Origin of the sequence: Marinobacter nitratireducens (assembly GCF_000708045.1) — a bacterium.
Classification (GTDB): domain Bacteria; phylum Pseudomonadota; class Gammaproteobacteria; order Pseudomonadales; family Oleiphilaceae; genus Marinobacter; species Marinobacter nitratireducens.
Map to the genome: position 1 here is coordinate 344,098 of NZ_ANIE01000005.1, position 115,343 is coordinate 459,440.

103 protein-coding genes (2 of these 103 only partly in view) are annotated in these 115,343 nt (G+C 53.6%); 73 read left to right on the top strand and 30 right to left on the bottom strand.

Annotation, left to right across the window (positions count from 1 at the left end; translation table 11 throughout):
* The 7 genes in view from D777_RS08670 to D777_RS08700 are tightly spaced (at most 39 nt apart) and all read left to right on the top strand, a layout consistent with a single transcriptional unit that may run on beyond the window.
* Positions 1-117, top strand: the end of a protein-coding gene (locus tag D777_RS08670; RefSeq protein WP_036131272.1) for a rod shape-determining protein. Its footprint begins 924 nt before the window's first position; the window shows 117 of its 1,041 coding nt (coding positions 925-1,041); its start codon lies off the left edge, out of view; its stop codon occupies positions 115-117.
* A gap of 29 nt (positions 118-146) precedes the next feature.
* On the top strand, positions 147-1,019 hold the full coding sequence (mreC, locus tag D777_RS08675; RefSeq protein WP_081849508.1) for a rod shape-determining protein MreC: 873 nt from the start codon (positions 147-149) through the stop codon (positions 1,017-1,019).
* Positions 1,019-1,495: a rod shape-determining protein MreD gene (mreD, locus tag D777_RS08680; protein WP_036130697.1), complete on the top strand. Its 477-nt coding sequence runs from the start codon at positions 1,019-1,021 to the stop codon at positions 1,493-1,495. Before mreC ends, mreD begins: the two co-directional genes overlap by 1 nt.
* 2 nt (positions 1,496-1,497) lie before the next feature.
* A complete protein-coding gene (locus tag D777_RS08685; protein ID WP_036130700.1) occupies positions 1,498-2,103 on the top strand; it encodes a Maf family protein in 606 nt (201 codons plus the stop codon).
* Positions 2,100-3,578, top strand: a complete 1,479-nt coding sequence (gene rng, locus D777_RS08690) for a ribonuclease G (RefSeq protein ID WP_036130703.1) — start codon at positions 2,100-2,102, stop codon at positions 3,576-3,578. Before D777_RS08685 ends, rng begins: the two co-directional genes overlap by 4 nt.
* Positions 3,579-3,617: 39 nt before the next feature.
* Positions 3,618-7,379, top strand: a complete 3,762-nt coding sequence (locus tag D777_RS08695; protein ID WP_036130705.1) for a YhdP family phospholipid transporter — start codon at positions 3,618-3,620, stop codon at positions 7,377-7,379.
* A 12-nt stretch (positions 7,380-7,391) separates the two neighbouring features.
* Positions 7,392-8,231, top strand: coding sequence for a carbon-nitrogen hydrolase family protein (locus D777_RS08700; RefSeq protein WP_036130707.1), 840 nt, complete (start codon positions 7,392-7,394; stop codon positions 8,229-8,231).
* A gap of 16 nt (positions 8,232-8,247) precedes the next feature.
* Here D777_RS08700 and yjgA read toward each other — a convergent pair whose 3' ends face one another.
* The 12 genes from yjgA to D777_RS08760 all read right to left on the bottom strand — a co-directional run bounded on the left by yjgA (position 8,248) and on the right by D777_RS08760 (position 17,588).
* Complete coding sequence (gene yjgA / locus D777_RS08705) at positions 8,248-8,781, bottom strand: ribosome biogenesis factor YjgA (protein ID WP_036130710.1); 534 nt, start codon at positions 8,779-8,781, stop codon at positions 8,248-8,250.
* Between the two features lie 45 nt (positions 8,782-8,826).
* Positions 8,827-10,188 carry a magnesium transporter gene (gene mgtE / locus D777_RS08710; RefSeq protein WP_036130714.1) on the bottom strand — a complete coding sequence of 454 codons (1,362 nt, stop codon included), beginning with the start codon at positions 10,186-10,188 and terminating at the stop codon, positions 8,827-8,829.
* A gap of 107 nt (positions 10,189-10,295) precedes the next feature.
* Positions 10,296-10,565: an HPr family phosphocarrier protein gene (locus tag D777_RS08715; RefSeq protein WP_036130717.1), complete on the bottom strand. Its 270-nt coding sequence runs from the start codon at positions 10,563-10,565 to the stop codon at positions 10,296-10,298.
* 7 nt (positions 10,566-10,572) lie between these two features.
* On the bottom strand, positions 10,573-11,457 hold the full coding sequence (gene rapZ, locus D777_RS08720) for an RNase adapter RapZ (RefSeq protein ID WP_036130721.1): 885 nt from the start codon (positions 11,455-11,457) through the stop codon (positions 10,573-10,575).
* Between the two features lie 26 nt (positions 11,458-11,483).
* The gene (gene ptsN, locus D777_RS08725) at positions 11,484-11,954 is read right to left on the bottom strand and encodes a PTS IIA-like nitrogen regulatory protein PtsN (protein WP_036130723.1); all 471 of its coding nucleotides are present in this window, start codon (positions 11,952-11,954) and stop codon (positions 11,484-11,486) included.
* Positions 11,955-12,037: 83 nt separating this feature from the next.
* A complete protein-coding gene (gene hpf / locus D777_RS08730; protein ID WP_036130726.1) occupies positions 12,038-12,346 on the bottom strand; it encodes a ribosome hibernation promoting factor in 309 nt (102 codons plus the stop codon).
* A gap of 107 nt (positions 12,347-12,453) precedes the next feature.
* A complete protein-coding gene (locus D777_RS08735) occupies positions 12,454-13,986 on the bottom strand; it encodes an RNA polymerase factor sigma-54 (protein ID WP_264673438.1) in 1,533 nt (510 codons plus the stop codon).
* A 173-nt stretch (positions 13,987-14,159) separates the two neighbouring features.
* Entirely contained in the window at positions 14,160-14,885 is a 726-nt protein-coding gene (gene lptB, locus D777_RS08740) for an LPS export ABC transporter ATP-binding protein (RefSeq protein ID WP_036130729.1), read from the bottom strand.
* A complete protein-coding gene (lptA, locus tag D777_RS08745; RefSeq protein WP_036130732.1) occupies positions 14,863-15,408 on the bottom strand; it encodes a lipopolysaccharide transport periplasmic protein LptA in 546 nt (181 codons plus the stop codon). Before lptA ends, lptB begins: the two co-directional genes overlap by 23 nt.
* Complete coding sequence (gene lptC, locus D777_RS08750; RefSeq protein ID WP_081849509.1) at positions 15,392-16,042, bottom strand: LPS export ABC transporter periplasmic protein LptC; 651 nt, start codon at positions 16,040-16,042, stop codon at positions 15,392-15,394. The genes lptA and lptC overlap by 17 nt, the downstream gene beginning before the upstream one ends.
* Complete coding sequence (locus D777_RS08755; RefSeq protein ID WP_051669024.1) at positions 16,039-16,608, bottom strand: KdsC family phosphatase; 570 nt, start codon at positions 16,606-16,608, stop codon at positions 16,039-16,041. The genes lptC and D777_RS08755 overlap by 4 nt, the downstream gene beginning before the upstream one ends.
* Positions 16,608-17,588, bottom strand: a complete 981-nt coding sequence (locus tag D777_RS08760; RefSeq protein ID WP_036130734.1) for a KpsF/GutQ family sugar-phosphate isomerase — start codon at positions 17,586-17,588, stop codon at positions 16,608-16,610. Before D777_RS08760 ends, D777_RS08755 begins: the two co-directional genes overlap by 1 nt.
* 188 nt (positions 17,589-17,776) lie before the next feature.
* Between D777_RS08760 and D777_RS08765 the strand changes: the two genes are divergently transcribed.
* From D777_RS08765 to D777_RS08815, 11 genes are all read left to right on the top strand, one after another.
* Positions 17,777-18,592: an ATP-binding cassette domain-containing protein gene (locus D777_RS08765; protein ID WP_406564772.1), complete on the top strand. Its 816-nt coding sequence runs from the start codon at positions 17,777-17,779 to the stop codon at positions 18,590-18,592.
* Entirely contained in the window at positions 18,589-19,371 is a 783-nt protein-coding gene (mlaE, locus tag D777_RS08770) for a lipid asymmetry maintenance ABC transporter permease subunit MlaE (protein WP_036130741.1), read from the top strand. The genes D777_RS08765 and mlaE overlap by 4 nt, the downstream gene beginning before the upstream one ends.
* A 35-nt stretch (positions 19,372-19,406) precedes the next feature.
* Positions 19,407-19,856, top strand: coding sequence for an outer membrane lipid asymmetry maintenance protein MlaD (gene mlaD / locus D777_RS08775; RefSeq protein WP_036130743.1), 450 nt, complete (start codon positions 19,407-19,409; stop codon positions 19,854-19,856).
* A gap of 50 nt (positions 19,857-19,906) precedes the next feature.
* A complete protein-coding gene (locus tag D777_RS08780) occupies positions 19,907-20,560 on the top strand; it encodes an MlaC/ttg2D family ABC transporter substrate-binding protein (RefSeq protein WP_036130746.1) in 654 nt (217 codons plus the stop codon).
* Positions 20,557-20,889, top strand: coding sequence for an STAS domain-containing protein (locus D777_RS08785; protein ID WP_036130749.1), 333 nt, complete (start codon positions 20,557-20,559; stop codon positions 20,887-20,889). Before D777_RS08780 ends, D777_RS08785 begins: the two co-directional genes overlap by 4 nt.
* A 100-nt stretch (positions 20,890-20,989) precedes the next feature.
* Complete coding sequence (locus D777_RS08790; protein ID WP_036130751.1) at positions 20,990-21,232, top strand: BolA family protein; 243 nt, start codon at positions 20,990-20,992, stop codon at positions 21,230-21,232.
* Between the two features lie 29 nt (positions 21,233-21,261).
* Complete coding sequence (gene murA / locus D777_RS08795) at positions 21,262-22,524, top strand: UDP-N-acetylglucosamine 1-carboxyvinyltransferase (protein WP_036130753.1); 1,263 nt, start codon at positions 21,262-21,264, stop codon at positions 22,522-22,524.
* Positions 22,525-22,553: 29 nt separating this feature from the next.
* Positions 22,554-23,201: an ATP phosphoribosyltransferase gene (hisG, locus tag D777_RS08800; RefSeq protein WP_036130756.1), complete on the top strand. Its 648-nt coding sequence runs from the start codon at positions 22,554-22,556 to the stop codon at positions 23,199-23,201.
* A 30-nt stretch (positions 23,202-23,231) separates the two neighbouring features.
* Entirely contained in the window at positions 23,232-24,551 is a 1,320-nt protein-coding gene (gene hisD / locus D777_RS08805; protein ID WP_036130758.1) for a histidinol dehydrogenase, read from the top strand.
* Entirely contained in the window at positions 24,544-25,596 is a 1,053-nt protein-coding gene (gene hisC, locus D777_RS08810) for a histidinol-phosphate transaminase (RefSeq protein ID WP_036130761.1), read from the top strand. The genes hisD and hisC overlap by 8 nt, the downstream gene beginning before the upstream one ends.
* Positions 25,597-25,761: 165 nt before the next feature.
* Positions 25,762-26,505, top strand: coding sequence for a Nif3-like dinuclear metal center hexameric protein (locus D777_RS08815; protein ID WP_036130764.1), 744 nt, complete (start codon positions 25,762-25,764; stop codon positions 26,503-26,505).
* Between the two features lie 194 nt (positions 26,506-26,699).
* Here the strand turns inward: D777_RS08815 and D777_RS08820 are convergent, their stop codons facing one another.
* Entirely contained in the window at positions 26,700-27,149 is a 450-nt protein-coding gene (locus tag D777_RS08820; protein WP_036130766.1) for a YhcB family protein, read from the bottom strand.
* Positions 27,150-27,379: 230 nt separating this feature from the next.
* Between D777_RS08820 and zapE the strand changes: the two genes are divergently transcribed.
* The 5 genes from zapE to D777_RS08845 all read left to right on the top strand — a co-directional run bounded on the left by zapE (position 27,380) and on the right by D777_RS08845 (position 36,350).
* A complete protein-coding gene (zapE, locus tag D777_RS08825) occupies positions 27,380-28,477 on the top strand; it encodes a cell division protein ZapE (protein WP_227501731.1) in 1,098 nt (365 codons plus the stop codon).
* A gap of 87 nt (positions 28,478-28,564) precedes the next feature.
* Positions 28,565-29,749 carry a thiolase family protein gene (locus D777_RS08830; protein ID WP_036130771.1) on the top strand — a complete coding sequence of 395 codons (1,185 nt, stop codon included), beginning with the start codon at positions 28,565-28,567 and terminating at the stop codon, positions 29,747-29,749.
* Positions 29,750-30,097: 348 nt separating this feature from the next.
* Positions 30,098-31,951, top strand: a complete 1,854-nt coding sequence (locus D777_RS08835; RefSeq protein ID WP_036130773.1) for a DUF1302 domain-containing protein — start codon at positions 30,098-30,100, stop codon at positions 31,949-31,951.
* Positions 31,952-31,989: 38 nt separating this feature from the next.
* Positions 31,990-33,351, top strand: coding sequence for a DUF1329 domain-containing protein (locus tag D777_RS08840; protein ID WP_036130775.1), 1,362 nt, complete (start codon positions 31,990-31,992; stop codon positions 33,349-33,351).
* 494 nt (positions 33,352-33,845) lie between these two features.
* Positions 33,846-36,350 (top strand): helix-turn-helix transcriptional regulator, encoded by a 2,505-nt coding sequence (locus tag D777_RS08845; protein ID WP_227501717.1) that lies wholly within the window; start codon positions 33,846-33,848, stop codon positions 36,348-36,350.
* A 17-nt stretch (positions 36,351-36,367) separates the two neighbouring features.
* On the opposite strand, the gene D777_RS08850 is transcribed toward D777_RS08845, so the two are convergent.
* The 12 genes from D777_RS08850 to pilB all read right to left on the bottom strand — a co-directional run bounded on the left by D777_RS08850 (position 36,368) and on the right by pilB (position 50,149).
* Positions 36,368-37,264: an acyltransferase gene (locus D777_RS08850; RefSeq protein ID WP_036130779.1), complete on the bottom strand. Its 897-nt coding sequence runs from the start codon at positions 37,262-37,264 to the stop codon at positions 36,368-36,370.
* Between the two features lie 35 nt (positions 37,265-37,299).
* The gene (locus D777_RS08855; RefSeq protein WP_036130782.1) at positions 37,300-38,232 is read right to left on the bottom strand and encodes a glucosaminidase domain-containing protein; all 933 of its coding nucleotides are present in this window, start codon (positions 38,230-38,232) and stop codon (positions 37,300-37,302) included.
* An 82-nt stretch (positions 38,233-38,314) separates the two neighbouring features.
* Positions 38,315-40,486 carry a hypothetical protein gene (locus D777_RS08860; RefSeq protein WP_036130784.1) on the bottom strand — a complete coding sequence of 724 codons (2,172 nt, stop codon included), beginning with the start codon at positions 40,484-40,486 and terminating at the stop codon, positions 38,315-38,317.
* A gap of 123 nt (positions 40,487-40,609) precedes the next feature.
* Entirely contained in the window at positions 40,610-41,170 is a 561-nt protein-coding gene (locus tag D777_RS08865) for a YfaZ family outer membrane protein (protein WP_036130787.1), read from the bottom strand.
* Positions 41,171-41,281: 111 nt separating this feature from the next.
* Complete coding sequence (yacG, locus tag D777_RS08870; RefSeq protein ID WP_036130789.1) at positions 41,282-41,470, bottom strand: DNA gyrase inhibitor YacG; 189 nt, start codon at positions 41,468-41,470, stop codon at positions 41,282-41,284.
* A 41-nt stretch (positions 41,471-41,511) separates the two neighbouring features.
* The gene (locus D777_RS08875; RefSeq protein ID WP_036130791.1) at positions 41,512-43,863 is read right to left on the bottom strand and encodes a hybrid sensor histidine kinase/response regulator; all 2,352 of its coding nucleotides are present in this window, start codon (positions 43,861-43,863) and stop codon (positions 41,512-41,514) included.
* 43 nt (positions 43,864-43,906) lie between these two features.
* Positions 43,907-44,650, bottom strand: coding sequence for a tRNA (N6-threonylcarbamoyladenosine(37)-N6)-methyltransferase TrmO (gene tsaA / locus D777_RS08880; protein ID WP_036130794.1), 744 nt, complete (start codon positions 44,648-44,650; stop codon positions 43,907-43,909).
* Positions 44,651-44,669: 19 nt separating this feature from the next.
* Positions 44,670-45,740, bottom strand: coding sequence for a hypothetical protein (locus tag D777_RS08885; RefSeq protein WP_036130796.1), 1,071 nt, complete (start codon positions 45,738-45,740; stop codon positions 44,670-44,672).
* Positions 45,733-46,332 carry a dephospho-CoA kinase gene (coaE, locus tag D777_RS08890; protein ID WP_036130797.1) on the bottom strand — a complete coding sequence of 200 codons (600 nt, stop codon included), beginning with the start codon at positions 46,330-46,332 and terminating at the stop codon, positions 45,733-45,735. The genes D777_RS08885 and coaE overlap by 8 nt, the downstream gene beginning before the upstream one ends.
* Positions 46,333-46,335: 3 nt before the next feature.
* Positions 46,336-47,211: a prepilin peptidase gene (locus tag D777_RS08895; protein ID WP_036130799.1), complete on the bottom strand. Its 876-nt coding sequence runs from the start codon at positions 47,209-47,211 to the stop codon at positions 46,336-46,338.
* Complete coding sequence (locus tag D777_RS08900; protein ID WP_036130801.1) at positions 47,211-48,431, bottom strand: type II secretion system F family protein; 1,221 nt, start codon at positions 48,429-48,431, stop codon at positions 47,211-47,213. Before D777_RS08900 ends, D777_RS08895 begins: the two co-directional genes overlap by 1 nt.
* Positions 48,432-48,433: 2 nt before the next feature.
* Positions 48,434-50,149 (bottom strand): type IV-A pilus assembly ATPase PilB, encoded by a 1,716-nt coding sequence (pilB, locus tag D777_RS08905; protein ID WP_036130803.1) that lies wholly within the window; start codon positions 50,147-50,149, stop codon positions 48,434-48,436.
* Positions 50,150-50,535: 386 nt separating this feature from the next.
* Between pilB and D777_RS08910 the strand changes: the two genes are divergently transcribed.
* Both D777_RS08910 and D777_RS08915 read left to right on the top strand, forming a co-directional pair.
* Positions 50,536-51,045: a pilin gene (locus D777_RS08910; RefSeq protein WP_036130806.1), complete on the top strand. Its 510-nt coding sequence runs from the start codon at positions 50,536-50,538 to the stop codon at positions 51,043-51,045.
* A 138-nt stretch (positions 51,046-51,183) separates the two neighbouring features.
* Positions 51,184-52,689, top strand: coding sequence for an O-antigen ligase family protein (locus D777_RS08915; RefSeq protein ID WP_036130808.1), 1,506 nt, complete (start codon positions 51,184-51,186; stop codon positions 52,687-52,689).
* A 37-nt stretch (positions 52,690-52,726) separates the two neighbouring features.
* Here D777_RS08915 and D777_RS08920 read toward each other — a convergent pair whose 3' ends face one another.
* On the bottom strand, positions 52,727-54,088 hold the full coding sequence (locus tag D777_RS08920; protein ID WP_036130810.1) for an MBL fold metallo-hydrolase: 1,362 nt from the start codon (positions 54,086-54,088) through the stop codon (positions 52,727-52,729).
* 90 nt (positions 54,089-54,178) lie between these two features.
* On the opposite strand from D777_RS08920, the gene cysQ reads away from it, so the two are divergent.
* From cysQ to D777_RS09145, 45 genes are all read left to right on the top strand, one after another.
* Positions 54,179-54,943, top strand: coding sequence for a 3'(2'),5'-bisphosphate nucleotidase CysQ (gene cysQ / locus D777_RS08925; RefSeq protein ID WP_036130812.1), 765 nt, complete (start codon positions 54,179-54,181; stop codon positions 54,941-54,943).
* Positions 54,943-55,422, top strand: a complete 480-nt coding sequence (rfaH, locus tag D777_RS08930; RefSeq protein WP_051669025.1) for a transcription/translation regulatory transformer protein RfaH — start codon at positions 54,943-54,945, stop codon at positions 55,420-55,422. Before cysQ ends, rfaH begins: the two co-directional genes overlap by 1 nt.
* Positions 55,423-55,886: 464 nt before the next feature.
* Positions 55,887-57,122: a capsule assembly Wzi family protein gene (locus D777_RS08935; protein WP_160171433.1), complete on the top strand. Its 1,236-nt coding sequence runs from the start codon at positions 55,887-55,889 to the stop codon at positions 57,120-57,122.
* A gap of 19 nt (positions 57,123-57,141) precedes the next feature.
* Positions 57,142-58,614, top strand: coding sequence for an undecaprenyl-phosphate glucose phosphotransferase (locus D777_RS08940; protein WP_081849511.1), 1,473 nt, complete (start codon positions 57,142-57,144; stop codon positions 58,612-58,614).
* Between the two features lie 88 nt (positions 58,615-58,702).
* Positions 58,703-59,827, top strand: a complete 1,125-nt coding sequence (locus D777_RS08945; protein ID WP_036130815.1) for a polysaccharide export protein — start codon at positions 58,703-58,705, stop codon at positions 59,825-59,827.
* A 4-nt stretch (positions 59,828-59,831) separates the two neighbouring features.
* Complete coding sequence (locus tag D777_RS08950) at positions 59,832-60,275, top strand: low molecular weight protein-tyrosine-phosphatase (protein WP_036130817.1); 444 nt, start codon at positions 59,832-59,834, stop codon at positions 60,273-60,275.
* A 6-nt stretch (positions 60,276-60,281) separates the two neighbouring features.
* Positions 60,282-62,489, top strand: a complete 2,208-nt coding sequence (locus D777_RS08955; protein ID WP_036130820.1) for a polysaccharide biosynthesis tyrosine autokinase — start codon at positions 60,282-60,284, stop codon at positions 62,487-62,489.
* A 350-nt stretch (positions 62,490-62,839) separates the two neighbouring features.
* Positions 62,840-63,697 carry a sulfotransferase domain-containing protein gene (locus D777_RS08960; protein ID WP_036130822.1) on the top strand — a complete coding sequence of 286 codons (858 nt, stop codon included), beginning with the start codon at positions 62,840-62,842 and terminating at the stop codon, positions 63,695-63,697.
* Positions 63,694-65,031 (top strand): O-antigen polymerase, encoded by a 1,338-nt coding sequence (locus tag D777_RS08965; protein ID WP_036130826.1) that lies wholly within the window; start codon positions 63,694-63,696, stop codon positions 65,029-65,031. The genes D777_RS08960 and D777_RS08965 overlap by 4 nt, the downstream gene beginning before the upstream one ends.
* 11 nt (positions 65,032-65,042) lie before the next feature.
* A complete protein-coding gene (locus D777_RS08970) occupies positions 65,043-66,242 on the top strand; it encodes a glycosyltransferase family 4 protein (protein WP_201443354.1) in 1,200 nt (399 codons plus the stop codon).
* The gene (locus D777_RS08975) at positions 66,239-67,174 is read left to right on the top strand and encodes an NAD-dependent epimerase/dehydratase family protein (RefSeq protein ID WP_051669027.1); all 936 of its coding nucleotides are present in this window, start codon (positions 66,239-66,241) and stop codon (positions 67,172-67,174) included. The genes D777_RS08970 and D777_RS08975 overlap by 4 nt, the downstream gene beginning before the upstream one ends.
* Positions 67,146-68,141 carry a sulfotransferase family protein gene (locus tag D777_RS08980; RefSeq protein ID WP_201443355.1) on the top strand — a complete coding sequence of 332 codons (996 nt, stop codon included), beginning with the start codon at positions 67,146-67,148 and terminating at the stop codon, positions 68,139-68,141. The genes D777_RS08975 and D777_RS08980 overlap by 29 nt, the downstream gene beginning before the upstream one ends.
* A complete protein-coding gene (locus D777_RS08985) occupies positions 68,131-69,246 on the top strand; it encodes a DUF1972 domain-containing protein (RefSeq protein ID WP_036130830.1) in 1,116 nt (371 codons plus the stop codon). The genes D777_RS08980 and D777_RS08985 overlap by 11 nt, the downstream gene beginning before the upstream one ends.
* Complete coding sequence (rfbB, locus tag D777_RS08990) at positions 69,243-70,307, top strand: dTDP-glucose 4,6-dehydratase (RefSeq protein WP_036130833.1); 1,065 nt, start codon at positions 69,243-69,245, stop codon at positions 70,305-70,307. The genes D777_RS08985 and rfbB overlap by 4 nt, the downstream gene beginning before the upstream one ends.
* Positions 70,308-70,337: 30 nt before the next feature.
* Complete coding sequence (gene rfbA, locus D777_RS08995; protein WP_036130836.1) at positions 70,338-71,219, top strand: glucose-1-phosphate thymidylyltransferase RfbA; 882 nt, start codon at positions 70,338-70,340, stop codon at positions 71,217-71,219.
* Positions 71,216-71,758 carry a dTDP-4-dehydrorhamnose 3,5-epimerase gene (rfbC, locus tag D777_RS09000; protein WP_036130839.1) on the top strand — a complete coding sequence of 181 codons (543 nt, stop codon included), beginning with the start codon at positions 71,216-71,218 and terminating at the stop codon, positions 71,756-71,758. Before rfbA ends, rfbC begins: the two co-directional genes overlap by 4 nt.
* Positions 71,755-72,621: a dTDP-4-dehydrorhamnose reductase gene (gene rfbD / locus D777_RS09005; RefSeq protein WP_036130842.1), complete on the top strand. Its 867-nt coding sequence runs from the start codon at positions 71,755-71,757 to the stop codon at positions 72,619-72,621. The genes rfbC and rfbD overlap by 4 nt, the downstream gene beginning before the upstream one ends.
* Before the next feature lie 34 nt (positions 72,622-72,655).
* The gene (locus D777_RS09010) at positions 72,656-73,951 is read left to right on the top strand and encodes a flippase (RefSeq protein WP_036130845.1); all 1,296 of its coding nucleotides are present in this window, start codon (positions 72,656-72,658) and stop codon (positions 73,949-73,951) included.
* 11 nt (positions 73,952-73,962) lie between these two features.
* The gene (gene galU / locus D777_RS09015) at positions 73,963-74,850 is read left to right on the top strand and encodes a UTP--glucose-1-phosphate uridylyltransferase GalU (RefSeq protein WP_036130848.1); all 888 of its coding nucleotides are present in this window, start codon (positions 73,963-73,965) and stop codon (positions 74,848-74,850) included.
* 9 nt (positions 74,851-74,859) lie between these two features.
* Positions 74,860-76,428, top strand: coding sequence for a phosphohexomutase domain-containing protein (locus tag D777_RS09020; protein ID WP_036130849.1), 1,569 nt, complete (start codon positions 74,860-74,862; stop codon positions 76,426-76,428).
* A 7-nt stretch (positions 76,429-76,435) separates the two neighbouring features.
* Positions 76,436-77,398, top strand: a complete 963-nt coding sequence (locus D777_RS09025; protein WP_036130852.1) for a DHH family phosphoesterase — start codon at positions 76,436-76,438, stop codon at positions 77,396-77,398.
* Between the two features lie 9 nt (positions 77,399-77,407).
* Entirely contained in the window at positions 77,408-78,322 is a 915-nt protein-coding gene (cysD, locus tag D777_RS09030; RefSeq protein ID WP_036130855.1) for a sulfate adenylyltransferase subunit CysD, read from the top strand.
* A gap of 9 nt (positions 78,323-78,331) precedes the next feature.
* Positions 78,332-79,747 carry a sulfate adenylyltransferase subunit CysN gene (cysN, locus tag D777_RS09035; protein WP_036130858.1) on the top strand — a complete coding sequence of 472 codons (1,416 nt, stop codon included), beginning with the start codon at positions 78,332-78,334 and terminating at the stop codon, positions 79,745-79,747.
* A gap of 14 nt (positions 79,748-79,761) precedes the next feature.
* Positions 79,762-80,370 (top strand): adenylyl-sulfate kinase, encoded by a 609-nt coding sequence (gene cysC, locus D777_RS09040; protein ID WP_264673439.1) that lies wholly within the window; start codon positions 79,762-79,764, stop codon positions 80,368-80,370.
* Positions 80,371-80,374: 4 nt separating this feature from the next.
* Positions 80,375-82,147 carry an SLC13 family permease gene (locus tag D777_RS09045; RefSeq protein WP_036130866.1) on the top strand — a complete coding sequence of 591 codons (1,773 nt, stop codon included), beginning with the start codon at positions 80,375-80,377 and terminating at the stop codon, positions 82,145-82,147.
* Positions 82,148-82,406: 259 nt separating this feature from the next.
* Positions 82,407-84,113, top strand: a complete 1,707-nt coding sequence (locus D777_RS09050; RefSeq protein WP_227501718.1) for an ABC transporter ATP-binding protein — start codon at positions 82,407-82,409, stop codon at positions 84,111-84,113.
* A gap of 23 nt (positions 84,114-84,136) precedes the next feature.
* Complete coding sequence (locus tag D777_RS09055; RefSeq protein WP_150112631.1) at positions 84,137-85,645, top strand: hypothetical protein; 1,509 nt, start codon at positions 84,137-84,139, stop codon at positions 85,643-85,645.
* An 11-nt stretch (positions 85,646-85,656) separates the two neighbouring features.
* A complete protein-coding gene (pseB, locus tag D777_RS09060) occupies positions 85,657-86,655 on the top strand; it encodes a UDP-N-acetylglucosamine 4,6-dehydratase (inverting) (RefSeq protein WP_036130873.1) in 999 nt (332 codons plus the stop codon).
* 2 nt (positions 86,656-86,657) lie between these two features.
* Positions 86,658-87,815 (top strand): UDP-4-amino-4,6-dideoxy-N-acetyl-beta-L-altrosamine transaminase, encoded by a 1,158-nt coding sequence (gene pseC, locus D777_RS09065; RefSeq protein WP_036130876.1) that lies wholly within the window; start codon positions 86,658-86,660, stop codon positions 87,813-87,815.
* Positions 87,812-89,437, top strand: a complete 1,626-nt coding sequence (locus D777_RS09070; protein WP_081849512.1) for an aldo/keto reductase — start codon at positions 87,812-87,814, stop codon at positions 89,435-89,437. The genes pseC and D777_RS09070 overlap by 4 nt, the downstream gene beginning before the upstream one ends.
* Positions 89,434-90,237 (top strand): SDR family NAD(P)-dependent oxidoreductase, encoded by an 804-nt coding sequence (locus D777_RS09075; protein ID WP_036130882.1) that lies wholly within the window; start codon positions 89,434-89,436, stop codon positions 90,235-90,237. The genes D777_RS09070 and D777_RS09075 overlap by 4 nt, the downstream gene beginning before the upstream one ends.
* A complete protein-coding gene (gene pseG / locus D777_RS09080; RefSeq protein WP_036130884.1) occupies positions 90,228-91,343 on the top strand; it encodes a UDP-2,4-diacetamido-2,4,6-trideoxy-beta-L-altropyranose hydrolase in 1,116 nt (371 codons plus the stop codon). Before D777_RS09075 ends, pseG begins: the two co-directional genes overlap by 10 nt.
* Entirely contained in the window at positions 91,340-91,846 is a 507-nt protein-coding gene (gene pseH, locus D777_RS09085) for a UDP-4-amino-4,6-dideoxy-N-acetyl-beta-L-altrosamine N-acetyltransferase (RefSeq protein WP_227501719.1), read from the top strand. Before pseG ends, pseH begins: the two co-directional genes overlap by 4 nt.
* A 3-nt stretch (positions 91,847-91,849) precedes the next feature.
* Positions 91,850-92,902, top strand: coding sequence for a pseudaminic acid synthase (gene pseI / locus D777_RS09090; protein ID WP_036130887.1), 1,053 nt, complete (start codon positions 91,850-91,852; stop codon positions 92,900-92,902).
* A 137-nt stretch (positions 92,903-93,039) separates the two neighbouring features.
* Positions 93,040-94,314, top strand: a complete 1,275-nt coding sequence (locus D777_RS09095) for a hypothetical protein (protein ID WP_150112632.1) — start codon at positions 93,040-93,042, stop codon at positions 94,312-94,314.
* Positions 94,311-95,420: a glycosyltransferase gene (locus D777_RS09100; RefSeq protein ID WP_051669029.1), complete on the top strand. Its 1,110-nt coding sequence runs from the start codon at positions 94,311-94,313 to the stop codon at positions 95,418-95,420. The genes D777_RS09095 and D777_RS09100 overlap by 4 nt, the downstream gene beginning before the upstream one ends.
* Positions 95,421-95,425: 5 nt before the next feature.
* On the top strand, positions 95,426-97,303 hold the full coding sequence (gene asnB, locus D777_RS09105; RefSeq protein WP_036130889.1) for an asparagine synthase (glutamine-hydrolyzing): 1,878 nt from the start codon (positions 95,426-95,428) through the stop codon (positions 97,301-97,303).
* Entirely contained in the window at positions 97,296-98,429 is a 1,134-nt protein-coding gene (locus D777_RS09110; RefSeq protein ID WP_036130892.1) for a glycosyltransferase family 4 protein, read from the top strand. Before asnB ends, D777_RS09110 begins: the two co-directional genes overlap by 8 nt.
* 67 nt (positions 98,430-98,496) lie before the next feature.
* Positions 98,497-99,609 carry a glycosyltransferase family 4 protein gene (locus D777_RS09115; RefSeq protein WP_227501733.1) on the top strand — a complete coding sequence of 371 codons (1,113 nt, stop codon included), beginning with the start codon at positions 98,497-98,499 and terminating at the stop codon, positions 99,607-99,609.
* Positions 99,539-100,198 (top strand): sugar transferase, encoded by a 660-nt coding sequence (locus D777_RS09120; protein WP_051669030.1) that lies wholly within the window; start codon positions 99,539-99,541, stop codon positions 100,196-100,198. Before D777_RS09115 ends, D777_RS09120 begins: the two co-directional genes overlap by 71 nt.
* Positions 100,182-100,841, top strand: a complete 660-nt coding sequence (locus tag D777_RS09125) for an acetyltransferase (protein ID WP_227501720.1) — start codon at positions 100,182-100,184, stop codon at positions 100,839-100,841. The genes D777_RS09120 and D777_RS09125 overlap by 17 nt, the downstream gene beginning before the upstream one ends.
* A gap of 30 nt (positions 100,842-100,871) precedes the next feature.
* Entirely contained in the window at positions 100,872-102,047 is a 1,176-nt protein-coding gene (locus tag D777_RS09130; protein WP_036130903.1) for a DegT/DnrJ/EryC1/StrS family aminotransferase, read from the top strand.
* Positions 102,047-104,011, top strand: a complete 1,965-nt coding sequence (locus tag D777_RS09135; protein WP_081849513.1) for a polysaccharide biosynthesis protein — start codon at positions 102,047-102,049, stop codon at positions 104,009-104,011. Before D777_RS09130 ends, D777_RS09135 begins: the two co-directional genes overlap by 1 nt.
* A 58-nt stretch (positions 104,012-104,069) precedes the next feature.
* Positions 104,070-105,332: a Vi polysaccharide biosynthesis UDP-N-acetylglucosamine C-6 dehydrogenase TviB gene (gene tviB, locus D777_RS09140; protein WP_036130906.1), complete on the top strand. Its 1,263-nt coding sequence runs from the start codon at positions 104,070-104,072 to the stop codon at positions 105,330-105,332.
* Positions 105,333-105,505: 173 nt separating this feature from the next.
* Positions 105,506-105,874, top strand: a complete 369-nt coding sequence (locus D777_RS09145) for a histone-like nucleoid-structuring protein, MvaT/MvaU family (RefSeq protein WP_036130909.1) — start codon at positions 105,506-105,508, stop codon at positions 105,872-105,874.
* Between the two features lie 44 nt (positions 105,875-105,918).
* Here the strand turns inward: D777_RS09145 and D777_RS09150 are convergent, their stop codons facing one another.
* Positions 105,919-106,878 (bottom strand): GGDEF domain-containing protein, encoded by a 960-nt coding sequence (locus tag D777_RS09150; RefSeq protein ID WP_036130912.1) that lies wholly within the window; start codon positions 106,876-106,878, stop codon positions 105,919-105,921.
* A 4-nt stretch (positions 106,879-106,882) separates the two neighbouring features.
* Positions 106,883-107,914, bottom strand: coding sequence for a response regulator (locus tag D777_RS09155; RefSeq protein ID WP_036130916.1), 1,032 nt, complete (start codon positions 107,912-107,914; stop codon positions 106,883-106,885).
* Between the two features lie 377 nt (positions 107,915-108,291).
* Here D777_RS09155 and D777_RS09160 point away from each other — a divergent pair, with 377 nt between their 5' ends.
* Positions 108,292-109,173: a hypothetical protein gene (locus D777_RS09160; protein ID WP_036130921.1), complete on the top strand. Its 882-nt coding sequence runs from the start codon at positions 108,292-108,294 to the stop codon at positions 109,171-109,173.
* Positions 109,174-109,220: 47 nt separating this feature from the next.
* Positions 109,221-110,669, top strand: coding sequence for an exodeoxyribonuclease I (gene sbcB, locus D777_RS09165; RefSeq protein WP_036130923.1), 1,449 nt, complete (start codon positions 109,221-109,223; stop codon positions 110,667-110,669).
* 66 nt (positions 110,670-110,735) lie between these two features.
* On the opposite strand, the gene D777_RS09170 is transcribed toward sbcB, so the two are convergent.
* Positions 110,736-112,736 carry a tetratricopeptide repeat protein gene (locus D777_RS09170; protein ID WP_036130926.1) on the bottom strand — a complete coding sequence of 667 codons (2,001 nt, stop codon included), beginning with the start codon at positions 112,734-112,736 and terminating at the stop codon, positions 110,736-110,738.
* A gap of 29 nt (positions 112,737-112,765) precedes the next feature.
* Entirely contained in the window at positions 112,766-114,259 is a 1,494-nt protein-coding gene (locus D777_RS09175; RefSeq protein WP_036130930.1) for a flagellin N-terminal helical domain-containing protein, read from the bottom strand.
* Between the two features lie 336 nt (positions 114,260-114,595).
* On the opposite strand from D777_RS09175, the gene D777_RS09180 reads away from it, so the two are divergent.
* Positions 114,596-115,343: the 5' portion of a DegT/DnrJ/EryC1/StrS family aminotransferase gene (locus D777_RS09180; protein WP_036130933.1), read on the top strand. It continues 374 nt past the right edge of the window; 748 of the gene's 1,122 nt are visible here — the first part of the coding sequence; its start codon is at positions 114,596-114,598; its stop codon lies off the right edge, out of view.

The following is a 115,343-nucleotide window of genomic DNA, read 5'->3' on the forward strand; positions in this document are numbered from 1 at the left end:
ACCGGCCTTCCGGTAATCATCGCTGAAGATCCGTTGACCTGTGTTGCCCGTGGTGGTGGCAAAGCGCTCGAAGTGATTGATCGCGGTGGCATTGGAATGTTCTCCCAGGAGGGATAATCCTGTGGGGAGGATTCACCATTAAAACGATCTTCGTCCAGGGCCCGGTTCCGGGTTTCAGACTCTTTCTTATCGTTCTCGTATCGGCAGCCCTGGTGGTTGCCGATGCGCGTTTCGAGAAGCTCTCATCCGTTCGCAGCGTGATCGCGACCGGACTCGCTCCCGTCTACTGGCTTGGCAACGCCCCCTATGAATTCAGTGATTGGGTGGCCGGGCTTTTCGTCAACAAAGACGACCTTCAGCAGGAGAATGAGGATCTCAGAGCCCGCCTGATGATTCTTGAACGCAGGGCGTTGAAATACGCGGCCTTGGCATCTGAGAATAACGAGCTCCGCCGCCTGATGAATTCCTCCGAACTGCTGGACGACCGAGTGATTGTCGGCGAAGTTGTTGGCGTGTCCCCGGATCCTTTCTCCCACGAAGTCATCATCAACAAAGGTGAGCGTGATGGCCTCACGGTGGGGCAGGCCGTGCTCGATGCTCACGGTCTGATGGGGCAGGTCGTGCAAACCAGCCAGATCACGTCCCGCGTCCTGCTGGTATCGGACAGCAGTCACGCCGTTCCGGTTGAAGTCATACGCAATGGGTTGCGGGCCATTCTTCTGGGTACTGGCGATCCGAACACCCTGGACCTTGTGCATGTGCCCGATACAGCGGATATCCGGGAGGGCGATATGTTGGTGAGTTCCGGTCTCGGTGGTCGGTTTCCGAGGGGCTATCCCGTCGCTCAGGTGTCCAGGATCACCAAGGAACCGGGAGAGCCGTTTGTGACCATTGAGGCCACACCCAAGGCCGAATTGAACCAGAGCCGCTTGGTGCTGGTGGTGTTCCCTCCGGCCTCGGATGTCGAACCGGTGGTCGAATCTGATAAAACGCAATCTCCGGCAGAGGAGGGCAACTGATGCTATCGGTAATCAGTTACCCGGTTTTTGCCCTGTCGGTGGTAATGGCGCTGGTTCTGAGTATTTCCCTGTTCCCGGTGGGATGGTTCGAGTTCCGCCCGGAGTGGCTTGGCCTCGTCGTATTCTATTGGACCTTCCGTGCGCCGGCGCAGTTCGGCATTTTGTTGGCCTGGTTTCTCGGGCTTCTCCTGGATGTGTTGGAAGCGACCCCTCTTGGCGTTAATGCTCTGGCGATGGGCTTGATCGCGTTTCTGGTCCTGACGGTGCATCAGCGTTTGAGAATGTATCCGATGCCACAACAATGCCTGATGGTGTTTCTGTTGCTTGGCATCAATCAGATGCTGGTGCACTTTATCAAACAGCTGCTCGGCGGTGATGAAGCCGGCTTCAGTTACCTCTGGCCGGCCCTGACCAGCGCGGCCGTATGGCCATTTGTCTGTGTCATTCTCGACAACATCAATCGGAAACTGGGTTAGGTATGGCTTCCGTTATTCTGGCCTCGGCCTCCCCCCGCCGCGCAGAATTGCTGGATCAGATTGGTGTGGACTACAGCGTCCAGCCTGCTGATGTGGATGAGACCCCGATAGAGGGAGAGTGTCCTGAGGATTATGTGACCCGGCTGGCCCTGGGCAAGGCCCAGGCAGTCGCTGTTGATTCCCCGGAGCATGCCTTGGTTCTGGGGTCCGACACCTCTGTCGTTATTGACGGGGAGATCCTTGGTAAACCTGAAAATCATGAGGCCGCCGCTGCGATGTTGCAACGATTGTCCGGGCGGGCCCATCAGGTGATGACGGCTGTGGCTTTGGTGCATCGTGGGCAGAGTAAGGCGGTGCTGGTCGTTACCGATGTCGAGTTCCGAACCTTGTCAGCGTCTGAAATCGAGGCCTATATCGCCAGCGGTGAGCCGATGGACAAGGCTGGAAGTTATGGAATTCAGGGGCTGGGTGGTATTTTTGTCAGAGAAATTCGTGGCAGTTACAGTGCTGTGGTCGGGTTACCCCTTCAGGAAACCGCCGCATTGATGGACGCTGCCGGTTTCCCCGTGTGGGAAAGCTGGCCCCGGAGGTTGGAGAACCAAGCATGAGTGAAGAAATCCTGATCAACGTGACGCCGGTAGAAACCCGGGTGGCGCTTGTTGAAAACGGTATGCTGCAGGAAGCATACATCGAGCGCACCAGCCGCAAGGGCATTGTCGGGAATATCTACAAAGGTAAGGTGGTCAGGGTGCTTCCAGGAATGGAAGCGGCGTTCGTAGACATCGGTCTTGAACGCGCCGCCTTTATTCATGCCTCGGATGTGGTTGTCGGCCAATCCAGCGACACGCCCGATGATGGCCCGAAAACCGTCCCGGATATCCGTACCCTGTTGCGGGAGGGACAGTCCCTGGTCGTGCAGGTGACCAAGGATCCCATCGGTACCAAGGGTGCTCGACTGACTACCCAGCTTTCCATTCCGTCCCGATATCTCGTTTTCATGCCCGGTGTCAGCCATATTGGTATTTCCCAGCGTATCGAAGACGAGAATGAAAGAAACCGGCTGAAGACGCTTCTGGAGGAAGCTGCGGCAAAGGAGACCGAAGTCGAGGGCGGGTACATCATCCGGACCGCGGCAGAGGCAGCTTCCGCCGAAGAGTTGCTGGGCGACATGGCCTATCTGCACCGGCTGAGTCAGTCCATTCACGAGCGAATCTCCCGGGTTCAGGCACCATCGGTGATCTATCAGGACCTGCCCCTGTTCATTCGCACCATTCGGGATCTTATCCGTCCTCAGACCGAGAAGGTCCGTATCGATAGCCGGGAGAGTTACCAGCGTGTTATCGAATTTGTTCAGGAATTTGTCACCGAGTTTGCGGATAAAGTTGAATACTACCCGGGTGAACGTCCGATTTTTGATCTCTATTCGGTCGAGGACGAAATCCAGAAGGCCCTGAGCCGTAAAGTCCAGCTTAAGTCAGGTGGCTATGTCATTATTGACCAGACCGAGGCGATGACGACCATCGACATCAATACCGGTGGGTTTGTTGGCCATCGCAATCTTGAAGAGACCATATTCAAGACCAACCTTGAGGCAGCCAGATCGATCAGCCGGCAGCTTAGGCTGCGAAATCTCGGTGGCATCATCATCATCGATTTTATCGACATGGACGATCCCGAGCATCAGCGCCAGGTACACCGCATGCTCGAGAAAATGCTCGAGCGGGATCATGCCAAGACCAAGATTACCGGGGTTTCCGAGCTTGGACTGGTAGAGATGACCCGAAAACGCACCACCGAGAGTCTGGGGCAGGTGCTCTGCGAGCCTTGCCCGGTTTGTGATGGTCGGGGATTCCTGAAGACCAGTGAAACGGTGTGCTACGAAATCTTCCGGGAAATCTTGCGGGTAAACCGTGCCTACGATACCGAAAGCTACCTTGTGATGGCCTCCCAGAGTGTGGTTGATCGGCTGTTGGATGAAGAATCTGACAACGTCGCCGATCTGGAAACGTTTATCAGTAAAACCATCCGGTTCCAGGTGGAGCCTTTTTACAGTCAGGAACAATACGATGTGGTCCTGCTCTGATTCCGGAGCTGACGACCTGGCCCGGAGTAAGAGTGACTGATGTCCGCCGCTGAGCAAGAACCACCGTTGCCCGAGAACCTACCCGGGGATTCCCCGGTGCGGTTCATGGCCAGGCTTTCGAGCTTCATCTGGTGGTTCTTGCTTGCTCTTTTGCTTTTGCTGGCGCTTTACGCCGGTATTGGCCGTCAACTTACCCGAAACATTGATGCCTTTACCCAGGATCTGGCGGGCGAGCTGTCCAGCCGTCTGGGCCAGGATGTCGCTATTGAAAGCCTATCGTCACGATGGTTCTGGCTGGATCCCGCATTTACCGCACGCAACGTTTCCCTTGCCAATTCGGATACCGGAGAGCCGATCGCCAGCCTGGATTACCTTCGGGTCCGGTTTGATTTTCTCACCTCGTTGCTGCGTCAGAGAGTCGTGTTCGAGGATTTTGAGGTTGATGGTCTGGAGTTGACTCTCAAGCAGTCCGACGCGGGAGAGGTCGGGGTCCGTGGCGCGGAACTGCCTGACCCTGTTCACAATCGTCTTCAGGAATGGCTGAAGCTGGCTGGGAAATGGCTCTCCGACCCTTACCTGAAGATCACCCGTTTCAGTCTGGCGATCAAGGACAGCCAGGGCAACCTGCGTCAGATCGAGATTCCCCAACTGGACCTGGTCTACAACCAGGGGCTGTTCAGGGCGTCGGGACGAGCTATGCAACCCGGGACAACGCAACAACTGGCCAGCTTCAGCCTGGTTGGCCAGCATTTCTTCAGTGGTGATTTCACCGGGCAGCTGTATCTGGGCGTCGATTCGGGGCGTCTGTTTGATGGCCTGATCGACGAGTATCAGTGGCGCGGAGTGCGTGTTGAAGGTTTCGATCTAGGCGGAGAGGCTTGGCTGACCTTCGGTCAAGGTAGCCTTCAGCAGGTCACTGGCACTGTAAGGACCCCCTATCTGCAATTGGGGGTGGGGAGTGAATCTTTAGCGCCTCTTGAAGACATCAATGCCCGATTCGGTTGGCGCCGCCACCGGGACGTACTGTCAGCGCCGGATGGACCAGGCGAGTTGCCGGAATCAGCTGGAGGGCCCGGTGAGTGGCACTTACAGGAGCTGCAGTGGACCTGGGATGGCGAGCCGGTTCCGGCATTCAGCCTGCGCCTGATGCCGGGAGACAGCGGTTTGACAATTATCGCTGATGCGTTGCCGCTCGAACCTTTGAGGCGCCTGGTGTCGTCGTTGCCGTTATTGCCAGCACGTGCTGTGGACGCGCTCAATCACTACCAGCCCTCGGGCTTTCTAGATCGCATGGAAGTCGTCATTCCGGAAGATGGGGATACGCCGTTTAGCATGTCTGGCCAACTTCGGGATATTGAGGTTGCTGCCTACGAGGGTGCGCCAGGCACCAGTGGTCTGGACGGCTTCCTGTATCTTGAACGGGATTCCGGTTTTGTGCGCATAGAGCCTGATGGAGAACCTGTCACGCTGGGCTTTCCACAACTATTCCTTGAGGACTGGACATTTTCCTCGGTGGAAGGCCTGGTGGCGTGGGAGATGGACGGGCCGATTACCCGGGTGTATGCCGACGATCTCCGGATGGCCTACGGGGAGGGCACGCGCCTGACAGGCGCCTTTGACCTGAGGATGGACAAGGACGGCGAGGATAACCTCGGTCTGCGTATCGGTGTCGAGAATGGCACGGCATCCATGCTGGCGGAATTCGTGCCCGCCCGGGTCGTCAAGCCAGAACTGTACGACTGGCTTACCACAGCTATCCGTGAGGCTGATATCACATCCGGTATCTATTACGGACATGGGCAAATAGACCGCAGCGCGCCGCGCCACTCATTTGTTTCCTCCATGCGCTTTGATTTTGATAACGCCACCATCGCTTACGACGAGCGGTGGCCGGAGGTTTCCGGGGCAAAAGGCCAGGTGGTTGTGCACAACGGCGATACGAACGTTCAGCTTGAGAAAGGGGTGACGGGTGGTATCAGCCTGTCGCCCAGTTCGGTGCGTGTTGTTCCGGAAGACGGAGAGACGACGGTGCTGGTAAACGCTCAGGCTGAGGTGCCCGGGGAGTCTGTGGCGTATTGGATGATCAACAGTCCGCTCGGTGACATGGCCGGTCGCGAAGCTCAAAAACTGCAGTATCAGGGGAGCTATGGCTTGTCTCTGGGTATTGAATTGCCGCTCGGGCAGGATGGGGCGCCTGTGGTTGAAGCAGGCGTCATTGCAGACGGGGCTACGATTGTTTATCCCCCGGCGGATTTGCGCTGGGAGGGCGTAAGCGGTGAGTTGACCTACCATTCGGTGAACGGATTTTCTGGTGGCCCGCTGAGAGCGGAGTTTTTCGGGGCACCGGTTGATATTCAGTTGAGTCGAAGCCGATCTGGGGACTCACTCTCCATCCGTCAGACTGGCCAGGTGGGCGTTGCCCCCCTGCTGGAGCGAATGGGAGCGCAGCCCGGAGAGAACTATGGATTCACAGGCACCGCTATCTACTCGGCGACTCTGGATGTTGGTGTGGACTCCACATCCGGCATACAAGTTCAGTCTGACCTCAACGGTGTGGCCATCGATTGGCCAGATCCGCTGGGCAAGGTGAAAGATGAATCTGCGCCCATCAAAGCCATTATTGATCCCGGCGCTGTGGGTGGTCTGTCTGTCAGCGGCAGCTGGGAGAACCGAATGGGGTTTGATCTTCTTTGGAAGGACACCGGCTTCGATCTCAACGTCGATCATCTCTATGTGGGGACCCACACCCTGAAGGATATTCGGATAGAAGCCCTGGATCTCGGTGATCGTTGGGTGATTTCTACGGATTCAGAGCGTGCAAAAGGGCGGGTTGTTCTGCCTGATGCCGACAGTCCAGTGAAGGCGGATTTCGAAGTTGTTCGTCTGGTGAGGGGGCAAGACAGCCAACAGGCTTCTGAACTGTTGACCCTTGACGAGCAGTTGGAGGCATTCCGATCCCTGGATATCGGTAGTTGGCCGGATGTGGATGTGACCATTGCCGACCTTCAGCTTAACGACAACACACTGGGCCGTTGGGCTCTCAATCTCCGGCCCGATATCGATTTGTTGGCGATCAATGGCATAGAGGGGCGGCTCGATTCTCTGACTTTGCTTGGGGACATGAGCTGGAGCGTACGGGGTGGTAAAGAAACGAGCCGGTTTACAGGCTCTGTGACAGGCGGTGCGCTGGCGGACCTCAACCACCTGATTGGCTCTGACGTGCCTTTAACCAATAAGGCCACGAGCATCGAGCTGGATATTGATTGGCCGGGACGTCCCGACGAGTTGGCTTTGGCTAGCCTCAATGGCAATGTCAGCTTCCGTTTGGATGAGGGCATGATTCTTGAGCAGAACAATACCGCACAGGTTTTCCGCATATTCAATCTGTTGAACGCTGACACCCTGTGGCGAAGGCTCAAACTGGATTTCTCCGATCTCTACGAGCGTGGCGTTGCCTTTGACGCCATTTCCGGCAAGGCTGATATCAAGGATGGTGTGGTCAGCCTGGCCCCGGAAATGCAGGTGGTGGGGCCATCCGGTGCATTCAAGTTGAGTGGCATGACGGATATCGATGCTGAGACATTGGATATGCGCCTTGTTGTCGTGCTGCCACTGACACAGAATCTGCCCCTGGCGGCGCTATTGATGGGGGCGGGCGCGCCGATTGGCGGTGCGTTGTTTGTTCTCGACAAGATTTTGGGCGATCCTTTAAGCAAGCTCACAAGTGCCACGTACAGTGTGACCGGCACGTGGGCTGATCCTCAGGTGGATCTCAAGCGGGTATTTGACACCGGCGAATAGCGAGGTACGGCGATGACAGATTCCATGTCCCGGCAGGTAGCTGCTATCCAGATGGTCAGCGGCCACGACATTGCTGCAAACCTGGATGAGGCCCGGCGGCTCCTGGAGGCGGCCGCAAAAGGCGGCGCTGTGGTTGCCGTATTGCCCGAGAACTTCGCGGTTCTGGCGACCGGTCAGATGGTGGATTGCGGTCGTGTGGAAGTTGGTTCCGAACCTGTGATCCGTTCTTTTCTTGCCGAGCAGGCCAGAAAACTGGGGATTTGGATCGTCGGTGGCTCCATGCCCCTGGCGACCCGACCGAATGGTACCGCTATCGAAGGAAAAGTACGGGCCTCGTGCCTGGTGTTTGATGACCAGGGGCAGGAGGTCGCTCGTTACGACAAAATCCATTTGTTCGATGCGATGGTTGAAGATGCCCACGGTCAGTATCGGGAGTCCGATACCTTTGAACCCGGAGAGTCGTTAATCACGGTCGATACACCGGCCGGAAAGCTTGGCTTGGCGATTTGCTACGATTTGCGGTTCCCGGAGCTGTTCAGGGACCTGCGGGCGAAAGGCGTGGACTGGGTGTGCCTTCCCAGCGCGTTTACCTGGCAGACCGGGGATGCTCACTGGTACCCATTGATTCGGGCCCGGGCTATTGAAAATCAGGTCTGGGTGGTTGCGGCTGGTCAGGGGGGGCAGAACAGTGAGAGGCGCCGTACGTATGGCCATAGCCTGATTTGTGACCCCTGGGGCAAAGTAGTATCAGAAATGGCGGAAGGGCCCGGCGTGGTGTCTGCTGAGCTGGATCTGCAGTACCTGGAGGCTCTCCGCAAAAGGATGCCGGTGTGGGATCATCGCCGGCTTTAGCCGGCGACGATCTGGCTTAATCTGTGGCTTCGACGTCGTCAATGCGTTCCCGGATGTAGCGAAACAGTTTCCGGGCCTGCCCTGTGTTTTTCTGCTTTTCCAGATCCTTTCGGGCGTTACGTGCAAGGTTGCGCAGGTGCTGAATGTCTGCGTCCGGGCAGTATCCTATAAATTCTCCAACCGCTGAGTCACCCTCTGCAACCATCCGGTCACGCCAACGCTCCGCCAGATGATGGCGACGGGTATGTTCTTCGCTGCCGGCATCGAACGCGTCGATGGCGCGCTGAATCGCGTCCAGATCGTCTTCCTGCCGGATGACTTTACCAATGTATTGCAAATGCCTCCGCTTTGCCTCGTTTTGCCGGATTCTCCGGGACTCCACGATAGCTGCCCGAAGCGTATCACTGATGGGGAGTGTGGCGAGCTGATCATCGCTCAGGTCCAACATGTGCTTGCCCAGATCCTGGAGCGCCTGCATTTCGCGCTTGAGCTGCGATTTACTCTTGCCAAACTCTTCTTCGTCGTAAGTATCGTGTTCTTGGTCACTCATGGAATAATCCGTAGCGAGGTTTGTAAGTCATCTGGTCGGGTTGGGTTACGCATAGAAGATGGTCGCCAGGCCCAGGAATGCCATAAAACCGACCACATCAGTAACCGTTGTCAGAATGACGCTGCCGGCCAGAGCCGGATCAATGTTTCGGGATTTAAGGAACAGGGGCAGAACCGTGCCCACCAGCGCGGCGGCAACCAAGTTGATGATCAGTGCAGCTGCGATCACACCGCCAATCAACAAATCCTCAAACCAGACGGCGGCGGCCGATGCCACGACCAGGGCCCAGAACACGCCGTTAAGGGCGCCAGAGAGAAACTCCCGGTTCAGCAGCCAGCCCACATTGGCGCCGCTGATCTGTCCCACGGCCATGCCGCGTATGACCAGGGTCAGGGTCTGGCTGCCCGCGATGCCGCCCATGCTGGCGACGATTGGCATCAGCACGGCGAGAGCGACAACCTTGGTGATGGTGTCCTCAAACAGGCCAATGACGGCCGAAGCAATGAACGCCGTGATCAGGTTGATGCCCAGCCAGACCGCCCGGCGCCGTGTCGTTTTCCAGACCGGGGCAAAGGTGTCTTCGTCTTCGTCCAGACCGGCCATGCTCATCAGGGAGTGGTCGGCATCTTCCCGGATAACGTCAACCACGTCATCGATGGTGATTCGGCCCAGCAGACGGCCTTCTTCATTGACGACGGGGGCCGATATCAGGTCGTAGCGCTCGAACAGTGTTGCGACCTTGGTGTCCGGGAGGGACACCGGAATGGGTTCGATCTCGGTATCCATGACCTCCCGAACCGTTGCGGCCGGGTTGGAGACCAGCATCTTGGTGATGGGGAGCATGCCGATAAAGTCGTCGCGGCGGCTAACCACGATCAGGCTGTCGGTCATGGGCGGCAGGTTACGATGCCGCCGTAGATAACGGAGCACAACATCGATACTGATATCCGGACGGACTGTAATGGTGTCCGTATTCATCAGACCGCCGGCGGTGTCCTCTGGATAGGAGAGGACTTCCTCAACCCGCAGTCGGTCCTGCTCGTCCATGGTGTCCAGAACTTCCTGGATCACCGTATCCGGCAACTGCTGGAGCAAGTCGGCCAGATCGTCCGACTCGAAGTCTTCGATGATATCCGCCAGTTCCTGAGCATTAAGCTGACTCAGGAAGTAGCTTCGGATGTCATCGCTGAGGTATTGGAGAACCTCACCCTCAAGCTCTTTCTCCACCAGGTTCCATAGCAGAGCGCGCTGGCGGGGAGGGGAGGACTCAAGCAGGTGGGCGATATCGCTGGGGCTCAGTCCGCCATTGAGGATCCGGGCGACCTGTTTCAGGGCGCCACTGTCCAGTGCTTCGCTCAGGGAGCGAAGGCGTTGGCGTGCCTGGCTTTTCTCCAAAATATCGGTCATGAAACACCCGCAGTCAGAAAACGCCTTTATTATAGCGGAGTTAGGCTGAACTGGTGAGGAGTAGTTGTAGGTGAATGCCGCAGAGCGCAGCGTCGGTACTCAAGGCGTTATTCGCCCTCTCCAAAGTAGTCGTTGATCAGGCCTGAAATGGCGTTCACGGCGTCCTGTTCATCGGGGCCATCCACAATCAGTTCGACTTCCGTGCCCTGGCTGGCAGCCAGCATCATGACCTGCATGATGTTCTTGGCGTCCACCTCGCGACCTTTTCCGCTGATTCTTACGCTGCTTGAAAACTCGGAGGCCGTCGCCACCAGCTTTGCAGTCGCCCGTGCGTGCAGTCCCAGCTTGTTGATGATGGTGATTGGATGGCGAATCATTGCTGGATCAGGTCTCCCCCCGCGTCTGCAGGTGCGGTAACTCGGTGTGGCGAACCTGGACGTTGCTGTAGCTTTGGCGGAAATAATTGCCCAGTTGTTCGCAGACGTACACCGAACGATGCTGTCCCCCGGTGCAGCCAATGGAAATGGTCATGTAGCTACGATTGCTGTCGGCAAATGATGGCAACCAGGTTTCCAGGAAGGCGATCAGGTCATCAATCATCTTTCGGGACGCCGGTTCTTTTTCAAGGAAATCGATAACCGGCTGGTCAGTCCCCACGAATTTTCGCAAGCTGGTATCCCAATAGGGGTTAGGCAAGCAGCGGACGTCAAACACATAGTCCGAATCCAGTGGTACGCCGTGCTTGAATCCGAAGGACTGAAACAGCAGAGCCAGCTCCTGATCCCTCCTGCCAACAACCCGTTGTTTGATGATGTCTCGCAGCTCATACATGGACATGCCAGTGGTGTTGACGTAAAGGTCGGAGAGCTTGGAGATGGGCTCAAGCAGAACCTTTTCATTATTCACGGCTTCCCTGAGTGAGGTTTTTTCATCGCTCAGTGGATGCTTGCGGCGGGTCGCATGAAATCGCTGCAGCAGGGATTGTTCGTCGGCATCCAGGTAGATGATCTCGACGGTGATGCCGGTTCCCTGGAGTTTCTCGTAGATCGCCTCGAAGTTGGCAAGCTCTCCGGACAGATTTCGGGCATCGATACTGACCGCCATCTTGCTCAGCCGCCCGGGAGCAGCCTTCTCCGTCGCTTCCTGTGTCAGATGGGAGAGCAAGCCTATCGGAAGGTTGTCGATGCAGTAGAAACCGAGGTCTTCAAGGACATGCAGCGCTGTACTCTTACCCGAGCCGGACCTACCGCTGACAATGATCAGTTTCATGGTCACCCCGTATCCAGGTGTCAGTTTCAGCTATTGCCTGCGATCATGCGTTCGTAAAGGGTCTTGGCGTCTTCGGCCTGCCTCAGGCGATCGCAGAACGCGCGTTCGTTGAACTTTTCAGCGAGTTGGCTGAGCAGTTCAAGGTGTTCGCTGGTGGCCTCTTTGGGCACGATTAGAGCAAAGACCAGGTCGACAGGCTGGTTGTCGATCGCATCAAACTCGATGCTTTCCTCGATAGTGACCAGGGCACCAATGACATGGCTCAGCCCTTCAAGTCGGCAATGGGGGATGGCAATGCCCTGTCCAATACCCGTGGAGCCCAGACGCTCGCGTGAGACCAGATTGTTGAAGATCTGGGTGTCGCTGAGCGAGCTGTCATGTTCATGGATATGCTCGGCAATGAATTCCAGAACCCGCTTCTTGCTGGATGCTGCCACCCGACAAAGGGTGAGTTCCGGGGCAAGGATGTTGTCTATGGTCAGGGATGTGTCGCTCATGGATCGACTGCATTTCCGTAAAAAAATGCTGCGGCAGGTGAACCTAGCCGCAGCGCGTTCAGGGGTAACACACGCAATCGGGGTTATCGGCCGCCGTTTCCGTGCATCCGGTCTACATTCTTTTCCTTGTGCTTGAGGATCTGGCGGTCCAGTTTATCCACCAGCGCATCAATCGCTGCGTACATGTCCTCACTTTCTGCCTTTGCGTGGATTTCACCACCAACCACGTGAAGAGTGCCCTCGGCGAGCTGACGCACCTTGTCCACTTCCAGTGTCACCTGACAATTGCTGATGTGGTCAAAGTGGCGCTCGAGCTTTTCGAATTTCTCGGAAACGTATTCCTTCAGGGAGGGGGTCAAATCTACGTGATGGCCTGAAATATTGAGTTGCATAGGCGTCTCCTGTTGTCATCGTGCCGGTATTCCTTACCGGGCTTGATGCCGGCACGTCGTGCGCCGGCGATTATAGTTGCCAGGAAGATCAGTAGACCAGAACCTTCCTATACCAGTCGTTTGCGTTCATTCGAGGGCGGAATATGCATGGCCTCCCGATACTTTGCTACCGTTCGCCGCGCTACCTTGATGCCCTGTTCCCCTAGCATGGCTGCAATTTTACTGTCGCTCAACGGCTTTTTCGGAGTTTCAGCCGCGATAAGCTTTTTGATCATTGCACGGATTGCCGTCGACGAACACTCACCGCCCTCGTCAGTACTCACGTGGCTTGAGAAGAAGTACTTCAACTCGAAGATGCCCCGTGGGGTATGCATGTATTTCTGTGTTGTGACGCGGGAAATTGTGGACTCATGCATCTCAACGGCCTGGGCGATATCGGAGAGGATCAGCGGTTTCATGGCCTCCTCCCCGTGATCAAGGAAACCCTGCTGGTGCTCGACGATTCGCGTTGCAACCTTGAGCAGGGTTTCATTCCGGCTTTGCAGGCTCTTGATAAACCACTTGGCCTCCTGGAGCTGGTCCCTGAGGTAGGTGTTGTCGGCACTGCTGTCTGCACGCTTTATAAGAGAAGCATAGCTCGCATTGACGCGAATGCGTGGTGCAATTTCCGGATTTAGCTCAACTCGCCAGCGACCTTCGTGCTTTCGGACGATGACATCCGGGATCACGTAGTCGGGTTCGGCGCGATCAATGACTTCGCCGGGGCTCGGGTTCAGTCCGGTGATCAGCGCAAGGACTTCACGCAGTTGATCTTCTTTCAGGCGGCTTCGGCGAAGTAACTGGGCGTAATCGCGATTGCCCAGCAAGTTGATGTAGTGGGTGATTACCAGCCGGGCTTGAGCCAGCCAGGGTGTCTCCGGTGGTAGCTGATTGAGCTGAATCAGCAGGCATTCCTGGAGGTCTCTGGCAAAAACGCCGGGAGGATCGAAATGCTGAAGCCTATGCAACACGGCTTCGACTTCGTCGAGTTCGAGAGGCTCTTCTTCGTTCTCGTCCACCAGCCCGGCGTGAATGTCCTCAAGGGAGCTGCTGAGGTATCCCCGATCATCCACGGCGTCCAGCAGAGAATGGGCGATGGCCATGTCCCCTTCGCTCAGAGGCGTCAGGTTCAGTTGCCACTCGAGGTGATCGTGGAGTGTTTCCGTCGGCGAGTTACGGGTCTCGAAGTCGTGGTCGCTCTCATCGTCGTTACGAGCCGCAGGGGCGGGAGCCGACTGGTAGATATCGTCCCACGCCGTATCGACTGGCAGATCGTCCGGGATGTTGTCGGGGACTTCATTCTCGCTGGCCCAGTCCGGCCCGTTTTCGGGTTCGTCCCATTCAGGGGAGGTGTCTTGTGCGCTCTCGCTTTCTGCAGAACCTTCCGTATCCGCAGTGGCTTCGGCGTCTTCCGTGGCGGACGCTTCCTGCTGCTCATCATCCTCAGAGGTTTCCAGCATGGGGTTAGACTCGAGGGCCTGCTGGATTTCCTGTTGGAGGTCGAGCGTGGAGAGTTGTAGTAGCCGGATCGCCTGCTGAAGCTGGGGCGTCATGGTCAGGCTCTGACCCAGCTTTAGTTGTAATGAGGCTTTCATCACCATGATTCAGGATCCGTTACTTATCAGCGCTTTGTGCTATTTGGTACTACGTATTACTACGAGGAGCTCGGAAAAATGCCAATTATGGCGGCCACTTGCTGCGGCAGATGTCACCCTAGCAAGTTCTTTGCCGAGTTTACTTGCTCCAGATCATCAACACAATCAGCCAAAGGACGTCAGAGGCGGAATTCATTACCGAGGTAGACTTCCTTTACCTGTTGGTTAGCCAGGATTGCTTCGGCATTGCCAGATGCAATGATGTGCCCGCCGGACACAATGTAGGCATTCTCACAGATGTCGAGGGTCTCACGCACATTGTGGTCAGTGATAAGTACGCCGATGCCCTTGTCCCTGAGGTGGCGGATGATGTGCTTGATGTCGCTGACTGAAATAGGATCGACACCGGCAAAGGGTTCATCAAGCAGGATGAAGGCTGGCTCCATCGCCAGGGCTCTTGCGATTTCGACCCGGCGCCGCTCACCGCCCGACAACGCCATGCCGACACTGTCACGGATGTGAGTAATGTGGAACTCTTCCAGCAGTTCCTCGAGTTTCCGCTCACGATCTGCCCGGTTAAGGGCCTTCCGGGTCTCCAGGATGGCCATGATGTTGTCCCGCACCGTCAGCTTGCGAAACACAGAGGCTTCTTGCGGAAGGTAGCCGATCCCTTTGCGGGCACGGCCATGCATCGGCAGTGGTGTTATGTCCTCGCTGTCGATGGTGATCCGCCCGTGGTCGGCGGGAACCAGTCCCACAATCATGTAAAAGCAGGTGGTTTTGCCAGCGCCGTTAGGACCGAGCAGGCCAACGATTTCCCCGCTGCGGATTTCCAGGGAAACGTCGAGTACAACTTTTTTCTGCTTGTAGCTTTTTGCCAGGTTACTGGCTCTCAGAATTGCCATCGGATCCCTGCTTGGTGCTGCGTGGCTGGATGACCATTTCAACACGGCCGTTGCCTGAGTCGGTGCCGCCTTCTGCGGTGACGACACGGCGGACAGTATCATAATGAATGATGTCACCGCGGAACAGGTTGCCGTCCTGTTCAATGACGGCCTCCCGCTCAAACGTCAGTTCCCGGTCGCTTGCAGACCAGGTAATGCGGAGTGCCTTGGCGTCGGTTTCGCCATCGCCGTCACGGGTGGGCTGACGATAGTGTGCGGGGCTGCCGGCGGCTTCGATGCGGCTCAGGCCATTGTCATCCCGGTAAAGCGTGACGGTATCGGCGGTCAGTCGGGTCTTGCCCTGGGTCAGTTCCACGGTACCGGTGTAGGTGGCTATGCCGCTGGAATCATCCAGGCGGGCGTTGTCAGCACTGACCAGAATCGGCGTTTCCGCGTTTAGGTCAAACGCCATCGTCGGGCTTGTCGCCGTCAGGGCCAGGAGGGCCGCGACGGGACTCAGGAATAGTTTAACGACCGATTTCATAGCGTCCTTCCACCTGGGAATTGAGTTCCAGAATACGTTTGTCGAGCCATGCTCTCATGCCTGTTGCTCTCGTGGTACCTGTGACGTCTGTGATTTCGACAGGGGCGTCGGTGTAGATAGTTCCGGTATCGTTATCGAGTGTCAGGGAGGAGGTTGTCAGTGTGGCCTCTCTGTCACCGATGCGGCGAACAACGCGCACATCGCCCGTCAGATACAGGATGTTTTCATTTTGCAGAAGGCTCCCGTTCTGGGCTTCGACCACCCAGGGCTCGCTCGACTGTTTGCCGAAAAGCTCTGCCCGGGGTGATGTGATGGTCGCCATATTGCCCTCTTCGAATTGTTCGATGCGTGGGCTGGTAAATCGAACTTTGACGTTGCCCTGTTCATCGTAAGAAAGATATTGCCCGTTCACGATGAATCCGTCTGGCTCAGCCATTCCCCTGAGGGCGGCTGCTTCATCCTGAATGAGCGATGGTTCATCGCTGCGCCATAGAAGTAAGACAGTGGCTACCACAGTGCCTGCCAGGGCCAGCGTTCGTAGCCAGGGGCGGTTCTCAAGTGTGAGTATTGAAATGACGGAGTTGTCGGTAATCTCGGTGTTCTCCGGACCGGCGCTGGAGGCGTCCTGGCTCATTTGTCAGACTCCAGGTATCTCTCCAAAGCGCCGCCAAGTTTGCCTTGTGAGTAGAGGATAAGATCGCAGGCCTCCCTGACCGCGCCACTGCCGCCGCCGGCCTCGGTGCAGTAATCGGCGTGTTGTCGGACCAGCCAGTAGCCATTGGGAACCGTAATGCCCAGTCCTGCAAACTGGATAGCAGGTAAGTCGGGCAGGTCATCGCCCATGTAAGCAATGGCGCTGGCGGGAACGTCAAGCGTGTTCACAAGTTCCTTTAGCGCCACTTTCTTGTCTTCCCGTCCTTGCATGAGGTGAGGTATGCCCAGGTCGCTCATGCGCTTCTGGGTAAGTGGTGAGCTTCGGCCGGTGATGACCGCAACCGTGATGCCGGCTGCCATTAGCTGTTTCAGACCCAGGCCGTCCAGGATGTTAAAGGCCTTGAGTTCATCGCCCTGGGCGCTGAAGTACAGGCGGCCGTCGCTCATGATGCCGTCAACGTCAAGGGCGATCAGGCGCACGCCGGCCGCTTTGCTGAGTAGGGTCTCGGACCAGTGTTTGCTCAGGGGGGGGAGTATCTCTGACATCAGATCACTCCGGCCCGGAGCAGGTCGTGCATGTTGATGGCACCCACGAGCTCGCCCGTTTCATTGGTGACCGGAAGCGCATTGATTTTCATCTCTTCCATGATGTTCAGGGCTTCTGCCGCCAGGTGATCGGCTTGAATGGTCTTGCCATTGCGGGTCATGACCGCCTCGATGGTGGTACTGTGAACATCCAGGTTGCGGTCCAGTGTGCGCCTCAGGTCTCCATCCGTGAATACGCCGGTCAGCGCGCCATCAGGGCTGACGACGGTTGTCATGCCCAGCCCTTTGCGGGAGATCTCCAGTAGGGCACCGCTTAATGTTGTGCCTTCGGTGACCTTGGGAATTCGATCGCCAGTGTGCATGATGTCAGAGACTTTCAGCAGCAGGCGTCGTCCAAGGCTGCCACCAGGGTGGGAAAAGGCAAAGTCTTCAGCGCTGAAGCCCCGGGCTTCAAGAAGTGCGACCGCCAGGGCGTCCCCCATGACCAGTGTGGCGGTGGTACTCGATGTTGGCGCCAGTCCCAGGGGGCAGGCCTCCTCGGAGACGCTCACATCAAGGTTGGCCACAGCTTCCCGGGCCAGAACGGATTCTGGGTTGCCTGTCATGCTGATCAGCGGTGCGCCCATGCGTTTTATGAGCGGCAGAATGGTGACGACTTCGCTGGTGTTGCCACTGTTCGAAATGGCAATGACCACATCCTGGCTTGTGATCATGCCCAGATCGCCGTGGCTGGCTTCCCCCGGGTGTACAAAAAACGAGGGGGTTCCCGTGCTGGCCAGTGTAGCGGCAATCTTGTTACCGATATGGCCTGACTTCCCCATTCCAGTGACGACCACACGCCCCTGGCAGGCCATGATGACTTCGCAGGCGCGGCGGAACTCGTCATTGATTCGCGTTGTCAGTGAGTCGATGGCGTCACGTTCGATGCGGATGGCACGAAGTGCGGACGTGTGGAAATCCAATGCAGTCTGTTCGGTCATCTGGCCTGGTGCCCTGTTCGCTGGAGAGTGCGCTGTAAAGTTTGCCGGCAGTATATCATTTTCGGCGTTACACGCCGCCGTTACGGAATGTTCAGTCAAACTGACCATTGCGATCAATACATTTTGCCATCTACGGATTGAGCTTGGCGGCCGCTTGGCATAATGTACCCCCTCGTTAAAAGGTAGGCATTATGGATACACCGGCGTACGTTTCGCTCAAGGACGTTGTTTTCTCCCGCTCGGATCGCCGCATTTTTGATGGCGTTACCCTGGATATCCCGCGTGGCAAGATTACGGCCATCATGGGGCCGAGTGGCACCGGTAAAACAACATTGCTCCGTTTGATCGGCGGCCAGCTTCGGCCGGACTCCGGTCGCGTTGAGGTCGATGGCCAACAGGTCCCGGAACTGAAACGGAAGCAGTTGTATGCGCTGCGGGAAAAGATGGGGATGCTTTTTCAGAGCGGAGCTTTGTTTACCGATCTTAGTGTTTTCGAGAATGTCGCCTTTCCTCTGAGGGTTCATACCTCTTTGCCCGAGGATATGATTCGGGACATCGTCCTGATGAAGCTTGAAGCGGTTGGGCTTCGAGGGGCTCGGCGATTGATGCCCTCAGAGCTCTCCGGGGGCATGACTCGCCGGGTTGCCCTCGCCAGAAGCATTGCCCTGGACCCCGAATTAATCATGTATGACGAGCCTTTCGCCGGGCAGGATCCAATTGCGATGGGGGTGCTGGTCAAGCTTATTCGCGATCTTAACCGGTCCATGGGCCTCACCAGCGTGCTCGTTTCCCACGATGTACCGGAGTCGCTGAGTATCTGCCATTACGCCTGCATCATTGCCGACGGCAAGGTGATCGGCGAAGGCACGCCGGAAGAACTGCGTCAGCATCCGTCCCGGCAGGTTCAACAGTTCCTGCAGGGGCAGCCGGATGGCCCGGTTCCGTTCCATTATCCGGCAACCGACCCGGCGGAAGACTATGGCCTGAGTGGAGGTGTGTCTTGATTGACAGAATCGCATCCCTGGGCCGCCTTGGACTCGATATAGTGACCTCCTTTGGGCGCTCCGGACAGTTTCTGGCGGGCGTGCTTGCCGGCGTTCCCCGGCCGGTGACCGGCTTTCCGCTGCTGATCAAGCAGTTGTATTCGGTGGGTGTGCTGTCACTGGCTATTGTGGTTGTTTCTGGCCTGTTCATCGGGATGGTTCTCGGCCTTCAGGGCTACACTATCCTCAGTGACTATGGTTCCGAGGCCGCGATCGGGCAGATGATTGCCCTGACGCTGGTTCGCGAGCTGGGGCCAGTGGTTACGGCGCTGCTATTTGCCGGCCGCGCCGGATCTGCACTGACCGCCGAGATAGGGCTTATGAAAGCCACTGAACAGCTTTCGAGTATGGAAATGATGGGAGTGGATCCCCTGCGGCGGGTTATTGCGCCAAGGTTGTGGGCCGGTTTTATCGCCATGCCGGTGCTGGCGGTTATTTTCTCAGTGGTTGGTATCTGGGGCGGTATGCTGGTCGGTGTCGACTGGTTGGGGGTGTTTGAGGGCTCTTTCTGGGGCAATATGCAGTCGTCCGTGGATTTTGTTGATGACGTCATGAATGGCGTCATCAAGAGTGTTGTATTTGGTTTTGTCTGTGCCTGGATTGCGGTGTATCAGGGCTATGACTGTGTACCGACATCGGCGGGTATCAGCTCGGCAACCACGAAAACGGTGGTCTATTCGTCCCTGGCGGTGCTGGGGCTGGATTTCGTGCTCACGGCCGTGATGTTCGGTGACTTTTAAGTGAAAGATAGACCTTTTGGAAATGGGAGCCGGTAATGGCGCAGAGAACGACGGAGATCATTGTCGGGTTATTCATGATTGCGGGTCTGGCTGCTTTGCTGGTGCTGGCGCTTCAGGTCAGTGGGCTGTCACCCAGTTCTGCAGAAAGCACGTATACGGTATATGCAGACTTCAATGATACGGGCGGGCTGACGCCCCGGGGCCGGGTATCCATGGCCGGCGTCACGGTTGGTACGATCGAGTCTATCGCTCTGAATAAGGAGACGTTCCAGGCTCGCGTGACCATGTCCATTCGCTCGGATGTCGACAACATTCCTGCAGACAGTTCCGCAGTAATACGTACATCCGGGCTGCTTGGGGAGCAGTACATTGATATATCGATCGGTGGGGATATGGAGTCCTTGCAAGCGGGAGACTCCTTTTATTCCACGCAGTCAGCCATGAATCTGGAGCGATTGATAAGCAATTTCGCCTCCGGGCGCTGATGGCCTGGTTGGGCTGTTGCTGATTTGGGAAGGTTTGACGGGAGATTCTGATGGTTTTGTTCAAGCAACGTTTTCTATTCCTGCTGGCGCTGGCTCTGGTGCTGGTGGGGCCGGTCCGGGCGGATGCCGCCGACGACTTGCGGGCCTATGTGGACCAGAATACTCAGCGACTCGTGGAGAGGCTGAATTCCGAGAAAGGGCTTTACGAGAGCGACCCGGAAGCGTTTTATGCCAGCATGGACGAAGCGCTCAGTGAGTTTGTTGATTTTCGCCGGATCGCGGCTCGGGTCATGGGGCGTTACGCGCGCCAGACCACGCCCGAGCAGCGTGATGAATTCGTGGCAAAATTCAAACGCAGCCTGTTTGACAGCTACGCCCAGGCTTTAGTGAACGCGGACGAATTTGAAATCATCGTCAAAGAGGCGGTCATCAATCCCAACAACGATGGTCGTGCCTCCGTTGATATGGAGGTGATCAGCGCCTCGGGTAATCGGTACCCGGTGATTTATTCGATGTATCGAAACAAGGAAGGGCAATGGCTGATGGAAAATGTCATCGTTGAAGGGGTGAACATCGGTCTGGCTTTCCGCGATCGTTTCACCCAGGAAATGGAAGAGAATCGCGGTCGTGTTCAGGCCGTGATTGATGGTTGGGGCGATGCGGTCGAATCCCTCAATCTGGATGAGGAAGTTGATAAATCATGAGCAAGGCTTCTGCGGAAGTCCGGCTGAATGAATGCGTGCTCTCTGTTACGGGAGAGGTTGATGTTGCTTCTGTTGTTGCGCTGCGCAAACAGGGCGAAACGCTGATCAGCCGCTCAGACCGGGATTTGAGTGTTGACCTCTCCGGTCTGGATACCGCTCACAGTGTCATTCTCTCCATGCTGCTATGTTGGCAGCGTTACGCCGGTGCGCTTGGTCTTTCGCTGGACTTCAAGGGTGCCAGTGATCGTCTGGCGGCCCTTGCCGCACTCAGCAATCTGGATCAGCAGTTCGCTGGTTTCACCGAAGTATCTGCTGCTCACGCCCATTGATCGTCAGATTCTCTCCCGGGTTACTGTTTGGTAAAGCTGACCCGGGCAGCGTAATTGGTTACAATCTCGCCCCTGATTTTTAAACACCCGAGGATTTTTTATGGACGCCACCGAAGTCGCTGAGTTGGTCAAGGAATCGTTGCCAGGTTGCGAGGTTCAGGTTCAGGTCGATGGTACCCATTATATGGTCGTTGTGGTGGGTGACGTATTTGAAGGCCTGTCGACGATCAAGCGGCAGCAGCTGATCAACAAGGCGCTGTTCCAGCAAGTGATGGACGGTACGATTCACGCTTTGCACCCGCGCGCTTTTACTCCCGCGGAATGGGCTGAGCGCCAGGGCTGATTTGGCCCCAAAACAACAGGATAATCATTGTGGATAAACTTCTGATCGGAGGCCGCAGGCCTCTGGATGGTGAGATCCGGATTTCCGGCGCCAAGAACGCGGCGCTGCCAATCCTGGCGGCGACTCTGTTGGCGGACGAGCCGGTTACGGTCGGCAATCTGCCTCACCTGCACGACGTGACAACCATGATCGAGCTGCTCGGCCGGATGGGCGTGGAGTTGCTGATCGACGAGAAGATGAGCGTCGAGGTGCACGCCAATACCATCAAGCAGTTCCACGCGCCGTATGAGCTGGTCAAAACCATGCGTGCCTCAATTCTGGTTCTCGGGCCTCTGGTGGCACATTTCGGTGAGGCGGAAGTATCTCTGCCAGGCGGATGTGCGATCGGAAGTCGTCCGGTGAACCTGCACATTCACGGCCTCGAACTGATGGGCGCGGATGTGAAGGTCGAAAATGGCTACATCAAGGCCAAGACCAATGGTCGCCTGAAGGGGGCTCATATCTTCCTGGACACGGTCACGGTTACCGGTACCGAGAACCTGATGATGGCCGCTGCCCTGGCCGATGGTAAAACCATCCTTGAGAACGCAGCACGCGAGCCTGAAGTGGTTGATCTGGCGGAATGCCTGATCGCGATGGGCGCAGATATCAAAGGGCACGGTACGGCGACCATTGAGATCAACGGTGTCGAGCGTCTGCACGGATGTCACTACGATGTCCTTCCGGACCGTGTTGAGACCGGCACCTATCTGGTGGCCGCCGCAGCGACCGGTGGCAGGGTTAAGCTGAAGGATACCCGTGAAGACCTGCTTGAAGCGGTCTTGCTGAAGCTCGAAGAGGCGGGTGCTCATATCAGCACTGGCAAAGACTGGATCGAGCTGGACATGAAAGGTAATCGCCCGAAGGCGGTCAGCCTGCGCACCGCGCCATATCCGGCCTTTCCGACCGACATGCAGGCCCAGTTCGCGGCGATGAACACGGTGGCCGAAGGTTCTGGAACGATCGTCGAGACCGTGTTTGAGAACCGCTTCATGCACCTTCAAGAACTGATTCGCATGGGTGCGGACATCACGCTTGAGGGTAATGCTGCCATCATCAAGGGCGTGGATCACCTTAACGGTGCTCCGGTCATGGCAACCGATCTCCGGGCTTCTGCCAGCCTGGTCATTGCGGGGCTGGTGGCCGATGGCGACACCATCGTGGACCGCATCTATCACATTGACCGCGGTTACGAATGTATTGAAGAGAAACTGCAGTTGCTGGGTGCGAGCATTCGCAGGCTGCCGGCATAACAGAGACCAACGGGAAACCGGAAGGACGAATGACAGATTCCATCACCATTGCATTGTCGAAAGGGCGGATCCTCGAAGAGACGCTGCCATTGCTGGCCGAAGCGGGAATTGAGCTGGTCGACGATGTCAAAAAATCCCGAAAACTGGTGTTTCCCACCACCGATCCCGACGTCCGTGTGCTGATCATACGTGCGACCGACGTGCCGACGTATGTTCAGTACGGTGGAGCCGATCTGGGTGTGACCGGCAAGGACGTGCTGATGGAGCATGGCGGGGAAGGGCTTTACGAGCCGCTGGATCTGAATATTTCCCGGTGCCGCCTGATGACCGCCGGTCCCAAGGATCAAACGCCTCCGAACGGACGTATCAAGGTGGCGACCAAGTTTGTGAATCTGGCTCGAAGGTACTATTCCGCGCAGGGTCGGCAGGCCGATATCATCAAGCTCTATGGCGCGATGGAGTTGGCTCCGATCCTCGGGCTGGCGGACGAGATCGTCGACATTGTCGATACCGGCAACACGCTGAAGGCCAATGGCCTGGAAGCGCGGGAGCTGATTGAGCATATCAGCAGCCGATTGGTCGTGAACCGTGCATCGATGAAGATGAAGCACGGGCGGATTAACCCGATTATCGAGAAGATGTCGGCGGCTGTCGAGAAACGGCGCGCCGAACAATAAGTCCACCTCTCCTGACGCAGGAATGATGACATGACCGACGTGAGTATCAAACGACTGAATGCCTCCCAAAGCGACTTTGACAGTGCGTTGAACACGCTGCTGGCTTGGGATGACAGTGTTGATCATCAGGTAAATGAGTCGGTGCGTCATATCCTGCACGAGGTAAAGACCCGCGGCGACCAGGCGGTTCTGGAGTTTACTGAGAAATTTGATCGTCTGAACGTTGCAAGTGTTTCTGAGCTGGAGATGGATCAGGGGCGTTTGCAGCAGGCTCTTGATGCCATTCCTCAGGATCAGCGGATTGGCCTTGAGAAGGCCGCTGAGCGGATTCGTGATTATCACGAGCGCCAGAACCAGAAATCCTGGCAGTACGAGGATCAGGACGGCACCGTGCTGGGACAGAAGGTGACCCCTCTGGATCGCGCTGGCCTGTATGTGCCAGGTGGCAAGGCTGCGTACCCGTCATCGGTCCTGATGAACGCGATTCCTGCCAAAGTGGCTGGTGTCAGCGAGGTCGTGATGGTTGTTCCAACGCCAGACGGTGTTGTGAATGACATCGTGCTGGCAGCGGCGGCGATTGCGGGCGTGGACAGGGTGTTTACTGTCGGCGGTGCCCAGGCGGTTGCGGCGTTGGCTTACGGTACAGAGACTATTCCGCCCGTCGACAAGATTGTGGGGCCGGGTAACATTTTTGTGGCAACCGCCAAGCGTGAAGTGTTTGGGGTGGTCGGTATCGATATGATCGCCGGGCCCTCGGAAATTCTGGTGATCTGTGATGGAAAAACCGATCCGGACTGGATCGCCATGGACCTGTTTTCCCAGGCCGAGCACGACGAACAGGCTCAATCTATCCTGATCAGCCCTGATGCCGGGTTCCTGGATGCTGTCGAAGCCAGTATCAACAAACTGCTGCCGACCATGGAGCGTTCTGAAATCATTGCCGAGTCGATGGGAAGCCGGGCAGCGCTGATTCAGGTTTCGAATCTGAGTGAAGCAGCGGCAGTGTCAAACCGGATCGCGCCAGAACATCTGGAGCTGTCTGTTGAGGATCCGGAAGCTCTGGTGGAAGAAATCCGCCATGCCGGCGCGATCTTCATGGGCCGCTACACGGCGGAAGCTCTGGGTGACTACTGTGCCGGACCGAACCACGTTCTGCCTACCAGTGGAACGGCGAGGTTCTCTTCACCGCTGGGTGTTTATGATTTCCAGAAACGTTCGTCTCTGATCGGGTTCAGTGCCAAAGGCGCGGACCGTATGGGGCGGGTTGCCTCCGTGCTTGCCAGGGGGGAAGGTCTGACCGCTCACGCCCGTTCAGCCGAGTACCGGATTACCGGAGGTGGTGATGAGTAAGTTCTGGAGCCCGCTGGTAAACGACCTTGTTCCGTATGTTCCCGGTGAGCAGCCGAAGGTGGCGAATCTGGTCAAGCTGAACACCAACGAAAACCCGTACGGTCCCTCTCCCAAGGTGCTTGAGGCCATTCGGGGAGAGCTGGATGAAAGTCTTCGCCTATATCCGGACCCGGAAGGTGAAAGCCTGCGACAGACCATTGCCGATTATTACCAGGTGACGCCTGAGCAGGTCTTCCTGGGTAATGGCTCTGACGAGGTGCTGGCGCATATCTTCTATGGTCTGTTCCAGCATGGTGAGCCGGTGCTGTTCCCGGACATCACTTACAGTTTCTATCCGGTATACTGCGGCCTCTACAAGATCGAGGGTCAGCCGGTTCCGGTGACCGATAGTTTCGAAATTGATCCCGAGGATTACAAGCAGCCGAACGGCGGGATTATCTTGCCGAACCCGAATGCGCCGACTGGTCGTTATCTGGGGTTGGGGCATATTGAAGACATTCTCAAGTCCAATCCCGATCGCGTGGTTGTCATTGATGAAGCCTACGTCGATTTTGGTGGCGATACGGCCATTGCTCTGGTTGATCGTTATCCGAACCTGCTGGTCAGCCAGACCCTGTCGAAAGCGCGTTCACTGGCAGGGCTTCGTGTCGGGTTTGCCGTTGGGCATCCGGATTTGATCGAAGCGCTGAATCGGGTCAAGAACAGTTTTAACAGCTATCCCCTGGATCGTCTGGCCCTGGCGGGTGCCCAGGCTGCTTTTGAGGACGAGGAGTGGTTCCAGAAGTGTTGTCATGGTGTGATTGCCGAGCGTGAGCGTCTGACGGCTGCCCTGGAAGGTCTGTCCTTTGAGGTTTTGCCGTCCAAAGCCAACTTTGTGTTTGCCCGGCATACAACGAAGTCTGGTGCAGACATAGCGGCGGGGCTCCGGGAGCAGGGGATCATTGTTCGACACTTCAATAAGCCGCGTATCCAGGAGTTTCTGCGGATTACCATTGGTACTCCTGAGCAGAATGATGCCTTGATCTCTGGGCTTCAAACCCTCTAGCCTTTCAGTTCCCGGGAGGAGCGTGACAAGAACCCTCTCCCGGGAACCGCTACCAGCACATCCATGTGCGCTTGGCTCCGGCCATCCTTGGCCTCCGACATTCCCGGGAGAGGGTTCTTGCCACGCTCTTCTGGCTTCTGAGATATAGTCGCTTGGAGAAAATCTATGGCACCCCGGAAAGAAATTCTTCGAACCATTAATGAATGGCTTCAGCCCGAAAATTTCCAGGATTACTGCCCGAATGGTCTTCAGGTTGAGGGAACCGAAGAGGTCGCCACGATTGTTTCCGGCGTTACCGCTTCCAAGGCACTGATTGACGCGGCCGTGGAAGCCGATGCGGATATGATTCTGGTTCATCATGGCTACTTCTGGAAAGGTGAGGATCAGCGTATCCGGGGCATGAAGCGAGAGCGCATCAAGCAGCTCCTGGATCACGACATTAACCTCGTCGCTTACCATCTCCCGCTCGATGATCACCCCGTGTATGGCAATAACCGACAGCTGGCGGATGTTCTGGAAATCCAGAATCCGCGTCCGCTGGGCGGTCTGGTTTGGGAGGGAGAGTTATCCGAGCCCATGTCACCTCAGAAATTCGCTCTGCATATCGCCCGGAAACTGCACCGTGAGCCGCTTTGGGTTGGTGATGGAGCGGCTGAGATCAAGCGAGTAGGGTGGTGCACAGGCGCCGCCCAAGGGTTTATTGATGCTGCACTGGGTGCCGGTCTGGATGCGTACATCAGCGGAGAAATTTCAGAGCCGACGACTCATACTGCAAGAGAGTGCGGTATCCATTATTTTGCCGCGGGGCATCATGCCACTGAGCGATACGGAGTGCAGGCGTTAGGTGAGGCGCTTGCGAGAGAGTTTGGCGTGAAACACCAGTTTATCGATTGTGATAACCCGGTATAGCCTTTAAGTCCGTGGGGCCTCCAAATGGGCCGGAGAGAATATCGCTAAGTCTGAAGAGCGGGGCGGGGTATGGCTGCCGAAACTGTGCGGAGCCATGGATGGCGGAGCTCAAGCGTCACATGGATGTGCTTGAGCGGGTTTTGGCAGCCATACCGCGCCCTGCTCAAGCACCAATCTAAAAGTCCCGAAAAGAGTCAGGCCTGAGTCGTAGGCTTGGCCTGCTCACCCTTCTTCAAGCCATAATCCTCAGCCAGGGTCCCCTTGGCCTCCGGATCTGTCTTCGGAGCATAGTCCCGAGGCGGCTCGACACCGTCATCGCTGACTTCCTCCAGGCGCTTACGGGACGTCTCCTGGGCAAGCTCTTCCATCCAGTCTTCGTCATTGCACAAACGATTCGCGCCACGGGCCATGTGCTGGTTTACGTCGCGATACGCATCGTTGAACCGGCGAAGCAAGTGAGCGGACTCCATAAAGTGCTCATTCACCTGGGCCTGGTAGCGAGTGTATTCGCTCCTGAGCTCTTCAATCTGTTGCTCCGCACGACGCTGTCGAAGCGTTGTTCCCTGCCCGGAGCGGCCAACAAAAACCCCGATGACAATGCCAACAACCAACGCGGCAATCGCTGCCAGAATCAGGTTCGTCATATGCTGTGTCGTCCTTTTGCCTTTAAGTGAGCCAAGCCCTGTTAACCAGTATAACGTCCGAAGCCTGATGAGCCCATGCCTTGCGCGTGCGCCTATCGTCTTATTGCTTCAAACGCCGCCAGCGTGGCGAAAAAAGCCGAAATGAGAGATAATGCCGCGCCCAATTTATTGTTCAACACTCCGGGAATGTCTCAATGACCGCAGCTATCTCCGCAGACACCAGTGCGCACCTGACTCCATGGGAACGATACCAGAAGGATCTTGAACGCCCGGATTTCCAGAAAGATGCCGCGCAGGAAGACGCGGTCAAGCGCCTGCAAGCACTTTACGACAAACTGGTTGAAGCCGAAAGTGATCGCCCGAATACCATGGCCAGATTGCGCAAGAAGTTCAAGAAAGGCAAGGAAGAGCCTGTCACCGGCCTGTATTTCTGGGGTGGAGTTGGTCGTGGCAAGACCTACCTGATGGACACCTTCTACGAGGCCCTTCCGTTTGATCGCAAAATGCGGGTCCATTTTCACCGGTTCATGCAGCGGGTACACACCGAACTCAAATCGCTTAAGGGCGAAAAAAATCCGCTGGAGATCGTGTCTAAAAAGTTTGCTGATGAAACTCGAGTAATCTGCTTTGACGAGTTTTTTGTCTCCGACATCGGCGATGCCATGATTCTCGCCACGCTGATGGATGGCCTGTTCAGTCGGGGCGTTACGCTGGTCTGTACATCGAATATTGTGCCGGATGGCTTGTATAAGGATGGCTTGCAGCGTGCGCGATTCCTGCCGGCGATCGAGCTGGTTAAAAAGCACACTGATGTGGTGAATGTGGATGGTGGCGTAGATTATCGACTGCGCACCCTCGAACAGGCCGAGCTCTTTCATGCGCCGCTGGATGATGAGGCCGATGTAAGTTTGCGCAAGAGCTTTGATGCGCTGGCCGTTGAGGCAGCCAAACATAGCAGTTCCATGGAGATCAATGGTCGTAAAATTCCAGCGCTGGCACATGCAGACGATGTTGTCTGGTTCGACTTCAAGGCCGTGTGCGACGGGCCGCGTAGTCAGAACGACTACATTGAGCTGGCCCGCCAGTTCCACGCCATTATCATCAGCAATGTCCCCATTCTTGGCGGAGACAAAGACGATCAGGCCCGCCGTTTTATCAATATGATTGACGAGTTTTACGACCGGAACGTAAAAGTCATTATTTCTGCGGAAGCTCCAATCACCGAGCTCTACGCAGGTGGAAGGCTGAGCTTTGAGTTTGAGCGGACCGAGTCCCGTCTGCTTGAAATGCAGTCTCAGGAGTATCTTGAGGCGCCCCATAAACCTTGATCGAACTATAAGAGAATTCAGGCCCACTGAATCGAATTGCGGACACATAAGAACCCGAATCACAGAGTGACAAGAGAGATCCAGATTATGAGCAACGATTGCGTAGTGATTGTTAGTGGCGTACGTACGCCCATGGGTGGTTTCCAGGGTAGCCTGGCAGACGTTGGCGCCACTGATCTTGGCGCCATTACCATCGCCGAAGCCGTGAAACGCGCCGGTCTGCAGCCTGCGGATGTGCAGGAAGTCATCATGGGTAACGTGCTGCCTGCGGGCTTGAAGCAGGGGCCGGCACGTCAGGCCATGCGTAAGGCCGGTTTGCCGGACAATACCGGTGCTACCACCATTAACAAACTCTGCGGCTCCGGCATGAAGGCAACCATGTTTGCCCATGACCTGATCAAGGCGGGCACCAACGATGTCATGGTTGCCGGCGGCATGGAAAGCATGTCTAACGCCCCCTATGTTCTGCAGGGTGCTCGCAAAGGTTATCGTATGGGGCCTGGTCCCGCGCCTCAGGACCACATGTTCCTGGACGGCCTGGAAGATGCCGAAACCGGCCGCCTGATGGGTGCCTTTGCCCAGGAAATGGCCGATAAGAAGGGATACACTCGCGAAGAGATGGATGATTATGCCATTAACTCCCTCAAACGCGCTCAGAAAGCAATCGAGGAAGGTTTCCTGAAGGATGAGATCATCCCGGTTACCGTGAAAACCCGTAAGGGTGAAACCGTTGTCGAGGACGACGAGCAGCCGCTGACCGCCAACCTGGATAAAATCCCGACGTTGCGCCCGGCGTTCGCAAAAGACGGTACCGTAACGGCGGCGAACGCGTCCTCCATCTCTGACGGCGCTTCCGCGCTGGTTCTGATGCGCGAGTCCGAAGCTGAAAAGCGTGGCCTGAAGCCCCTGGCTCGCATTGTTGGTCACAGCACCCAGTCCCAGCATCCGTCAGAATTCACGTGCGCCCCGGTTGGTGCGATCGAAACCCTGTTTGGCAAAACCGGCTGGACGAAAGACGACGTTGATCTGTTCGAAATCAACGAAGCCTTCGCAATGGTTGCCATGATGCCAATCCGCGAACTCGGCCTCGACCCTGAAAAGGTCAACATCCACGGCGGCGCCTGTGCCCAGGGTCATCCTGTAGGCTCCACGGGTTCCCGTCTGCTGGTCACTCTGATGTACGCACTGCAGCGCTACGGCAAGAAGAAAGGTGTTGCAGCCCTGTGCATCGGTGGTGGTGAAGCTACTGCTATGGCGATTGAGCTGCTTTAAGCCGCTTTAGCGCTCTCGGGATGGGGTGTGTCTTGTTCGCTGCCCCATTCTGAAACCCTCTGTGAATACCTCCCTGTTCGCTCCCCCTGCGCAAGCACTCCAAACGCAAAAAAAACCACAAAAACCATAGTGGTTGCATCCCAATTTGTTGTCTATAGTGATTCCAAGCGAGTACCACCCCGGTAGGAAAAGAGGGATGAGAGCAAAATCATACTTTTGACTGATCAAAGCACTCGACAGCGTTAGCTATAGTGCCAACATCACGAGCACTGTGCATGAAGCCTCCAATTCATCGTGAACACCAATAATCAGAGCAGCGACTCAGAACAACAATGGAGTAGCCTTCCAATGACAAGAAAAACTCATCAATGGCAGCGTTGGACAAAATTACCGCTCGCCGTGGCGGTAGCCGCCGGGGTATCTGGCCACGCATCTGCCTTTTCGTTTTACATGGGGGATGTGGAAGCCTCTATTAACACCACATTGTCAGCGGGTGCTGGCTGGCGGGTGGAAGACCGTGACAAGCGTCTGATCGCTCAGGGGAACCTGGGTCCGGAATACGCCCCGGGTGGCTCACTTGAGAATATCGGCGCCTCCACCAACAACTACGATGACGGCAACCTGAACTTTGACAAGGGTGATACCTACTCAAAAATCGTCAAGGGTAACACCGAGTTGTTCCTCGACTATTACACAGACAGCGACACCCTGACTCGTGTTGGTGGTCTCGTTCGCGGTCGTTACTGGTATGACTTCGAACTGAAAGACGAAAGTCGCGCGGTTGATTATGTGGGCCAGCGTCGAGAGCTGAACGACGAGGCCAAGGGCAACGCGTCAGGCGGTGAGATTCTTGATGCCTACGTGTTCTCTGATTGGTATTTTGGCAACGTGCCCGTCAGCCTGCGTTACGGCAAGCAGGTGGTGAGCTGGGGTGAGAGTACTTTCATTCAGGGTGGTATCAACGTCATTAACCCGGTTGACGTGCCCGCATTCCGCGCGCCGGGCTCTGAGCTCAAAGATGCCCTGTTGCCGGTCGAGATGTTTTACATGTCCGCCGGTGTTACCGAAAACATCACTGTAGAGACCTTCGTTCAGACAGACTGGGAGGCAGTCCGTCCGGATGATTGTGGTACCTTCTTCTCCACCAATGACTTTGCTGCCGATGGTTGCGGCCCTGTTCTGTTGGCTGGTCAGCTGCCTGACTCTCAAGCAGCAGCGCAAGGCTTTATTGCCCCTCGTTTGGGCGACAAAGAAGCCGATTCAAAGGACCAGTTTGGTGTTGCGCTACGGTGGTACGTTCCGGAATTGAATGATTCCGAATTTGGTTTCTACTACATCAAGTACAACAGTCGTCTTCCGTACGTCAGTGGTACCGTGAAAACGGCTCAGTTCCCCTCATACTTCATCGAGTATCCGGAGAATATTAACCTTTACGGCATCAGCGTAAACACCACGACTCCTGGTGGTTGGTCTCTTGGTGCTGAGTATTCATACAGAGACAAAATGCCTCTGCAGTGGAATGCGTTTGAGCTTATTTTCGGCGGGCTTCAGAAGCGCGGACCCAATGGGGAAATCCTGAGTAAGCTGGAACAGCAGCGGCTTGAGGAGAACGGAGGAACCCTGGCCCCGGGGGCTGAGGTTTCCGGCAACGATCGCTTTGGTGTCTCTCAGGCTCAGTTCACCCTGATTAAGTTCTTCGACCAGGTGATGGGCGCGAGCCGTTTGTCCTTTATCACAGAGTTCGGCGCGACTTATATTCACGATCTCCCGAGTTATGACGAGGCCCGGTATGGTCGCTCAGGGACGTTCGGGATCGGCACGCTGCCACTTTCCGGCGGAGATCTTTGTAAGGGAGAGGGTGGTCCTGCAGAAAACATTAACACCACCTACTGTAACAACGAAGGCTTCACGACCGATTTCTCCTGGGGCTATCGTGCCCGTTTCGTCTGGAACTATCCGAACGTGTTTGCCGGTATCAACCTGAACCCGCAGTTGGCCTGGAGCCATGATGTGAAAGGCTATAGCCCGCAGCCGGGTGGTGCCTTCAACGAGGGTAGTAAGGCGCTTGGCCTGTCTCTGCAGGCGGTTTATCAGAACAAGATTACCGGTAATATCGGTTATACAAACTTTTTCGGTGGAAAGCCGTATAACGAGTTGACTGACCGTGATTTTGTGAGTGCCAGTGTTTCCTACTCATTCTGAGCAAAACCGGAAAGAATTCGTTTAACGAGGTAATTTAAATGAAACTGAACAAGAAACTATTGGCCACTGGTGTCCTGGCTGCGAGCATGTTTGCGGGCCAGGCCTATGGTGCTGTTTCTGCTGCCGAGGCTGCCAAGCTTGGCGATTCCCTGACGCCGATGGGGGCCGAAAAGGCGGGCAATGGTGGTGAAATTCCAGCCTGGACTGGTGGTTTGACGACCCCGCCGTCGGACTACAAGGGTGATGGCGTTTACGTGAACCCGTTCCCGGGTGAAAAACCGAAGTTCACCATCAATCAGGGTAACGTTGACCAGTACGCGGACAAGCTGTCTCCCGGGCAGGTTGCCATGATCAAGAAGTATGACGACTACGTGATGCCGGTGTACGAAACCCACCGGTCTGCCGCGTACCCGAAAGAGGTCATGGACGAAACCGTTGCCAATGCGTCCAAGGTGGAGTTGATCAAGGACGGTAACGGCCTTGGCAATTACGAGAGCGCAACGCCGTTCCCGATCCCCCAGAACGGCCTGGAAGCGATCTGGAACCACATCACCCGCTACCGTGGTGGTTCTGTTCAGCGTAACGTTGGGCAAGTGACTCCGACCGCTGGCGGTGATTACTCTGTGGTGAAATTCCAGGACGAGCTGACCTGGAGAACTTACCTGTCTGACTATGAGCCGGGTGAAGATCCTAACGTGCTGTTCTACTTCAAGCAGGCCATTACCGGGCCGGCTCGACTGGCCGGTAACGTTCTGCTGGTCCACGAGACCATTGACCAGGTGGCAGAGCCTCGCCGGGCATGGGTCTACAACGCGGGTCAGCGTCGGGTTCGTCGTGCGCCACAGGTTGCCTATGATGGTCCGGGTACTGCCGCGGATGGTATGCGTACCTCTGATAACTTCGACATGTTTAACGGTGCCCCGGATCGTTATAACTGGGAGCTGGTGGGTAAGCAGGAAATGTACATTCCGTACAACTCCTACAAGCTGGTTGATCCTAGCCTGAACTATGATCAGATCATCAAGGCAGGCCACATCAATCAGGATCTGACCCGCTACGAACTGCACCGCGTATGGCATGTGCGCGCAACCCTTAAGGAAGGTGAGCGTCATATCTATGCCCAGCGTGACTTCTACATCGATGAAGATACCTGGCAGGCTGCTGTCATCGATCACTACGATGGCCGCGGAGAGCTGTGGCGGGTTGCTGAGGCTCACGCCATGCAGTTCTACGATCAAGTAGTACCGTGGTATGCGATCGAGGTTCTCTATGACCTGCTGTCTGGTCGATACCTGGCTCTGGGTCTGACAAACGAAGAAACAGATCCGTATGAGTTTGGCGTGGAACGCCGCTCAAGGGACTACACCCCAGCGGCCCTGCGCCGTGCCGGTACCCGCTAACGCGGAACCGAGCTAGCACAAAAACGGCGAGTCTGGTGCTCGCCGTTTTTGTTTGGGGAAAGGTCTGAATTCGCGATCATTCCATCCGTTAAAAAATCGCCACTTCCGAAATTCCTTTTACGTCAAAATTTTGCAGCCACCCCCCAAATTGGTTTAACCTTCCTCTAATACTAAAGGCGTATCCGAAGAAGAACGCCACTCTCGAGCGTCTTCACCGACCGTTATTAAGGTGTGAAGTCCAATAGTACAGAGAACTATTCCGGCTAGAGGAATTCCGTTCCAGCCGGCTTCAAATGGGGCAGTGAGTGAAACCATTCAATGATGGCGGTGCAGCCAACGACGAGTTTCAGTCAGCAAATACCGGGTTACAGCGAGGGGAACTGGTCAGGGATTTGTTAAAGCACAGGCTCCAGACCCCTGTAATCCCTGCGGACTCACTAAACAGATCACACATCGACACTCTCCTTCATGACGCACTGGTTCCACGGGGCGCCATGTTTGTTCAGGCACCTTGCGGCTACGGGAAATCCCATGCGGTTCTGTCCGGCATTGCTTCCTCTTCAATTCCGGAAGAGGCCATACGCTGGGTCTCGTTGAACGCTCAGGATAATTCGCCAACCCGATTCCTTTCCCTGATCGCCATCGCTTTTGATCTCCCGGAATCTACCGATAGCAGCCTTCAGGCCGGTGCGAGCTTTTCGGATGCTCTGGCGATGATGTTGGTCACCCTGAACCGGAAGGCGTCTGAGCGTATGCAGGTGATCGTGCTCGATAACCTCCAGAACCTCACCAATCCGGCGGTTGTTGCGTTGCTGCAACAGCTGGTTGCGGAACTTCCCTCGGCGTTGTCGATTATTCTCATCTCCAGAAAGGCGCTCCCATTTGATAGCCATGGTCTGGAACTTGAGAACCGTTTTGCCCGTATCGGGGTTGAAGTGCTGGAGTTCAGTCGTGCCGAGACGTTTGAATTTTTCAAACCGTCACTGTGCCGGAATCAGTTGACCAGCGTTGCGGTTGATAACCTGTATGATCTCACTGAAGGCTGGGTGACACCGCTGGCCTTATACCGGCGCGAACTGTTGCGAGAAGTGGAGCGCAAGCCAGTACAGGAAACGGAGAGTGTCGAACGCTTCCTGAAAGAATCCGTATTAGGAGGTCTGACGCCGGGGCAGCAGAAGTCGATTAGGGCCGTGGCCGAATTGGAACTCTGTTCCGATGAACTGTATCTCGCCCTGGAGCCAATTACTCCAGATTCCAGCTTTTGCCCATCGATGGCTCACGAACAAGGGCTGCCGCTCAGAATCATGCCAGGAAGGGGGCGGTGGTACCGTCTGAATCCGCTGCTTCAGGAGTGGCTGAAGTCCCCCGTTATGCCGGGCTACCAGGATAGAATGCTGGAGACCAGCCGGTGGTTTGGTCATCGGGATCAGTTTCCGGAGGCGCTGAAGTACGCGTTACTCTCTGGCGACGGTGAGGCGGTGATTCGTATTGCCTCGGAAGGTTCAGAAGCCCTCCTTCTCGGGCAGGACACGGCGTCTCTTTTACGCCTCAGGAAAACGCTTCCCCCGGGGCTTCTGGAGCGCAGCGCCCGGTTGCGGATTGTCTACAGCTGGGTGCACGCCATCGGGGGCCAGTTCCAGCAAGCGCGAGCTCTGGTTGATGAGCTGGCAGGCCCGGATTTCGAAGAGCATGAAGCCCGAATATACGCCTTGAAGGCGTTTATCCTGCGTGGCGAGGGCAGTGTCGAGGGCGCTCTGGCGGCGGCCGACCAGGCATTGCAGCTGGGGCACCTATCCCCTCAAGCTCGCTTGATTACGCAGATGGTTCGTTCCAGTGCTCTTTGTGCTGCGGGCAGATTTGCCGAAGCCCGTGAGGCAAACCGATCCACAACTCGGCTCGCGAGGGAGGCCGGGGACTCAGGTTCGGAGGCGCTCGCGGTGTACAGTCATGCCCGAATAGAGCTCGGTAAGGGGGCGTTAAAGCACGCCGAACAGCTTTTGCGGACTGGCCTCGACACGGCCATGCAGGAACTGGCCAGGCCTGCCAGGGTCGGTGAAACGCGCCTACAGTTGAACCTGGTGCTTATCCTTTGGCACCAGGGGCGCTACCGGGAAGCGGATCGGTTGCTGGTGAACTGTGGCCGTCATGCAGAGCAGGCCCGGGATCTGGGGTTCCTGCTGGTGATGACGATCCGTGTCCTAATGTGCCGGGTCGAAGGGCGTTATGACGAAGCCTTTGTCTGGATTGGGCGAGCAGAACGAACAATGCATTCCTGGCAGGTCGACGAATCGCTGTTTGTGCCAGTGCTGGAGGCGCTGAAGGCGAGTTGCTGGTTGGCGCAGGGGCAAGTCGAAAGTGCCGCGCAGGCGGTGCGCAAACTGGAGCCATATCGCGAGGCAGGTTGTGTACCGGAGCTTTTCCCGATGATGCCGGGGTTACTTGATTGTATGCATGCGAGAGTGGATCTGGCCCGCGGTGAGTTTGTGCGCGCCCGGGAAACCCTCACCGCTATGCGAGGCCGATATGAGGATGCGATACCGTGGGGTGTGGAACTGCATATTCGCCTTCTTGAAGCCGTAATCACTCACGAACAGAAAGGTCCTGTGGCTGCCCGGAAGATGCTGTTGTCAGTGGTCGCTGAGGCGGCGGAAGAACACTTTATCAGCCCCTTTGCGGAGCTTCGGTCTGAATTACAGGCTGTGGTGCCCGGGCATTTCGCCCAGATTGCTGACAGCCCCTTCAAAGACGAGTTGGGCAGATTGTTTCAGCTGAGCGAGACGTCCACGGTATCCCCTGAAGCCCTGGCGGAGCCCATCAGTGAACGCGAACACGGTGTACTGGAATTGATTGCCATGGGGCTATCGAATCAGGAAATCGCGGATAGACTTCACATCTCACTGCATACCGTGAAAACTCACGCCCGCAGAATCAATGCGAAACTGGAAGTGAAGTCCCGGACCCAGGCCATTGTCCGGGCCCGTGAGTTAGGCATCCTGTGAGCTGAGCAAAGCTCTCTCTATCCGGCTTTGCTCAATTCAGTAATACGGCGATCTTTTTCTGCCCAGAGATCGCTTACCCAGCGCTGGAATTCCACCCGGGTCTCCCGGTTGTTTTCATAGTCCATGCCCAGGAAGCGACTGGGTATTTCCCGGGTCCTGACATCGATGATGATTCGGTCGATCCGTCCGCACAGATAATCCCAGATGCCAGCCCTGCCATTCGGATAAACGATGGTGACGTCAAGCATGGTGTGGATCATTTCACCCATGGCCTGGAGTACAAAGGCCGTGCCGCCGGCTCGGGGCTTCAGGAGGTGGGTGTAAGGCGATCTCTGGTTTTTGTGTTTAGCCGGAGTGAATCGCGTTCCTTCCATGAAGTTGAAGATGGTCACGGGGGTGTAGCGGAATTTCTCGCAGGCTGCCTGGGTAGCGGCAATATCCTTGCCCTTCAATTCGGGCTTTCTGGCAATTTGCTCTTTGGTATGCCGGTGCATAAACGGGAAATCCAGCGCCCACCAAGCGATCCCCAACAATGGGACCCAGATCAGTTCTTTCTTCAGGAAGAATTTGAGCAGCGGGATTCGACTGTTGAGAACGTACTGAATGGCCGGGATATCTGCCCAGCTTTGATGGTTGCAGGTGACGAAGTACCAGTGCCGATGGTCCAGTTGTTCCACGCCTCGGACATCCCACTCCACCCGGTGTAACAGATCTACAAGCAGGTTATTAAATCCAATCCAGAGCCAGGCAATGCGGTTCAGAATAACGGTGCAGCCTTTTCGAATCGGGGTGACTGGAAGGATGAGCTTGATGATGGCGACCAGTAACAACACCGGAAACAGGATCAGAGTGTTAATCAGAATCATGAGCGCAGCAAGGGTTCCCTTGAGCGGCGCAGGCAGAAAGTACAGCATGTGGGTCGTCTCTGGATAATGTGAGGTTGGTGTTCTCAGCCTTCCTTGGGCGCGTCAGCAGTGTCCTGTCCCGGGAGAAGCTCGGTTTCCGGGCTGGACGACGCTAACTGCTGGAGATGATCCGGGCTCTGGTCCTTGATCACATTCCGGAAATCATCATCGTAGAATTCCAGATTGTTGTAGTGAATCATCGCTCGGATCTCTTTTACATAGTCTTGTCCGCGCTCGGAATAGCCGAGCAGGCCACCGGCGAGATCCAGTCCGGATAAGTCCTCGCTTTGCTGTCGATCGGCGAGCCGTATGTCGCGTAACGTTCGATAGGTCGGGTGGCGATTCAGGTTCTGAATGTAGGCCCGCACAGAACGGTAGGGTGAGCTGAACCTGGCGACCTCATGGCTGGAGCCTTCGCCCCTTGCGTTTGGCACCAGGCCGCACCCCTTGGAGAAGCACCATTGCCCGAACAGGTTGTTGCCTTCGGTTGCAAACCGGGACGTTCCCCAGGCCGACTCGTTTGCTGCCTGGGCCAGGATGAGGGAGGGCGGTATCACATCCAGCCGCTTGCGAAGCAGTTTAAACTGCTCAATGCTGCCTGATGGGGACTCGACCCGGAGGCGTTCAGCCTGGTTGTCGAGCCATTGTTGTTCCTGATCCGTTAGCTCATTTTTCCCCGAGAGGCTTTCCAGATAGCTACGTTCGATAAGCACGCGAGAGTTTGCGAGCACGATACGGGGATAGAGAAAGGAGAAAAACGCGGCTTTCTTTTCTGTTGTGTCCTGATACTGGGAAAAGTCTGGTAATTCGTCCTGTGCCCAATCTGGCAGGGCGGGCATCGATTCCAGTGCGAGTTCAAAGCCGGCGTCTCCTGACCAGCCATGGCCGAGTCCTGCAGGGGGAACGTGTAATCCGCCACCAACTGCAAAGGCAATCAATGGAATGACCAGAAGAAGGCCCCGCTTTCCTACAGACATACAACCCCTCGTTAAAATTGATATGCGAACAATTATAACAGGTCGTACGGTTTCGTCTTCCTGGCGGACCAGGCGCTGACCGTCAAGGAATGCGGGTTGCGATCACAAGGCCAACTTGTTCTTCCGTGCCTGAGGTGTCCCGCAGGCGGAAGTAGAATTGCTCGCCATCCGCCGTGTGGAACCCTTCAAGCGTAAGGTTTCCCGCGCTGAAGGTTACCTGGCCGTTTCCGGACGTTGCGTACGAAAGCGATGTGGCTGCAGTTTCATTGAGCGTGGCGTTCGAGAGTGTTTCCGACGTTACGTCGTGTTGGCTATCCAGCGTACGCAAGCTGAGCGTTGCACTGGAGCCCGAAGTAATGGTCAGCAGCGAATTGTCGAAATGCCTGAGGTGGTTGGTGTCAGGAGCAAGGCCCAGAGCGAATCCCTGAAGGCGATACGCCCCGGCGGAAGGGGCCGTGGTGTTGGGTTGGGCTGCGGCTATCAGAAACCCGTCACCGAGTGGACTGTCATCAAGGTTGAAGGCCACGAGGGAGCCGTCGGGTGTTGATGCGCCCATGCCAAGATCCGGTTGTTCAAAATCGGCCGCTTCGCTCGCTATGTCCAGATTCAGGCGGCCGATGTCAGCGTCACCACTACTGAGCCGAGACAAGCGTGGGCTCACTATCCAGGATTCCGTCAGTGTGCCAGAGCCAGTCATGACGGTCCCGCTGTTGTCCCTGAACAAAGATTCCGTATCTGCCGACTGGGTGATGTCGCCGTTATTGACTTGCCATGTGCCTAGCCCGGATTCAAAGCGGATCGGCTGAGCGCTGTCTCCGAACTGCGAGGACAGGAAGACCGTGTTGTAGGTCCGCCCATCCAGAACACTGGCGTCGAACCCCTGCTGTCTGAGCAAGTCGAGCTCAATCATTGAGACATGCTGCTCTTCCAGCGTGCCAAGACGTTTCAGCTCCTGCCCCGAGGCCTCAAGCTCAATGGCCTTACCAGCACTGAAGAAACTGCTGACAACTCGATCTGGTCCAGTTTTGTCGTTTGCCGGTGTACTTGTGTAGGCATCCAGATAATACGGGTTTCGTGTCCAGCCGATGATGCGCGAGCTGCCGCGCCCGGTAATGCTTTGGTACAGAGCTCGCCCGGCGAGCAAACGGATGTCGGACAGAAGTGTCGCGGCTCCCGGAGATGACGCGTGCGTGTTCAATTCCCACTGGTCGGAACCACGAGCGAAAAACTGGTTGCCGGCCTGGTGAATCAGGGTTTCCCGGTCATAGGGGATATCGCTGGCGAGGGAGGTGACCTTGATGTTAAACGCGTCGAAGCTGGTTAACGTTAAGGCTGGATACACGTAGCCCACGCCGCCACTGCTGTCTTGAAGCATCTCTTCCTGCGCCGTTCGCACACCCCACTGGCCGGAACCGGACAGGGTGCTTTCCATAAATGTCTGGCCCAGTTCCACGCCGAGGAAGACGGAATTGTAATCCGCCGAGCTGGCAGAGATCTTACCTGAGGAGGTATCGTCCAGCAGAGCGTAGTCCGCCATGGACGCGACATAACTGACAAAATCACCATGGTCCTCGAGTAGTGCAAGGGCGCTGTCGACCGTGGCGGTGGTGGGAATATCTATCTCGAAATCGTGCACCTGATCGGCAATGGTTGACCACACATACTTGTTGAGACACAGCTGGCCACCTGCGTCCTCCGCGCAGTCCAGGATGCTCTGAAATTCTCCGGCGGTGTAGGTGGGCAGGGTGTTTCTCACGAGGTATTCGGAGAAGGGGTTAACTTTTACATCCCGATCGGCATCGGCGGCAAACGCCCTCATTCGGGCATTCCCGTAAGTGGCGTCGATAATCACATCCGGCGCTAGCGGCAAGCCGTTCTTGAAAGTGATGACCGTATAGCCATTGCTGTCGGTGCGTGTGTCGATGTCCGCCGCTCCCAGGTTCTGTAAGCCAGGATTGGTTCTGTAAACGCTCACACGGTCGGGCTGCACGATGCGTAGATTTCTGCGTGTTAATTCTGCATCCGGAGCAATGCTACCTGGGACTTCCATGGTGATGCGGACTTCATTGCTTTCGAGTCCGCCGGCATTGTTGGAGTCGCCGGTGCTACCCGAGGTGAAGTCGTCAACGGGGTTCTTGATGTCGGCAAAGTCGTTCGGATCGTTCCTGACGGCCTTGAGCGCGTCATCACCGCCACCGCAGCCGGAGGTTATGAGAATGATGGAAGTGAGAAAAATACCGAGGGTGATTCGCATATCTGCCGTCCGTGAAGCCTTTTCTGGCCGACAGTCTATCAGTGGGGATACGGGTAAAGCGTGAGGAAGGACACGAAATGGATGCCCGGGATTTCGGGCATCCATCCGTCATGTCGGTAGGGATCAGAAGAAGATCTTCATGCCTGCCATGACGCCTTCGTCCAGATTGACGTCACCAGCGCCAGCGTAATCAAGATCGGTGTTCAGGTACCGATAACCGGCGAAGACTTCGGCGTTGCGGATAACGCGGTAGCTGCCACGAAGCTCGAGGCTGGTGAGGTCCTCGGAATCACCAAAAGACAGAATGTCCGGAGCGTAGTGCAGGGCGCCGGTGAAGGACAGGCCCGGCACATCGGGAATATTAACGGTTCCGAATCCGCCCAGGCCAATGGCGCCGCCATCCGCGTTGTCCGCATCCCAGGCCAGTCCACGCATACCAATGCCGGCGGTGGTGGGCAGGTTGCCAATGGCAGTGCGGCCCTGAGCGTGGAAGTCAACGTTCAGGATGTCCAGGCCACCTTCATGGTAGGTATAACCTGTGCCCAGCTGAATGTCGTTGTTGTTGCCAAAAAAGTTCACCTGGCCTTTGACGGAATCGTCGGTGAGACTCAGGTCTACGTCGCCTGCAAACGCAGGGGCGGCTGTCAGGGACAGGATCATCAGGGAAATACGAGACGCTTTCATTCGTGCACCTTCTAGTATCGTTGGATTATTGGGTCGCCATTATACGGGGGAGCCTCGGGGGCTCAACTTAAAAGGCGTTAAGTCCCTGTTAACCCCGAAGGCCTTTGAGGTTTAGTGATGGGTCGTTTCGCCACCCTGATCCAGATCATCCGGTGAGGCATTCTCCGCTGGCACACGGTATTCCTCATTGGCCCAGGCTCCCAGATCGATCAACTTGCAACGCTCTGAGCAAAAGGGGCGGTATGGATTGGTATCGGTCCATTCGACGGACTTTTTACAGGTCGGGCATTCTACATTCATGACGGGCTTTCTGTCTGATGGAGGGATTGCCCTCCGCCACCTCAGGAATTGGCGGAGGCTTTGCAGTATTGTTCCAGCACTGCGCGCAACATTTCAATGTTGACAGGCTTGGCGACGAAGGAATCCATGCCCGCACGCCGGCACCTTTCTTCGTCTTCCTCCATGGCGCTGGCGGTCAGGGCCACCACGGGCACCCGGACACGGTTTCGCACCTGTTCCCATTCCCGCAGCCGTCGCGTGGCCTCAAAACCATCGACACGAGGCATGATGCAATCCATGAAAATCAGATCAAACGGGTGCCACTGCCACAGGCTCGCGGCGGCCTCGCCATCGTTGGCCGTCATTACATCACAGCCCAGCTTTTCCAGTAATCGGCGGGTGAGGGTGCGGTTTACCGGGTTGTCTTCCACCAGCAACACCTTCATGCGGCCACAGGGCAGTTCACGACGCTTGGAGGTATCGCTCACTGACTGTAAAGAGAAACGAGTCAGGAAGCGGCGCTCCTTTTTAGCTGCATCTGCAAAGAGCTGATTCAGAATCGGAGTCAGGCAGGATTCTCGCAGGGACTTGCTGAGGAACGCGTCCGCGCCTGCCTGTCGGAAATGCTCGGCATCGCCCCGCTGTGGGTTGGAAGAGAGAATCAGCAGGCGCATTTCGGACCATAATGGGTTGCTTCGAATCTGTCGGCACAGCAGGTCGCTGTCCATATCCGGAACAAAGCCATCCAGAATGAGGGCGTCGAACGGTTGCTGGTTATCAAATGCCTGCCTGAGGGAGGTCAGGGCCTCACCGGCTGACTTGACGGCTTCGATATAAACGTCGTGCCGGGACAGCATTTCTAGTGTGATTTTTCGGGAGAGTTCGTAAGAGTCCACTACCAGGATACGCTTGCGGTTCACCATCCTGGTATCCGGGCGCACCCGGGTCGCGCTCTCCGGTGCAACGGGCAACGTGAGTTCAATCCAGAAGGTCGAGCCCTCACCCGGGCGGCTTTCCAGGTCCAGAGAGCCGTTCATGAGGTTGATAAGCTGGCGGCAGATGGTCAGGCCCAGGCCGGCTCCCGGCAGTTGGCGCTGGAATTGCTGGCCGAGCTGAACATAGGGTTCATAGACCAGGGGGACATCCTCGGGGTTGATACCCACCCCGGTGTCCTCAACGGCGATGCGGATGCGGGCATTGTCATCCCGACGGCCAAGTACTTCAATGCTGATCAGGACGTGTCCGGAGTCAGTGAACTTAATGGCATTAGCGGTGAGGTTCAGGAGAATCTGACGAATCCGGACCGGATCGCCCTTGAGGGCCCAGGGCAGGTTTTCGTCGATTCTGAGTTCCAGCGCCAGGCCCTTTTCCCGGGCCCGGGTGCCGAGCATATGCACCAGGTCGTTCAGGGTTTCACGCAGGTCAAAGGGCAGTTCATCCAGCACCAGCTTGCCCGCTTCCATGCTGGAAATGTCCAGCAGGTCATTGATGATGGCTGAAAGGCTCTCGGAGGCGCTGAGCAGGGTTTGAACGTATTCCCGCTGATCCTGGTCCAGCGGGGTGTCTGTCAGCAGGTTGGCGTAGCCAAGCACAGATTGAAGCGGGATGCGAAGCTCGTGGCTGACGTTGGCGAGAAACTGGTTCTTGGCGTGGTTGGCCCGAATGGCTTCGTCCCGCTCATCCCGGGAGCGGATGGTTGATTGTCGCAGATCCTGGGTATCGGCCAGAATCTGCAGGCGCATTTTGTTCAGTGCCTGTTCCAGCTCTGAAAGCTCGTCCGGCGTCTTGCGCGGCTTTCGTTTCAGCCGCAGGGGATCCACCAGAGCGTCGAGGTTAAGTCGCGCTGCGTAGTCGGCCATGCTCTCAAGGTGGCGGGACAGGGTCAGGCGAACAATCACCAGGAGTCCAAGCGTTCCCAGCATCACGACAATGGATTGGAACAACAGGTGGAGCAGGGCGCGGTCCCTGAGCTCATTGTAGACCTGCTCAATGGAAGACGTGACGGTGAGGGTGCCAACCTTTTCCGGATCGCGGAACTTGGATCGGTCGAAGATCAGGGGGAATGTCTGGGTGATCACCCGGCCTTCCGGGTAGACACCGGTTGTGAACTCTTCGCCGGTGGAGGTGATAACCCTGGCGTACTGAATGGCAGGAACGGCCTTCATGTCATCCAGGCCGTTGGCAACTTCGCTGAAATTCATCAGCCAGATGTTGTTGCTCATGCTGCCGGAAACCAGATCCGCGGCGCGTGCCTGAGTACTTTTAAGGTCGTCCTGTCTGCGTTCGAATTCACCGATCAGCTGCACGCCGGTGGCGACCAGGGAAACAACCACGCTGAACAGGAGCACGTAGGCCAGCAGCCTGGCAGCCAGCGGCCGCACGCCCCATCGCTTTAGAAACTGGTTTGAAGGCAATGCACAAATTCCCTGTGTCGACTACAAATTAACCTACGGGAGTTTAACAGACCGTCAGGACTTCGACACGTTCCCTTGAACCCTCATTCACAAAACGAAACCGAATGTTCAGGTCATACAGGTGGGCGCCGTATATGCGATCTTCTTCCCGGCCACGTCGAAACGAAGGGCGGGGGTCGTAGCTGACGACGTCCTCAATCAGCAGGCGAAGATCGGGATACTGGTTCGTTGGGAGGTTTTCGAGCTGTTCTTCAGCCTCCGGCAGGAAAACCACCGGCAGTTTTTCGGTGGGGGGAGTGTCCGCCCAGCCAAGAGTGGCCTCCGGAACCGAATCGGCGAAGGGCAGGTAAGGCTTGATGTCCAGAATGGGGGTGCCCTCGATCAGATCATGATCGCTTATTTGCAGTACCAGCTTTCCATTCTTGCGAGTCAGCCCTTCATTGCGAACCACGGATAAGCCAAGACTGTTCGGGCGGAAGGGAGAGCGACTGGCAAACACGCCCATCTTACGATTGCCGCCCAGTCGGGGTGGCCGTACTACCGGACGCCACTCCGCGCGCACGGCCTCGTGGAACTGGAAGGTCAGCCAAAGGTGGCTGGCGGTTTCCAGTCCCCGGAAGGCGTCCTCGCGGTCAAACGGCGGTTCGATTTCCAGGTCAGCCCGGGCGTAGCGGGTCAGGCCGGGCTGCCTTGGGACGCCGAACTTGTCCTGAAAGCAGGAACGGGTGTAGGCGACGGGGGTCAGGGTCAGCGCCTCATTTGCGGGGCGGGATGGATGTCTGGGCATAGCTTGTTGCAAGTCAGGTTCAGTAGGAAGACTGAATACTACCGGAAAAATACAGCTCGACCCGAAATATTATCGAGGTTTGGTCCTTGAAACCTTCCTCCCTCGGGAAGGTCAGGGCGGGGATCACTTCGCCGTAGACCCAGTCACTGTGCAGGCGATAACGCCAGGTCAGGTCGGCGAACGCGGATGAGGTTCGCCATGAGGGTTTGTTTTCGCCGAGCACGCCAATACGAGGGGTCAGGGTAGATCGATTGCTTACCCGCTTTTGCAGGCTGAAAATCTGGGCCGCAACAAATTTCCGATCCCGGTGTACCCACTCAAGCTCAGACGAGGATCGGAAGTACCAGCCGTCCATAGCCATCCGGCCGGCGCCGAACCAGGATCGTTCGCCCCATCCATCCTGGTGATAGTAATAAAACCTTTGTTGGGCGATCAGGTCCCAATGGCTGTCGGTCCGCCATTTCTTCTGAGCGGTTGCGCGCACGAACGCATCGGGGGGAATGTGCAGGCGAGCGCCGACATCGGTCGAGAAATCGATCGCGTCACCAATGATGGTCAGGTAACGCAAGGCACCGGTCGCCTCGGTTTCTGTGCGGTCCGGTTCGGTCAGTTGCCGGTCCCTTTGCCGTTCTTCCAGCGGGATTAATTCTTCGCTTTCACTTTCGATGACGAGCCGGAGTTTGCGACGGGTGGTGGGGATATCCAGGCGAAAACGGGCCTCAGGTTCAAACTGTGCCGGCTTCCCGTGTTCGGATTCGGTGGCGAATCCGATGCGCAAATAACTGGCATTGTTGGGCAAGCCCCGCTCACTGCCCGACAGCGTTCGGTCGGCCCATTGACCGAGCCATTGAACCCTGGGACCTTGCGTGCGTTCCTGCGACAACACCCAATTGCTGAAGTTGACCCAGTAGCTGTCCTTGGGCTCTGCCCAGTACTCATCTGGAGAAAAGGTGTAGAACGCCCCCGGCAGAGTTTCCGGCGACAGCGTTTCAGAAATGGGGCGCTCTTGAACCTGGAAGATCGGGTCGGCGCCATAGGCTGTGGACAATGCCAGGCAGCCACTCAGTAAAACCAGGGCTTTGCTAGCCAAATTCCACCATCAACCTGTCATGCAGTTCCCGGACCTGGCGTTCCACCACGTCCAGTGGCTGATTGTTATCAATCACGAAGTCTGCTTTGGCGCAACGTTGTTCCCTGGGTATCTGTGCGGCGATGATTCGTTCCACCTGGTCTCGGGAGTTGTTGTCCCTCGCCATGGTACGCTCGAGCTGCACCTCCGTGGGTACGTCAACCACCAGGATGCGATCAACGAGTTGGTGTTGGTCGGTCTCAAGCAGGAGAGGGGACACGAGAAGCGCATAGGGAAGCTGGTAGTTTTCAGGCTTCAGCTGTCTAATCAGTTCTTCCCGGATGATCGGGTGCAAGAGGCTTTCCAGCCATTTTCGCTCGTCCGGTGCCTTGAATACGATCTGACGTAATTGGGCGCGGTCGAGGGTGCCATCCGGCTGAAGGATCTGGCCGCCAAAGTGTTCCTCAATCTCCCTGAGCGCGGGGGTTCCCGGCTCTACGACTTCTCTGGCTACGTCATCAGCATCTACCCAGTGAATGCCAAGAGCTCCAAACTGCCGAACTACGGTCGATTTGCCGGAACCGATACCACCTGTGAGTCCTACCGTTATCATTGATCAGGCACCCAGATAGCCGAACCAGAGTGCCTGGATTTCAGGGCCGAACCAGAGTGCCAATAGGCCTGCGGCGGCAAGGTAGGGGCCGAACGGGATGGGGACTTCCCGACCGTGTTTTTTTACAACCATCAAGGTGATGCCCACAACGGCACCGACGACGGACGAGAGTAGAATCACGGCAGGCAACATCTGCCAGCCGAGCCAGGCTCCCAACGCGGCTAGGAGTTTAAAATCGCCATGCCCCATGCCTTCCTTGCCGGTGACAATCTTGAACAGCCAGTAGACCGACCAGAGCGAAAGGTAACCGGCGACGGCTCCCCAGAACGCACTGTTGAAATCGGTCAATACCCCGAAGTAGTTCAGGATCAAACCGAGCCACATCAGCGGCAGGGTTATGCTATCTGGCAGAAGTTGGGTGTCGAAATCGATGACGGTCAGAGCGACTAACGTCCAGACCAGAAGTAGCGCCCACAGCGCCGCTTCTGTAGGTCCGAGGAGCGCTACGGTAACGACCGAAAATATCGCCGTTGCTGCCTCGATGGCCGGGTAACGAGGCGATATCCGGGTTTTGCAGGAAGCGCACTTGCCACCGAGGATCAGATAGCTGATGACCGGAATGTTCTCCCAGGCACGGATCTTATGCCCGCAGGAGGGGCAGGTGGATGCCGGCTTTGAGAGGGTAATCTGCTCTTCGTTCTTGCGTTGTTGCTCCGGAAGCTCCAGGAACTCCTCGCACTGGCAGCGCCAGTCCTGATGCATGATTTTCGGCAGCCTCAGGATGACGACGTTGAGGAAGCTGCCGATGCAGAGGGAAACCAGAACAACAGACAGATACAGCAGCCACGGAGTGGCCAGAAATGTTTCGAGTGACGGCATTATCCAACAACCTGACCCATCTGGAAGATTGGGAGGTACATGGCAATGATGAGGCCACCGACCAGCACACCAAGTACAGCCATGATCATTGGCTCCATGAGTGCTGTCAGGTTGTCGACCATGTCGTCTACGACGGCCTCATAGTGCTCCGCCACTTTGGCCAGCATTTCGTCGAGGTTACCGGATTCTTCGCCGATGGCGGTGAGCTGGACGGCCATGATGGGGAATATGTCTTGCTCCCTCATTGAGGCTTGAAGCTGTGTGCCGCTCGCTACGTCGTTCTTGATCCTGCTGATGCCGTCGCGATACACCGCATTACCGGTCGCTCCAGAGACTGAATCGAGCGCGTCAACCAGCGGGACACCGGCCGCGAAGGTGGTTGATAGAACGCGCCCAAACTTGGCAACGGCCGATTTATCCAGAATCTCACCGATAACGGGAAGCTTGAGGACATATTTGTCGACCAGATCGGAAAACGCCTTGGAGCGTCGTTTCGCTTCTTTGAAAATAAATATTGTGCCCACGATGCCCAGAAGCACGACAAACCACCAGCTTTGGAGCCAATCGGATAGATTGACAACCATTTGGGTAAATACCGGCAAGTCAGCGCCAAAGCCTTGGAAAAGGCTTTCAAATTGAGGGACAACTTTCACGAGCAAGATCGCAGTAACAACTATCGCCACAACGATAACGGCAATAGGATAGGTCATTGCTTTCTTGACTTTCTTTTTGAGGTTCTCGGTTTTCTCGAGGTAGGTTGCTATCCGGTCAAGCATTTGCTCCAAAGCACCTGCTTTTTCGCCCGAGTCTACCAAGTTGCAGTAAAGATCATCGAAATGTTTCGGGTACTTACGAAGAGCGCCCGCGAAACTGGTGCCGGAGGAAATGTCATTCCGAATGCCCATCACAAGTTCCTGAAGCCCTTTGTTCTCGAGCCCGTCAGAGACGATGTCGAAACTTTGCACCAACGGCACGCCGGCTTTCATCATCGTAGCGAGCTGACGGGTAAGCATGGCGATGTCAAAGGGTGTAATTTTTTTGCTGCCGCCGAACAACGGTTTGGGCTTCTTTTTTACCTTGTCCGGAATAATGCCCTGCTTGCGAAGCTGTGCTTTAACCAATGCCAGATTCGCACCGGTTAACTCACCCTTGGATTTATTGCCTTTACGGTCCTTGCCTTCCCAAACATACGATTCCAGCTTCTGTGCTTTTTCTGCCATGCTTAATCCTTCGTCACCCGGTTGGCTTCCTCAAGACTCGTCACGCCCTCAATCACTTTAAGAAGGGCCGATTGACGCAGGTTTCGGAAACCTTCTGCCTGAGCCTGCTGTGCAATTTTAATGGAACTGGCCTCTTCCATAATCATGTTCGCCAGCTCGTCAGTTATCTTGACCACCTCATAAATACCGACGCGGCCTTTATATCCTCCATTGCATTTATCACAGCCCTTGGGGCGGTACAACGTGAAGCCTGTATCAATTTGTTCTTGTGTGAACCCTTCCTTCAATAGAACGTCTTGAGGGATATCGGCCACTTCTTTGCAGCTGTTGCACAGTCGGCGCCCGAGACGTTGAGCTATAATCAGGCTCACAGACGTTGCGATGTTGAACGAGGGCACGCCCATATTCATCATTCGGGTCAGAGTTTCTGCAGCGCTGTTTGTATGCAGGGTGGATAGAACGAGGTGACCAGTCTGTGCGGCCTTAATGGCAATGTTTGCGGTTTCCAGGTCCCGAATCTCGCCTACCATGATGACGTCAGGGTCCTGGCGCAAGAATGCCCGCAGGGCTTCGGCAAACCCCAAGCCAACTTTTGTGTTCACGTTGACCTGGTTGATCCCCTCGAGGTTGATTTCGGCTGGATCTTCGGCAGTAGAAATATTGCGTTCGTTGGTGTTGAGAATATTCAGGCCGGTGTATAGCGAGACGGTTTTACCTGAGCCGGTTGGTCCCGTCACCAAAATCATACCCTGGGGCTGCTCAAGGGCATCGAGATACATTCTCTTCTGGTCTTCCTCATAACCCAGTACGTCAATGCCGAGTTTGGCCTGGCTGGGGTCGAGAATCCGAAGCACGATCTTCTCGCCCCAAAGAGTGGGGAGGGTGTTTACCCGGAAATCGATGGCCTTGGTTTTAGAAAGTTTCATCTTGATTCGGCCATCCTGTGGGATGCGCCTCTCGGAGATGTCCAGTTGAGCCATGATCTTTACACGGGCCGAAATTTTCGGAGCCAGTTTAATGGACGGTCTGGAGACTTCCTTCAAAATACCGTCTGTGCGATATCGAACTCGGTAAGTCTTCTCATACGGCTCGAAATGAATATCCGAAGCACCACCGCGGATGGCGTCAAGAAGCATTTTATTGACGTATTTTACAATGGGTGCGTCGTCTACATCGCTGGCTGATACTGCGGTGTCATCATCCTGTTCGCCACCTTCTGTTTCGACATCTTCCAGATCGGCGTCGTCCAGATCTCCCATCGTGGTGTCTTGAGCTTCAAGATATCGGTCTATCCCAGCTCTTAATTTTGCTTCATCGACGAGAACGGCATCTGTAGAGAGGCCCGTGTTGAATTTAATTTCGTCCAGCGCCTGGATATTTGTCGGGTCCGAAACAGCAATGAATAAGCGGTTCCCCCGTTTATAAAGAGGAAGGGCGTTGTGCTTTCTGATTAGCTTCTCGTCAACAATCTTCTCCGGCATCATCTCCGGGAGAAAGGAATCCAGGTCCAGCACGGAAACGCCGAATTCCATAGCTGCCGAAAACGCCAGGCCTCGGCTATTTGCGAGATCATTCTGAACCAGATAGGTGATAAGAGGAATTCGGTTCTGCGACGCCTGAATAAATGCATCTTTCGCTGTCGCCTCGTCGAGGAGACCGTCATCTACAAAGCGCCGAGCGAGGCCAGTAAGCGTTACGTTGCTGTTGTTGGAAGCCATAAATTAATCTAGGAGCGAGCTGTAAGTTGCTGAATCGAGTGTTTTGTCACTTAGGGAGGAGTTTAGATGTCTGCTTCGGGTTTGGAAAGGTGATAGATGTAATCTGTGCTCCGACTCGAGCATTTTGTGTAGCTCCGCTCCAAGAGGGTGACAAAAAACGTCACGTGGTGACAGAGATTGTCCGCGGGTGTCTGGCTTATAGTGTGACTTGAATTGCTACAGTAATGCGTTTAACTATCTGGTTTTACGTATAAATATAATATAAGTCCTATGTTGGCATGGTGCGTGCAGTAAGTATTTCAGGCTCCACTTCCGGTCGCAGGGTGTGACTCCGCCGGGCCCGGGCCATTAAAAGAATTTCAAACCGACAACCGTAGAGGTCGACCATGCAGAACATGAAGATCAATCACGCTCAGAAAGGTTTCACGCTCATCGAATTGATGATCGTTGTTGCAATCATCGGTATCCTGGCTGCTATTGCCATCCCCCAGTATCAAGACTACATTGCTCGTTCCCAGGTAAGCCGTGTTGTCGGTGAAGTGAATGCTCTGAAAACCAACGTTGAAGATGGCCTGATGCGCGGCGCTACCATCATCACCGGTTACACCGATGACCTGACTAAAGATCCGATCGAAATTGCGCTGGGTTACGACTCCACCAAGTCTAACCTGCTTGATTCATCTGCCGGTACTAACGGTATCACCATCAACAACGGTGCTACTGCTGCTCCGCAGATCCAGGCTACTCTGGGTGGCGACGCTACCGCAGCCGTTAAAGGCGCAGTTGTTACCATTTCCCGTACCGCTGCAGGAGTATGGACTTGTGCGGTTGACAAGAGTGGCGCTGGCGCTGGCTGGAAAGACAGCTACGCACCTGCAGGTTGCGACGCATCTTGATGCTTAGCTAGCATGCCCTCGGTTTTCATCACATTGATCCGATACTGGTGAAAACTGCGAAATCCGAAAGCCCCCGCGTTAGAGCGGGGGCTTTTTTGTGTCAACCTCACTAACCCAGCCGTTAACTGAGAGAAGTCGATGGTGAGTGCAATTAAGGTAGGCCCTAAAGCAATCGGGACGTTATTGGGAGGGGTAGCATCAATCGCGGTGTTCTATTCCCTGTTCTCCGATTTTTTTCCTACCTTTTATGGGGCTTTTGACGATCAGAGATGGATTTTGTGTCTGCTGGTCCTTCTTGTCTCGTCCGTATCTCTAGTGTATGCAACGGTAAGTCACTCGGTCGGTGATTTCTTCCGCTCTGTATCCTGGCTGCTTCCTCTGTGTGGAAGCTTTTTGTTGGGAAGCTTTGTCAGTGCCGAGTCGGAGGCCTCCGCAGCGATGGGAGGTCTCTTCGCGCTTTATTTTTTGTCTGTAGGTGTTTTAGGAGCAGCACTGAAAGGTAATGAACAGGCCTTATCCAATACAGTCACTACCTTTATTACCCTCTCTTCTCTCGCCTGTGTTCTATACAGCCTCATGACGTTAAATGTCTATTTGTTTGCCTTTTTGGATGGTATCAAGGCAACAGAGGCGATAATTCCTTGGGGATTCGTCAATATTCGATACTGGAGTCATCTTGCCTCCTGGTTGATCCCCTTGTTTCCGCTCGCGTTGATGCTGTCCCCACTCAGGTCAAATAAGCTATATCGCTACATCTTGGGTGTGGGTGCCGGTATATGGTGGTGGATGCTAGTACTCTCATCAGCAAGAGGGTCGCTTGTTGCGATCCTCTGTGCTCTCGTTTTTGTTAGCGTTTTTTTTGGCCGGAAATCGTTTCCTTGGCTGAAATTGATCTTTCAGCATATTTCTATCGGAATGTTGTTCTGGCTAATCCTGTCGGTGGTCGTTCCTTTCTTTGCGTTTGACGACGTGAGCGGAGGGAGTGCCATCCGGTATGACTCTTCTGGTCGTTGGCCTTTGTGGGTTGAAGCGTGGAGCATGAGCTTTCAAAACTTTCCTTTCGGAATGGGAGGCCACTCATGGGTCAGCCACGAAACGATCACTGATTTATACGTGAATAGCCCGAAAACGTCGCATCCCCATAATATGTACCTGATGTGGGCTGCTGAGTTTGGATGGCTGTGCATCTTTGCGTTCGCAGTTGTCGGCGCGAGAGTGTTGTACCTGCTCTGGCAGCGCAAGGTGGTCGGTTGTAGTCGCAACACAAACCGCGAATCGTTGGCTGTGGGTTTGACGAGCTCTGTCGTCGCCGGGTTGGTCCATGCGAGCGTATCGGCCGTGTTCCTGGCTCCGGCTTCAATGTTGGTGGGCTTGTTCGTTTTGGCTTTCTTCTGGGCGCTGATTCAGAGAGAGAAAGTTGCAGCGCCGAGAGAGATTTCCCGTCAAGGGCGATGTTCTCAGCTTGTCTTCGGCTCTCTTGTCGCTGCCATTGTTGCGTTTTCAGGGGGACTCTGGCTTTTGAAAGTGGAAAACTACTACCAAGCAATGGCTGGTGACCTTGTATATTACCAGTACGAGCTCAAGCAGGGGCTGAAGCCCGGGTTCTGGTTTCATGGTTACTTCCCGAGAGGGGGCGCCAATTAGACCGCATTGCTAATTGGCTCCATTCTGGGGGGTGGAGTTAGATTGTTACCTCTTCAAACAGTTCTGGCACTTCAACGTTCCAGCCGAATTTTTCGGAAACATGCTTCCGCATCACGTCACTGGCAACAACCTCTCCATGAGTGATGTAGACCTTGGACGGCCTGATATCTCCCTGCTCCAGCCAATCCAGAATCTCACGGTAATCTCCATGGGCTGACAGAGAGTTCAAGTTAAAAATATCTGCTTTTACCGGCCAGTACTCACCGTGAATCTTCACAGATTCAGCGCCGTTAACAAGGGCGTCACCACGAGTCCCGGGAGCCTGGAACCCTGCAAATACAATACTGTTGCGAGGGTTGGGGAGGAGGGTTTTCAGATGGTGCAATACTCTTCCACCACTGGCCATTCCGCTTGCAGATATTATTACGCAGGGGTAGCGAACGGCATCCAGTTCAATAGATTGCTCGACAGTTCTGACGAACTCGGTGCTGTTGTCAATGAGTTCGCACTGCGCAGAGCTGAGTTTATGTTCCTTGCTGTGTCGGCAAAAAATTTCGGTGGCTTTGATTGCCATGGGGCTGTTGAGAAATACCGGCAGTTTCGGGATGCGTCCTTCCTTGATGAGTTTGTGAACCACATATAACAGCATTTGAGCTCGCCCGACGGCGAAAGCGGGGACCAGCACAATACCGCCTCGCCCTGCGGTGCGGGTGATGATATCCGCAAGTGTCGCTTCGGGGTCTGTCTCCTCATGAATCCGGTCTCCGTAGGTGGATTCGCACACCAGGACATCGGCGTTCTGGAGTGGCTCTGGAGCTCTCATGATGATGTCGTTCTGTCGGCCTACATCACCGCTGAATACGACCGTTCTATCGGTATCCTTGTGGTGAACGTGAACGCAGGAAGAGCCCAGAATGTGTCCCGCAGGAGTGAATGTCACCTCCATGCCCTTCATCGGCTCGAACGTTTCGTGGTAATGCAACGACTCAAAATGCTTCAGGGCCTCCCAGGCATCTTTCTCAGTGAACAGTGGCTCGGGATTTTTGTGTTTAGAGAAGTTTTTCCGGCGGGCGTATTTCGCGTCCTCTTCCTGAAGGAAGCCTGCATCCGGAAGCAAAACCTTGCAAAGCTCATGGGTCGCCTTGGTGCAGAATATCTTTCCCTTGAATCCGTTTTTTACGAGAGCCGGCAGGTAGCCTGAATGGTCAATGTGCGCATGGGTTAGCACAACCGCATTAATGGTTGATGGATCAACGGGAAACTTTGCCCAATTCCGCCGGCGCAGGGTCTTAACACCCTGGTACATCCCGCAGTCGATGAGCATTCGATGCTTGTCGTCTGATAGCAGGTAGCGGGAGCCTGTCACGGTGCCAGTTGCGCCCAGAAAGCGAAGTTTCATATGTGCGTCCTTAGAGTACTCTGTTTTCCAAGTGATACTATGGCCTATGATAGTTGATAACGTTTTGACATGAAGCAGGAAGCATAGCCAATGCATTACAGCTCGATTCTCCCGGATGTTATCAAGGTGGCTGACGAGGCCAGTGAAAAAGTCCTCCACATCTATCAGTCGGACTTCCAGGTGGCGTATAAAGAGGATCGATCGCCAATCACTGCCGCAGATACGGCGAGCCACGAGATAATCGTTAAGGGACTTCGTAACATCAGTCATGACATTCCGGTGCTGTCGGAAGAAGGGAAAAGCATTCCCTGGGAAGAGCGTAAGCACTGGCGCAGATTCTGGCTGGTCGATCCGATTGACGGCACGAAGGAGTTCACGCAGCGCAATGGAGAGTTCACCGTGAACATAGCGATGATTGAAGACGGTGAGCCGGTGATGGGGGTTGTTATCGCCCCTGCCTTGAAAGAGGCGTTCTGGGGTGTGGTGGGCGAGGGCGCCCACAAGCGCGATCGAACCGGGCGGGTTTACCGGATCCGGACCGCCGAGCCCAAAGCTGAGAAAAGAGTTGTCGCCAGCAAAAACCACCTAAATGAAGAAACAAAAGCGTTCATTGCCAAGCTTGGTGATCACGAATTGGTCCAAGCGGGGAGTTCGCTCAAGTTCTGCCGTGTTGCGGAGGGGCATGCAGATATCTATCCGCGCATTGGTCCAACCAGTGAGTGGGACACCGCGGCGGCTCAGGCTGTTCTTGTTGCCGCTGGTGGGAGTGTGAAACAGCTTGACGGTAGCCCCGTTGTCTATGGCAAAGAAAACGTATTGAACCCAAACTTCGTGGCTTCCGGTGGTTGGTACTGATGGTTTGGTATGTGATCCAGCACAAGCCCGCCCAGGGAGATAGGGCGCTGGCACACCTGCAGAATCAGGATATCCCCTGCTTTTATCCAAAAGTAACGGTTGAGAGTGTTAGGGCTGGTAAACGGACTAGCAAGCTTGAACCGCTGTTTCCTGGATATCTGTTCGTGAATATGGAACAAACGGACCCCGCTTGGGCAAAACTTCGTTCTACCAGAGGGGTGTTACGGGTCGTTGGTTTTGCCAATAAGCCAACGCCTGTTGATGAGGGGGTCATAGCGCAAATCCGGAATGGCCTTGAATCAGTGAAGGGAAATGGCGGAATCAAGCCGGGCCGGGTTGTGGAGATGAAAGAGGGGCCTTTCGAGGGACTTCAGGCTGTTTTTCAGGCATTCGATGGGCATGAACGAGCCGTTGTCCTTATCGGTTTCATGCAGAAGCAGCAGAGGGTAAAGGTTCCTGTTTCGTCGCTTAATTTATGAATCTTATCTGAGTGAAAATTCCACAAACTAGTTAGTGTTGCGCTGCTTTAACAATCGTTAACGGCTCTAAGTCTCTGAAATCAATGCTCTCCACCCTATTGTCACTTGCTTGTCATACGCGATGCCGTAGAATCGTCATGCTTCTGACACATAACACTCATTACCCGACATGGAGTTGGTTGGGAACTCTTCCCCTCCGTTGTCGTTATATCCGTGTCTTTCGGAAAATCAGATTTATGACCTCAAAACACTGGACCCTGGTCGGTGGGGCGGTAGCGTGCCTGGCATCGATTCTTGAAATTGGCTCAGCTTCTGCCTCTCCTTGGGTAGAGCCAGGAGACGCTTATGAGCGCTTTCGGATGCAACACTACGCTGATCGAGGCTTGCTTGATGCGACAGTGTCGTCCTGGCCCCTATCGCGAAGTAATGCGAAGTTGGTAAAGGAGTCGGAGTCTGACAGGTTCTTGTGGAATGAGGTTGGGGGTAAGATCGGTACGGATGTTCATCTAACGCTCGGCGGTGCTACAAGTCCCGACATGATCGGCGGATTTGGGGATAGCCCGAACGAGCAAGGAGAAGTGGATTTTACCCTTGACTACGTCGGGGATGCCTTCGCGATTGCGTTAAGCCCGTCCTACGTGCCGGATCCAAGTGACGACGAGACAGTGCGGTTTGATGGCAGTTACGTGGCGGGTACGCTGAGTAACTGGACTTTTGGCGCTGGCTATATTGATCGTTGGTGGGGGCCGGGTTGGCAGTCCAGCCTTATATTGTCAGATAACGCCCGGCCACTTCCTACTGTTTGGTTCAACCGGCGTAATACTCACACCGCCCGGAGCCCCTGGTTGAGTTGGTTGGGGCCTTGGAACTTCACGGCGTTCGCAGGTCAGTTCGAGACGGAGCGTGCGATCCCTGATGCAAAGCTGGTCGGCATGCGTTTGAACTTTCGCCCATTGACGGGATTGGAGATCGGTTTATCTCGCCTGATCCAATGGGGCGGTGAGGGCCAACCGGAAAGCCTGTCCAGTTTCTGGGACTCGTTCAGGGGCAACGATAACTTTGGCTCAAACGGTGTCGATCCCGGAAACCAGCTTGCAGGTATCGACTTACGTTACGGTTTTGCGTTCAACGATCATACCGTTGGTCTATACACTCAGGTAGTGGGTGAGGACGAAGCCGGCTACCTGCCGTCCCGTAAGGTGTATCAATTTGGTATTGATTGGACGTCCCAGTGGTTTGGTGGCAGTCAGCAGTGGTATCTGGAGGGTGTGGATACCTTAACTGAAGGGTTGTTCGGAAGTGAGCGCCGCCCCAATTACGCGTATGAGCATTTCAACTACCGGAGCGGAATGCGGCACCTTGGTAGAAATATTGCTACAACGTTCGATGCGGATTCTCGTGCTATTACTCTAGGCACCTATCATTTTTCGAACGCTGATAGGCTCTGGCGGTTCGCACTGACCTACGCAAAATTAAACCGTGACTGGGGTAGCCGATTCCTTAAGGGCGGAGGCGATGACGTTGATTACTTTGTGCCCCTGGGTTCGAAAGAGGTGTTGGTTGCAGATTTAAGGCACGAGCGCCCGCTGCCAATTGGTGATCTGATGATTGGCCTGTCTATTGCTTCAGATGCAATAGAAGTGGCTGGTGATTCGGTAGATGAAGTAATGGGGGCAATTGAATGGCGAGTTCCTTTGTAAGTGTGAGGGTTAGCGACCAATGAACGACTTTTTGCGAGTGCCGCCTGTGAGCAATCCTGAAGCCAGGGTTAGGCTGGTCAAGAGAGTTCATGAATCGCCACTATCCCCCCGGACCAGCGGTTCGGTCAAACTGACATTTTGGATTCAATGGGCACTGGCGAGCTTGGTTCAGGGGGCTGTCCTGGCAGCATTTGCGCTGGATAAATCTGGCGAAGTGGCATCGCATTACCGAATCTTGATGGTGATGGCATCATTTATTGCCGTCCCGCTTTGTGTGTTGTTTCGAACCTACAGCCTTCAGAATGGTTATCTCGTCGGTGTAGCCCGGATCGGCGCAACGTGGGCAACCCTCGTCGCGATACTGGCCTTCGTTGCGTTTGCCACGAAAACCAGCGAGCTGTTCTCGCGGGAAGTTATACTGCAATGGATTGGCGGAAGTTACATACTTCAGGCGCTCATGTTTCTGCCATTGCACCGAATCATGAAAAACAGGGACATTGGGCTCGTCTCCCGGAAGCCCTCGCTGGTGGTCGGTTCGGGTGACCTCGCGTTGGATCTCGCGATAAAGCTTCGTTACGAACGCCACGAAGACTTGCTGGGCGTAGTGGCGCTCGATGACGATGATCCTGACAACGTCGTGGAAGCCGCAGCTTATTTTCCGACCCTTGGTGTTGTCAGCCAGCTACGGACGATTCTTGATGAAAATGACGTTGGCCGCGTATACATTGCCTTGCCCGCCAAAGAAACTGATCAGATAGAAGGGTTGTATGTTGACCTTCTGGATCAAAACGTGGACGTGGTTTGGGTGCCTGATTTTGCGAACCTGAAACTTCTCAACCATAGCATTCAGAACCTCGGAGGAATGCCTGCGATCCACCTGAATGAAAGCCCGCTTACCTCCTACCCCGGTTCTGCGTTAATGAAGTCCCTAATGGACAGCACACTCGCTTTGTTGGGTGTGATAGCGCTGTCGCCAATTCTTCTGGCATGTGCCGTAGCGGTTAAGTTCTCTTCCCCGGGGCCGGTGCTCTTCAGGCAGAAACGGCATGGTTGGAACGGAAATATCATAGAAGTCCTGAAGTTCCGCTCCATGAAAGTGCACAGTGACACGCAGGTAAAGCAGGCTCAGAAGGAAGACCCGCGAGTAACCAGAGTAGGGCGTTTCCTGAGGCGCTCCTCATTGGATGAACTTCCTCAACTCTTCAACGTTATCAAAGGCGATATGTCCCTGGTGGGACCCCGGCCTCATGCTGTCGCCCATAACGATTATTATTCGGACAAGATCATTGCCTACATGGCGAGGCATCGCATCAAGCCAGGCATTACCGGATTGGCTCAAATCAGTGGTTACCGCGGAGAGACGGATACACTCGACAAAATGCAGAAACGTGTCGAGCTGGATTTGGACTACATCAACCACTGGAGTCTTTGGCTGGATGTAAAAATCCTGATCAAAACACCGCTGAGCCTCTTCTCGAGAGACATATACTGACAACAGGGACAGATTGCACAACCTTTTACAATTGCGCATTATGTCTTCCCGATTGAGTCGCTAACTATAATTTGGACCCTAAGCTTCAATGAAACAGCTCGTAGCTGCCTTGCTCGTTACAATGGCGAGTGGTTGTACCGTCATACCCGGATCGCACATACCATCAGGCCAATCCCATTGGTATGAAACAGAAAACGATTCCGACAAAGTTGATCTCGAGAAACAGGTTGATATCTACGCGATCACCCCTGGCCTGCTAGCTGAACAACGCTCACAAGCCTCTCCGGAGCCTGTCCTCAATCGCAGCCTTGAGCAAGAGCTAAAAACATACGATTACGAAGTGAGCCGAGGGGACATCCTCAACATAACCGTCTGGGACCACCCGGAACTCACAATCCCTCAAGGCTCGGATAGAAGCCCTTCTGAGGCGGGGAACTGGGTTCACAGCGATGGAACCATTTTCTACCCCTACGTGGGCAAAGTTGACGTTGCAGGCCTGAAAGTGACAGAAATCAGGGACATACTGCGTGAGCGGCTCGTGGAATACATTCAAAACCCTCAGGTGGATGTGACCGTAGCCGCTTTCCGTTCCAAGCGCGTTTACCTCACCGGCGAAATCAAGCAACCCGGGACGCAACCCATAACCAACGTTCCACTCACCTTGCTCGAGGCCGTGGCCCGGGCGGGTGGACTGACTGAATTCGCTGACTGGACGGACGTTACGCTTACCCGGAATGGGCATTCCACAACGTATTCCCTGAGAGACCTGTACAAGCAGGGGGATACCCGCCAGAACATCTTGCTCCGCCCCAATGACATTGTGCACGTGGCACGCAATGACGCCGCCAAAGTATTTGTACTGGGCGAGGTAGTTGAACCTCAAAGTATCAATTTTGGCCGCAGCGATATCACCCTCGCCGACGCGCTGACAGACGCTGGTGGTTTCTCCCAGGCGACTGCCGATGCGAGCGGCATCTTTGTTGTCCGAAAAGCGCCGTCAGAATCTGACAAGATTGCCAACGTTTTCCAGTTGAACGCGAGAAACGCGACCGCATTAGTGTTGGCCGATCAGTTTAAGCTCCAGCCTAGGGATATTGTTTACGTAACAGCTGCCCCCATTGCCCGGTGGAACCGCCTGATTGCCCAAATCCTTCCGACGGCCCAGGCGATATATTTCTTCGCCCGGGCTGAAGATGAAGTAACCAACAACTGACGCCATGTTTAAAAACATACTCGTAGTGTGCGTGGGAAATATTTGCCGCAGCCCAATGGGTGAGTACCTCCTGCGCCACAAGCTCAGCCACAAACCGGATATGACCATCGAATCCGCCGGCATAGGGGCCCTTGTGGATAAACCCGCCGATGAAACCGCCCGGCAAATCCTGATGGAAAACGGCATAGACGCCACTAATCACAAGGCACGGCAAGTCACCAAAGAGATGCTGGCGCAAGCCGATCTAATTCTGGCCATGGAAGAAAAGCACCTGAAGCATCTTTACGACATGGCACCCCAGGTGCGCGGAAAGGCCTTTTTGATGGGTAAGTGGCTGGATAATCAGCCAGTGCCGGACCCATACCGCCAGCAGCGTCCCGCTTTTGAACACGCCTATAAACTGATCGACCAGGCCTCCGATGCCTGGCTCAAATTCCTGGATAAATAACGCTCCATGACAGACCAGACCAACACCACCCAACGCTCGGATGACGACGAAATTGATCTGCTGGCCCTGTTCGGCACGCTCTGGGACCACAAGTGGCTGATCGTTGCCTTTACGTTCTGTTTTGCCGTGGTCGGTGCTGCCTATGTGCTACTCGCGACGCCTGTCTACAAGGCAACGTCTTTAGTGCAAGTGGAGGATCAAGAAGCGTCCATGCCGGGCATGGAAGACATTTCCAGCCTGTTGGGCTCTACCTCCACTGCCACTACTGAAATCCAGCTCATTAAGAGCCGCAACGTGCTTGGCAAGGTGGTGGATGAGCTGAATCTGGATATCGTGGTGGAGCCGAACTACTTCCCACTGATTGGCAAAGCCATCGCGCGCAGGTTTGTGGGGTCAGAAGGCGAGTTGGCTGAGCCGTTAATCGGTGAGAGCTTTGCCTGGGGCGGGGAAGAGCTGAAAATCGCTCACATGACGGTGCCTGCCATTGAGTTTGGTAAAGCTTTGAGTCTTGAGGCAACTGATAATGGTTGGCGCCTGTACAACTCCGAGGGTGAATTGGTGCTCGAAGGGCACGTCGGTGAGACCGTCACAGCCGGCGACTACTCCCTGATGGTAAAAGTATTGAACGCACGGCCCGGAACAAATTTTGATGTCACAAAGCGGCGCCGCTTCAGCGCGATAGCGGACTTGCAGGAAGAAATTGGCGCGAGCGAGCAGGGCAAGGACTCCGGCATCATCCTGATGAGTTATGAGAACGAGGATTACCGGCTCGCGGAACAGGTGCTTAATGATGTGGGCGACAATTACGTTCGCCAGAACGTTGAACGCAACAGTGCCGAAGCTGCCAAGTCACTGGACTTCCTACGCCAAAAACTACCAGAGGTGAAAAAAGAGCTGGAGGCAGCGGAAGAGCGCCTTAACCAATATCAGATTACTGCTGAAACGATCGATATAACCGCGGAAGGTGAGGCAATTCTGGATCAAGTCGTCGAGTTGGAAAAGCAGATCTCCCAGCTTGAGATACAACGGGCAGAAATTGAGCAACGCTTCCAGCCAACGCACCCGCGCTACAAGGCCTGGACTTCCCAGATGGAAGAGCTCCGGCAGCGCCGCCGAGAGCTGGATAGCCGTATTGGTGGCTTGCCGGAAACCCAGCAGGAGCTGGTGCGCCTCCGAAGGGACGTGGAAGTAGGTAACGAAATCTACCTGCAAATGCTCTCCAACATTCAGCAATTGGATATTGTGCGTGCCGGAACGGTAGGCAACGTAAGGGTGGTTGATGAAGCGGCTGTAGATGTCGAAGACCCGGTAAAGCCCAAAAAGGCTCTGATCGTAGCCATTGCCGTTCTATTGGGTGGTTTCATCGGCGTCGCTATAGTGCTGATCCGCTCCGCCTTTAACCGGGGCGTCGAGAATGCCGATGATATTGAAAACATCGGGTTGCCGGTATACGCCGGTATCCCACTCTCAGAAAGCCAGGAAGCCTTGGGCCGCAAAGCCAGCAAACGCAGCCCTCGAAGAACCCAACAAGGCTCTAAGCTACTCGCAGTTCAAAATCCAGCTGACCTAGCGATTGAAGCCTTACGCAGCCTGAGAACAAGTTTGCATTTCGCGATGATGGACGCAAAGAACAATATCTTGATGATTTCCGGCCCCAGCCCGGGAGTGGGTAAAACCTTTGTGTCGACAAACTTGGCGGCTGTGATGGGACAGGCAGATCAGAAGATATTGTTGATAGATGCAGATATGCGTAAGGGCTTCTCCCACGAAATTTTAAACGTAAGTAACGCCAGGGGGCTATCGGATCTTTTATCTGGACAAACGACTTTGGAAGAAGTTGTTCATTCTACTGAATGTGAGAATTTGGAATTTATTCCTCGTGGTACGGTGCCCCCGAATCCATCTGAGTTGCTTATGAGCAAGAGATTCGAGGATCACATCGTGCAGCTCGCTCAGAACTACGACTTGGTTATTATCGATACTCCGCCAATTCTTGCAGTGACCGACCCTGCTATTGTCGGTAAACACGCCGGCACGACTATGCTAGTGACCCGGTTTGGTTTAAATCCGATAAAAGAAATAGAGTTGACACAACGTCGATTCGAACAGAATGGTATTGGAGTCAAAGGAGTGATTTTCAATGCTGTAGTAAAAAAGGCGAGTGCTTACGGTTATGGATACTATGCTTATGAGTATAAGACCGACAGGGCTTGAGTCGGAAGGCTTGCTACAGTGCACAACACTTGATCCAATTTCTGCTGATTTTCGCTAAAAGAAACCTCGCGCAGTTCCACGAAACCTTTGAGGCATTCCGCCGCACAGCCGATGAAGTATTAGATAAAGGGCGTAGTTTTGGACTGACTGCCCTTAACAGATAAGAGGCCTTTTGTAGCTGTTGCTATAAGTATTTAATGTCTTTCATGTCGGAAAATAGTTTGTTTATGTGAAGATTGAAGCGATTTTGTTTGAAGTAGATTGGTTGCACAAGTAGGTGGCTGTCAAAATTCCTTTCCAAATTTAGTGATCATAGAATTTAGAGAGATTTTAATGGAGTTCGTGTCGATATGGAAAATAAGGTCAATCTTTTTGTTGTAGGAGCTGCTAAGTCCGGGACAACATCGTTAACTGATCTTTTCGAAATGACAAACGATATTTTTGTTCCCCAAATGAAAGAGCCTTTTTATTTCATAGATGAAGCGATTGGCATAACTAAAGAGTCAGAATATTTAAGTCTATATAAAAATTCTGAAAAAAAGTCCGTGCGCGTTGATGCATCAACCGGCTACCTTTTCGATTTGAATGCATGCGACAGTATTTATAAGTATAACCCTGATTCGAAGATATTGATCGTCTTACGAAACCCAATTGATATGGCATTTTCCTTGTGGTCATATATGAAGCGTAATGGTGTTGAGGATAGGTCGTTTGATAAGGCTTTTTTTGAAGATGCTGTTCCCGCCAAATACTCTGGGCAAGGTTGGGCAAAGAACTACCTTTACAGAGAGAGAGCAAAATACTACAAACAGGTAAGCCGATATCTGAATCGTTTTGAAAGCGTTAAAGTCATAACTTTTGAGGAGATGGTTCAAAGTTCGGAATCTGTTCTTTCAGAGATTTTAAACTTCCTTGACGTAGACTTCGACGGTGAGCTCCTTTTGCCCAAATCAAACGAAGCTGGATCGGTGAGGTGGACTTTTCTTAAAAAGATTCGTGACAGACGCTATCCTCTGCTTCGTAAGATTATTAATCCTTCCGCTAGGGCATATTTGCGTAAATTGACTAGAGAAATAAACACGAAAGGTAGTAAAAAAGAATGCTTGTCCATTGAGGAAAGGGCGCATTATATAAGCGCGTTTGAAGCAGACGTAAACAGTCTAAAAGAAATAGGTGTAGCAGTCGATTTATGGAAAGACTTTAAGTGACTGATATTAGGTCTTTGGTTTTTATTGCTACTTTAATTCTTGCTGTCTCTGGTTTTAGCTTTTACGCTATTTATCCAGTGAGTTCGTATCAAAGTGTTTCGAGAGAGCTTCTTTTCGTCTTTTTATTGTTTTTTTGTTTTGGGGTTCCGCTTGCCTACCTTCTTAAGAGCGGATGGAGTAGAGAGTATCCAATTTTTGCGGATCCAGTTGTTTACTTTCCCTTGATCTTTTGCCTGTACTGTGGGCTCGGGGGGATTACATATGGATCCGAGCTAGAGGTTTCTAAAGAAGTCTATTATTACTACTACTTACTTATATTTTCGTTTTTCTTGGGATGCTTCGCATCAGGAATTTTTGAACAAAAATCTTCTAAATTTCATTCGTTTAGTCCTCAAGCAATTGATGACAGAGTTTTCTCGACATTGTTAATTTTTGTTTTAATAGTTGCGCTTGTGTCGCAAGTCCTAATACTAAATAAAGTGGGCTTGGTGTTTCTTTCATCGGACTTCCAGTCTGAGCGAACAGGGGTGATTGATAGAGTCGGGGGATACCTTTATTATCTATCGCTTCTGTCAATCGACTTTGTAATTCTATCTTTGTTCTATCGTGTGCTCAAAGGACGATTCCCGTTTAATAGGGTGTTCTTTGTCAGTGCTATGTTAGTTTGCATTTTAATACTTCTTTCGATGGGCAGCCGAACAAGAGTTATTTACCCTCTGCTTGTTTCTTTTGTTTTTCTTTACCTTCTCTTCCCTAAGAAGGTCCCTTTAAGTAAAGTTATTTTATTGATAGTTTTTTTGGCGATTTTTCTTTTTGTATATGGTTCTATTAGGTATATGACCGGCGAGGGCGGGACATTTGGCGAGGCATTTTCAAGAATTTTTCTCGGAGAGATCAAGTTATCGTCTATAACTTTTGACATGGTTCAAAAACATGTTCCGGATAGCTTGGATTTCCTTGGAATGAAGGTGCTAGTGATGCCGTTTTTAACGTTGTTACCTGGTGATGATGAGGTCCTTGTTAATATTCTAAAAGAGTCACTTGGTCTGACGTACGAAGGTGGTGGGTTTACCCCCTCCTTGACCGGGTCTTTATATATAATCAATGGAATTTGGAGCGTGGTTTTCGGTGGATTTCTATTTGGTTTGATGATGAGGAAAGCGTATTTTATTGCGAATCGTGCTGGTCCTGAAGCGAAACTCCTGTTCGCATTTTTGATCGTATATAGTTTAAACTCACTGAAAGGTGGTTTGTTTAAGGATCTGGAACCGGTTTGGCATGCAACAGTTCTTTACTTTACAGTTTTTATAAGCAAAAAGTTGTCTATTAAATAATGAAAGTATTATTGGTTCATAAATTTCATCGGTTAACTGGCGGAGCGGAAGTTTTCTATTTTGAAGTCGCGAGGGTATTAAAGAAGAATGGACACAAAGTCGCTTTTTTCTCTACGGAGAACGAAGAGAATATTGATACTGGTGATACAGCTTTCTCTGTGAAGGCGCCGGGTTATTCCAATGGTAATATTTTCTCTAAGGTATGGAATTCCCGAGATATCTTTTATTCTTCATTGAAGAAAAAAAGGATGAAAGAGGCAATCGAAGAGTTTAAGCCAGATATCGTTCACGCATTTGCCATTCACGTTCATTTAACTCCATCGGTCTTAGAGGCGGCTAAGGAAGCTGGCGTCCCTGTCGTTATGTCTTGTAACGATTATAAGCATATCTGCCCAAATTATAAATTGTATGACGGTTGGTCAATTTGTGAAGACTGTAAAGGAGGTCACTTCTATAATGCGATTCTGAAACGGTGTAGCAAAAATTCGTTGATTTTTAGTACTGCCTCTGCGGTCGAAGCATATATACACGAATCAAAGAATGTTTACGACGATCTGGTAGATAAGTACCTGTTTGCCAGTGAATTTATGCTAGAAAAAACAAAAGAATTTTGGGCGAGTAAATCTGTAAACTACGGAATCCTCCGGAACCCTTTCGACTGCTCTAAGCAGGAGCCTGTTTATGGCGGAGGATTTGCACTGTATTTCGGCCGCATAGTCGACGAGAAAGGCGTTGATAGAATTGTCCAGTCAGCAAAGAATATTGACTTCCCGATCAAAATTGTTGGCGACGGGCCGGAATTGGCGCAGTTAAAATCTGTGGTCGAAACGGAGTCAATAACTAATGTCGAATTCCTCGGCGCGCTCTGGGGGGATGATTTAGACAAAATCCTTTCATGCGCAGCGTTTGTCATCGTACCTTCTCTCTGGCACGAGAACTTTCCTTACGTGATTTTCCAATCATTTGCAGCTGGTAAGCCGGTAATTGGTTCCCGACGCGGCGGCATTCCAGAATTAATTGGAGCTGATCGGGGGTTAATTTTTGATCCCGACAGTGTCAGCGAACTTTCCAATGCTATTAGGTGGATGAGCGAAAATCCTGATCAGGCTATCGAGATGGGCCGTAAAGGAAGGCATTTTGTTGAGAATGAGTTCAATGACGATAATTTTTACAGGGAGATTATGTCTAATTACAGGAGTGTTTTGGGGTGAAGGTCTTTGTTCTTGGCGGAACGGGTTTTATCGGAAGCCATATAGTAGCGAGGCTTCGTGTTCAAGGACATGAGGTTTCGGTTGGTTCCCGTGGCAATTCAGGTAATAGATTTCATGGCGTTGCCTACCATGAGGTTGACCTGGCAAGTGGCAGAGGGCTTTTGGATGCGCTTATTGGCGTGGATTTGGTGATTCATTGTGCAAGTGCAACCGTCCCGGCTTCAAGTGCCGTAAATCCAGAATCGGATATTGAGTCAAACCTTGTCGGTACTTTGAAGTTGCTGGAGATTATGCGTGAAATCAACGTTAAAAAGATGGTGTACTTGTCTTCTGGTGGGACCGTATACGGTGAACCTGCTGACAACCCTGTTCCAGAATCCCATCCGCTCAATCCAATATCGAGCTACGGGGTGGTTAAAGTAGCTGTTGAGCATTATCTGGAAATTGCGAGTCGAGAATGGGGGTTGGAAAAGATCATATTCCGTCCGTCCAACCCCTACGGTGAGGGGCAAGTGAACAAAGCGGGCCAGGGTTTGATCGCCGCGGTCATTAGTTGTGCCTTACATAACAAGCCTGTCTCCATTTTTGGCGATGGGAATACGGTCAGAGACTATATCTACGTAGGAGATCTGGCCTTGCTGATTAGCAAATCTGTAACTTTTGAGAAAACTGGAACATTTAATGCTGGCTCCGGGCTGGGGGTTTCTGTCAATGAAATCGTCAATAAGGTTGAGGATATTTCTGGCCGGCCCCTAAAAAAGGAATTTTCAGAGAAGCGGCGGTTTGATGTAGAAAAAGTTGTTCTCGACTCAAGGAAATCTATGAGTGGTTTTTCATGGTCTCCAGAGACAGAACTTTCACTGGGGATCCGGAAACAGTTTGTATGGATGGAGGACGTTTGTTTTGGTCGCACAGTTGGACCCTGCCTTTAAAGCGATAAGCAAAAGAAAAACTTTCACCAGATTGATAAGTTACTTGTTTTATGAAGGGCGTCCTTTAACAACGAAAGGCCGTTGGATTAACCCTTTCGTTTTTTTATTGTATCGATTTCAACGGCATTTGCCGTTTGCCAAAATAGTTAAGGACCCTGTCTTCATTCTTGGTACAGGGCGAAGTGGTACTACGATTTTAGGGGTTACACTGGGGATCCATCGCGATGTGGGATTTCTTAATGAGCCAAAGGCGCTTTGGGCGTACGCTTATGAATCGGAGGATTTGATTGGAAGTTATAACGACGGGCAAGCATTTTATTCAATAAATTCAGATGAAGCGACAATAGAAGTTAAAAAACGACTCCATAGAGTTTTTGGACACTATCTGCGCTTTTCTGCCTCCTCAAGGGTAGTAGACAAATATCCGGAACTGATCTTTCGAGTTCCATTCGTTCGAGAGGTCTTTCCCGGTGCGAAGTTTATTTTTCTTTTCCGTAATGGTTTTGACACTTGCACGTCTATCGAACATTGGTCGGCCCGCTTAGGCGTGACAAAGGACGGGGAAATACATGACTGGTGGGGAAAAGATGATCGGAAGTGGAAACTACTTTGTGATCAGATAGTTGCTGAAGATACTGTCCTCGGTAAGCATGCCGGGGTTATCAGAGCCTATTCCGACCATAAGTTAAGAGCCGCTGTCGAATGGATAGTAACTATGAAAAAAGGCTTGGAGCTGACGGATCGGTATCCGGAGATAGTGCTCCCCGTTAGATACGAAGACTATGTTGGTGAAGAGCGTGTTCGAGACCAGGTTATTGAGTTTTGTGGGTTGGACGAAGACAAGAATTACTCTGAATACTGTAAAGCTGTCCTGACGCCGGTCGAGCCAAAGGCGGAAGTTAGTCTTCCTCCTGAAATCCAATCGGAATTTTCTCGCGTGATGAGCTTGCTTGGTTATGAAAGATAAACATCTAACAGTTCTTGGTATTCGGGGCGTTCCGGCCTCTCATGGAGGATTTGAGACATTTGCCGAGTACTTGTGTCCGTATCTGGTCAAGAGAGGTTGGCGGGTGACTGTATACTGCCAAGAGGAGGGAACTGCTCCGATCTACGAGTCAGAATGGGAGGGAGTAAAGCGTATTCACATTTCTGTAAAAAATTCCGGACCATTGGGAACGGTTATTTTTGATTTCATATCAGCATGGCACTCTCTTCGCCAAACAGGCATTTTTTTGACTCTGGGTTATAACACGGCAGTGTTCAATCTGCTTCATCGTGTTCGCGGGAAGCTGAATGTCATCAATATGGATGGCATCGAGTGGAAAAGGAAAAAGTGGGGGAGGGTTGCAAAAAGTTGGTTTTGGCTTAATGAGCGATTCGGCTGCTTTTTTGGTAACCAGCTTGTTGCGGATCACCCTCGCATAGAAGATCACTTAGCGACCCGCACGAGCCGAAAGAAAATCACCATGATTCCTTACGGTGGTCTGGAAATTCAAGACGCCGATGTGAACATTCTTAAAGAATTCGGGCTCTCCGCCGGTGATTATGCCATCGTGATTGCACGCCCTGAACCTGAGAACTCCATCCTGGAAATCGTCGAAGGGTTTTCCGGGAAACGGCGGGGAACAAAGTTGGTCGTGTTGGGTAATTACCAAAAAGACAACACTTATCATCAGCGCGTCATAAATGCAGCCTCCGACGAAGTCATTTTCACCGGTGGTATATATGATATCGAAAAAGTAAGTGCTCTCAGGTTTTTCGCCCGTTGTTATGTTCACGGCCACCAAGTTGGTGGCACCAATCCCTCTCTTGTAGAAGCTATCGGTGCCGGTAATGCCATTTTGGCTCACGATAACGAATTCAATCGCTGGGTCGCAAAGGATGGAGCAATATATTTTTCGGGTAAGAGGGACGTCGATCAAGCATTTGATCTGATTTTTTCAGATGATGAACTGGTAAAAAAGTTGCAACATGCGACCCTTGCAAACTTTCAGGCTAATTTCCGTTGGGAAAAAATTCTTTCTGAGTACGAGGCACTTTTGTTGAAACACTACCCCAGGGTTATGTCATGAAATTTCTTGTAACAGGAGGCGCTGGCTTTATTGGCAGTGCAGTGGTTCGGCACATCATAGGTAACCGGCTCGGCGATGTTGTCAACGTGGATATCCTGACTTATGCCGGTAATCTTGAGTCTTTGAGCTCGATCAGTTCTGAATCTAATTACTTTTTTGAGCAGATCGATATATGCGATACAGACGCGGTTAAGTCCGTTTTTTCGAAACATCAGCCAGATGTGGTGATGCACTTGGCCGCTGAGAGCCATGTGGATCGATCTATTGATGGCCCGGACGAGTTTGTGAAAACGAATGTCTTTGGAACCTTTAATCTTCTGCAAGTTGCGCTTGACTATTATCGTGCCCTAGATGATCAAGGGCAGAGTCGGTTTCGTTTTCACCATATTTCGACCGATGAAGTTTATGGTGATTTACACGGAACTGACGATCTGTTTACCGAGGAAACCTCTTATTCGCCGAGCTCGCCCTATTCGGCGAGCAAGGCAGCTTCTGACCACTTTGTGAGGGCATGGGGGCGTACGTATGGGCTGCCGGTGGTCGTTACGAACTGCTCCAATAATTATGGCCCCTATCATTTTCCGGAGAAGCTGATCCCGCACATGATTCTCAATGCCTTGGCCGGTAAACCCCTGCCGGTTTATGGCGATGGTTCGCAGATACGTGACTGGCTCTTCGTAGAGGACCATGCAAGAGCGTTGGTTGAGGTGATTACTCGGGGCAAGGTTGGCGAAACCTACAATATTGGTGGTCACAACGAGAAGCGGAACCTTGAGGTTGTGGAAACCATTTGTGATTTGCTGGAGGAACTGGCACCGGAGAAACCCGAAGGTGTTGGCAGGTATCGAGATCTGATTACCTTTGTGAAGGACAGACCTGGCCACGATGTTCGCTATGCGATTGATGCAACTAAGATTGAGCGTGAATTGGGCTGGACGCCCGAGGAGACTTTCGAGACTGGTCTGCGCAAAACGGTTCAGTGGTATCTCGATAACCGAAGCTGGTGGCAACGAGTTCTGTCCGGGGAATATAAGCTGGACCGGATCGGCGGTTCGGTTTAAGCAACACACGCTGAACGACAGGGAATTGACGTGAAGAAGTACAAAGGCATTATCCTCGCAGGCGGCTCTGGCTCCCGTCTGCATCCCATTACCATGGGCATTTCCAAGCAGCTGTTACCTATCTACGACAAACCGATGATCTACTATCCGCTCTCGGTACTTATGCTGGCGGGTATTCGTGATGTGCTGGTTATTTCCACTCCGAACGATCTGCCGGGTTTCCGAAGGCTGCTCGGCGATGGTCAGCAATTTGGCATCGACATTTCTTACGCAGAGCAACCCTCGCCAGATGGATTGGCGCAGGCATTTGTGATCGGTGCGGATTTTATTGGTGATGACAACGTGTGCCTGGTGCTTGGCGACAATATTTTTTATGGCCAGCACTTCTCGGAAAAGCTTATCGCCGCAACGCAGCAGGAAACCGGCGCCACGGTCTTTGGGTACCATGTAACAGACCCGCAGCGTTTTGGCGTTGTGGAGTTTAACGGGGAAGGGCAGGTACTGAGCATTGAAGAAAAGCCCTCTGAGCCAAAGTCCAATTACGCGGTTACCGGGTTGTATTTCTACGATAACGATGTGATCGATATTGCCCGGTCTATCCAGCCCTCTGCACGCGGTGAGTTGGAAATTACGGATGTGAACCTTGCCTACCTGGAGCGGGGTGATTTGAACGTGTCACTGCTCGGGCGAGGGTTTGCGTGGCTGGATACCGGAACCCACGATTCGCTTATCGAAGCGGGCCATTTCGTGCAGACAGTTGAACACCGCCAGGGCCTTAAGATTGCCTGCCTTGAAGAAATTGCTTTCCGCAAGGGGTGGGTATCGGCTGAGTGGTTGGCAAAGCAGGGCAGTCATCTCAATAAAACCGGTTATGGCCAGTATCTGTTGCGGTTGGCGGAGGAACAGGTATGAACGTAATTCCATCGCGGCTGAAGGATTGCGTGATTATTGAGCCCAAGGTATTTGGTGACCATCGCGGTTTTTTTCTAGAAACCTTTCAGGCTGCTCGTTATAAAGAACAAGCGGGTATTAACCGTGCGTTTGTTCAGGATAACCATTCCCGCTCCGCCCAGGGCGTTCTTCGAGGCCTGCACTTCCAGGTGAGCAAACCCCAGGGTAAGTTGGTTCGGGTAGTGCGGGGAGAGGTATTCGACGTTGCCGTGGACTTGCGGCGGGAATCTCCCACATTTGGTCAGTGGGAGGGTGTCTATCTTAGCGAAGACAACAAGCGTCAGTTCTGGGTTCCACCCGGATTCGCCCATGGTTTTGTGGTGGTAAGTGACGTCGCAGATTTCGAGTACAAATGCACAGATTATTACGACCCCACTGATGAGGGCGCCATTCGCTGGGACGATCCCGAGCTTGGCATAGAATGGCCAGCGGGGATTGAAACGAAGCTGTCAGAGAAAGACGCAAACGCACCGTCGTTTCGGGAGTTTTGCGAATCATGAAGGTTGTGATCACTGGCGCGGACGGCCAGTTGGGCCAATGTCTGCAGGATCGGCTCAGCAATACTCCTAATAAGGTTTTCCCTCTGAGCCGTCGCGGCCTGGACATTACCGATACAGAGGCTGTTTTGGATCACATCGTGGCTATTGATCCAGATGTAATCATCAACGCGGCCGCATACACGGCTGTGGATAAAGCAGAGTCCGACACGGAAGCAGCCTGGGCGGTGAATGCCAAGGCTGTGGAAAATCTGGCTTCTGCTGCGAATAACGTATCTGCGTTATTTGTGCATGTCTCTACAGATTACGTGTTCGATGGTTCGTCATCCAGCCCTTATAAAGAGGCAGACCCTGTTAATCCTACGGGGGTATACGGTGCCAGTAAATTGGCGGGTGAGAAGGCTGCACAGCAGGCGGAACGCCACATTATTGTTCGAACTGCCTGGGTATTCAGCGAGTATGGCCATAACTTTCTCAAAACGATGGTGAGGCTTGCGGGGGAGAGGGACAGCCTGTCTATAGTCAATGACCAAACCGGTACGCCCACGTATGCCGGTGACCTCGCTGCGGCTCTTGTCCATTTGTCTGAGGCCTTGCCGGCCAATGGCGTGTACCACTTTTCAGGAGGTGAGGCCTGCACCTGGTTTGATTTTGCCCGTGCTATTTTCGCCACCTGCGAGGAATTGTCGGAAGGCTTTAATATGCCGCAGTTGACTCCGATTTCATCCTCCGAGTTTCCCACCCCTGTGCGTCGCCCAGCCTACTCGGTGCTCGATGGGCAGCGACTGAAGGAAGAAGCGTCTGTTAGTGCGGGTGATTGGCGGATCGCTCTCTTGCCTGTGTGCAAAAAAGTGCTGTCTTTGTGAGCTGCCTCTACGATAGGGGCGGTAAGTGATCCGTATGAAGTTCAAGGCCGACAGCGTTCTGTTTCAAAGCTTCCTGGCGTTCTCAGTGAAAGGGCTGGGTGCGGTAGCCGCTTTCATCATGAACCTGGTGCTGGCCCGGGTCCTCGGGGCGGAGCAGAGCGGCTACTTTTTTCTCGGTTTCACCGTCATCATGTTTCTGGGCGCAGTAACCCGCTGCGGCTTTGATAATGTGGTCCTTCGCCATACCGCTGCCGCAAAATCCGAAGGTGATTGGCAGGCCGTTCGGTATGTGTTTATGCGAGGGGCAGCGGTTACGTTTGTTGCCTCGGCTTGCGTTGCGACCTTCTTGTGGTTGTGCGCGGGGTTCCTGGCCAGCGCCGTTTTCAACAAGCCTGATTTCGCACCGGTGCTCGCGTCGATCGCCCCATCCGTGGTTTCTTTTGCGCTGCTCTGGCTGATTGCACAGAGCCTTCAGGGGATGGGCCGGGTTTCTGCCGCTATTATCGCAATGAATGTGGCAGCCAACATTGCCTTGATCATAGCGGTCTGGTTTTTTGGCTTTAGGCTGGGAGCCCAGGCTGCGTTGGCTTACAGCGTTGGTTCTTTTCTGGTTCTTGGCGGGTTCCTGATGCTCTGGCACCTCAGAACAACGGGGCCAATCAGACCGGCCGCTTACCGTATCTCCCTGCGCTCTATGGTTGCCTCAGCCTGGCCGCTCTGGATCGTGCTGTTGATGACCCAGTTGATTCAGTGGACGGGGCAGTTTGTAGGCGGGGCCTACCTGCCGCCTGAGGAAATTGCCCAACTGGCTGTAGCCCAGCGCACGGCCATGTTGGTCAGTTTTATTTTGATGGCCGTCAATATGGTCGTGGCGCCCCGATTTGCAGCGCTGCACGCAGCAGGGAATATGGAAGGTTTACGCACTATGGCACTTACCGCCGTGCGATTGATGGCGCTCGGGGCCGCGCCAGTGGTTGCCGTTATGTTGATTTTCCCGGGGTTCCTGATGGGGCTATTTGGGGAAGGGTTTTCCGGAGGTACGGTATTGCTGCAGGTTCTGGCTGTGGGCCAGTTTGTCAACGTTCTTACAGGCTCTGTTGGATATCTCTTGAGCATGTCTGGACACGAACGGGACCTGCGCAACACCTTGTTGATTGTGGCGCCCATAAGCGTTGCGATCACTTTTATTCTTGTTCCTCTCTATGGGGCACTTGGCGCTGCCCTATCTACTGCACTGGCCGTGGGGGCCCAGAACCTGTTGGCGGTTTACTGGGTGAAGCGCCGACTTGGCTTTAATACCCTAGCTGTTTGGCGTTCAAAATCTGCTTAATGGAGTTGTAAATGCAAGGAATTTGTAAGGCGGTGATTCCAGTCGCCGGTCTCGGCACCCGTATGCTCCCGGCCACCAAGGCCATTCCCAAGGAAATGCTGCCGATTGTGGACAAGCCGCTCATCCAATATGTGGTGAATGAGTGCATCGCTGCCGGTATCAAGGAAATTGTATTGGTTACCCATGCCAGTAAAAATTCCATTGAGAACCACTTTGATACCAGTTTTGAACTGGAGTCTATGCTCGAGAAGCGCGTTAAGCGCCAGTTGTTGGAGGAGGTGCAGTCGATTTGTCCCGAGGATGTTACCCTCCTGCACGTTCGTCAGGGTGAGGCCAAAGGGCTGGGGCACGCTATCAGCTGCGCGCGGCCGGCGGTTGGCAACGAGCCCTTTGCAGTTTTGCTTCCCGATGTGCTGATTGATGATTACGCCTCAGATCTTCGCAAAGACAACCTGGCAGCCATGGTGCGCCGCTACGAAGACAGCGGTGCCAGCCAAGTGATGGTGGAGCCGGTACCCGGCGACAAAGTTTCCAGTTATGGCGTGGTGGATAGCGGCGGCAGTAATCTCGCCGAAGGCAGCTCTTCCCGGATGCATGCGATTGTTGAGAAGCCGGCGGCGGATCAGGCCCCATCCAATCTTGCGGTGGTCGGTCGCTATGTGCTCTCTGGCTCGATCTGGGATTTACTTGAGAAAACTCCGGCCGGCGCTGGTAATGAAATTCAGCTGACGGACACCATAGGCATGCTGATGGAGCAGGAGCCTGTTGAAGCATTCCACATCCAGGGTCGTTCCCATGATTGCGGTAACAAACAAGGGTATATGCAGACATTTGTAACTTATGGCCGTCGCCATTCGGAACTGGGTGAAGCCTTCAATCAATTTCTTGAAGGCTCGTAAAGCTCCGTTATGAATATTTCCAAGCTATTAACCGCATTCTGTGAACATACCCCAGACCCGAATTGCCCTGCTGAGCGCGTCAGTTTTGGCACGTCCGGGCACCGAGGATCGTCGTTGGCCAGAAGCTTTAACCGACACCACATTCTGGCCATAACACAGGCGGTGGTGGATTGGCGGCGCCAGCAGGGCATTACTGGCCCCGTCTACGTGGGCAAGGATACCCATGCATTATCCGGTATGGCGATGGATGCCGTGCTTGAGGTGTTGGTGGGCAATGGTGTCACTGCACGAGTTGATGCTAATGGTGGCTATACACCCACGCCGTTGGTTTCCCATGCCATCCTTTCGCACAATACAAGCGAGGCGCGACTGGCCGACGGCCTTGTTATCACGCCCTCCCATAATCCGCCGGAGGATGGGGGCATCAAATACAATGGTCCTGATGGCGGCCCGGCCCCTACGGACGCGACGGGTTGGATCGAGCGGCGGGCCAACGAGTTACTTGAAGCCGGGCTCGCCGGGTTGAAGACCTCTCCGAGTCAGTCGGTCGCACAGGCGACCGAGCCCTGGCCTTATGTGGACCACTATGTTCGGCATCTGGATCGCGTTGTGGACATGGCTGCGATTGCATCGAGTGGTCTTAAACTGGGCGTGGATCCCATGGGTGGATCTTCGCTGGCGGTATGGGAGGCTGTAGCAGAGCGTTTTGGTCTTGATCTGGTGGTGGTAAACCGGCTTCAGGATCCGGAGTTTGCCTTTATGCCGCCGGACCACGACGGCAAAATTCGCATGGATTGCTCCAGTTCAGCGGCTATGGCGAATTTGCTGCGGATAAAAGACCGCTTCGATCTCGCTTTCGGGAATGATCCGGATGCGGATCGCCATGGCATTGTGGATTTGGGTGGGTTGATGAACCCTAACCACTTCCTCGCCGTTTGTATCGATTACCTGCTCACCCACCGGCCCGATTGGTGCAAGCATCCACGGGTGGGTAAGACTCTGGTTTCTTCGTCAATGATCGACCGTGTGGTGGCCGGCCATGGTGGCACGCTCTTTGAGGTTCCGGTTGGTTTCAAGTGGTTTGTTGAGGGATTGCATCGGGGCGAGATTGTTTTCGGCGGTGAGGAAAGCGCCGGGGCCAGCTTCCTGACCTTCGATGGTAAGCCTTGGAGCACGGATAAAGACGGAATTATACCCTGTTTGTTAGCGGCTGAAATTACATCCAAAACAGGCCTGCTTCCGAGCGAGCACTATAAAAGACTGGCGGCCAGATTCGGCGATCCGGTCTACCGGCGGAGGGATTTTCCAGCATCGTCGGAACAGAAACAACGCCTGAAAACCCTGGAGCCTGCCAGTTTGCCGTTTACTGAACTGGCCGGTGATCCCATACAGGAAGCCGCTACAACCGCTGCAGGCAATGGCGCTCCGATCGGAGGCCTGAAGGTTAGCACTCAGAATGGTTGGATTGCCGCTCGGCCTAGCGGCACGGAAAACCTGTGCAAAATCTATGGTGAGAGTTTTATGGGTGAAGAGCACCTCCAGGCCATGCTCGCACAGGCCGAAATGCTGCTGAATTGAGGAAAATATGCACACCTACGATGTATTCAACGGCGATGCCGACGGCATTTGCGCACTGATCCAGCTTCGCCTTGCAGAACCCAAAGAAAGTACCCTTATTACCGGTGTGAAGCGGGACATCGAGCTCGTAAAACAGGTGCCGGCCACTGAGCCGGTAAGTGTTTCTATTCTCGATGTCAGTCTCGATAAGAACCGTCGTGCGGTGGATGCGCTGCTCGCGGCCGGCTGTTCTGTTTTTTACGTGGATCACCATTTCCCGGGTGAGGAGCTGCCGGAGGCACCGGAATTCGAGGGGCTGATCGATACCCAGCCCACAACTTGTACCAGCTTGTTGGTGGATCAGCATCTTGACGGTCGGTTCCACAACTGGGCTATTGCGGCGGCGTTTGGTGACAACCTCAATGCAGTGGGTGAGGAGCTGGCAGCCCAAGCTGGACTGTCCTCTGAGCAGGCGGAGGCGCTAAAAACGCTTGGCGTCTGCATCAACTATAACGGCTATGGCGCGACGGTTGAGGACCTGCATTTCCACCCTGCGGATCTGTATCGGGAATTCGTGAAGTATTCGGATCCGCTGGAGCTGATTGAGTCGGCTCCTGATGCCTGGCGGCAACTGAAGGATGGTTACGAGGCGGATATGGCCCAGGGATTGGGGGCGCCCGTACTCACGGAATCTGGTTCATCGCTGGTGGTGAGGCTGCCCGATGAGGCCTGGGCACGCCGGGTAAGTGGTGTGCTGGGTAACGAATTGGCAAACCGAAACCCGGACAAAGCGTGTGCCATTGTGACTGAGAAAGCAGATAGTACTTACTTGGTGAGCATCCGGGCGCCTTTGAACAACCGTACTGGCGCGGATGAGGTCGCCCGCCTGTTTCCGACGGGCGGTGGGCGCAAAGCGGCCGCAGGCGTGAACGAACTGCCGGCCAGTCAGCTGGAAGAGTTTCTGAACGTAATGGCAAATTTCTGGAGCTAAAGGATTAACATGACACTAACGCCTCCAAGGAAAACTCACCTCAAGCAGCTTGAGGCGGAGTCTATTCATATTATTCGGGAAGTGGCCGCCGAGTTTGATAACCCGGTTATGCTCTATTCCATCGGCAAAGACTCTGCGGTGATGCTGCACTTGGCCATGAAGGCATTTGCGCCAGGCAAGCCTCCCTTTCCATTGATGCATGTAGACACCACCTGGAAGTTCCGGGAGATGATCAAGTTTCGGGACGAATTGACCGATCGCCTCGGGCTAAAGCTGATTGTTCATACCAATCAGGAAGGCGTTGAGCAGGGCGTTGGGCCGTTTACCCATGGGAGCGCCAAGCACACAGATGTCATGAAAACCCAGGCGCTCAAGCAAGCGTTGGATAAATATGGCTTTGATGCCGCATTTGGTGGCGCTCGCAGGGATGAGGAAAAGTCCAGGGCCAAAGAGCGTGTGTATTCTTTCCGGGATAAGTTCCATCGCTGGGACCCCAAAAACCAGCGGCCGGAGTTGTGGAACCTGTACAACGGCAAGGTCAACAAAGGAGAGAGTATTCGCGTGTTCCCGCTCTCCAACTGGACGGAGCTGGATATCTGGCAGTACATCTACCTGGAGAATATCGACATTGTGCCGTTGTACTACGCGGCTGAACGCCCAGTGGTAGAGCGTGACGGCACGCTCATTATGGTCGATGACGATCGCATGCCATTGGAGCCGGGCGAGAAGCCGATGATGAAGAGTGTTCGTTTCCGGACTCTGGGCTGCTACCCGCTGACCGGTGCAGTTGAATCAGAGGCAGCTACTCTGCCTGAGATTATTCAGGAAATGCTGCTGACTACGACATCTGAGCGTCAGGGGCGTGTGATTGATCATGATGCCGCCGCATCCATGGAACAGAAAAAACGCGAAGGGTATTTCTAAGGAGTTGTTATGTCTCACGCATCTGAATTGATTGAATCGGATATCCTCGCGTACCTGGATCAGCACGAGAACAAGGACCTACTGCGCTTTCTGACCTGTGGCAGTGTCGATGATGGTAAATCCACGCTGATTGGTCGACTGTTGTTTGATTCCAAACTGATTTTTGAAGATCACCTGGCTGCACTGCATAAAGATAACGAGCGCCAGGGTAACGCTGGAGAAGCTCTGGACCTTGCTCTGCTGGTGGATGGTCTTGCCTCTGAGCGGGAGCAGGGCATTACCATTGATGTGGCTTATCGCTACTTTTCGACCGACAAGCGTAAATTCATCATCGCAGACTGCCCGGGCCATGAGCAGTACACCCGCAATATGGCCACCGGCGCTTCTACCTGTGAGCTGGCGGTGGTGATGATAGATGCACGTAAGGGCGTGCTCACTCAATCCCGCCGTCATAGCTTTATCGTCAGCCTGTTGGGTCTCAAGCATATTGTTGTAGCCATTAACAAAATGGATTTGGTGGACTTCTCCGAGGAAGTGTTCAACAACATCCGTGCCGAATACGAAAAGCTGGCGGAACAGTTGGGCCTTGAAGATGTGTACTACGTGCCGATCTCCGCCCTCAATGGCGATAATGTGGTAAACCGCAGTGAACAGACACCGTGGTATCACGGTGAGACCCTGATGAGCATACTGGAGCAGGTGGAAGTTCTGGAAGATCAGAACGTTGCCGATCTGCGTTTCCCTGTTCAGTATGTGAATCGGCCGAATCTCGATTTCCGGGGCTACTGCGGTACCCTGGCGAGTGGTGTGATCCACAAGGGCGACGAAGTGGCAGTGCTGCCTTCTGGTAAGACGTCTCGCGTTCAGGGTATTCACAGCTATGACGGCGAGATTGAGCGTGCCTGGCCGGGCGATGCCATCACTGTGACACTGGAAGATGAAGTGGATATCTCCCGTGGCGATCTGCTAGTCCATGCTAACAGCCAGCCCGCCATGGGGAATCGTTTTGCTGCCCACATTGTGTGGATGAACGAAGACGCACTGCAGCCGGGCCGCGAGTACGGTATCAAGATTGGCACAAAGGTGACCAACTGCTACGTGAACGGGGTTCTGGAAGAGGTGGACGTGAACACTCTTGCCCGGAATGCCGATGTTGAGGGCGGCCTCAAGCTGAATGCCATTGGCCTGTGCGATTTGGAGCTTTCTGAGAAGGTGGTGGTTGAGGATTACGAGAATCACCCGGGCACTGGCAGCTTTATCTTGATTGACAAGATGACTAATGTGACGGTCGCGGCAGGTATGGTTGAGCGTATGCTGGGTAGCGCTGGGGATATTCGTGCTGAACGCAGCTATACAGAGGCAGAGCGAAACCTGAACCGGTTTATCCGGGACAATTACCCCGAGTGGGGCTGTAAGCCGATTTAAAAGGGAGTATGACATTGGCTGAGACGAATATCGTATGGCATGACCATAAGGTTTCCCGCGCCGAACGTTCGGTAAACAAGGATCAGAAACCTTGTCTGCTGTGGTTTACCGGGTTGAGCGGCTCTGGCAAGTCCACTATTGCAAATGCCCTGGATGTGGCGTTGCATGAGCGTGGTTACCACACGTTTTTGCTGGATGGCGATAATGTACGCCATGGCCTGTGCAAGGACCTGGGCTTCTCGGACGCAGACCGGGAAGAGAACATTCGCCGGGTTGGTGAGGTGTGCAAGTTGTTTGCGGATGCAGGCATTATTGTGATGAGTGCCTTTATCTCGCCGTTCACCAGTGACCGAAGAATGGTTCGCAAACTGTTCCCCGCAGGGGAATTTATCGAAGTCTTTATGGATACCCCGCTCGAGACCTGCGAATCCCGGGACCCGAAAGGCCTCTACCAGAAAGCCCGGTCCGGCGAGATCAAGCACTTTACCGGAATTGATTCTCCCTACGAGGTGCCCTCTCACCCGGAGCTTAGGCTGGATACGTCGACGATGACGGTTGACGAGTGTGTGGACTCGCTGATTGGCTACTTGCTTGACCGTGGACTGATCTCCCGTAAGGACTGAATCCGTGGCGTGGCAAACTGTAGTTACGCTGATAACGCTGTTTTCGGTGTTGTCAGCGCTCGCGCTTACCCGTGTCTCGGCTGATCTGGTGCTGATGGCGGCCCTGTCGTTTCTGTTAATTACCGGCATTCTTGGGCCTGCGGATGCCTTGGCTGGCTTTGGAAACCCCGGTGTTATTACTATTGCCACGCTTTACATTGTGGCCGCGGGGCTTAAAGAAACCGGGGCGGTGCAGTGGATTGCCAGGCTCTTGTTGGGGCACCCGAAAACCGAGAAAACAGCTCAGCTTCGCATGATTGCGCCTACCGGTATTCTTAGTGGCTTCATGAACAATACGGCAGTCGTGGCTATGTTCATTCCAGCGATTCAGGACTGGGCTCAGCGTCTTGGTGTTCCCGCCTCAAAACTGCTCTTACCTCTGAGCTACGCCGCGATTCTCGGCGGAACGTGCACTCTGATAGGTACCAGTACCAATCTGGTCGTTGATGGTCTCTTGCAGAGCCAGCTGGGTATTAACCTCGGGTTATTCGAGTTAGCCTGGGTTGGCATACCGCTTTTGGTGGTCGGTGGTGTTTACCTGGTGCTTTTCGCGTCTCGAATTCTTCCCGATAGGGGTGGGGTGACGGAAGAGCTGGATCAGGTTCGGGAGTATGGGGTTGAGGTCGAGGTGATGAGCCCTGGCCCCTTAGTGGGAAAAACGATAGCTCAGGCCGGTTTGCGAGCGCTTAACTACGGATACCTCACGGAAATTGACCGCGGTGGGCGGCTGATTACCGCCGTAGAGCCAGACCGTACTTTACAGCCTGGAGATCGTCTCTACTTCGTCGGCGCCCCTGAGTGTGCCAGTGAGTTAAGGCGAATCCAGGGTCTTAAACCTGCTAATGGTAGTGTTCATAAGCTTGAGGTAGAGAATCACCAGCGATGTCTGGTTGAGGTGGTTCTGGGCCCGGAGTTTCCGGCGCTGAATCGCACGATCAGGGACAGTCGTTTCCGCACGCGATTTAACGCGGTTATCCTGTCGCTCTCACGTGAAGGCAAACGAGTGCCTGGCAAACTGGGCGACATCACCTTTCGGATGGGTGATACGTTGCTATTGGAAGCCAGCCACCAGTTCGTGGAGCAATATCGTTTCCGACGGGACTTCCTGTTGGTAAGCGCATTGAACGATTCTACGCCTCCCGATTTTCGCAAGGCGCCAAGAGCTCTTGGTATCCTCGCATTGATGGTTTTGACGAGTGCATCCGGGCTCCTGCAGATAATGGAGGCTGCATTTCTCGCTGCCGGTGCGATGATCGTTTCGGGTTGTATTACTGCCAGCCGGGCAAGGCGCAGTGTCGATTTGCCGGTGTTGGTTGTAATAGCGGCTTCTTTTGCCCTGGGAAATGCAATGACCGAGACTGGCGCTGCTCAATGGATTGCTGGTGGCCTGTTGAGTTTTGGACAGCTTACTCCATGGTTGGCTTTGGTTGCTGTTTATTTACTTACAGCGGTTTTTACAGAAGTAATTACGAACAACGCTGCAGCGGTGTTAATGTTTCCCATTGCGTTGGCTGTATCCGAACAACTGGGTGTGAACGTTCTCCCCTTCGCCATAGCTGTAATGTTTGCCGCGTCGGCTTCGTTCGTCACTCCGCTCGGTTATCAGACGAATTTAATGGTATACGGGCCAGGGCGATATCGATTTATGGATTATTTTAGGCTGGGGGTGCCATTAACTTGCTTGATTGGATTGGTGGCGGTATGCATGATCCCGATGATCTGGGGCTTTTACCCATGAGTGTGGCCAGTAACATACTCGGCTATTTCTCAAGCTGCTGACTCAGCCTGCATATCGCGAGTGCCCTAAGAAATTGGTGGGCAATCTGAGCCTGGCGCATAATCTCTACGGTGATGGATCGGCCTCCCGCCAGGAACAACCCTTGGAAATGTAAATGCTGAAAAAATTGAAGGAGTTGTACTGGCTTCTGTCAGAGGGCCAGAGAAAGCGGTTGCTGCGTCTTCAGGTGCTTGTCGTTTTGATGGCACTTGCGGAGTTGGTGAGCGTGGTCGCCATAGGCCCTTTTATGGCATTGGTTGGGGATCCGACGCTGCTCGAGGGTGAGGGGATTATCGCTGACGCCTACCAGTTGAGTGGCATTGCGGAACCTCGCCAGTTTTTGTTCTGGATGGGGGCCTCGGTGTTGGCTCTGTTGGCTCTGGCTGCAGGCATTTCGATGTTAACGATCTGGCGTCTGTCAATGTATGCAGCACTGGTTGGCGCTGAGCTCAGTAGTCGTTTATACCGTCATTACATGTCCCAGCCTTGGCTTTTTCATGCTTCTGGCAGCAGCAGTCAGTTGACAAGTCAAATTGCTCAGGAATGTGTGCGGGTTACCAACTCGATCATTAATCCGTTCGTGCAGATGAATGCCCGAGTGGTGATGGCGACGTTGATGATGGTGACTATTTTTGCCTTCAATCCCGGGGTGGCGCTCGTAGGCGTTGTTGTATTCTCAACAGTGTATTTCTTCATGTACCGGGTGGTTCGAAAGCAGTTGTCCCGCAACGGCGCAATTGTCAGCTCTTCGCAGCGTGAGCGCTACAAGCTGATGGGTGAAGGCTTTGGTGGTGTGAAAGATGTTTTGCTTTTGGGGCGACAGAAGTTTTTTACCGACAGGTTTGAAGGTGTCAGCAACCGGTTTGCCCGTGCCCAGGGCAACAACCTGGTGATGGCAACGCTGCCCAAATTCATTGTCGAGCTGATCGCGTTCGGCAGTGTAATCTTTTTGATTCTGTACTTGCTCGCCTCTCACGAAGGAAACTTGGGTGAGGTACTGCCTATCTTGTCGGTGTACGCACTGGCAGGCTTTAAGTTATTGCCAGCGTTTCAGCAGATCTATGCGAGCGTATCCCAGATTCGGGGAAATCTTGCTGCATTTGATGGCATTCGCGGGGATTTGTACGCGAGTGCAGAGACTGCAAGAAAACGTGTTCCGAGCGAAGACGCCTTTGGTAAGCCTGGTCATCTGGCGCCATCAAAACTCATTGAGTTAAGTGAAGTGAGCTTTACCTACCCGGGCAAATCGGAGCCGGCCTTACGGAACGTCACCATACCCATTGGTGCTAACACCGTTGTTGGCCTGGTGGGGCCGTCGGGCTCTGGGAAGTCGACGATTATTGATGTCCTGCTCGGGTTGATCGAACCGGAAAAAGGAGAGCTCAGAATCGATGGCACGGTCATCAATGCGAGCAACCGTCGTTTGTGGCAGAACTCCGTTGGGTTTGTGCCGCAATCCATCTTTCTGGCTGACAGCTCGATTCGTGAGAACATTGCGTTTGGCCTTCCGCTGAGTGCCATCGATGAAGAAAAGGTCGCCCGTGCGGCTCGTATGGCACACCTTGATTCGCTCGTCGCCGAACTACATGATGGCCTAGATACCCGGGTCGGAGAGCGTGGCGTTCAATTGTCCGGGGGGCAGCGTCAGCGTATCGGAATTGCCCGGGCTCTCTATCATGATGCGGATGTGCTTGTTCTTGATGAGGCAACGAGCGCACTCGATGGCATTACTGAGCGTCTGATTATGGATGCAATACACGACTTTTCCGGAAAGAAAACGATCATTATGATTGCCCATCGTCTTGCAACGGTCCGCAAATGCGATCAGATATTCGTGCTTGGGCAAGGAGAGGTACAGGACTCCGGTACCTATGATGAGCTGGTTGAAAAGAGTCAGCTGTTCAAGAATATGTCTCTGCATTCGTGATAAACATCTGAAAGGTCTTCTTGGTGCTTAGTTATTTCTTCTTCCCAACTGGCAGGGATATTTGGTTAGAGCTCGCTCGAAGCCTCGAGGGGCAAGGTGTTGCGAGGCCGGTGGTATGGTGCGGGGATTCTGCACTTGATGCGGCAGCCATGAAGCAATTTCCGGATCTGTGTCTTGTAGAGTTCGAGCAAGTTCATACGAGGGTTTTTGAATTTGATCTGGAACTCAGCGATCAGGATTACCAGCTCTATACCGCGCTGAATGGCAGTGCAGTCAAAGAAAAGTGCTTGAGGATGATGGATCGGCATGATCCGTATGGCTGTTTTCGCTATATTGACCGGGATGCCTATTTCAAGTTTTACCTGTGTTACTCCATATACCTGCTGAAACGGCATTCACCCGATTTTTTGTTGATGTCCGAGTCACCGCACTCGCCGTTTCAATACGTGCTTTATGAGGTGGCCCGTGAGATGAAAGTGCACACTTACTCTTTTGTTTCGTGGAGTATTGCGCCTTTGGTGAGTCTTCGACAGGGAATTGATGGTGAGCCTCTTTTGCTGAACCCCGGTCGGAGTGAAGATCTCGAACACCGCCTTTCTAACCAGATTTCCGGGTTTCTGGACCGCTTTTCCTCTCCTTCGAAGGATATTGAGCCTGAATACATCAAGCTCCAGCGCAAAAAAGATCACGAGTCTGCGGGCATTGCCGCCTGGTTAAAAGCCGCCTCTCAGCTTTCAAAAGAGGTTGTGTATGGCATTGTTCGAGGGCGGGCTGGTCTTGAGAGGGGGGCGTTGAAGAATACTCGTCTCAGTGCCCTGGAGCCTGTCCTTCGCCGCTTCCTGATAAAAAACAGGGTTCATGCTCTTGGGGCAAGGGCTGTTGAAGCGGTGGAGTTCAATGCGATTCCGGATCAGGAGTATGTCTACTTTCCGTTGCATTACGAACCGGAGAGAACCACCAATCCTGATGGGTTAGATTTCTATGATCAGTTTCAGGCGATACTGGCATTGAGGAATGCGCTGCCCGATAACGTAACGGTGCTGGTCAAAGAACACTATTCACAATTTACCAGTGCATTGCACGGCTACAAGGGGCGAAGCACGGAATTCTATCGCCTGGTCCGAAACATACAGGGTGTTTCCTTCATTGATGCAGCGGTAAACTCAAAGGAGATCATTCAAAAATCGTTGATGACTGCAACGATCACAGGTTCGGCCGCTCTCGAATCAGCGCTTTTGGGTGTGCCGGCATTGATCTTCGGGAATCCCTGGTTTAGAGGGGCTCCGGGAATTTTTCGATACAGGGATGGGATGTCCTATGAGATGCTGATGGCGGAAATTGCCAGTCACCCATGGGACATGTCAGGCATCAAGCAGTGGCTTCATGAGTTGGCACGGGAGCGAAGCCTCTTTCTTGCCGTTAATCCGAGCAATACTCGGTATTTTGCTACTTACTACAAAGACGATGTGTTCTCAGAGTCCGAACTCACAGCTCTGGCAGCTAATGTTAAAAATGTAATCGTGAGAAGATAAAGGTCTTCAATATGCTTTCTAACTCCACCATTCTTGTCACTGGCGGAACCGGCTCTTTTGGTCACAAGTTCATTCCCATGACACTGGAAAAATACAATCCCAAAAAGATTATTGTCTTTTCACGAGATGAAATGAAGCAGTGGGAAATGGCAAAGCTTTTCGAGGGGGATGACCGACTCCGCTTCTTCATCGGAGATGTCCGGGACAGGGATCGACTATACAGGGCTCTGGATGGGGTTGATTACGTTGTGCATGCGGCTGCGACCAAAATCGTACCAACAGCGGAGTACAACCCATTCGAGTGCGTGAAAACGAATATCCATGGGGCGATGAATCTTATTGATGCTGCCATCGACAAAGGTGTCAAAGGAGTCGTGGCGCTCTCGACGGATAAGGCAAGTAGCCCAATTAATCTTTACGGTGCGACCAAGCTGGCATCCGATAAGCTATTTGTTTCCGGTAACTCATACTCCGGTGGGCACGAAACGAAGTTTTCTGTTGTCCGCTATGGAAATGTCATGGGGTCTCGCGGCTCGGTCATTCCGTTTTTTATGTCCATCCGGGACAAAGGCGTTTTGCCAATTACCGATGAGCGTATGACCCGTTTCATGATAAGCCTGGAGCAGGGTGTGGAGTTGGTATGGCACGCCTTTGAAGACATGGTTGGGGGAGAAATCTACGTTAAAAAGATACCGTCGATGAAAGTGACGGATTTGGCAAGAGTTGTTGCGCCAGATGCCAAGCAGGATATCGTCGGCATCAGACCGGGAGAAAAGCTGCATGAGCAGATGATCGGCGCAGAGGATTCCCACTTCACTTATGAATACCCAGAGCATTTCAAGATTCTTCCGAACATCAACAACTGGGGAAGTTGCGAAGATCGGATAAAGGACGGCAAGCGTGTTGCTGACGGGTTTGTCTACGCCAGTGACAATAACAGTGAGTGGATGACGGATGCCGAGCTTCAGGACTGGATTGATCAAAACTACAGCGACATTGGTAAGATTTGAGCATGATCCCCTATGGTAAGCAGGATATCTCCAAGACCGATATTGATGCGGTTGTCGAGGTTCTGAAATCAGATTTTCTGACCCAGGGGCCCGTTGTCCCGAAGTTTGAGGGCGTGGTAGCTGACCATGTGGGCGCTCGGCACGCCGTAGCGGTGAACAGTGCCACCTCGGCACTTCATATTGCATGCCTGGCTTTGGGGCTCGGGAAGGGCGATTGGCTTTGGACTACGCCGGTAACCTTTGTCGCTTCTGCTAACTGCGGCCTGTATTGCGGCGCGCAGGTCGATTTTGTAGATATTGATTCCAGGACATACAACCTGTGCCCTGAGGCGCTGAAAAGAAAGCTGGAGATTGCAAAAGCTGAGAACAGGCTGCCTAAAGTGGTTGTAGCTGTTCATTTGTCTGGCCAACCTTGCGATATGTCTGCAATTGCCGCCTTGGCAGAGGAGTATGGTTTTCGCATTATTGAAGACGCCTCGCACGCTATTGGCGGTAAATACAAAGAGGTCTTTATAGGGGCGTGCGAATACAGCGATATCACCGTGTTCAGCTTCCATCCGGTCAAGATTGTGACCACGGCGGAAGGTGGCATGGCGGTCACGAACGATGAGCACCTGGCTTCCCGGATGGCGCTTTTTCGTAGCCATGGCATCACCCGCGATCCGTCTTTAATGACCGGGGAGCCTGACGGGCCCTGGTACTATCAACAGATTGATCTCGGGTTCAATTACCGAATGACGGAAATGCAGGCCGCACTCGGCGTCAGCCAGATGCAGCGTCTGGATCAGTTCGTGGCGAGGAGGCATGAACTGGCGGCCAGGTATGATGAGCTTTTGGCGGATAGCCCGGTGATCACTCCGTGGCAGCATCCTGACGGCTATTCTGGCCTCCATTTGTACGTTATTCGTCTGCAGCTTGATAAGATTCCTGTGACGCATCGAGAGGTTTTTGATCGCCTCAGATCACACGGTATCGGTGTCAACCTTCATTACATTCCCGTTCATACACAGCCTTTTTATCAAAGTATGGGCTTTGAAGAAGAGGACTTCCCGAAAGCCATGGCCTATTACCGCGAGGCCATCAGTCTCCCGATGTTCCATGGGATGAGCGAGTCACAGCAGGATGAGGTTGTAAGAGCCCTCGAGCGATCATTGCTATGAGTGCAATAGTGCTGTTACAGGCAAGAACAAGCTCGTCCCGACTACCCGGGAAGGTTCTGTTGCCAATATCGGGCGTGCCTCTTGCTGTTCTCGCGGCAAAGCGGGCGGCCAATACTGGGCTGCCGGTTAAAGTGGTGACGTCTACAGATGCGTCCGACGATGTGCTTTGCGATGTGCTGGCCGAGTGGAGAGTTCCGTATTTTCGAGGTTCCCTCAAAAACACCCTGAAACGGTTTGTAGATGCGATCGGCTCTGCCCCGGATGAGCAGATTGTCGTGCGCCTGACCGGGGACAATGTCTTCCCGGACGGACAGTTCATTGATGGGATGCTTGAAGCGTTCGAATCATGTCAGCTTCAGTACATGAATTGCGCGGGTGAGGGTTCAGGCCTGCCATATGGCGTGAGTGCAGAAATAACGAGGGCGGGGCATATACGGGCTGCACATAGATCTACTGAGTCAGAGTCAGATAGAGAGCATGTAACCCCTTGGATTATCAGGAAATATGGGGTGGTTGGGTATGATAAATATCGCACCCGGGCGCTGAGCCAGTATCGCTGTACCGTCGATACTCTGGACGATTACCTTCGGGTATCGCAGGTGTTCAGAGCGGAGAACGAGCCCGAGGCTGTAACGCTGGACTCCCTGGTCGAGAGGCTGGTGCAGCTTTCGTCGGATGTGATAGTGGCAAAACCAGCAAGCAAGCTTGTGTTGGGCACTGCTCAACTAGGTCTGAATTACGGTATCGCCAACCAATCCGGTAAACCAGACAGTCAGGCGGCAAAAGCGTTGGTGCGAATGGCCGTGTCCAATGGTGTCGGATATTTGGATACGGCGCATGCATACGGCAACAGCGAGCAGGTTCTTGGTGAAGCTCTGGCAGGTGGCTGGGCTTCGCGAGTGACAACCATAACGAAACTTTCTCCTCTCGATCGTTGCCCGGACGGCGCCAGCGAACAGGTTGTGCAGGCATTTGTCACGAGTAGTGTTTTTCAGTCATGTCGGGCTTTAAAACGTGGTTCACTCGATGTTTTGATGCTTCACCGGGCACGCCATCTGTGGGACTGGAACGGGGCTGCATGGAGAGCATTGCTTGAGCTTCGTGACGAGGGTGCTATTGGACAGTTGGGTGTTTCTGTTCAGTCGCCGGATGAGGCGTTGCAAGCTCTGGATGTCAGGGACGTAAACTTTATCCAGATCCCATTTAATATTCTTGATGATCGCTGGGATCGTGTTATCGAGAAACTGGAAGACGTTCGACGAGACCGGGCCATTACGGTCCATGCCAGAAGCTCTCTTTTGCAGGGGTTGTTGGCGACATCTCAGGAAAGCCTGTGGGAAAGGGCTCATTGCGTTGATCCCGAGCCGGTCATTCGCTGGCTTCAAGACAGCGCCAACAAGCTGACTCAGGGGGATGTTGCGGAACTGTGTTTGAAATATGTTCTGAGCCAGGGCTGGATTAATGGTGTGGTCATTGGTGTAGACAATCTGGATCAGTTAGCTCAAAACCTCGAGTGTGCGACCTGCGATCTGTTTACCGAAGCGCAGTTGACGGCCGTCTCCGCTGATCGGCCAAAATTATCTGAGGCAACGTTAAACCCGGCAAACTGGAAATCGGAATGACCCAAAACTCGCCAAAGCTGTTTTCACTCGAACATAAGACTGTCCTGGTTACTGGGGCTACAGGTTATCTTGGTCGGGCCATCAGCTTTGGCTTGGCAGCGCTGGGAGCTCGTGTTTTGGTTAATGGGCGGAGCCCTGAAAAGGTGGATGAGCTCGTTGCTTCACTGCATGGGACAGGCGGGGAAGCGTTATCGGCTGCCTTCGATGTCAGTGACGAAAATTCGGTAAAGGACTGGTTCGTAAAGTTTGCTGATCAGCCATTGGATGGACTCGTAAACAATGCCTATGCGGGAACCGCGGGCTCTATTGAAACGGCCAACGCGGAAGACTATCGCGGTAGTTATGAGGTCACGATGGTGGCGGCCCATCAGATGTTGTCTGCCGCTCTTCCCGCCCTCAGGCTGGCTGTTCAAAAAAATGGGGCTGCTTCCGTGGTTAACATGGGATCTATGTACGGGATAGTGAGCCCGGATCAACGTATCTATGCCGGCAAATCGGTTTCCAATCCACCTTTTTACGGTGCTGCCAAAGCTGCCCTGTTGCAATGGACTCGCTATGCGGCCTGTGAATTTGGTCCGGAGGGGATCCGTGTGAATGCGGTTTCGCCCGGCCCGTTTCCTTCGGACGCTGTTCAGCAATCGAATCCTGATTTCATTCGCTCGCTTTCCCAGAAGGTCCCCCTTGGAAGGATTGGCGTTGCTGATGAATTGCAGGGCCCTTTGGGCTTCCTTTTATCCGATGCGTCGAGCTATGTGAATGGTGCCAATCTATCTGTCGATGGCGGCTGGACGTGTTGGTAGTATTCCGGGCCGACGCTTCAGTACAGATCGGTACCGGCCATGTGATGCGCTGCCTGACATTGGCAGACGAACTCACTCGCCACGGCCACAGTTGCCGTTTTATTTGCCGGGAGCATCCGGGGCACCTGGGTGATTTGATTGCGAGCAAAGGATACAGGGTGGATTTACTACCTGCTCGCAATGACAACGATCTGGACATGCACGGCGGCAAGACCGATCACTACGCCACGTGGCTGGGTGTGTCCTGGGAGGAAGATGCGCGTGAGACTCTTGAAGCCCTTTCGTTGCAAACGACCGATTGGCTGGTTGTAGACCACTATGCGTTGGATGTGAATTGGGAGCGGCTCGTTGGTAAGGCTGTGAGCAACGTCATGGTGATTGATGACCTGGCCAATCGGGCCCATGAATGTGCGTTGCTGATGGATCAAAATCTTGGCCGCGTACCGTCGGACTACGACGACCTGTTACCGGAAGAGTGTAGTCGACTGATTGGCCCTCGTTATGCTCTGCTGCGACCGGAATTTTCGGAGTGCCGGGATAGGGGGTTGAAGCACCGTGAACAACCGGAGCTCAAACGAATTCTGATTTCACTTGGAGGCGTTGACCAAGCCAACGTAACCGGTCGGGTACTTGACGGGCTGTCAGCGTCGGCGCTGCCTGCGTCCACAGAGCTGGATATTATCTTGGGCGCGTCCGCACCTTTTCTGGCAGAGGTCCAGCAACAGGCCGCCCGTATGCGATTCAAGGCAACCGTGAGTGTGAATGTGAAGGATATGGCCGAACGCATGTATTTGGCGGATCTTTCTATCGGGGCGGCGGGAGGAACCTCTTGGGAGCGTTGCTCTTTGGGGCTCCCAGCGGTTCTCGTGGTTTTGGCGGAGAATCAGGTTGCAGGTGCGAAAGCCTTGCTTGAGAGCGGTGCGGCCAAAACAATAAGCGATCCTGAACAGCTTGCATCGCTCTTGCCGTCGGTATTAGCAGGGCTCGCGGAGCCTGGCTTGCTTTATCGGATGAGCGAGTCTGCAGCGGGTATCACGGACGGCAAGGGCGTTCTCAGGGTAGTTAAGGCGATGAGCGCTATAAGCCGGGGAGGGGAGGAGCAATGAGTAAACTCCGACCTATGTCTGAATCAGACCTTGAGTTGGTGCTTCAGTGGCGAAACCATCCTGAGGTACGCCGCTATATGTATACTACTCACGAAATTCGGCTGGAGGAGCACCGTAAGTGGTTTTCGGGTGCCTCTGTTAATCCCGAAATAGATCTTCTGATCTTTGAGCGGGAAGAAAAACCCCAGGGCTTTGTGAACCTCACCCGTACGCGCTGCAACCTGGTCGCAGACTGGGGGTTTTACCTCGCGCCAGACGCTAAGAAAGGAACTGGCCGCGAGTTGGGGATATCAGCTCTCAATTTCGCATTTGAGCAATTAGGGCTTCACAAGGTATGTGGGCAAGCGCTTGGTTTTAATGAGCGGTCGATAGCCTTCCATCAAAGGCTGGGCTTTTTGCAGGAAGGCTGTTTCAGGGATCAGCATTATGACGGCGAACGATTTCACGATGTTGTCTGCTTTGGTCTTCTGAAGAGCGAATGGCAGGCACAGTCTAAGGATTGAATAATGAATGAACCCAAAATTGTAATCGCTGGTCGTGAAATTTCCCGGCATCAGTCGCCTTATATCATTGCTGAACTGTCGGCTAACCATAATGGCAAACTGGAAACAGCGTTGAGTATCGTTGAAGAAGCCGCCAAGGCAGGTGCAGACGCTGTAAAGCTGCAAACCTATCGGCCAGATACGATTACGCTGGATTCCGATGCTGAGGAGTTCAGAATCAAAGGCGGCCTGTGGGATGGCCGAACTCTGTACGAGCTTTACGAAGAGGCTCATATGCCTTGGGAATGGCACAAACCCCTGTTCGAGCACGCCAGAAAGATCGGTATTCCAATCTTTAGCTCTCCGTTTGATGCCACTGCGGTGGATTTGCTTGAGGATCTGAACGCACCGGCCTACAAGATCGCATCTTTTGAAGCCGTCGACCTCCCTTTGATTCGCTACGTGGCGGCTACCGGCAAGCCAATGATTATCTCCACCGGCATGGCTGACGCGGAGGAAATCCAGGAAGCCATAACGGCTGCACGTGAGGGTGGTTGTGAGCAATTGGCAATTTTGCACTGTGTCAGCGGCTACCCTGCACCAGCTGAAGATTACAACCTGCGCACTATAGGCGACATGGCAGAGAGATTTGGCCTGGTCACTGGTTTGTCTGATCACACGCTGGATAACACAACAGCTATTGCCAGCGTAGTGCTTGGCGCCTCTATTATCGAGAAGCATTTCACCCTTGACCGGAACGGTGGTGGACCGGATGACAGTTTCTCCCTGGAGCCGCAGGATCTCGCGGACTTATGCCGAGATAGCAAAACGGCCTGGAAGGCTTTGGGTGAGGTCGACTACGGGCGGAAATCCAGTGAACAGGGTAATGCCCAGTTCCGGCGTTCACTGTATTTTGTAAAGGATGTGAAAGCGGGTGATGTGATTACCGAAGATTGTGTGCGCAGTGTGCGTCCAGGGTATGGTTTGGCACCGAAACATCTGGACAGAGTTGTTGGGCGGGTAGCGGCGCGTGAGATTATTGCAAATACTCCGGTGACGGAGGATGCGTTGAATTGATGGGGTGGTATAGAGATATAAACGCCATTCTAGAGCATGAATCAGAGACTTCGTTAGCGTACCTCTATGGTCACCAGTTGGAGCAATTGTCTCACCTCTCTAATCGTCCCCCGCGATTGCGGGGGGCTTGGCTCAGATTGGTTATCTTCCTTTACCAGGCTTTGAACTGCACCGGATTTCGCGCATCGTTGCCCTTGAAGGGGCGGGCGACGAGCTTTCTTTTTTTTGCTGGCACGGTAAATCAACGGCGATCCCTGCAGACAACGCTGAGAGCCTTGGTTTCTGCGGGAAAGGATACGGTGGCCGTTGCGACGAAAAGTGCGATGAATACAGAGGAGGAGGGCGGGCAATACGTGAAACTGGCTTTAAGGCCTGTGGATCTGGTTCTTGTTCTCGTTTTACTGATACGTCGTGGTCCTCGCTTATACCGGGAGTTAAAAAAACTGCATCCAGCTGCTCTCAACTGGTATTTCAATTGCTTTTGCGAGGCCTACATTTATCTCGTCTATTTCTATCGTTTGCTGAGATTGGCAAAACCAGAGTATGTAGTTACCGCGAACGATCATAACGTTTCTAATCGGTGCTTCCTTGCTGTCGCACACTATCTCGGGATAAAAACCGTCTATATGCAGCACGCCTCTGTCAGCCCTTTGTTCCCTGCGCTGAGCGTTGACTATGCGTTTCTGGATGGACTGTATGCGTTTAAAATGTATCAACAGTGCGAGACAAACCGGCATGCAGATGCGCCCTATTTACACAGAGAGACAACCGTTTTTTTTAGCGGTCAGAAGAAGCCAATCACTCGGTGTAGGCGCAGTGGAGAGCCTGTTGTAGGGGTTGCGTTGAACCTGCTGGATCATCAGGAAAACGCGATCGCGTTTATACAGAGTCTTGTAGAGGCTGGGCTGATGGTGCGGCTGAGGTGGCATCCAAGTCTGTCCGAACGACATGTGCGAGCGTACCTTGAAGCGTTTGAAAACCATGATCAGGTCTCGATCAGCGATGCCAGGTCGGAATCTGTTTCGGCGTTTCTCAGTTCAGTGAGCTGTCTGGTTGCGGGCAACAGTAGTATACATCTGGAAGCTGCACTTGCGGGTGTCAAACCGATCTATTACGAAGTTACCTCCTCAGACATTCCCGATTACTACGGCTTTGTAAGGCAAGGGCTTGCCTCCGAAGCGTCCTCAACAGACCAGGTTGTCTCAATTGCCAAAAGTGATCATGACACATATCTCCCAGACCCTGATGCTGTGAGGTATTACAGCTCCACTTATTTGACCGAGTGGGATGGTCATGAGGGTGAGTTGGTGGCGGATGTACTGATGAGGCTTGAGTCAGAGCAGTCTATCCAGTGCCCTCAAACCAGAATTGGTAAATACCTATCAGATGGCAAAATAGTTGGGCTCGAATGAAAATTGTTCTTTTTTTGCCGTCGCTAAGGGGAGGGGGAGCTGAAAAATCCGCTGTACTTTTGGCTAATGCCTTTTCCGAGCGTGGGCACGATGTTTTGTTGGTGCTTGCGAAGAATGAAGGGGTTTACGGTTCGATCGTTAGTGATTCCGTTAAGGTTATTGACCTGGAATCGCCAAAAGTTTCAGGAGCGCTTTTCAAACTGGCCAGGCTGCTATACCGCTTGAAACCGGACATTCTTTTGTCCTTTATGAATTATGCGAACATAGTGTGTTGGCTGGCTTGGCTGGCTTCGGGAAAGGCGGGCAGGTTTTTTCCGAGTGAGCGGACGGTGACGTCTGAGGCGATTTCTTTGAGCTCGGCCTTGAAGGAATATGTTTTCAGGAAGTGTATCCGTCTAGCGTACAATCAGTCCGAGAAGGTTATTTGCATATCCAACCGGATTTGCGATGACCTCACTGAAAATTTTGGTGTTTCACCCTCGAAAGTCGTCACGATTTACAATCCGATTGTCAACGCCGCAGTTTTGGATGCTGCTCGTGAACCTGTCAATTGTGAGTGGTTTGCTGACAGCAATGAATTCTGTATTGTCTCGGCCGGTCGTCTGCACCCCGACAAAGACTTTGAGCTCCTGTTACGCGCGTTTTCCGAGGTTTCCAGGAGAAGGAGTGCAAAGTTGATCATTCTTGGAGAGGGTGAGGAAAAAGGCAACCTTATAAACCTATCACACGAATTGGGCATTTCTGACAGTGTCCGGTTTGTCGGTTTCCAGCAGAACCCTTTCAAGTTCTATGACAAGGCTGATCTTTTCGTGCTGTGTTCCAAGTATGAAGGGTTTGGAAATGTATTGGTTGAGGCTATGGCGTGCGGTACCCGAGTCATTGCAAGAAAAGGGTCTGGCGGGCCTGATGAGATAATAGATTCAGAACGGACGGGAGGGTTGTTTGGAGATGATGCAGAGCTCATCCAATTGATCCTTTCAGAGATTGATCATCCCGCAAAGCGTCACGCTGGTATGGAAAGGGCCGAAAGATTCTCCGTGACAGAAATTGCAGACCAGTATCTTGCTGAGTTTGAAGGGGCACAAACTATTTTGAATGATCGGTAATAACTATGTGTGGCTTTTGGGGGTATTCCGGTGTTTCGGTTTCAGAAAGTCTTGGCGCGCTTGAGGGCAATGTGCTCTTTCATCGGGGCCCTGATAGCGAAGGCCGCTGGCGGGATGAGCAAGGTGGCCTGACGTTAGTACACAGGCGTCTGTCAATCCAGGATACGTCCAGCGCGGGCGAGCAACCTATGGTCAGTTCCTGCAGCCGATTTGTGATTGCCTTTAACGGCGAGATCTATAATCACCTCGAATTGCGACAGGCCTTGCAGGAGAAGGGACAGTCCCCGCAATGGCAAGGGCATTCTGACACGGAAACATTGATTACCTGCATTGCTCAATGGGGGATTAAAGAGGCGCTTCGATCTCTGGTTGGAATGTTTGCTTTTGCTTTGTGGGACCGGAAGGAAAAGACCCTTTTCCTGGCCCGTGATCGGGTTGGCGAGAAACCTCTTTATTGGGGATGGCAAAGTGGAACGCTGTTGTTTGGTTCAGAACTCAAAGCTCTGGCCATTCATCCTGACTTCGGGAATCAGGTTGATAGAAGCTCGCTTGCGATTTACCTGAGGCATAACTATATCCCCGCCCCCTACAGCATCTACAAAGGGATCAGGAAAGTGCGTCCCGGTCATTTTGTGGCGATTACCGATTTGAGGAATCCGCAGAGTGCTCAGGCAGAAACCTATTGGTCGGCCAACAAGGTTATCGAGGAGGGAATACAAACACCGTTCCCCGGTTCGGACGACGAGGCGGTCGATGAATTGCGTGGCCTTGTCCGCCGGAGTGTTAAAGGAGAGATGCTTTCGGATGTGCCAATCGGAGCCTTTTTGAGTGGAGGTATCGACAGTAGCCTCGTAGCCTCGGTGATGCAGGAGCAATCAACCCATCCCATAAAGACCTTTGCGATCGGGTTTGATGATGTCAGGTACAACGAGGCGCAGCACGCCTCCCAGGTAGCACGGCACCTGGGAACGGATCATACAGAAATGTATGTTTCTTCCGAGGATGCTTTGAATGTGATCCCGGCTCTGCCGGACATCTATTGCGAGCCGTTTGCCGATAGCTCCCAGATACCAACGTTTCTGGTCACAAAAATGGCGAGAAAGAACGTCACCGTGGCGTTGAGCGGCGACGGCGGAGACGAACTATTTGGTGGCTACAACACCTATCAGATGGCAGTGCAATACTGGAGTTCTCTCAGAAAAATTCCGCGATCCTTCCGGGCGCTGGCCGCATCGATTCTGGAGAAATTTCCTCTTCCTGAGCGGATCTACAAACTCACGCGGGTACTGGGTGCGAGCTCAGAGTGCGATTTTTACCGAAGGATGGTAAGCCATTGGGGTTACCCCAATGACGTCGTCCTGGACGCTCAGGAATATCCCTCTCTTCTGAATTCTTCTCGGGACTGGCCAGAGACCGAAGGTTTCTCTCAGTGGATGATGGCTGTTGAGGGGCAGATGTACATGCCGGACGATATCCTTGTAAAAGTGGACCGCGCCGCAATGGCCAACAGCCTCGAAACGCGTATACCTCTTCTTGATCATCGACTCATTGAATTTGCCTGGACGTTACCGAACGAAATGAAAATCAGGGGTGGGCAAGGCAAGTGGATATTGCGCCAACTGTTGTACGGTTATGTGCCACGAGAGTTGATCGAGCGCCCCAAAAAAGGGTTTTCGGTGCCCTTGGCTGACTGGTTGAGAGGACCGCTCAGGGAATGGGCTGAAGCGCTTTTGTCCGAATCACGCCTCCGTTCTGAAGGATATTTCGAGCCAAGAGTTATCAGGGCTGCTCTGTTGGAACACATGTCTGGTCAAAGGGACCATTCTTCTCGCTTGTGGGGCATCTTGATGTTTCAGGCGTGGTTGGAGAAGCGGTTTGCCTAAGAAAGTTTTACATGTCATCACCGGATTGGGCGATGGCGGTGCGGAGGGTGTTCTGTCGAGGTTGGTGCTCGGAAGCACACGGGCTCAGCATGTGGTTGTTTCCTTGATGGATGATGGCAAATATGGGCAGATACTGCGAAACCAAGGAATCCGCGTTTATACCCTTGGCATGAGTCCAGATCGTCCGAACCCGATAAAGTTTTTAAGGTTAATCCGATGGATACGCATTGAAAATCCGGATGTTGTACAAACCTGGATGTATCATGCAGACCTCATGGGAGGGCTGGCAGCCAGGATTGGGGGGTGTAAGCGCGTGTTCTGGGGTATCCGCCATTCGTCGCTGGAGCCAGGCCCTACCAAGAATACGACGATTCTGATTGCCAGGCTGTGTGCAAAGCTCTCGCGGTGGTTGCCTGAGAAGGTAATATGTTGTGCGAAAAAAGCTGCGAACGTCCACGAAGGCATCGGCTACGACGCGTCGAAGCTGCTAGTCATCCAGAACGGCTTTGACCTCTCCCGCTTCTATCCCGATGAAGCCATCGGCAAGCGAGTGCGCAGAGAGTTCGGGGTTGCATCCGATGAATTCCTGATTGGTATGGTTGGGCGCTATGATCCATTGAAGAATCATCATGGCTTGATTGACGCATTAGCGCTCCTCAGAGAGGAGGGCAGAGAATTTCAGTGTGTTCTGGTTGGCCGTGGAGTCTCTCCGAACAATACAGAGTTGGCCAGACATATTGACGCTTCCGGGTTGACCGGGCAAGTCACCCTCGCGGGTTCACGTAATGATATCCCGGCAATTATGAACGCTTTGGATTTACATGTATTAGCGAGCCTGGGCGAAGGTTTCCCAAATGTCGTCGCGGAAGCTATGGCTTGCGGTACCCCTTGCGCTGTCACGGATGTGGGGGACGCAAGGATGATTGTTGGTACAGATGCGTTGTGTTGCGAACCCGGGAACACCCGGAAATTAGCGCAGCTGATCTCTTCTTTGATTGAGAAAAAACGCGGGGACGAGGGTGCTTGGAGAGAACTTGAAACATATAGCAGGGATCAGATTCAGCGGAACTTCACGGTTGATCAAATGATTTGCCGTTATGAGGCATGTTGGTTTGGTGAAGCTTGAGGGTATTACCAGTGTATGGTCTTCCTGACACTATGACGAAGATATGCGGAGCTCCGGTTTGAAGCTGGTGATTGTCACAACTGTGCCGGAAACCCTGGCGACCATCCTTCGAGGGCAGCCCAAATGGCTTGCGCAGTATGCCTCGGTTATATGTGTTTCCTCGTCAGGTCGGATGCTGGAAAACGTGCGGGAAAATGAGGGCGTTCCTCTGGAAGAGATCGGGATGTGTCGCGGTATCAATCCGATCAAAGATCTGACCTCCATCTTCAGGATGTGGAAACTTCTACGCAAAGTTAAACCCGATATTGTTCACTCGTATACACCCAAAGCTGGCCTCGTCACAATGCTCGCGGCGTTTTTTGTGGGTACAAAAGTACGCATCCATACATTCACCGGCCTCGTTTTTCCGACTTCTGTTGGGCTAAAGCGCTGGATTCTGGTTTGGGTCGACAGAATCGTTTGCGCAGCGGCTACTCATGTCGTTCCAGAGGGGAAGGGCGTCGCTGCAGATTTGCAGAAATACCACATTACTCCCAAGCCATTGCGCATAATTGGTAACGGCAATATTGCTGGCATAGATATTAACTACTTTCATCCGGACAAGGTCGACCCGGTTGACGTTTCTGGAAAACGAGCTTTTACATTCGGCTTTATTGGCAGGCTGAATCGAGATAAAGGATTGGATGAGCTCGTAACCGCATTTGAAGGCCTGCGCGGCAGTGCCCGTCTTCTGCTCGTGGGAGGTCTGGATGAAAGTGCGCCTATAAGCGATGACACCTACCATAAAATTAAATCTAATAAACACATTCATGAGCTGGGCTTTATGGATGATGTAAGACCTGCATTGGCAGCGTGTGACGTTATTGTTTTAGCCAGCTACCGCGAGGGATTCCCCAATGTCGTTATCCAGGCCGGCGCTATGTGCAAACCGGTAATTGCCTCGGATGTCAGTGGGTCCAACGAAATCATTGAAGATGGTATCAATGGTTGGCTTGTCCCTCCGAAGGACTCTCAGGCACTCGCAGAGCGCATGAACTGTGTTATGGAGTTGCCAGAGGAGGAGTTGCGATCATTGGGTCGAAGCGCCCGAGCGAGGGTTGTGGAACGCTATGACCAGCGCGAATATCGGCAGCAACTGCTGGCGTACTACAGGAGGGCGGCACTTGAAGCGTGTATTTGATCTATTAGTTGCGCTTGGCTCTTTAATAGTTTTGTCGCCAGTCCTGCTGCTTCTTTCCATCCTGATATATTTTAAACTGGGTGCTCCGATCCTGTTTTGCCAGACTCGCCCGGGTAAAGACGGACAGCCTTTCAGAATGTGGAAGTTCCGAACCATGCTCGAGTCAGTCGACAGTGAAGGCAACTTACTACCAGATGCCCAGCGGATAACTCACTTCGGCCAATTTTTGCGATCGACGAGTCTGGATGAGCTTCCTGAACTCTGGAACGTCTTTAAAGGCGATATGAGTCTGGTGGGTCCGAGGCCGCTCCTGATGGAGTATCTCCCCTTATATTCACGAGAGCAGTACCGCCGGCATGAGGTCCGTCCGGGAATAACAGGGTGGGCTCAGGTCAACGGACGCAATGCCATTTCCTGGGACGAAAAGTTTAGACTGGATGTTTGGTACGTCGACAACCGTTCGTTTTGGCTGGACTTGAAAATTATGTTCCTTACGGCAAAAAAGGTTCTGGTGCGGGATGGCATAAGCAGTGAGGGAGAGGCGACCATGTCCAGGTTTACGGGAAATGATAATGAGTCAGGTAGATGACATGCCCGAGCAACTGATTGGAATTTATGGGGCGAGTGGTTTTGGCCGCGAGGTAATGCCGATTGCCCGTGAGAACTTATTAATTGATGGTTGTGAGCTGGTTTTTATAGACGATAATCCTGAGGCCAGCGAAGTAAATGGAGTCAGTGTTCTTTCCTATCAGGAGTTTCTTGAGAGGAAAGCTGAGGTCAAGAAAGTCTCTGTGGCTATCGCGAATGCGAAGGTTCGCCGGGAGATCGAGATGCGTTGCTATGCTGACGGCATAGAACCTTTGTCCATTTATTCATCAAATAGAGTGGTTTTGGATCAGGTTAATATTGGTCCAGCCTGTATTCTCTGTCCGTTCGTTACGTTAACGTCAAATATAACCATCGGCCATTCTTTTCATGCGAACTTATACAGTTACGTCGCTCACGACTGCAAGATTGGTGACTATGTGACATTTGCACCTTCTGTGAAGTGTAATGGGAATATTGTGATCGAAGATTTTGCCTATATCGGCACTGGGGCAATAATCAAGCAGGGAAAGCCAGGGCAACCGATTGTCATCGGTAAGGGGGCAACAGTTGGAATGGGTGCTGTTGTGACCAAGAGTGTCGCGCCCGGAAGTGTTGTTATTGGTAATCCTGCCAGGCCGTTGTGACCTGTAACGATTTTGCCGACTGGAGGTTTAATGTTAAACGGACCTTTCTCGCCTTGGCCCTCCTACACCCAGGAAGAAGCCGATGCAGTCTCCCGGGTTTTGCTCTCGAATCGTGTCAACTACTGGACCGGCCAGGAGGGGCGCAAGTTTGAGCGTGAGTTTGCCGAATATGTGGGGACTGAGCACGCTATCGCGCTGGCGAATGGTACCGTAGCCCTCGATCTGGCATTGAAGGCTCTCGGAATTGGACCAGGAGATGAGGTGATCGTGACACCTCGCACCTTCTTAGCTTCGGTATCTAGCATCGTGACCGCAGGTGCGATTCCCGTTTTTGCCGATGTCGATCGTTGCTCCCAAAACATCACACCCCATACCGCCCGCAAAGTATTGAGCCCAAGAACACGAGCAATCATTTGCGTTCACCTGGCGGGTTGGCCCTGTGATATGGATGGTTTTTTGGAGTTAGCCGATGAGTACGGCCTGTTTCTTGTAGAAGATTGTGCTCAGGCCCATGGAGCACAATACAAGGGTCGGTCCGTTGGCTCGATCGGGCATGTCGGATGTTGGTCTTTCTGTCAGGACAAGATCATGACGACCGGCGGCGAGGGCGGAATGGTCACAACGAATGACTCGGCATTATGGTCTCGGATGTGGTCATATAAAGACCATGGGAAGAGCTGGGAAGCCGTTTACGAACGACAGCACGCGCCGGGATTTCGATGGCTTCATAACAGCTTCGGGACCAATTGGCGCATGACCGAGATGCAAGCGACAATTGGCCGGATTCAGTTAGGGCGCATGGCGGAATGGCACGAAAAACGGCTCAGAAACATGCACGCCATCCTGGAGTGCGCCAAGGGGCTCAGGGGATTAAGAGTCACAGAACCCGGCCCGGAATTGGAGCATGGGGCATATAAAGGCTATGTGTTCATCGAAGAAAGTGAGTTAAAGAAGGGGTGGGACCGGGATCGCGTCATAGCTGCGATCGTTGACCGAGGCGTCCCCTGCTTTTCTGGGTCTTGCTCAGAGGTATACTTGGAAAGGGCATTCGATGGCACGGGATGGCGGCCAGAGACTCCATTGAGTGGTGCTCGGGAGCTCGGTAAAAGTAGCCTGATGTTTCTTGTTCATCCGACATTGACGGATCACGAGATCCGTAAAACGTGTTCCGTTTTGGCGGACGTTATGGCGGAGGGGGCACGTTAATGTTCCAGAAGTTTCTTGAGCTTCCACGGTTTCATAAACGCGTCATATCGGTCTTTGCCGATGTCGTTGCCCTCTTTTTTTCCCTGTGGGCCGCCTTCTCGCTTCGATATGACCAGTACCCCTGGGTTCCCACAAGCGAGCATGTGCTTGTACTGGGCTTGACTGTCATTTTCACCATCGGCTTGTTTGTGCGCCTGGGGCTTTACCGCGCAGTGGTTCGTTATTTAAGTGACCGGGCTTTTTTAACGGTCGTCGGAGGCGTGACGGCTTCTGCCATTGTGCTGATTCTTTTAGGTTATTGGCTTGAAGTACTGGTTCCCCGCTCGGTACCCGTTATCTACGGTGCTCTGGCTTTTATTTTTGTATCGGGTAGCCGAATGGGTGTGCGTATACTGGTTATGCGTCCTTCGGGCCATGACAAAGAGCGTGTGGCTATCGTTGGCGCCGGGGAAACGGGCTTACAACTGTTTCAAGCGCTTGAGCAAGGAACCGAATATCTCCCCGTAGTGTTTATCAGCTTCGTGGAATCCAATCACAGGACACTTATCAGTGGTGTTCCGGTATACGATTTAAACCATATAGAAAAGGCAGTTAGGTCAAACGATGTTGGACGTCTTCTTCTTGCTCTCGACATTGACTCCGGTGTTGACAGAAAGGACCTGCTAAAAAAACTGGAGCCTCTATCCCTCCCAGTGCAGACGATTCCGAGCATGAGGGAACTGATTGCTGGGCAGAAGCGCATAAATGACATAAGAGATCTTGAGATAGAAGATCTGTTGGGACGAGATCCGGTCCAACCTGACAATGCTCAAGTTGCTGCCAGCTTGCAGGGCAAGGTGGTCATGGTAACCGGAGCTGGCGGGTCAATTGGCTCTGAGCTATGCCGGCAGATTATTCGCCATAGGCCCTCGAAGCTGGTCCTCTTCGAACAATCTGAATTCAGCTTGTATGCGGTTGAGCGGGAGCTGAGGGGCTTAAATAGTATCGAAGGTTTAGGGGTGGAAATTCTTCCTATCCTTGGCAGTGTGGTGCACCGCAGGCGTTGTGAGGTTGTGCTAAAGACCTGCAGGGTGGATATCATATACCACGCTGCGGCGTACAAGCATGTACCGCTGGTTGAGCACAATATTATTGAAGGGGTTCAAAATAATGTTATCGGGACCGCGCATCTCGCTGAGGCTGCTATCGCGGCCGGGGTGAGGCGTTTTGTTCTGATTTCTACCGATAAAGCCGTTCGTCCGACCAATGTGATGGGGGCAACCAAGCGCATGGCCGAGCTTGTTCTGCAGGGGCTGGCCCAAAAACAATCGGAAACCATTTTTTCCATGGTTCGTTTTGGAAATGTGCTCGGTTCCTCTGGTTCGGTTGTCCCTTTGTTTCGGGATCAGATCAGGGATGGGGGGCCCGTCACCGTTACTCACCCCGATATCATCAGGTACTTCATGACTATCCCAGAGGCCAGCCAACTGGTTTTACAGGCTGGGAACATGGGGGAGGGCGGTGAAGTGTTCGTGTTGGATATGGGAGAGCCCGTCAAGATTGCCGATTTGGCCCGAAAGATGATCCATTTGATGGGGCTGATGGAGAAGACGCCGGATAACCCTGACGGCGAGATCGAAATAGTATTCTCCGGCTTGCGGCCCGGTGAGAAGCTTTACGAAGAACTATTGATTGGGGATGATCCACAAGGTAGCGCCCATCCTCGGATCATGATGGCTCGCGAGACTTATATGCAGTGGAAAGACGTTGAAGACACGCTCAATCGTTTGAATAAGGCCAGTCGCGAGTTTAATTGCTCATCCATTATAAATATCCTACAGAAGGCTCCTACAGGGTATACACCGAGTGAAGATATGTCTGATCTGATTTGGGCGCAGAGTGAGCATGGGGTAAGCACATTGGAGCACTCTGGTGGTGTGGTTCGCCAGTTGCCGATTCCCCTGTCAGATGGGCCATTTGGATAGCGCTGATAAATCTTGATTGCCTCCAAGAAGAGGCTCATGAGTAATAAAGGAATATTGAATGAAAAGAATTGCCGTCATCGGCCTTGGCTATGTAGGCCTGCCTCTTGCCGTCGCTTTCGGAGAAAAACGCGATATTGTCGGCTTTGATATCAATAGCAAGAGGATTGCTGAACTCAAAGATGGGCTCGACTTTACTCGGGAAGTTTCACCCGAGGAATTGGCGGCTGCATCAAGATTGTCTTTTACCGACAGTCTCGAAGAAATTCGTGATTGCCAGGTATTTATTGTTACGGTTCCCACGCCTATTGATGAGTTCAAAACACCAGATCTCACACCTTTGGTGAAGGCGAGCGAAACCGTCGGAAAGGTGCTCAAGCAGGGCGATATCGTTATTTATGAATCCACCGTCTACCCGGGCGCAACCGAAGAGGTGTGTGTGCCGGTTCTGGAGCGGGTGTCCGGCCTCGTATTCAATAAAGATTTCTTTGCGGGGTACAGCCCCGAGCGTATTAATCCGGGCGACAAGGAGCATCGGGTCACCACCATAAAGAAGGTGACATCGGGGTCTACTCCAGAAATTGCTGAAGAAGTTAATGCGCTGTATGCAGATATAATTACGGCCGGGACTCATAAAGCCAGTTCCATAAAGGTGGCTGAGGCAGCAAAGGTTATTGAGAATACCCAGCGGGATCTGAACATTGCGCTAATGAATGAGCTCTCAATGATTTTTTCCCGTCTAAAGATTGATACCCATGAAGTGTTGGCAGCGGCGGGAACCAAGTGGAACTTTCTTCCCTTCAAACCTGGCCTGGTTGGTGGCCATTGTATTGGTGTTGACCCTTACTATCTAACACATAAAGCCCAGGCGATTGGTTATCATCCGGAGATTATTCTTGCTGGCCGCCGTGTGAACGATAACATGGGCCCCTATGCGGCAGCTGAGTTGGTGAAGGCTATGATTAAAGCCGGTGAAACCATTGCAGATTCCCGTGTTCTGGTCATGGGGCTAACCTTCAAAGAGAACTGTCCGGACCTTCGCAATACCCGGGTTATTGATGTGATTCGTGAGCTCGAAGACTATGGATGTTCTGTCGATGTAACGGACGCCTGGGCTGATAGTGACGAGGCGCACGAAGAATACGGCATCAATTTGGTTCCTTCACCAGAAGCCGGAACATATGATGCGTTATTTCTCGCTGTGCCTCACAAAGAATATGTAGCGATGTCTTCACAAGCGTTACGAGGATACCTGAAATCAGACGGTGTGCTTTTTGATTTGAAGGGGGTTCTACCTCTCGGAGAGGCCGATTTGAGGCTCTGATTTGCCGGAGCTTTGGTTGAAATAAAAGGCCGATCTTTTGATTGGCCTTTTTTTATTAACGAAGTGACATTTAATTATTTTGCCAAGATTCGGAATGTTGTTTATTATTAAGATGACTTTCAGTCAGATATTCCTCTATTTTAAAACCCTTCATTAAATAAGGTTTTAATTCCATGGCAAAGATTAACGATTACTATCAGAAAAAACAGCTTATGGAAAAGCTTGCGGCAGAGCTGGAACAGCTTGAAAAGGATCAGGCTCTGAAAGGCGAACTGGAATTCGAGAATAAAGTTCGCGCTTTGATGAAGGAATACGACAAGGCACCAAAGGATGTGCTCCAGATTTTGTCCGCCATTGACCCTTCAATCGGTGGTGCCAAGGCGGAAGGTGGAACAGGTACTCGCGCCAAGCGCCCGCTGAAAACTTACAAGAACCCGCACACCGGTGAAGTCGTGAAAACTCGCGGCGGTAATCACAAAACTCTCAACGAGTGGCGTGACAAATACGGTAAAGAAGCGGTGCAAAGCTGGCAGGAAAATTAATACCTGAAGCAGCCGTAAAAAAGCCCGGTATTACCTGGGCTTTTTTATGCGTCGAAAACCATAACTCGATTTCGGCCAGATTTTTTCGCGGCGTAGAGTGCCTCGTCAGCCTGTTGCATCCACTGCATGTGGTTTTCGGGAACATCGGTTAATTGGGCAATCCCCATGCTGATGGTGTATTGGATCGGGCCAGCGGTGGTATCCACCACGCTTTGCTCTATCCCTTCACGAATTCTTTCGCAGATGATCTTGGCGCCCTCTGCATCAGTCTCTGGTAGGATGATTCCAAATTCTTCGCCGCCGTATCGGCCAGCGCTGTCGGACTGCCGAAGATTATTAAGCGTCATGCCGGCTGTGTGTTTGATAACCTCGTCGCCAGCGAGGTGTCCGTAGGTATCGTTCACCTTTTTGAAGCGGTCGATGTCGAACATGACCAGAGAGGTGGCGTGGCCATACCGCCGATAACGTTCGTACTCGGCGTCCACCAGGTTTTCCCAGGTGCCCCTGTTTTTGAGGCCGGTCAGGCGATCGGTCATACTCAGTTTTGCAAGCTGCTCATTGGCACGCTCCAGCGCCCGTTTGCTGCTGGCAATATCGGTGACGTCGTACACCATGAGGCAGACCTTCTCCACGTTTCCGGTTGTTCCGGAAAGGGGACTGATGGTGAGGTTCTGGAACATGTATTCCTCAGTTCCGGTAATGGGGCGTGTATTCCGGAACTTGAACAGGTAAGGGCGTTGTTCCCACGATGTAAATGCACGGGTATTGAGCATGGCGACGGCATCCACCTTGCGGGTCAGCCAGGCTTCCGGAATATCCGGGAATACATCGAAAAGAATCTGATCGCGAATTCGGCTGGCTGTGATCCCGCTATGGTTTTCCATAAATCCATTCCAGGCCTGAACCCGAAACTCCAGGTCCAGCACCACCAGGCCGACTTCGACGGACTCCAGCATATCGGCCAGCCAGTGGAATGCGTTCACTTCGTTCTCATTCATCGCCATGGTCTCAGTCCGCCAGATATTCGAGACGTTGCTCAAGGAAAGGCACGGAGTCCTCCGTAAGGAGAATCAGCATGTCGCAATGGATATCTCGGTCCTCGAGTCCGTAGCTGATTTCAATACACAGCAGCTTCTCATCCCTGTTGCTGTGATGCTCCAACAGTTCGGTGATCTGGCGGTGCTGGCCAAGCACGGTCGGATGGCCAAGCCCCAGTTTAAGGTCGAGTTGATCGCCAACGCCTTTGAGGAAAGCACCGAACAGGATGCTCGACATATCCATTAACACTTCTATGTTGACTGCTTCGCCCTCGACAGAATCGTAGTGCAGCATCTCTGCCATTTCCCGAAAACTGGCGTCGGCGAACAGCAGCAGGGCCTCGCCAGCGATGCCAGCTCCGGTGAAGCCCTGGCAGACCGCGGAATAGGTGTCATCCTGCTGGGCGGCGGAAATGGCCATATGCAGCTCTGAGTTGGCGATAAAGGCAACCTTTGGAATGGGCTGCTTGACGAAAACCCGGAGCAGGCGTGCGAGAAGATCCGAAGACCTTCCCATGGCCACGTTGGAGATTTCCTGGAGGTAGTCGTTCAGGGAAACGGAAATCTCGGGGCCATGGTTGCCTTCCGAGTCTTTGAGCGCGCCATCATTCAGCGCTGTGTCCTCAAGGTCGCTTGGGCTGTAAAACCCATACTCTCTGAGTAGCTCGAGTACGATGCTGGTTTCGGTCGGCTTCTTTATGAAATCAATCGCCCCGAGTTTCTGCACGCGCTCGCGGGCTTCCGGCTGGATGTCGCCCGATACCACGATGGTCAGTACCGGCAAATCTTCCCGGCGAATGCATTCAAGCACCTGATATCCGTCTATTTCTGGCATATTCAGGTCTAAAAATAATAGCTCGGCTTCGTGGTTTCGAAGCTTTTCCAGGGCTTCGGTGCCGTTCTCCGCAAACTGGATACGGCTGGCCAGGCTGTCGGGCAGGGCTCTTGCCATCTGTTTTCTGGCAAGTGCCGAATCATCGCAGATTAGGATGCGGGTGGTCATGCAGGCTGCCGTGCTGGGTGAGTTGTTGTGCAAAACGTGTATTAAATAAGCAGGAAATTATAACAGGGCCTGGCCTTATGTACACGCAAGCTACACCAATCATTGGGTGATCAAAATATAGTCGCCCATGGCTGATTTGAATCTGTGACTACCATCAAACTTGGCTCACTATTAATGGATTGTCACGGGCGAATGTGACGATATTCACTCTATTGGCCTCGCAGCCTCGGATATAGTGCTTCTGCGGCAAATAAAAAACATTTTGTTACATAACTGAATGCCGCCCATCAGGCACGGCAAAACCAAAAACAAGCCGGTCGGTGGTGGAGTCGGGCGTCGGAAGCTGACTCTAACGACACTAATCAGAGACACAATCTATGAAACAGCATGCGTATGGATACGCTGCCTTGGTCCTGTGCTGCCTGGGTATGACGCCCGTTGCCCTGGCAGAACTGAAACCCATCTCTGACGAAGCTATGGGTGATGTGACCGGGCAGGCATTTATGCACGTCGAGAGTATTCCCGGCCCGAATCACGAGTTCACTCGCATGACGCTGGGTATGGATGTGGAAACCCGGGTCAATATTGATAGTGCGGAGCTGGGTGTGATTGATGCCGGGGCGGATTTTTCCGCGTCGGACATTGCGCTTGGTCATATATCTCGCGACGCGACGACGGTTCAGTATGACGGCAATACCTACGCTGAAGGTGACGCTGTGCCGTTCGAGGCTGTCCAGCCCTATATCGAGCTGGCGGAGAACCCTGCTGGCACTGAACTAGCCGGCTTTCGCATGGGGTTCAAACAGGCTCGCGGTTCCGTATCTTCTGTGACCTCCAGCTTCAGCGGGGATATCGGTGTCACCCTGGTGGACGGCACTGGCGTGGAGCATGCAGCCACATTGTTTGATGGCAACACTCAGGCAACGAACTACCGGGCCACCCACATTGGCATCAATGACGGAACGGCGGATTGTGCCACGGGCACTAATTGCGCGCCTCTGTCACACCTTCAGTCGTTCGTTGTAGGCTCTGACAACGGGGACGGCACAACCGGCTTCACAGACGATTTCTTCATTGGCATCCAGCGCGAAGGGGTGGATTGGCAAAGCCCGGATGGCGCCAATGTGATTACCGCCGGGAAGGGCGTCTTCATCAACCTCCCGAGTAGTATGAAAGTCGATCTGGGCCAGCTCACCAGTTCCAGCGGAGTGCCCAGGCTGAGGACCCATCAGACCGATATGGGGACCAAACTGTTTTAAATGGTAAACTCCTGCTCAATTGTAACTTTAAAGGCAGGAGTATTATTTTGATCCGCTCGTTTTACTGGCACGATTATGAGACCTTTGGTGTGGATCCGGTCCATGACCGGCCCTCCCAGTTTGCCGGTGTGCGTACCGATGCGGATCTCAATATTATCGAAGATCCGCTGGTGATCTACTGCAAGCCAGCGGATGATTACCTGCCATCCCCGGAAGCCTGCCTGATTACAGGTATCACGCCTCAAAAGGCCCTTGAAGATGGGTTTCCTGAGGCGGAGTTTATTGCCCAGATTAATGAGGCATTCAGCCAGCCCGGAACCTGCGTTGTTGGTTACAACAGCCTTCGGTTTGATGATGAGGTTACCCGCCATACGCTTTACCGGAATCTGCGCGATCCCTACGCCAGGGAATGGCAGAACGGCAATTCCCGGTGGGATATCATCGATATGGTGCGGCTCACCTATGCATTGCGGCCGGAGGGTATCAACTGGCCACGCAAAGAGGACGGCAGTCCCAGCTTTCGTCTTGAGGAGTTGACCGTCGCCAACGGCATTGCCCACGAAAGTGCCCATGATGCGATGTCGGACGTGGAAGCAACCATTGCCGTTGCGCGCCTGATCAAGGAAAAACAGCCCAAGCTTTTTGATTTCGTTCTTCAGAACAAGGACAAACATTCGGCCCGCAGCATGCTGGACACCGGCACGATGAAGCCGGTGTTCCACATATCGTCAAAATATCCAGCCAGCCGTGGCTGTTGCGCATTGGTCGCGCCGGTTGCGGAGCATCCCACGAATAAGAATCTGGTGATCGTGTATGACCTGCGCGAGGAGCCGGAAGCGCTCATTCAGGCGTCCCCCGAGGAGATTCGCGAACGGGTGTTCACGGCTCAGGCAGAGTTGGGCGAGGGCGTCACGCGCTTTCCGCTCAAAGGTGTGCAGCTCAATAAGTGCCCGGTCCTGGCCCCGGCGACTATGTTGTCGACACTGTCCAAGGAACGGCTTGCCGAGCTGGAGCTTGATGGTGATCTGTTGCGTGCAAACCTGGCAAAACTCAGAAAGGCGCCAGACTTGCCGGCGCGAATTGCTCAGGCGTTTGATCAGGGATTCGAGGGTAACGATCTGACCGATCCGGACGAACAACTCTATGCCGGTGGTTTCATCAGCAAAACTGATCGGGAGAAGCTGAATTGGCTGGTTCAGCAGCCGATAGCAACGTTGGGTGAGCAGGAGGTTCGGTTTGAGGATGAGAGGCTGCAGGAAATGCTGTTCCGCTACCGGGCTCGGAACTATCCTGACACGCTTATTGGTGAAGAGATGGAGCGCTGGGAATCTTTCCGGTCTGAGCGGCTGATGCATCCCAAGAAAGGCTGGCGGTCGTTGGAAGCATATGGGCAAGAGCTTCAGAGGCTGGCCGCGGATCCGCAACTGACGCCAACGAAACAGCAGGTGCTTGAGGATCTGCACCTCTACGGAGAGTCGTTGATTCCTTATATGTGAACGAATGATGGGCCAAGGAGGCAGGACGAAGATCCGTCCAGCCTCCTCTAATGGCGCTCGTTTCGCCTAACGACGTTTGGTGAAGTAAAGGCTCAGGCCCTGACCAGAAAGGCTCTGCACCTCACTGCCCAGTGCTTCCGCCTGAATCTGTTGTTGAACCAGCGCAGTCCCCAGGCTATGCCCATCGGCATCCCGGGCCTTCACCAGTTTCCATTCCACCTCGTTGCTCAGCAGCCCCATCACTTCCTGAAACTGGGCGATATCCTGAGGACGGAACCAACGATCAGCGCAGCCCCCGAGGCTGTAGAAGTTTTCGTCTGCGATCAGGTCTAGCCAAAGTTCATCCTGCTGATTGGTCATCACCATCCGGCGTAGCTGACGAATTGCGGTGTGAGTGGGCTGCAGGTTGTGTTCGCTAATCAGTCGACGCACCTGACGGTCGCCCCGGGTCTGTTCTGCGACACTGGTATGCATGTGGACGACTGCGCCAGCTCCCGAGGCCTGTGAAACCAGAGCCGCGAGAGATAACTCACTCATCGCAGGAGAAGGCAGCCTTCCGATTTCTATCCAGTGCACCTGATGCCCATCAGCAACAAATCGCTGGGCGATGGACCACGGCCAGAACACGATATTGTCCAGCTCCATTTCGCTTGCCATGCGAGTTGCTTTGGCGATGTTCGACAGAGATTCGTCAACAGCGATCACCTCAACGTCGTCAAGATAGCGAGCCAGCTCCATAGCCCGTTGGCCGGATTGAGCCCCGCAGACCATGATGCGCAGTGTGTCTGGCAGTTGATCGGTAGAGAGTTTTAGCTCCGAGAACATCAGGTGCTTGAGGCTGCTTTCGGTTCGATGGGCCAGCTGAGTCCATGCTGGCCAGGCTTGGGGAACGTCTGCTTTTTCCAGGCACAGCTCTTGGGCTTTCTCGTCAAAGCTTTGCTTGATCCCTTCCTCGCTTGCGCGGTTGTAGTAGCTGGCCGCCATGACTGGCTGCAGGGCGACGGGCCAGTCGGAAAGGTTCCATTGCCCCAGGTGCACTGCAAAGTCCTGGTGGAACTGGGCGCCGTACATGGCGCTGATCATCAGGGAACCGACTAACGCATCCTGAGGCTCGCCCATCATGAATTGAGCCTTAACGCTCTCATTGACGGTGGCGACCAGGCGTTCCTCATCATCCGCAGCTGAGAGCGCGTAGCCGGTGCGATCCGCGTATTGAGCGATGGCAAGGGTCAGAGGCTGAAGCTCGTCTCGTAATTCAACCGTCTGTGCCACCTCGGCCAGAACCGCGCGGCGCAACAGCGTAACGAGTTCTTCAACGGCGGGGCTCGGCATCAGGGTTTTCTGGAGGGCAAGCAGCAGCAGCTCGTCTTCACACGCGGCTTCCAGCAAAATCTGGGCATCCGGGTTACCGAGATCGTATTGCTCGTGGATGATGGCGCCAACAAACCGACCAAGCTCCTGATGGGGCAGGCCGTTCCGCTTCAGAAGCGCGATGGCATCCAGAGCTAACGCCGAATCGGCTTTATTGACCTTTAGGTGTTGGGCACAGGTCAACATGCCGCTGTACACGGAATCCCATTCTGCGCCGGTTTCAAGAAGCTTTCGATAATGCAGATAGGCAACGTCAAATTGCCCCTGGAGCCGTTTGGCGTGAGCAATGCCACAGAAAGCGGCGGCGGATTGCCGGTCCAGCTCGAGAGCTTGAAGGAAGTACTGCTCGGCAAGCGACGGCCTCTCTGTTTTCAGTGCCCAATACCCGAGATTCGTGTATTGCTGAGGTTGTTCCGCATTCACATCCAGGCTGCTGTTGAACAGTTCCTGAGCCCGTTCCAACCGCCCACTGTCGAGTTCGACCCGGCCCAACAAACCCAGAGCCACGGCATTGCGGGGTGCCAATTTAAGAGCCTTTTCCAGCAAATTGCGACACACCCCGCGCGCCTGAACCCGGCCAATGTGGCTCAGGTTATTATTGTTAGATTCTCCGTAAGCGGCGTTTGCCTCGATCAAGAGACGCGCGGCGTCCGCCTGTTGGCTGCGGGATTCTTGACTGTGATGTTGTGCTTGCATGGGTCACCTCAACCGATCAATTTTGAGCCTTAGCCCTGGAGCAACTGCAGTACCTGCTGCGGCCGGGCATTGGCCTGAGCGAGCACTGACAGACCTGCCTGCTGAAGTACCTGGGTTCGGGCAAGGTTTGCAGACTCCGCTGCGAAGTCCGCATCCTGAATCCTGGAGCGGGCTGCAGAGAGGTTCTCAGAGGTTGTGCTCAGGTTCGCGATGGTAGACTCGAGTCGGTTCTGGACAGCACCGAGGTCGGCTCTGATTCCGTTGATGGTTTCAAGCGCGGAGTCGAGAACCCGCATGGCACTGCTCGCCCCTTCGAATGTGCTGATATCCACATCCGCGAGTTTTTCCGGTTCGGAGCCGAAGGTATCCGTTGTCGCAAAGATGCCTCCTGATGCACCGGCGACCGTGGAGGAGACGGCGAAGCTGGACGCAGAATCAAAGGCTATTTCACCGGCTATCCTGGCGCTGTCGGTGCCGCCGGTCGTCAATGTCGCAGTGGCGTCGGAAGAACCAGTGAGATCGATCGCGGGCGAGCCTGCGCCGTTACTCGTAAACTCCTCAATGACAATGTCTCTGCCATTCTCCTGAATGAGGGTGATGGTTCCGCCGTCGACTTCTGCTGTAATTCCGGTTTTACCGCTGCTGGCATTAATTTCCCGTGCTAGCGGTTCAAGATCGGTAACGTCGGAGATCTGGGCGGAGATCGTGGCCTCATTCCCGTCGCCAGTCGATAGAGTCATCGTTGCGGTGCCGCTGGCGGTCAGGTTGGACATCTCAAGTGTGGTTCGTGCGGATGCGGAAACACCAGTCGTTTCAGCTTTCTTGTTGATTTCCGCCGCTATATCTTCAGCCGTTGCACCGGATGCGGTGATGCTAACCGTTTGCTCATCCAGCGAGCTGGAAATGGTAATGTCCTGTGGCTGAAGGCTGTTCAATGCCGGGGCAGTACCACCCGATGCAGTTGCAATAGAGCCTGTTGCACTGCCGCTGACCGCCGTCTCAAGGGTGTTGTTGGCGAGAGTGTCAATGCGGGTGCCCGTGATAGACACGGAAATGGTTTGGTTCTCATTCGCACCGGCCTGGAATTTTTGAGCCTGGAAGGTTCCATCGAGAAGCTTCAGGCCGTTGAATTCCGTTGTGGTCGCGATGCGCTCCATCTCCTGCTTGAGTTGGTTCACCTCGGCCTGGAGAGCCTTTCGGTCAGACGCGGAGTTGGTTGCGTTGGCGGCCTGCACCGCCAGTTCACGCATCCGCTGAACAATATTGCCGGATTCACCAAGAGCACCCTCGGCTACTTGAGCGAGTGACACGCCATCATTGGAGTTTCGAACCGCCTGGTTCAGCCCTCGCACCTGAGATGTAAAGCGCTCGGCGATGGCCAGACCTGCGGCGTCATCTTTGGCAGAGTTGATTCGGAGGCCAGATGACAACCGCTGGAGCGTGGTGTCTGCGTCTCTCTGCGATGTGTTCAGGTTGCGTTGGGCGTTCAGCGAAGCAATGTTCGTGTTGATGATCTGAGGCATGTCTGTTCTCCCTGCTCAGCGGTCGCCGGGGACCAGGTTCGTTCTTGCCCGTAGGTGAACCTTTGCCGGCCAATTTCGTTTGTTTGCCGTTTGGGTCGGAATAAGCGATGCTCGTGCCAGCCTGATAAAAAAGCATTAATATCAGCATGTTGAGAACTTGGTCTCTCCAGGGCGGTAGCTCCGGAGGCAGCCGAGTCAATAAAATGGCTGATCAATAGGTAATCTTTTGCCGTTCCTCTCCGCCAGGGCAAACTCTGTTGGAGTAGATGTGAAATTTACTGCTAGGATAAGAAGCACTTACAGAACAACATTCCTCTTACCTGCGAGGCGAGAAATTTGCCCGGTGACATCATTACGGTTACCAAGCCGTCCCTACCTGAGCTTGATGACCTTCAGCCTCTTTTAAGGCAAATCTGGGACAGTGGTCGCCTCACGAACGGAGGCAGCCTTCACCAGGAATTGGAATCCCGCCTATGTGAATACCTCGGTGTGGAGCATCTCTCGCTTTTTGCGAATGGGACTCTTGCCCTGGTTACAGCTTTACAAGCTCTGGGTGTTACCGGGGAAGTCATCACTACGCCTTACACCTTCGTGGCAACATCTCACGCATTAATATGGAACAAGTTAAAACCGGTTTTTGTCGATATTGAGCCGGACAGCTTTAACATGGATCCCATGGGCATTGAGGCGGTAATTTCAGATAAGACGACGGCCATTCTGCCAGTTCACTGCTACGGAACACCGGCCAATGTGGCCGAAATACAGGCAATTGCAGACAAGCACGATTTACGTGTGATCTATGATGCGGCGCATGCATTTGGGGTGAATTATGATGGCTCCAGCCTTCTCGATGCCGGCGATGTGTCGGTGCTCAGTTTTCACGCAACCAAAGTTTTCAATACCTTTGAGGGTGGCGCGTTGGTGTGTCGTGATGCCGAAACCAAGCGGAGAGTCGATTATCTGAAAAACTTCGGGTTTGCAGATGAAGTGACGGTGGTGGCTCCGGGCATAAACGGAAAGATGAACGAGTTTCAAGCGGCAGTTGGCTTGCTGCAGCTCGACAGAATTGACGATGTGATTGCAG

Coding starts and splice junctions, on each gene's coding strand:
- mreD (WP_036130697.1), top strand. CDS start 1,019: ATGCTATCGGTAATCAGTTACCCGGTTTTTGCCCTGTCGGTGGTAATG.
- D777_RS08685 (WP_036130700.1), top strand. CDS start 1,498: ATGGCTTCCGTTATTCTGGCCTCGGCCTCCCCCCGCCGCGCAGAATTG.
- rng (WP_036130703.1), top strand. CDS start 2,100: ATGAGTGAAGAAATCCTGATCAACGTGACGCCGGTAGAAACCCGGGTG.
- D777_RS08695 (WP_036130705.1), top strand. CDS start 3,618: ATGTCCGCCGCTGAGCAAGAACCACCGTTGCCCGAGAACCTACCCGGG.
- D777_RS08700 (WP_036130707.1), top strand. CDS start 7,392: ATGACAGATTCCATGTCCCGGCAGGTAGCTGCTATCCAGATGGTCAGC.
- yjgA (WP_036130710.1), bottom strand. CDS start 8,781: ATGAGTGACCAAGAACACGATACTTACGACGAAGAAGAGTTTGGCAAG.
- mgtE (WP_036130714.1), bottom strand. CDS start 10,188: ATGACCGATATTTTGGAGAAAAGCCAGGCACGCCAACGCCTTCGCTCC.
- D777_RS08715 (WP_036130717.1), bottom strand. CDS start 10,565: ATGATTCGCCATCCAATCACCATCATCAACAAGCTGGGACTGCACGCA.
- rapZ (WP_036130721.1), bottom strand. CDS start 11,457: ATGAAACTGATCATTGTCAGCGGTAGGTCCGGCTCGGGTAAGAGTACA.
- ptsN (WP_036130723.1), bottom strand. CDS start 11,954: ATGAGCGACACATCCCTGACCATAGACAACATCCTTGCCCCGGAACTC.
- hpf (WP_036130726.1), bottom strand. CDS start 12,346: ATGCAACTCAATATTTCAGGCCATCACGTAGATTTGACCCCCTCCCTG.
- D777_RS08735 (WP_264673438.1), bottom strand. CDS start 13,986: ATGGTGATGAAAGCCTCATTACAACTAAAGCTGGGTCAGAGCCTGACC.
- lptB (WP_036130729.1), bottom strand. CDS start 14,885: ATGGCAATTCTGAGAGCCAGTAACCTGGCAAAAAGCTACAAGCAGAAA.
- lptA (WP_036130732.1), bottom strand. CDS start 15,408: ATGAAATCGGTCGTTAAACTATTCCTGAGTCCCGTCGCGGCCCTCCTG.
- lptC (WP_081849509.1), bottom strand. CDS start 16,042: ATGAGCCAGGACGCCTCCAGCGCCGGTCCGGAGAACACCGAGATTACC.
- D777_RS08755 (WP_051669024.1), bottom strand. CDS start 16,608: ATGTCAGAGATACTCCCCCCCCTGAGCAAACACTGGTCCGAGACCCTA.
- D777_RS08760 (WP_036130734.1), bottom strand. CDS start 17,588: ATGACCGAACAGACTGCATTGGATTTCCACACGTCCGCACTTCGTGCC.
- mlaD (WP_036130743.1), top strand. CDS start 19,407: ATGGCGCAGAGAACGACGGAGATCATTGTCGGGTTATTCATGATTGCG.
- D777_RS08780 (WP_036130746.1), top strand. CDS start 19,907: ATGGTTTTGTTCAAGCAACGTTTTCTATTCCTGCTGGCGCTGGCTCTG.
- D777_RS08785 (WP_036130749.1), top strand. CDS start 20,557: ATGAGCAAGGCTTCTGCGGAAGTCCGGCTGAATGAATGCGTGCTCTCT.
- D777_RS08790 (WP_036130751.1), top strand. CDS start 20,990: ATGGACGCCACCGAAGTCGCTGAGTTGGTCAAGGAATCGTTGCCAGGT.
- hisG (WP_036130756.1), top strand. CDS start 22,554: ATGACAGATTCCATCACCATTGCATTGTCGAAAGGGCGGATCCTCGAA.
- hisD (WP_036130758.1), top strand. CDS start 23,232: ATGACCGACGTGAGTATCAAACGACTGAATGCCTCCCAAAGCGACTTT.
- hisC (WP_036130761.1), top strand. CDS start 24,544: ATGAGTAAGTTCTGGAGCCCGCTGGTAAACGACCTTGTTCCGTATGTT.
- D777_RS08815 (WP_036130764.1), top strand. CDS start 25,762: ATGGCACCCCGGAAAGAAATTCTTCGAACCATTAATGAATGGCTTCAG.
- D777_RS08820 (WP_036130766.1), bottom strand. CDS start 27,149: ATGACGAACCTGATTCTGGCAGCGATTGCCGCGTTGGTTGTTGGCATT.
- D777_RS08830 (WP_036130771.1), top strand. CDS start 28,565: ATGAGCAACGATTGCGTAGTGATTGTTAGTGGCGTACGTACGCCCATG.
- D777_RS08835 (WP_036130773.1), top strand. CDS start 30,098: ATGACAAGAAAAACTCATCAATGGCAGCGTTGGACAAAATTACCGCTC.
- D777_RS08840 (WP_036130775.1), top strand. CDS start 31,990: ATGAAACTGAACAAGAAACTATTGGCCACTGGTGTCCTGGCTGCGAGC.
- D777_RS08845 (WP_227501717.1), top strand. CDS start 33,846: ATGTTTGTTCAGGCACCTTGCGGCTACGGGAAATCCCATGCGGTTCTG.
- D777_RS08850 (WP_036130779.1), bottom strand. CDS start 37,264: ATGCTGTACTTTCTGCCTGCGCCGCTCAAGGGAACCCTTGCTGCGCTC.
- D777_RS08855 (WP_036130782.1), bottom strand. CDS start 38,232: ATGTCTGTAGGAAAGCGGGGCCTTCTTCTGGTCATTCCATTGATTGCC.
- D777_RS08860 (WP_036130784.1), bottom strand. CDS start 40,486: ATGCGAATCACCCTCGGTATTTTTCTCACTTCCATCATTCTCATAACC.
- D777_RS08865 (WP_036130787.1), bottom strand. CDS start 41,170: ATGAAAGCGTCTCGTATTTCCCTGATGATCCTGTCCCTGACAGCCGCC.
- yacG (WP_036130789.1), bottom strand. CDS start 41,470: ATGAATGTAGAATGCCCGACCTGTAAAAAGTCCGTCGAATGGACCGAT.
- tsaA (WP_036130794.1), bottom strand. CDS start 44,650: ATGCCCAGACATCCATCCCGCCCCGCAAATGAGGCGCTGACCCTGACC.
- coaE (WP_036130797.1), bottom strand. CDS start 46,332: ATGATAACGGTAGGACTCACAGGTGGTATCGGTTCCGGCAAATCGACC.
- D777_RS08895 (WP_036130799.1), bottom strand. CDS start 47,211: ATGCCGTCACTCGAAACATTTCTGGCCACTCCGTGGCTGCTGTATCTG.
- D777_RS08900 (WP_036130801.1), bottom strand. CDS start 48,431: ATGGCAGAAAAAGCACAGAAGCTGGAATCGTATGTTTGGGAAGGCAAG.
- pilB (WP_036130803.1), bottom strand. CDS start 50,149: ATGGCTTCCAACAACAGCAACGTAACGCTTACTGGCCTCGCTCGGCGC.
- D777_RS08910 (WP_036130806.1), top strand. CDS start 50,536: ATGCAGAACATGAAGATCAATCACGCTCAGAAAGGTTTCACGCTCATC.
- D777_RS08915 (WP_036130808.1), top strand. CDS start 51,184: ATGGTGAGTGCAATTAAGGTAGGCCCTAAAGCAATCGGGACGTTATTG.
- D777_RS08920 (WP_036130810.1), bottom strand. CDS start 54,088: ATGAAACTTCGCTTTCTGGGCGCAACTGGCACCGTGACAGGCTCCCGC.
- cysQ (WP_036130812.1), top strand. CDS start 54,179: ATGCATTACAGCTCGATTCTCCCGGATGTTATCAAGGTGGCTGACGAG.
- rfaH (WP_051669025.1), top strand. CDS start 54,943: ATGGTTTGGTATGTGATCCAGCACAAGCCCGCCCAGGGAGATAGGGCG.
- D777_RS08940 (WP_081849511.1), top strand. CDS start 57,142: ATGAACGACTTTTTGCGAGTGCCGCCTGTGAGCAATCCTGAAGCCAGG.
- D777_RS08945 (WP_036130815.1), top strand. CDS start 58,703: ATGAAACAGCTCGTAGCTGCCTTGCTCGTTACAATGGCGAGTGGTTGT.
- D777_RS08950 (WP_036130817.1), top strand. CDS start 59,832: ATGTTTAAAAACATACTCGTAGTGTGCGTGGGAAATATTTGCCGCAGC.
- D777_RS08955 (WP_036130820.1), top strand. CDS start 60,282: ATGACAGACCAGACCAACACCACCCAACGCTCGGATGACGACGAAATT.
- D777_RS08960 (WP_036130822.1), top strand. CDS start 62,840: ATGGAAAATAAGGTCAATCTTTTTGTTGTAGGAGCTGCTAAGTCCGGG.
- D777_RS08985 (WP_036130830.1), top strand. CDS start 68,131: ATGAAAGATAAACATCTAACAGTTCTTGGTATTCGGGGCGTTCCGGCC.
- rfbB (WP_036130833.1), top strand. CDS start 69,243: ATGAAATTTCTTGTAACAGGAGGCGCTGGCTTTATTGGCAGTGCAGTG.
- rfbC (WP_036130839.1), top strand. CDS start 71,216: ATGAACGTAATTCCATCGCGGCTGAAGGATTGCGTGATTATTGAGCCC.
- rfbD (WP_036130842.1), top strand. CDS start 71,755: ATGAAGGTTGTGATCACTGGCGCGGACGGCCAGTTGGGCCAATGTCTG.
- D777_RS09010 (WP_036130845.1), top strand. CDS start 72,656: ATGAAGTTCAAGGCCGACAGCGTTCTGTTTCAAAGCTTCCTGGCGTTC.
- galU (WP_036130848.1), top strand. CDS start 73,963: ATGCAAGGAATTTGTAAGGCGGTGATTCCAGTCGCCGGTCTCGGCACC.
- D777_RS09020 (WP_036130849.1), top strand. CDS start 74,860: ATGAATATTTCCAAGCTATTAACCGCATTCTGTGAACATACCCCAGAC.
- D777_RS09025 (WP_036130852.1), top strand. CDS start 76,436: ATGCACACCTACGATGTATTCAACGGCGATGCCGACGGCATTTGCGCA.
- cysD (WP_036130855.1), top strand. CDS start 77,408: ATGACACTAACGCCTCCAAGGAAAACTCACCTCAAGCAGCTTGAGGCG.
- cysN (WP_036130858.1), top strand. CDS start 78,332: ATGTCTCACGCATCTGAATTGATTGAATCGGATATCCTCGCGTACCTG.
- pseB (WP_036130873.1), top strand. CDS start 85,657: ATGCTTTCTAACTCCACCATTCTTGTCACTGGCGGAACCGGCTCTTTT.
- pseC (WP_036130876.1), top strand. CDS start 86,658: ATGATCCCCTATGGTAAGCAGGATATCTCCAAGACCGATATTGATGCG.
- D777_RS09070 (WP_081849512.1), top strand. CDS start 87,812: ATGAGTGCAATAGTGCTGTTACAGGCAAGAACAAGCTCGTCCCGACTA.
- D777_RS09075 (WP_036130882.1), top strand. CDS start 89,434: ATGACCCAAAACTCGCCAAAGCTGTTTTCACTCGAACATAAGACTGTC.
- pseH (WP_227501719.1), top strand. CDS start 91,340: ATGAGTAAACTCCGACCTATGTCTGAATCAGACCTTGAGTTGGTGCTT.
- pseI (WP_036130887.1), top strand. CDS start 91,850: ATGAATGAACCCAAAATTGTAATCGCTGGTCGTGAAATTTCCCGGCAT.
- D777_RS09100 (WP_051669029.1), top strand. CDS start 94,311: ATGAAAATTGTTCTTTTTTTGCCGTCGCTAAGGGGAGGGGGAGCTGAA.
- asnB (WP_036130889.1), top strand. CDS start 95,426: ATGTGTGGCTTTTGGGGGTATTCCGGTGTTTCGGTTTCAGAAAGTCTT.
- D777_RS09120 (WP_051669030.1), top strand. CDS start 99,539: ATGACCAGCGCGAATATCGGCAGCAACTGCTGGCGTACTACAGGAGGG.
- D777_RS09125 (WP_227501720.1), top strand. CDS start 100,182: ATGAGTCAGGTAGATGACATGCCCGAGCAACTGATTGGAATTTATGGG.
- D777_RS09130 (WP_036130903.1), top strand. CDS start 100,872: ATGTTAAACGGACCTTTCTCGCCTTGGCCCTCCTACACCCAGGAAGAA.
- D777_RS09135 (WP_081849513.1), top strand. CDS start 102,047: ATGTTCCAGAAGTTTCTTGAGCTTCCACGGTTTCATAAACGCGTCATA.
- tviB (WP_036130906.1), top strand. CDS start 104,070: ATGAAAAGAATTGCCGTCATCGGCCTTGGCTATGTAGGCCTGCCTCTT.
- D777_RS09145 (WP_036130909.1), top strand. CDS start 105,506: ATGGCAAAGATTAACGATTACTATCAGAAAAAACAGCTTATGGAAAAG.
- D777_RS09150 (WP_036130912.1), bottom strand. CDS start 106,878: ATGGCGATGAATGAGAACGAAGTGAACGCATTCCACTGGCTGGCCGAT.
- D777_RS09155 (WP_036130916.1), bottom strand. CDS start 107,914: ATGACCACCCGCATCCTAATCTGCGATGATTCGGCACTTGCCAGAAAA.
- D777_RS09160 (WP_036130921.1), top strand. CDS start 108,292: ATGAAACAGCATGCGTATGGATACGCTGCCTTGGTCCTGTGCTGCCTG.
- D777_RS09170 (WP_036130926.1), bottom strand. CDS start 112,736: ATGCAAGCACAACATCACAGTCAAGAATCCCGCAGCCAACAGGCGGAC.
- D777_RS09175 (WP_036130930.1), bottom strand. CDS start 114,259: ATGCCTCAGATCATCAACACGAACATTGCTTCGCTGAACGCCCAACGC.